The sequence below is a fragment of the Glycomyces arizonensis DSM 44726 genome (assembly GCF_000482705.1).
GTDB lineage: Bacteria > Actinomycetota > Actinomycetes > Mycobacteriales > Micromonosporaceae > Glycomyces > Glycomyces arizonensis.
Map to the genome: position 1 here is coordinate 273,923 of NZ_AXWO01000004.1, position 83,165 is coordinate 357,087.

Genomic DNA, 83,165 nt, shown 5'->3' on the forward strand with positions numbered 1-83,165 from the left:
GGCCACGCCCGCGGCCGTGGGGGCTCGCGGACTTCTCCGAGACGGCTAACTTCTTGTCCGGCGGGACCCAGTCGTCTTCACGGACTTCGTCGTCGTCCGGGTTGTACCGATCGGCATAAGCGTCGTATGGGTCCTCGTCGGGCTCTACGTCCTCGGCATCCTCACGACCGCCTGAGAGCTCGCGCTCGAGCGCGCGCAGGTCGGTGTTCGGAGCATGGTACTTGAGCTTACGGGCCACTTTGGTCTGCTTTGCCTTAGCTCGGCCGCGCCCCATATGGCTCGACCCCCTCGCACAGAAATCATCGGGGCGGCCAATACGGCGCCCCGGAATGCTTGCAATCTCTTCGTGGCTCCTACGGTACAACCTCGCGGCGCTCGGTTGCATCCCGGCCCATGAGTTGGATGCCACAGAATTCCGGCGATCGGGCCCGGACAGCACGGGTTTTCGGCCCTCGACGGGGCTTGCCTCGACATGAGCATCCGCTCACATCATGGGAGCGATGTCCACGATGTGAGCGGTCTGCGTCGGCGGAAGGCACCGCCGAAAGCCGCGTCAGCGGAAGACGCGCAGGCGCTGGAGGCGGCCGACCGCGGCCATCCGCTCCTCGGCGATCGCGTCGGCGGCGGCCACCGGCGTGACGCCCTCGCCCTTGGCGCGTTCGAGGATTCGCGCGGTCGTGCCGCCGATCTGCGCGGTGCGCCGCTCGGCGCGCTTGAAGTCGAACGGCCCCGCGTACTCCTCGGCGACCTGGATGACGCCGCCGGAGTTGACCACGTAGTCGGGGCAGTAGAGGATCCCCGCCCGGTCGAGCTCGTCGGCGACGGCCGCGTCGGCGAGCTGGTTGTTGGCCGCGCCGCAGACGATCTCGGCGTCGAGGGTCTTCAGCGAGTCCTCGTTGAGGACACCGCCGAGAGCGCAGGGGGCGTAGACGTGGACCCCGGAGGCGATGAGCTCGTCGGTGTCGGCGACGAGCCGCACCCGCGGGAAGTGCTCGGCGGCCCAGGCGCGGGCGGCATCGGACACGTCGGTGGCGACGACCTCGGCGCCCGCCTCGACCAGGTGCGGCAGCAGGTGCCGTCCGACCTTGCCGAGCCCGGCGACGCCGACGGTGCGGCCCGAGAGGTCCTCGGCGCCCCAGCGGTGGACGGCGGCGGCCTTCATCGCCTGGAACACGCCGAAGGCGGTGAGGATCGAGGAGTCGCCGGCGCCGCCGGCGTCGGGAGAGCGGCCGGTGACGTGGCGCGATTCGCGCGCCACCGTGTCCATGTCCTCCACATAGGTGCCGACGTCGCAGGCGGTCACGTAGCGCCCGCCGAGGGTCTCGACGAAGCGGCCGTAGGCGCGCAGCAGCGCCTCGCTCTTGTCGGTGGCGGGGTCGCCCCAGATGACGGCCTTGCCGCCGCCGTGGTCGAGTCCGGCGATCGCGTTCTTGTAGGCCATCCCCTCCGAGAGGTGGAGGACGTCGGTGAGGGCCTCCGCCTCGGTGGCGTAGGGGTAGAAGCGGGTGCCGCCGAGGGCGGGGCCGAGCGCGGTCGAGTAGATCGCGATGACGGCTCGCAGCCCGGAGTCGGGGTCGTGGCAGAACACGACTTGCTCATGGCCGCATGCGTCGAAGATGCTCATGGCTTGCTCCAGTTCTGTGGGCGGTGGTTCGCCGCCCTATGGTCGGCCGGATCGCGGCCGGGGCGTTTGTGGCGTAGCGCGGGTATGGCTACGCCTCCAGTCTAGGACTGTGGAAGTATCTGCCTCGTGTACGCACCGAACGCGTCGTATCTGCGCGTCTATGAGCCGGCCGGGGCCTTCGCCGACGCCGACTACTGGCGCGCCTACGCCGCTTCGGGGCGGGCGCCCGAACCCCACGAGGGCCCGAAGCAGCGCCGTGAAGCACTCTACGAGCGCATCGGATGGCCTTGGCGGGGTGTCCCCTCCTTCGGGCGCGAGGCCTACGTCATCGACCGCGGCGACGACGCCGAGCCGCTGGTGTGCCCCTGGAATCTGCGCTACCGCATCGCTCAGGCCGCGCTGGAGCTGCGGCGGCTGACTCCCGAGCCGGTCGCCGAGGCGCTCATCCCGCCCGACTTCCTGGCCTCGGCCGCCGAGATCGTGGCCCACGACGACCTCACCGACCGCCACGAGGCGCCCGCGGACGCCCACGAGCAGGTGGCGTCCTGGTCGGTGCCGCTGCGCTGGTTCACCTGCGTCCGGCCCGGGGACCGGCAGCTGGTCATCCACCCGCGGGCGACGTGGCTGCGCTACCGCACGCCGATGTCCAAGGCGCGGACGCAGCTGGTCGTGGCGCGCAACCTCATCCGCGCCGAGTTCGGCGAGGACGCCGAACTCGGCGTCGCGATCGGCGAGACCACGGAGTGGCTGGAGGGCTTCCATCACGAGTCGGTGGTGGAGCTGGACTACGGCGGTCTGGTCTCCCGCATGGACTATGAGGAGCTGCGCCGGGAGGACTCGGTGGACCTCACGTGGGAGGCCCTCGACCGGCTCGGTGCGAACGAGCCAGAGGCGGCGCAGGAATGCTATGCGCGCCTAGTGGAACGCTGGCGTGATCGTCGTCTCGGCGAGCGCCTCAACTGACGTCCACTCTCGAGAGCCGCACCCCTTCTCAGCTCGGTGTTCTCCAGTGGAGTGATCACTCGGATGAGTGAGCCGAGCGGAAAGTCCAGTCAAAATCGGCCGTTCGGACTATGTCGGACATCTACGACAGCACGGACGATTGGAGAAGGAACGAATCCAGGCTGCGGCAGCCGGTGATTCCCCAGCCCGTCTGTGGAGGAGATTGAATTATGACGACAGACTTGAACCTTCCGGTGGAAACAGAGGCCCTGCTCACGCCCTCTGAAGTCGCTGCGATGTTCCGCGTTGACCCGAAGACCGTCACCCGCTGGGCCAAGGCGGGGAAGATCTCGGCGATCCGCACCCTCGGAGGCCACCGCCGCTACCGCGAGTCGGAGATCCGTGCCCTGATCAACGGCGACATCCCCGGTCAGCGCGAAGCCTCCGAGTAGCAGGAGGGCCGGGCCACCCTGCCGGCCGCCTGCATCCCCCCGAAAATCTGGAAGCGCGGGCCCTCCCTCAGGGCCCGCCAAACCAAAGCAGCCGCCCGCCCAGGCGGCCTTTTTCGTGCCCAAGGACAGGTTATATCCTATAATCTTCAGGAAGATTATAGGATATAAGTCTAGTTCGGCTGTTTATGACTTCCGCTGCGCCCCGCGCGGCCGGGGGTGAGTACGGCACCAGCGCCGAGATCTACCGCGTCGCGCGCGGCGCGGCCCGCCGCTATTGCAGCGGAGAGCGAGTGGAGTTGCCGTGCGCTCTCCGCGTCCGGACCGGCCGCTCAAAGAGCGTCCGGCGCTGCGGTACGGAACCCGCGCCCGTCTCTGCGAGCCCCGCACGGCCCGGTGCGGCCGTCCTGAGCGGCGTTGGGCGCGGATCGCCCATCCGGGCTCGCTCGGCCGGGAGTGAAGGCGGCGGGCAGAGGAATCGAGAGCAGGCGTCCGTCCCTGGGCGCGGCGACGGCCATGCTGCGGCACGGGAGGTCACGAGGTATTGGAAAGCGCTGCCCTGGCGAAACGTGACGGTGCCGCCGGGGTCTGAGCGCGCGGTACCTCGGCGGCATCGTCGTTGCCCGGTCGCGGCGCCCTGTCCTGCGGCGCCGCAGCTGCCCCGACCGCTTTCATGCGACCGGTCCGCGGTCGACGCGACGTTGTGATGGCGCGAGCCGCGTCGTCGTGTTCCTGGCCGGCCGCGCGGGGGCGGCCTGAGCGGCAGGTGAACCGGCTCCGGCACCGGCGGTGAACACGGGTCTCGACGACCCGCCCGGCGCCCCGCCTGTGTGAGAAGCGGAGTTCGACCCAGAGCCGCCGGTCCTTGCGGATCGGCACCAACCGAGCATCGTGAAGTTCTCTCAAGTCCGAGGTTAGCAGGGGCGACGCCCGCTGTCACCAACTCGGCAATTCGAATCGCCCCGCCTCGTCGGTCCCCACCAGGCCGTCGGCGATCAGCTGGGCCACGGCCTCGTCGACCATGCGCGAATCTGGCCAGACCGCGTCGAGCCGGTCCTTGGCGACCGGCCCGTCGGCCTCCCGCAGCACCGCCATGATCTCGCCGCGCACGTGCCGGTTCGTGCCCTTGTAGCGCTGGCGCTTGCGGCTGGGACCGGCCGGGACCTCCTGCCCGGAGAACCCGCACGCGTCGGCCACCGGGCACTGGCCGCACTCCGGCTTGCGGGCCGTGCACACCAGCGCGCCCAGCTCCATCAGCGCCACCGACACGCGCGCGGCGACGGCGGTCTCGGCCGGAAGCAGGGCCTCGGCGGCGGCCAGATCGGCCTTGGTCGTGGCCGTCCCGGCGTCGCTCTCCCCGCCGAGGCGGGCGACGACCCGGCGGACGTTCGTGTCGACCACCGGGTGGCGCCGACCGTAGTGGAAGACGGCCACCGCCGCGGCGGTGTAGACGCCGATCCCCGGCAGCCGCTCGAGCTCGGCCGGGTCCGAGGGGACGATGCCGCCGTGCTCCTCGGCGAGGATGCGGGCGCACTCCTGGAGCCGCAGCGCCCGCCGCGGGTAGCCCATGCGGCCCCACTCGCGCAGCACCTCGGCAGTGGGGGCCGCGGCCAGGTCGGCGGGGGTCGGCCAGCGCTCCATCCACGCCTCCCACACGGGGGCGACGCGCGCGACCTGCGTCTGCTGGCTCATGACCTCGGAGACCAGGACGCCCCACGCGGTCGTTCCGGGACGGCGCCACGGCAGTTCGGCGCGGCCGCGGTCGTCGAACCAGGGCAGGAGTCGCTCGGCGAGGTGATCGGGTGCGAGCATGCCCCCATTGTCCGCGTGTAGTTCCGCCGATCCAACCCGAGGGTGGGTTAGCGTCCCGACGTGCAGCGTTTCCAGGGCAAGTTCGTGAAGGGATCGGAGCCGGCGTCGGTCTACTGGCAGCGCCGGGCGATCGTGGCGGGCGCGGCGGTCCTGCTGATCGCGGTCGTCGTGTTCGGGGTCAAGGCGCTCGGCTCGGACGGCGGCGACGCCGACGAGGGGCGGGCCGAACCGCAGGAGTGGGTCGCGCCGTCCTCGTCCAGCACGCTCAATCGCCCGCAGGTCTCGCCGACCCCCGCCGCCGAGCCGAACAGCGCTTCGACCTCGCCGACCACGGCGCCCGCGTGCGAGGAGGACGCGCTGATGCTCCAGGTGGTGGCCGCGTTCGACGAGGTCCGGTCAGGGGCGGAGGTGCCGGTGAGCGTCCTGGTCGCCAGCGCCGCCGCCGTGACGTGCACGGTCGACCTCGGCGCGGTCGCGGTCGAGCTCACCGCGGGCACGGACGTCGTCCACTCCACCGCGCACTGCGCCGACGCCGAGCCGAAGCCGGTGGAGCTGGCCGAGGGCGCGGGCCAGACCGTCGAGTTCACGCTCGACGGCCTCGCCTCCGAGCCCGGCTGCGAGGGCGACCGCAGGCGCCTGCCCGCCGGTGACTACCAACTGCGTGCGAAACTCGGCGAGGCCGTCTCGCAGCCCACCGAGCTGACGCTGACCTAGATGTAGCGGTCGAGGATCGACACCTCGGCCAGGCGCGTGAGGCTCTCGCGGATGTTCTGCGCTCGCCCCGGGCCGATCCCGTCGACGTCCTGCAGGTCCTCCACCGAGACGCCGAGCAGCTCCGGCAGGGACCCGAAGCGGGAGACCACGCGCTCGACGACGGCCTCGGGCAGGCGCGGCACCTTCGCGAGCATCCGGTACCCGCGCGGGCTCACCCGCCGGTCGAGCACGTCCGGCGAGGCCGGGTAGCCGACCGCGCGCGCCACGGCGGCGAGGTCGAGCAGCTCCGTCGAGCTCATCTCGTCGACGGTGCGCAGCGCCTTCGGGAAGTCCCCGCCCTCGGGCAGGTAGTCGCGCACGACCAGCTCCCGGTCGGCGTCGACGCCGGACATGAGCTCGTCCAGCTGGAGGGCGAGGAGGCGCCCGTCGGTGCCGAGCTCGATGACGTGCCCTTCGACCTCGTCGGCGATGTGCCGGGCCATCTCGAGGCGCTGGAGCACGGTGACGGCGTCGCGGACGGTGACGAGGTCCTCGATCTCCAGGCTCGAGAGGTTCCCGGCGACCTCGTCGAGGCGCTGCTTGTAGCGCTCCAGCGTGGCCAGGGCCTGGTTGGCGCGCGAGAGGATCTTCGTCGACGGCTCCAGGAGGTGGTGCACCGGTCCCATGTAGAGCCCGATGGTGTGCATCGACTGGCTCACGGAGATGACCGGCAGACCCGTCTGCTTCGCGACGCGCTCGGCGGTGCGGTGCCTGGTGCCCGATTCGGCCGAGAAGATCGACGGGTCGGGCATGAGGTGGACGCCGGCGCGCACGATGCGGGAGCCGTCGGTGGTCAGCACCACCGCTCCGTCCATTTTGCACAATTCGCGGAGGCGCGTCGCCGAGAACTCGATGTCGAGCTCGAAGCCGCCGGTGCACATCGCCTCGACCTCGTCGTCGCAGCCGACGATGATGAGCGCGCCGGTGCGGCCGCGCAGGATCCGCTCCAGACCGTCGCGCAGCGCCGTTCCGGGGGCCATGGTGGCCAGTGTCGCGCGTAGGCCTTCATCCGGGATCACCGGCACGAGAACCCCCATAGGTGAACTAGCTGTCCGGCGGGCGCCGGTTGGACGGTGTGCGCCGATGCCCCGAGCCGGTCGGCGCGGCTCGCGGGCCTCGCCGGGGCGGGTGGACGAAGCGGACACCGGGTTGCTCCCAGTGTACGGACGGACCGGGCGGGAGCGGGACCCGGATTTCCCGTGGCCGCCTGAAATGTCCGTCCTTTTGCGTTGGTTCACCCCAATTGAACTGCGCATTCGCAAGTGATTGCCGTCTCAGGAGCCGCGCCGGGGCCGGTCGTCCCACGGCCCCCCGGCCGCCGCGGCCGCCGCCGCTGGCTACAGTTGCCGTCGAGGAGGTGAGTCGGTGCGCAGAAGCTCGGAATGGACCGTCGTCGAGCGCAGCTCCCCGACCCGCCGGATCTCCTCGCTCGCCCTCTATGCCACCGTGTGCGCCGTCGTGATCGGCTCGCTCGCCTGGCTCGTGCACACCGAGCCGGCCACGCTCAACTCCGGCGAGGCGAACCCGGTGGTGGCGCTGCCGGGCTTCTTCGCCGTCATCGCCGCAGTGGGAGCGGTCTTCTTCCTGGTGCCGCTCAGCCGACCGCCGCAGCTGCACGTCAACCACTTCGGACTGCGCGTGCGCGCCGGTTTCGGGAAGGCCCTGCTCATTCCGTGGAGCAACGTCGAGGAGCTGGCCGCCATCACCGTCGGCTCCGGCAGGAAGGGGCACTCGTACCTGCTCCTGGCCGCCGACGTGTACCTCGGACGCGGCGGCTCGGACCGGCCCGGCTTCATCGACCGCTCGGTGCTGCGCGAGGCCACCCGCGCCACGGAGGGGCTCGTGGCGGGCTTCGACCTGGCGGTGCGCTGCGGCGACTTCAGGCCCGAACCGCAGCAGCTGCTCGCCCGCCTGGCCTCGTTCGCCCCCGGTCACGTCCAGGTCGTCGACCGCCTCTGAGCCTTCGAGCGGTGCCGAAGCGCCGCGACCGGCCCGGCCGAAGCCGGACCGGTCGCGAATACGGCCTTCAGACCTCGAAGAGCGCTTCGGTGCGCTCCACCGAGGCGGCGCGCACCGCCCAGTAGGCGAGCGTGGTGAGGTCGGTGCAGCTCATGATGCGTTCGCGCTCGGCATCGGTGAGTGCGATGCCCCGGACGTTGAGTATCGCGATCACCGTCTCGGCGCGGCCCTCGGCGCGGCCCTCTTCGCGACCTTCTTCGCGGCCCTCGGCCTTGAGGTCGTCGCGGAGCCTGGAGGCGTACGGGTAGGTCATGCTCATGATTATCCTCTTCCATGCGGTATAGGCGCAACCGTCGCCGAGACCCACGGAGGTGAACTCGGCGAAGAAGCGCGCAGTGGTCTCGTCCAGCCCGCCCAGAGCGACGGCGAGTGGTTGCAGGGCCTTCTCGATGTCGGGATCGAGCCGGTGGGTCAGGGCCGCGAACACGGTGAGCACGATGTCCTCGGCGGCGGTCTCGGGATCGGTGATGAACGGCGTGTTGTCCGGACCCAGCACGAACGGCAGCACCCTGAGCGAAGGCCTCCGCTTCGGCCCCAGGCTGATCGGCCGCCTCGCCCAGTCGGCGGTCGCCGCATTGGGTGTGACCACCAGCAGGCTGACCGGCAGCTCGTACTTGTTCTCCAGGTAGGCGATGTAGTACGCCCAGCTGCGGAGCTTCTTCTTCGAGATCCCGGTCTGCGGCTCGATGACGATGATCTCGGCGCCCTCGTCGGTCTCCACCTTGAGCACGGTGTCGGCGTACCGCGCCAGCGGCTTGATCTCGGTGAGGTCGCTGTTGAGCACGGCGACGGCGCGCACTTCGGGGAATTCCTCATTGAGGATGCGGCTCATGGCCGTGGAGAACAGGCCGGGCTCTTCGCGGAACAGGTGATGGAGTGCTTCATGGGGGACGTTCGCCATGCGGGGAAGGTATCGACGGGAGTGTGAGCACTCGTGTATTTCACCGGCGTGCCGTCGCGTGTCGCGCCCCATCGGTAACTGGCGTCACATTTCGGTGGGCGGTTGAGGCCCCGAAGACGTGCGAGGGGGCGCCGGCTTCTCGCCGGCGCCCCCTCGCACGTCCCGTCAGATCAGGGGATGGCGGATGACGTTCTCGTCCCTGCCCGGGCCGACGCCGATGACGCTGACCCTCGCGCCGCACAGCTCCTCGAGCCGGGCGATGTAGGCCTGCGCGTTGGCCGGGAGCTCCTCGAACTTGCGGCACTCGGAGACGTCCTCCCACCAGCCGTCGTGGTACTCGTACACCGGCTTGGCGTGGTGGACGTCCGTCTGCGTCATCGGCATGTCCTCGAAGACCTCGCCGTCGATCTCGTAGCCCACGCAGATCGGCACCCGCTTGAGCTCGGAGAGCACGTCGAGCTTGGTGACGAACAGGTCCGTGATCCCGTTGACGCGCACCGCGTAGCGGCCCAGGACCGCGTCGAACCAGCCGCAGCGCCGCCGCCTGCCGGTGGTGACGCCGTACTCGCCGCCCCGCTTGAGCAGGAACTCGCCGTACTCGTCGTGCAGCTCGGTGGGGAAGGGCCCCGAGCCGACGCGCGTGGTGTAGGCCTTGATGATGCCGATGGCCGTAGTGATCTTGCCCGGCGCGATGCCGGTGCCGACGCACGCGCCGCCGGTGGTGGGGTTCGAGGACGTCACGAATGGGTAAGTGCCGTGGTCGACGTCGAGCATGGTGGCCTGCGCGCCTTCGAGGAGCACGTTCTTGCCCGCTTCGAGGGCCTTGTTGAGCAGCAGCCGCGTGTCGGCGATGTAGGGCTTGAGGCGCTCGGCGTACCCCAGGTACTCCTCGGCGACGGCCGCCGGGTCGATCGCCTTGCGGTTGTAGACCTTCACCAGGATCTGGTTCTTCTCGCGCAGGATCGCCTCGAGCTTCGCGGTGAGGATGCCGGGGTCGAGCAGGTCCTGCACGCGGATGCCCATGCGCGCCACCTTGTCCGCGTAGGTGGGACCGATGCCGCGGCCGGTGGTGCCGATCCGCGAGGAGCCCAGGTAGCGCTCGACGACGCGGTCGAGGGCGCGGTGGTGGGGCATGATGAGGTGCGCGTCCGCCGAGAGCTTCAGGTTCGAGACGTCGACGCCGCCCGCGCTGAGCTCGTCCAGCTCGGCGATGAGGAATTTGGGGTCCACCACGACGCCGCCCGCGATCACGGGCACGACGCCGGGGGTGAGGATGCCGACCGGGACGAGGTGGATGGCGTACTTCGTGCCGTCGGGCGTCACCACGGTGTGCCCGGCGTTGTTGCCGCCCTGGTAGCGCACGACGTAGTCCATGTCCGCGCCGAGCAGGTCGGTGACCTTGCCCTTGCCTTCGTCGCCCCACTGCGTTCCGACGACCGCGATCGCTGGCATTTGCCCATCCTCCCGGGACCTTGACACCCGATTACCGTGTAAGCCTACTGGCACGGGCGCGCGCCGCGCCTCAACAGGGCTGAGTGCTATGAGTCGGGCCTCGGTCACACCGTACGGTTGGTACCCGTGAACGTAGTCGTGCTGACGCTCGTCGAGTCGGACTGCTCCAACAGCGGCCCGCGCACTCAGACGCTGCACCTGATCGACGAGCTGAAGCGGCTCGGCGCCGACGTGCGCACCGCCGAGGCGTCGAAGCCCCAGGAGATCGATCCGGTCGTGGAAGAGCCCGACACCCGCATCGTGCTCGCCGCCGACACCGATGAGCAGGTCAACGCGGTGGTCGCGCGCATGGTGCGCCGCCTCGCGCCCGCCCCCAGCGAACGCTCGGACCACCTGCCCGAGGGCCGCACCATCCCCGACCTGCCGCCGCTGGCGGTCCTCCCGCTGGGCACCGCGCCCGGACTGGTGGAGCGGTTCGGCCTGCCCACCGATCCGGCCGACGTCGCCCGCGCCGCGGTGAGCGGCACGGTCCTGCGCACCGACGTGCTGCGCCACGACGGCGGCGGCGTGTGCCTCGACGGAGTGCGCCTGGGCGGCGGCGACCGCCCCTGGCGCGGCGTGGTGAACCTGGACGACATCGTGCTGACCGACGGCACCGAGCAGATTCTGGCGTGCGTGGTGGCGAACGCCGACGGCTACGCCGAGGCCGACGGCATGGTGTTCGCCGAGCCGGACCCGGCCGACGGGCGCATCGACGTGGCCGTGGCGATTCCGGTGCTGGTCGGCCGCCTGCGCAGGCGGGTCCGCATCGAGGTCCGCCGGGCCCGCGGCCGGGCGGTGGCAGTGCACCCGAACGATGGCGTGACGTTCATCTCGGACGGCCTGGTCGACGAGCTGGGCCGCAAGCGCACCTGGTGGGTGGAGCCGGGCGCCGCCGGGTGGATGCGGTAGCGCTTCGCTTCGTGTAGGGGTTTGAAAAAGCGGTTCGAGAGGGTGGCTGGGGGCAATCGTTTGCCGTAGCCTTGGAGGCGCACCGACCCTCCACCAGCAAAGGAGCCCCGCCATGGCGATCGTCTACGGCGGCGATTACAACCCCGAACAGTGGGCCCGCGAGGTCTGGACCGAGGACATGCGCCTGATGCGCGAGGCCGGCGTCAACCGCGTCAGTGTCGGCATCTTCTCCTGGGCCAAGCTCGAACCCGAGGAGGGACGCTTCGACTTCGGCTGGTTCGACGAGGTCCTCGACCTCCTCGCCGAGAATGGCATCGAAGCCTGCCTGGCCACCCCCACCGCCTCGCCGCCGCCGTGGTTCGCCGCCGCCTACCCCGACGCGCTCCCCGTCGACGCCGAGGGCAGGCGCCTCACCCACGGCTCCCGCCAGGGCTTCGACCCCTCCTCCGACACCTACCTCGCCAAGGCCCTCGCGATCACCGAGCAGGTCGGCCGCCGCTACCACGACCACCCCGCCGTGAAGCTGTGGCACATCCACAACGAGTACGGCTGCCACAACGCCCGCTCCTATTCTCCGGCGGCCACCGCCAAGTTCCGCGTCTGGCTGCGCGAGCGCTACGGCGACCTCGACGGCCTCAACGAGGCCTGGGGCACCGCGTTCTGGTCGCAGGCCTACTCCTCGTGGGAACAGGTCTTCGCGCCGCTGCCCACTCCCACGATTGCGAATCCGGGTCACGTCCTGGACTTCAAGCGCTTCTCGTCCTGGCAGCTCCTCCAGCTCTACAAGGCCGAAGCCGAGCTGCTCCGCAGCATAGACGCGAGCAAGCCGATGACGACGAACTTCATGACCGGCTCGCACCCCGACATCGACCTGTGGGAGTTCGCCGAGGCCGTCGACGTCGTCGCCAACGACCACTACCTCGAAGGCCCCGCCGGGCACGTCAACCTCGGCTTCGCCGCCGACTTCACGCGCTCCCTCGGCGGCGGCGAGCCGTGGATCCTCATGGAGCACTCCACGTCCGCGGTCAACTGGCAGGGCCGCAACCGCGCCAAGGCCCCCCGCGAGCTGCTGCGCAACTCGCTCGCGCACCTCGCGCGCGGCGCCGACGCCGTCATGTTCTTCCAGTGGCGCGCCTCCCGCCAGGGCGCCGAGAAGTGGCACTCCGGCATGGTGCCGCACGTCGGCACCGACTCCAAGATCTGGCGCGAGGTCTGCGAGCTGGGCGCGCGCCTCGGCGAGCTCGCCGAGATCGAGGGCTCCAAGGTCAAGGCGGACACCGCGATCCTGTGGGACTACCAGAACCTGTGGGCCCAGGAGCACGAGGCGAGGCCGACCGCCGAACTCGACCCCATGCGGATCAGGGACGAGTACTACGCCGCGCTGTGGCGCGCGGGCATCACCGCCGACGTCGCCCACCCCGAGGGCGACCTGTCGGGGTACCGGCTCGTGGTCGTCCCGGCCGTCTACCTGATGTCCGAGGCCGCCGCGCGGAACCTCAAGCACTTCACCGCCTCCGGCGGCACGGTGCTCGTCACCCCGTACTCGGGGATCGCCGACGAGACCGACACGGTCTACCTGGGCGGCTACCCCGGAGCGATCAGCGACCTCGTCGGCGTGCGCACCGAGGAGTTCTACCCGCTCATCGATGAGACGGTCGCCCTCGCCTCCGGCGGCACCGGAAGCATCTGGAGCGAGTCAGCCGAGGCGAAAGGAGCCGAGGTCCGCGACACGTACGCCCACCCGTCGCCCACCACCCGAACCGGCGCGAACGCCGGGCCTGGTGCCGGCACCCCGGCCTGGACGGTCAACCGCTTCGGCGAGGGCACCGCGCACTACCTGACCACGTTCGTCGACGCCGACACGCTCGACCGCGTCGTCGCCGCGGCGGCCTCCGACGCGGGCGTCGAACCCGCCGCCGACGCGCCCGCGGGCGTCGAGGTCGTCCGCCGCTCCCACGACGACGGCCGCTCGTGGCTGTTCTGCATCAACCACACCGGCGACGACGCGCAGGTGAAGACCGGCACGGCCACCGTCGACGTGCCCGCGGGCGAGGTCGTCGTCCACGCCGAGCACGCCTAGCCGAAACGAGAAGCCAAGGGCCCGAAGGAAGCACGTTCCCTTCGGGCCCTTGGTGCGCGCTGCGCGAAGGCCGCTGTGCCCATGCTCGCCACCCGATCGCAATCGGATCGTTATCTACGTGAGGCATGCTGGTCTGCACCCGGACGTGAGCAGTCCAGAGGTTCGATGCGGTTTCCAGACGCGGATTGAAGGTGGGGAGTGGGAGTGCCCGCGGAGTTCTCGAGTTTCGTGGCGATCGGCGACAGTTTCACCGAAGGGGTCGGCGACCCGTATCCCGACGGCGCGGGCTTCCGCGGCTGGGCCGATCTGTTCGCCCACCGCGCCGCCGAGTTCTGGCCCGACTTCGCCTACGCGAACCTCGCCATCCGCGGCCGCCTGTTCGACCGCATCGTCGACGAGCAGGTCGTCCCCGCGATCCGGCAGAGCCCCGACCTCGTCTCCTTCGCCGCGGGCGGCAATGACGCCCTGCGCCCGGGCTTCAACCCCACGCAGCTGTCGACGCGCGCGCACGAGGTGGTCCGCCTGCTCAAGGCCTCCGGCGCCGAGGTCATGCTCTTCACCTGCGCCGACCTGACGCCGCACATCCCGGGCATCAAGGTCCTGCGCAAGCGCTTCATCGCCACCAACGACGCCTACAGGCGCGTGGCCAAGCGCCACGACGCGGTCCTGGTGGACCTGTGGGCGGACGAGGCGTTCGCCGACGCGCGGCTGTGGTCGGAGGACCGGCTGCACCTCAACGCCTACGGGCATCGGCGCGTCGCCGCCGACGTGTGCGTGGCGCTCGGCGTCGAGCCCGACGAGGAGTGGCTCAAGCCCCTGCCCGACCTCGCCAGGGTCCGCCGCGAGATGAACGGCGCGGCCTGGGCGGGCAGGCACCTCGCCCCGTGGGTCAAGCGCCGTCTCACCGGCAAGTCGAGCGGGGATACGGTGGAACCCAAACGGCCCACACTCACGCAGGTGAAATCATGATGCTCCTCTTCAAGCTCGTCGCAGTCCTGGTGATCATCCTGTTCTGCGCGTTCTGGTTCGGCATGCTCTTCAAGAAGGGCCGCAAGGGCTGAGCGGCCTTCATGCCGCCACGCGCGGCACGAAGTCGCTCACGGCTCAGCCCTCGCAGGTGCGTTGGCACTCGAACCAGACGCGGGCGGCGGCCCGCTTCAGGTTCGCGGTGTTGTCGCCTTCGAGCGTCCAGGCGCGGTGGGTGTCGTCGCAGAGCCACAGGTCCGGCTCACCGGTGACCAGACCGGTGAAGTAGCCGATCAGGGACGGTTCGGCCTCGGCACTGGATGTGGCACTGCCTTCGGTGCCGGTGAAGGCGACCCAGAGGCGGGGGGCCTCGGTGAGCGTGCCGAAGATGACGGGTCGACCGGAGATCCAGGCCCGACCGAGGACGGTGAGCCGACGCGGGTCGACCGGTTCGGGCAAGGGCGCCGGGATCGGCAGGGCCTTGAGCGCGCGGAGGTAGTGGGCGCGGATGCGGCGCGGTGCGTATCGGGCGAGGCTCACAGGGCACCACCGCTCATCGCGGGAGTGGTGATCCTGCGGGCACCGATTGCGGGGGCACGGCCGCCGAAGCGGTCGGCGATGTCCGCTGGCAGCGGCATGACGAGGTAGCGGGTGCCGTCGGGACGGTGTGCAGGCCGAGGGCGTCCGGGTGGCGTGCCGGTGGACGTGGCGGACGCGATGGAGGGAGTGTGCCTTCCGTGGGTTCTTCGGGGTCGTCTGGGCTGGGTGGGGTGACCGGATCGGCGGTGGTGGTGAAGTAGCCGGTGTAGGCGAGGCCGGAGGCCAGGGCGGCGAGGAAGAGGTAGGCGAGGCCGAGCAGCAGAAGGAGCCGCCGGGCGACGGTGGGAGGCTCGGGCGGTTCGAGGTCCGGTGGGTACTCGACGATGTCGGGATGTGCGAAGTCGATGCGCCAGGGTCGGAACGGTTCGCTGGTAGCGGCGGATTCGGCCGGGTGTGGGCTGGGTTTGCGAGTGTGGTTGAGGGCGGCGGGTTTGGGCGGGATGGTCCAGGTGTCCCAGGGCGAGGCCGGGCGCGGCGCGCCGGGTGCGTGGTCGTTGCGGGCCCAGACGGGCGTGCCCGAGACGGGCCGGGCGGCGGCGTGTCGGGTGACGGGACGATGGGAGATGTGAGCGTTTTGGTCTGTTGCGGACGCCGGTTTTTGGCGTAGGCTGACACCAACCATGGGAGGTCTCCTTCCAGGGTTTGGAGGTGGGCCGCCGACTTCTTTGCCGAGATAGTGGGGCGGCCCACCGGGTCCATATGTGGTTGAAACTTGGGGATCGCGCACTGCGCGTGTGAGCATCTTTGCACATCAGTTCCGGAAATTTAACCCCCAACCCGCGTGTTTCTCCGAAATGGCGGATGAGGTGGCCCACAACCGGAACCCACAGGTTTGTCGTAATGCGATAGCGTTCGATTCGTAACCCGCCCGGCACTGAACGCAGTAGAACAGATCACACTCCGTGGCCTCAACCGACGAACTTGCGACCGCCCTGGACGCGAACAGGCAAGCCGCCGAAGAACTCACCGCCCAGATCGGAGCGAGCGAGCAGCTTGCCGAAGAGCTCGTTTCCAGTGCGCAGTCGCTGGGCGCGGGTGGCGTGGTCGCCGCGCTTCAGTCCGTGGAGGACCGGATCGAGCAGGCCCGCAGTGCCGAGGCCGCCAAGCACGCCTGAGCATGAGCCGCATCGGGGAACTCGCCGCGAAAGCGTCGGCGGACAAGAGCCGACGACCTCGAGGCCGCGCTGGTGAGATCGCCGACCAGCTGCCTTCTCGATCCGCTCGACCTGCATCAGAACGACCGCCACGGGCTCCGGACCGTTGTAACATACGGTCCGCCAGCACGGCCCTGTCACAGGAAGAAAAACCGATGACGCGCATTACGCATGAGCAGCGCGAACAGCTCAAGGCATTCGCAACCGGCGACATCGACCGAGCCCAGCATCTCAGCACCGCAATGCCGGATGAGGACTGGAGCAGCTACCGCCTCCTCCACGCAGCCCTGTTCGCCGTCCTGCTGAACAACCACTTCCAAGGCGACCTCTCACCGCAGATCATCGCCGACTTCGTAGACGGAATCCGCCGCGACTACAAAGCGGCCAATATCCAGTTCAACTCCTGGACCGTCGAAGGCATCCTCCGCGCGACCGCCGGGGAGGAACACCTCTTCGAATACTTCTCAAGCGAAGACGTCATCTCCACCCAGACGATCGTGGTCGGAAGACTGACGAGCTACGACCAGAACGTCTCGGACAACATCGATGTGTTCCTCGACGACGCTGAGGCGCTCATAGCCAAGTGGGAGCAGGGAGACCAGTAGCCCCCGACTGGGAACCGTCCTTGTCGAGTCGGGACAGACCGGCCAAGGCCGAGCCAGGCTGATCCGGGCCGGGAGCGACCCGAACCATCGGACCCCGACGAGTGCCACGAGCGCTGCGCGACCAGGAACTGAGCGACAGTTGAGCGGGGGCGATCGGCGACGGCCGGGGGTTGCGGTGGTGTCCCGAACCAGGACAGGGCATCATGGATCGGGTGGGACTCCTCCAGCGTCTGTTGGGGCGCCGGGACACGCCTGATTCAGTGCCCGATCCCGCCGCCCAACAGGAACCGACAGCAGCCAAGCCCGAGCCCGAACCGACGCCGGAAGGACCTCCGGCCTCTTCGGGCGCCCTCGACGATGCCGCTCCGAGCAGTGCCGCGCCCGACAGCGACGCCCTTGACAGCACCGATCTTGACAGTGCCCCCGACAGTGCCGCCCCCGAGACCACCCGCACGGAATCTCAGGAGGAGGACGGCATCGCACCGACAACGTCAAGCGCGGGCGGGAGCAGGCCCTTTCTCGTAGCGGTGCCCGACTTGGAACCCGAGGCCGAACCGGAGGCCGCGACGCCCGAGCCCGAGCCGCAAGAGAAAGCCGACGACATCTTCGTGCCCGAGCGCCCCAAGCGCGAGCTGCTCACCTTGGACAAGCCCGAGCCGCCGCAGCGCCCGCCGGGGACCGGCCGCGACGAGATGATGCCGCGCGAGGAGGACACCGACGCGCTCGACATCGCCGGATCGCCTCGCGCCGCCCTGCGGGAGGCGGGACTCGCCGTCCCGAGGATGCACCAGCTCGTCCGTCGCGAGGGCACGACCATGTGGGCCTTCGCCGTCCGCGCCTCCGAAGCCCTGCCCTGGTGGCTGGAGATCCGCCAGGCGGCCGAGAAGACCGGCTGGATGCCCGTCCTGCTCGGCTCCCCTGAGGAATGGCGCGACTCCGGCGAGGCGATCATCCACGAAGGCGACGACGAGCTCGGCCGCGCCGCGGGCATCGACGCCGCCGAACTGCTGCACGACAAGGCCGCCGAGGCCGGGGAGCCCGCGCGCGGCGTCCCGATCCTGCCCCGGCGCGGTGACACCGACTTCGCGACGCCGCAGCATGACGGCCTGCTCGGCCTGGTCGAGACGGATGCGGGCTGGAAGATCCCGGCGATGTTCCCGTGGAAGGGCTCGACGAACTGGGAACTGTACGGCGCCGAGCACGCCGCGATCCTCAAGCGCTGGCACCACCGCTTCGAGGCCGAGCTGGTGGCGATGACGTACGACGTGATGGAGCTCTACGTCCCGCACCCGCCGAACGCCGAAGAGGCCCTCGGCGTGGCGAACGAGGTCTACGCCTACTGCCCGGATTTGCTCGACTCGGGAGTCCCGACGCTTGAGGACCTCGCCGAGCACATGATCCGTTCGAAGGCCTGGTATTTCAGGTGGACGTAGTCCCATCGGAGTGTGGGCATGGCCGATGGACGTAAGTCCCATCGGAATGTGGGTACAGCCAGTGGGCGTGAGGTCTATCGGGGCGTGAGCGCAGCCGATGGACGTAGTTCTGTCTGTGGGCACGACCGGTGGGTGTGGTTTCACCGGAATGCGGATGCAGTCGGTGCACTTGACCGCCTGGCCTTACGGCTGCGCGCCGCCTCCGCTCAAGCGCTCGACGAGCCGCCAGATTCCCGACGACGGATTCCGGTGCGGCTGCCCGTGCCGCTCTTCGAGCGCCTTGGCCCGTTCGAGTGCGGTGTCCTGGTGCGGGCCGAACTTCTCGCACCGCAAGGTGGTCTTGTCGTAATCGGGCAAGTGCTTGCGGAGGCGGCGAAGCGCCTCCTTCTGCGTGAGGTGCGAGCCGCACTGCTCGAAATGGAGCAGCAGCCACAGCTCGAAGCACGGGCACGAGACCGCGAGCCGTATACGTTTGCCCGCCTCGGCGACGGCTCGCTGGAAGGTGCCGCCGTCTCGGTAGTCGTCTTCGTCGAACACGCACCACGCCTCGTCGAAGTCGCCGCTCTTGAAGAGCCTGATCGCGTGCCGGACGACGGTCAGCGGGTCCTTGTCCTTCGTGACGATCTTGACGTAGGGAACGGTCGCCGAGTCCTTGCTCCTGAACTGCTCGAGGTACTGGCGTTCGGTCTCGGCGGCGTCGATGACCACCAGGACCTTGTCGCGGCGTCGGCGTTCCCGCCAGCGGTCGGGGCGGCTTCGCTTCGGCGGCAAGTGCCTACTCCGTCTCGGTCTCGGCTTCGTTCGCGGCCGCGACGATGTCGACGAGCGAGGCCGGATAGATGTCGGGGACCGCGCCGTAACTGCCGCCCAGGTAGTGGCGTTCCAAGTTGTGCTCCTTGCGGGGCTTGAAGGAGGTGAGGGGGTACAGCTCGCTGGCGCCGTCCTCGTTCTTCTCGACGAACCAGACCTCGTCGCGTTTGAGTATGGGCTCGCCGAAGCTGGTGCCGAGCAGGGAGGCGTCATGGGTCGAGAAGATCAGCTGGGCGTTGCGGGGGTTCGTGCGCGGGTCTTGAAAGAGCTCGATGATGCGCGCGATGAGGCGCGGGTGAAGGCTCGTATCGAACTCGTCAATGACGAGCGTCGCGCCGTCTTCGAGCGCGTCGAGGATGTCCGCCATGTACCCCAGAAATGCGATGGTGCCACGCGACTCGTTGGCTGCGGTGAATGGACGGCCATGCTGCCCCTTATGGAAGTACTGGACGCGTCGGCGCGTGATACCCGGTGGGTTCGGTCCTGGCTCGGCGACGAGGCGCATGTCGGCGAGGCCGAGATCTGCTACTTTCGCGAGTTCGAGGAGCACCGGGTGGCGATCCAGCGCTCTAGAGAGCTCAGCGTCGTAGTTCGAGGCGCTTCTCCTAAAGGTGCGGAGACCCCACTTCAACCATTGCCAGAACGGCTGCCACTCGGTGGCCTTGAAGAAGTAGGCCATGGTGATTGCCGGGGTGTCCAAAGCAGTCTCAGCCGAGAGGACCTGTAGTGCCGCGCGGTTCGTCATGCTCGTGCCGATGGTGATCTCATCTCTGGCCCGTTCGAGCAGCGTGCGCCTCCTGTGGTGCGGATATGAGGACAACCGCTCCCGTTCCACCCCCGCGGACGACATGGACAGGTGGTACTCGTATCGTGTTCCGTCGAGTTCGACCTCGATGTCGTATCCGGTCGACCGTTCTCCTGACACCTGGTCCAGCAGGAACGGGGCGAACAGGCTCCCGGAGAACCATTCGTCCAACATTCGGTCCTTGAATGACAGCGCCTCGATCAGGCTCGATTTCCCCGAGGCGTTGGCGCCGTAGATCGCGGCCACGGGAAGCGCGGCGAAGTCCCTGCCTCCCCTACTCGGCAGCATCGAGAGCTCCTGCTCATCGCGGAGCGATTTGAAATTGGAGACTTTAAAGCCGATCAGCATGTCCGCACCTCCCTCTCTGAGAGGCTAGCATGCAGAAAAACTGTAGGTCAGCGCTTGAAAGCGGCCTCACTCCTCGGTTTCGGCACTTTTGATGCGAGCTGCCTCCATGCGGGGGGCCAGGCCGTCGAGGAACAGGCCCAAGGCGAAGCGCATCGCGCCGTGGGCGCTGAGGTCCCAGGCGGTCTCGTCGGTGAACTGCGCGATCGCCGGGTAGCGTCCCGACTGGAGCGCCTTGATCAGGTACGGCTCCTGCTGCCGCCACCACTCCAGCTCGTCGGCGGCGGGGCGCTCGTCCTCGGAGTCGCGCATCAGGTACTGCCGCGCGGTGCCGACGACGAGGTTCATCACGGATGTGATGACGAGGTTGATCTCCTTGTCGGGCAGGTCGTGGCCTTCGAACGCGGCGACGGCGAAGTTGTACCCGTCCATCGAGTCCGGGCCCAAGACCGGCCTGCGCTGGTTGAGCTCCAGCAGCCACGCATGCGTCGAGTACACCTTCCACGTGCCCTCGGCGAGGAGTTCGAGCCGCTCGCGCCAGCCCATGCCGGACAGGTCGGGCGCATCCGGCCCCACGCGTGAGAGCCGGTCCACCATGAGGTCGATGAGCTCGGCCTTGCCCGGCACGTAGCGGTAGATCGTCATGGTGCCGACGCCGAGCTCGGCGGAGACGCCCCGCATGCTGAAGCAGCTGCCCTCGCGGTCGGCGACGCGGATCGCGGCGTCCACGATCTGCTCCACGCTCAGCTTCGGCTTCGGCCCCGGCTTGCTCGGCTGCGGCTCGAAGTCGCGCCAGAGGAGCTCCAGGCTGCGTTTGGGGTCGCCCGCCCCCGTCTGTGGTGTCGCCATAGGGGCCTCATGATATCCGCTTGCGAACCGGGTACAGTGTACGCTATGTTTGAGTACATCGTACCCGGTTAAGGGAGACCACTCAAGATGACCACCACGACAGTCGAGGTCGAGAACCTCGGCAAACGATTCAAAGACACCACCGCCCTCGAAGGATTCGGCATCAGCGCCGAATCCGGCACCGTCCTCGGCCTTCTCGGCCCCAACGGCGCGGGCAAGACCACTACCGTGCGCATCCTCACCACCCTGCTGCGCTTCGACACCGGCCGCGCCGCCGTCGCCGGATTCGACGTCGCCCGCGACGCCCGCCAGGTGCGGCGCCGCATCGGCCTGACCGGCCAGCAGACCGCCGTCGACGACCTCCTCACCGCCCGCCAGAACCTCGTCCTGTTCGGCAAGCTCTTCCGCCTGAACAAGGCCGAGGCCCGCGAGCGCGCCGCCGAACTGCTCGACCAGTTCAGGCTCGGCGAGGCCGCCGACCGATCGCCCAAGCAGTTCTCCGGCGGCATGAAGCGCCGCCTCGACCTCGCCGCCAGCATGATCCTGGCCCCGCAGGTCCTGTTCCTCGACGAGCCGACCACCGGCCTCGACCCGGCCGGGCGCCGCGAGGTCTGGGACACCGTCTCGCACCTCGCCGCCGACGGCACCACCGTCGTGCTCACCACCCACTACCTCGACGAGGCCGACCGGCTGTGCGACCGCATCGCCGTCATCGACCACGGCCGCAACATCGTCGAGGACACGCCCATGGGCCTCAAGCGCCGCATGGGCGCCGACCGCCTCGAGATCGTCGCCGCCGACCCGGACGACCTGCCGGTCCTCGTCGGCATCGTCGAGCCGCTCGCCGACGGCGGAGTCGCCACTGACGAGACCGCCGCCGCCGTCTCGGCGCCCGTCACCGAACCGGTCGCGGCCCTGACCGCCGCCGCCACGGCCGTGCGGGACAAGCACCTCACCGTCGCCGACATCGGTCTGCGGCGCCCCACCCTCGATGAGGCGTTCCTCGAACTCATCGGCACCACCGGCAAAGAGGAGGACCGGACATGACCGCCGCGACGCTTCCCGACGAGACCCTCGGCGCCCGCGTCAAGTGGACGCTCCACGACTACCGCGCCATCGTCGGCCAGGAGTTCACGCACATCGTCCGGGAGCCGGCCAACTTCGCCTGGCAACTGGGCTTCCCGATCGTCATGGTGCTGCTGTTCGTGTACGTCTTCGGCTCGGCCATGGACGTCACCGGGCAGGGCGCGGGCGTCGACTACGTCGCCTACGCCATGCCGGGCATGTTCGCCATGACCATGGCCTTCGGGTTCATGAACACCGCCATGGCCGTCGCCTACGCCAAGGAGAAGGGCTTCGTCGACCGGGTCCGCTCGATGCCGATGGCCTCCTCGGCCGTCGTCGTCGGCCGCAACATCGCCGACACCATCCACGCCGCGATCGACCTGACCGTCCTGGCCGTCATCGCCCTGGTCATCGGCTGGCGCTCCGAAGGGACGCTCCTGGAGACGATCGGCGCGTTCGCACTGCTGCTGTGGCTGCGCTTCGCGCTCATCTGGGTCGGCGTCTGGATCGGCCTGTCGGTGAAGAACGTCGAGCAGGCGAGCAACCTGTTCGCGCTCGCCTTCCCGTTCGGCATGGTCTCCTCGGTGTTCACCCCGCCCGAGCTCATGCCCGACTGGCTGGGCGCCATCGCCGCGTGGAACCCTGTCTCGGCCACCGCGACCGCGATCCGCGAGCTGTTCGGCAACCCCGCGGCCGTCGGCGGCTCCTGGCCCGAGACGCACGCCCTCGCCGCGGCGATCCTGTGGCCGGTGGCCATCACGCTGATCTTCATGCCGCTGGCCGTCCGCCGCTTCCAGAACCTCGGCCGCTGAGGACCTGAAGGAAACCAGGAAAGAGGCGGGGCCGCGCCGTCACCCGAAAGACGGCGCGGCCCCGCCCCTCTACCAGGCCACCCATTCGGTGGTCTCGTAGTCGCCGCCGATCTCGCTGGCCATGAGCCCGCTGTGGGACACGGTCCACAGGTGGTCGCCGATGACCAGGCTCCGCACGATCTCGTTGCCGTAGTAGGAGTCCTCGCTCCCGCCGCTCGGCGCCTCGTGCTCGATCCAGGCCGCCTCGGTCACCGTGCCCTCGCCGATCTCCAGGACGACCGCGCCCGCGCTCGACTCGTAGTCGTCCCAGTCCCACGCGGGCAGCACCACGATGCCCTCGGGCTCCCAGTACAGGAAGCCGTGCGGGTCCCACTCGGCCGTCGAGTTCGCGCCGGGCCGCTCGTACTGGTCGAGCACGGCCGCCTCCGCGCCGGAGACGTCGAACAGGCTCACCTGGAGCCCGGTCGTCACACCCTCGTCGGTGGCCTCCTGGCCGACGCCGAGCAGGCGCCCGTCGGCGACCGGGTGCAGGTACGCCGAGTAGCCGGTGATCTTCAGCTCTCCGGTGACCTTCGGGGCTGCCGGGTCGGACAAGTCCAGTGTGTACAAGGGATCGGTCTGGCGGAACGTCACCACATAGCCGGTGTCGCCGACGAACCGGACGGCGTAGATCTGCTCGTCCACGCCGAGATCGGTGACCGAGCCGACCTCGGTCAACGCGTCGTCGCCGACCTCGAGCACGGTCACCGTCGACTTCGCCGGCTCGCCCCCCTCGCCCGGAGCGATGTCGTCCGTCCAGCCCCACCACGACGCGGTGTCCTCGGTGGTCGCCACGCGCAGATGCCCGCCGTACTCGCTCATCGAATATTGATTGAGCAGCGTCCCGGGCACCGCCGACTCCCCGGCCAGGCGCGGCCGGTCCCCGTCGAACACGAACCGGTAGATCTCCGTCTCGGCCTTCGGGTCCTCGTCGTCCCAGTCGTGGTCGTCATGCGCCAGGTAGAGGCTCTCGGCGGTGCCGTGGACGGTGCCGCCGTCGGCCATCACCGTCACCGGCTCCACCTCGGACCACGCCCCGTCGGCGGCGAGCGCCAGCACCGACACGGTCGCGGTGCCCTCGAACCGCTCGGGGTGGGCGATGTCGCCGCACGGGATCTCGCCGTCCACGCCGTTGACGCTCCAGTCCGGCAGCCAGTCCTCCAACTCGGTGGAGCGCACCGCCCTGCGCACGTCGGCGATGTCGCTGCCCGAGTCGTAGAACTCCTCCCACATCGGCTCGACGTGCGGCGCCGACGAGACCGCCAAGCGGACCTGGCCGTCGACCATGCGGGCGTCCAGCATGGAGCCCTCCATCGCGAACGTGTCGAGCACGTCGAGCGTGCGCGGGTCGAGCCGGTCGACGGTGAGCGACGAGTAGTAGTACCCGCCCCGGTCGCGGTCCTGCCCGTACATGACCAGCAGCTCGTCGTCGCCGAGGAACATCCGGTGGTCCCACGTCTCCCAGCCGTACTCGCGCTCGGCGACGACCTCGGCGGTGCGCGCGTCCACCACGCGCAGGACGGTGTCGACGACGCTGTAGACGAACTCGCCGTCGGTCTTGACCATGTCGGGCTCGTCGACCCCGGCGACGGCCGTGTTCGTCTCCGAATGCGGCGCGGTCGAACTCGTGTCGCCCGCCCCCGCGTCGTCGCCCGGGGCGGCGGCCTCGGCCTCGGCCAGGGTGCCGTCCTCCTGGGCGAACTCGACGCCGCCGCGCTGGTCCCGGCTGCGGTAGCGCTCGGTGAGGGAGCCGAGGACGGACCTCTGGATGCCCTCCAGGGCGTCCTCGCAGGAGTTGTAGGACGCCAGCCTCGCGGAGGCCGGCACCCACGGCTCGGCCGGTTCGATGCGGGCCTCGGATTGGACGGTGCACGCGCCGACCGCCAGTACGGCAACGGCGGCGCCGAGAGGTATGAGTGGGTGTCGCATGACCTTCCGACGCCGCCGCGCCCGGTTCGGTTCCCTCCGGCGGCCTCACGAAGCCGGAAGGAACCGACGCCTCGTCATCCCTTGGTGCCGCCCGAGGTCAGTCCGCTGATCAGGTGCCGCTCGGCGAAGCCGTAGAAGATCAGCGCCGGGAGCATCGCGAGCATGACGAACGCGAGGATCCTCGCGGTGTCGGTGGAGTACTGGCCCGAGAACTGCGTGACGCCGATCGGCAGCGTCCACATGTTCGGGTCCTGCAGCACCACCAGCGGCAGCAGGAAGTTGTTCCAGCTGGCCACCAGCGCCAGCACCGAGACCGTCGCCAGCGCCGGGCGGGCCATCGGCAGCAGGATCGTCAGGAAGAACCGCCACGGGCCCGCCCCGTCGATGGTCGCCGCCTCCTCGATCTCGCCGGGGATGGCGCGGAAGAAGCTGCGCAGGATGATGATCGTCAGCGGCAGCCCGAACGCCGCCTGCGGCAGGATCACGCCCATCGGGTTCTCCAGCAGCCCGAGCGTGCGCAGGATGATGAACAGCGGCAGCACCGCCACCGTGAACGGGAACATCATCCCGGTGGCGAACAGCATGAACAGGAACTCCCGGCCGCGGAAGGCGTAGCGCGCGAACACGAACGCCACCATCGCCGCCGCCGCGACCACGATGAAGGTGCTCACCAGCGCGATGCCGATCGAGTTGAACACCTGCTGCCAGAACGAGTCGGACTCGAGCACGTCGGTGTAGTTCTGGGTGTTCCACGGGTTCGGCAGGCCCAGCGCGTTCTCGCGCAGCTGCTGGTTGTCCTTGAACCCGCCCAGCAGGGCGAACAGGATCGGTACGGCCACGAACAGCGTGGTGATGCCCGCGGCGATGTAGAAGCCGGTGTTGCGCAGGAACTTCCCGCGCGGCGTCATGACGCTCATGAGCGGCTCCCTTCACTGGCGGCACTGCCGGTCAAGCCCCCGGCCAGGTCCCGCTTGAGCACATAGCGCTGGTAGAACAGCGCGAACACGAAGCTGATCAGGAACATCGCGATCGACAGCGCCGAGGCGTAGCCGATCCGGTTCCGCTGGAAGCCCTGCTCGTACATGGTGATGGCCATGGTCTCCGAGGCGTGGAACGGGCCGCCGTCGGTCAACACGTACACCAGGTCGAACAGCTGGACCACCCCGATGATGGACAGGAAGACGGTGATGCGCACCGTCGGGCCCATCAGCGGCAGGGTGATGCGGCGGAACATCTGCCAACCGGTGGCGCCGTCGATGGCGGCGGCCTCGTAGAGCTCGTCGGGAATGTTCTGGCGCCCGGCCAGGTACAGGATCATGTGGAAGCCGAAGAACTTCCAGCTCAGGACCCCGAACACGACGAACAGGACGATCGAGCGGTCCGAGAGCCACCCGATCTGGGCGTCGACGCCGACGGCCCCGAGCAGGGCGTCGGCGAAGCCTCGCGAGGGCGAGAAGATCAGGCCGAACAGGACGGCCGTGACCGCCTCGGTGAGCACGTAGGGCATGAAGAACAGCAGCCGGAAGATCGTGCGGCCGGGGAAGCGCTGGTGCAGCAGCATCGCCAGGCCGAACGAGAGCGGCAGCTGGAGGACCAGCGACATCACGACGAACAGCAACGCGTGCCACAGGTCGCCGAGGAAGACGTCGTCATGGAGCAGCTCGGTGAAGTTGTCCAGCCCGATGAAGTCGGTCGGCGCTCCCCCGAGCCCGTTCCAGCGGAAGAAGCCCACATAGGCCGCGAAGATGACCGGTACGGTCACGAACAGCAGGAACAGGGCCAGGCCGGGGGTGATGAAGGTGGCTATGGTCCCCGCGCCGGGGCGCCCGGACGCCCGACGGCGGGATTTCCCGCCGCCGCGGCCGTCCGGGCGCCCCTCGGCCGGAGCCGATATGGGGGTCTTGGTGGCTGTCACGCCTCTTCCGCCCATGCCTCGTTGATCATCTGGACCATCTCCTCGGGACTGAGCTCACCCACGATCAGGCCCGAGGTGGCCTCGACGATGGCGCCGCCGACGGCCGGCGGGTACTCCTGGTCGAGGTAGAGCTGGACGCCGGTGGCGCTGCCCATCGCGTCGACGACCATCTGGACGCCCGGCGCCATCTCCACGCCCAGCGAGGCCGGGTCGGCCGCGACGGTGGTGAACGGGCCGTCCTCGACGCCGCGCGCCATCTGCTCGGGCTGGTTGATGTAGCACAGGAAATCGAAGATCTCCTCGGGCGCGTCGGCGCCGACCGCGAAGCCGTTGCCGCCGCCGAGGTACTCGGTGGTGGTGCCCGGGCCGCCCTCGACGGTCGGGAACGGGAAGAACCCGAGCGCGTCGCCGAGGCCGTCGTTGCCCGCCTCGGTGGCCATCGAGTTGGGCGCCCACTGGCCCATCAGCGACATGGCGGTGGTGCCGCTGCCCATGTGCGCGGACTGGCCGTCGGGGCCGCCGAAGGACGTCGCCTCGAAGCCCTCCTGGAACGGGTCCATGGCGACCAGCTCGGCGAACATCTCGCCGGCCTTGACGAAGCCCTCGCCGGAGAAGTCGCCGGCCTCGGCCCCGGCCTCAAGCCCGTCGAGGCCGGCCAGGCGCATGGCCAGGTAGGCCCAGTAGTAGTGGGCGGTCCACGGCTCGCCACCGGCGAGCGCGATCGGGGCGATGCCCGCGTCCTTGAGCGCCTGGACGTCGTCGAGGAACTCGGCCCACGTGGTGGGCGGCGCGTCGATGCCGGCCTGGGCGAACAGGTCCTTGTTGTACCAGAACCCGACCACGCCCGCGTCGAACGGGACGCCGTAGAGCTTGCCGTCGATGGTGTACGGCTCAAGGGCGATCGGGTTGATGTTGTCGATGCAGTCGTCGAGCTTGCCGGTCAGGTCCTGGACCAGCCCGGCCTCGACCTGCTGGGCGAGCACGCCGCCGCCCCAGGTCTGGAACAGGTCGGGGACCTCGCCGGACTGGGCGGCGGTGCCCATGCGGTCTTTGAACGCCTGGTTCTCGATCGGCTGGATGTCGAAGGAGAGGCCGGAGTCCTCGGACCACTCGTTCGCCATGTCCTCCCAGGTGGAGAGCATCGGGTCGTTGTTCTGGATGTGCCACCACGAGATGTCGGCGTCACTTTCGGAATCGTCACCGCAGGCGGCGGTGCCGACCACCAGTGCCGCGGCGGCACCGGCCGCTGCGAGCGCCCGGAGCCTGACAAGGGGTCTGCTCATTGGAGTTGTTCCTTTCGAGGGATTGAGGGTGACTCGGCCGATGCTTGTCCGGGGCAGAGCGAGGGTTGCGGGATCCGAAAGTTTCAGGACAAGTATCGGTAATTTTCGATGTGGTCATAGTACCGATGCGAGGAGCGGATGTGAAGAGGGTCTCCCTTTCCTAACCAACGGGAAAATTCCGCAGTCCGGTGGAAAGCGCGTGCTACATCATGAGGGCAAAGCGACATGGGGGATGCCCGAGGCGAAACGGGACTCGAGTGGGCCGTGCGGCTGAATGCATCGCTGCGGAAGGCGCCTGGAAAAGCGAAAACCTCCGGCGACGGGCCGGAGGCATTGCGGAGATGGTTCGCTATGTGGAGCGGGTGACGGGAATCGAACCCGCTTCTCAACCTTGGGAAGGTCGCATTCTACCAGTGAACTACACCCGCGTGCGCCGCTTCGAAACGCTGCCGAGCGGGCCGTGACGAGTATACAAGCCCGGCCCGCTCGCGCATGAGCGGCCTGTCGAGCGAGGATCCTATAACATATATCCTATATGACATAATATTCTTATAGGTTATAGCTATAAAATATAAGTTATAGGATATATAGCCTGTGTGGGCGGCCCACTCGCAGCCTCTCGCCCGGCTCACCCGGCCTGCGCCAGATCCTCCAGCCCTGCCACGATGTCGCCGTAGAGCTCGCCCACGTTCGTGTACACGCCGGGATGCCCCGGCTCGGCGCAGCCGTAGCCCCAGCTGACGATGCCGACCTGCACGGCCCGGCCGGATGCGACCGACATGAGCGGCCCGCCCGAGTCGCCCTGGCACGAGTCCACGCCGCCGTTCGCCAGATCGCCGGCGCAGAGCATCGACGCGGCGTCGAACTCGTCGCCGTACGCCTCGGCGCAGTCGGCGTCGGAGACGTGCGGGACGCGGGCGAACCTGAGCTCGTCCGGGGCCGTGCCGTCCTCGGTCACGCCCCAACCGGCGACCTCCAGCACGCCCCAGTCGGGACGGTCGGCGACGGCGAGCGGGATCGGCCGGGCGCCGACGACCGGCTCGGTGAGCTGGAGCAGCGACCAGTCGTCCGACATGGACTCCCCGTCGAAGCCGTCGGCGACGTGGATCTCGGCGACCTCGTACGCCTCGGTCGCGGTGATGTCGACCGAACCGTGCCGGACGACCACGTCACCGGGCGCGCTGTCGACCGTGCAGTGGGCGGCGGTGAGCACGACGTCGTCCTCGACCAGGGAGCCGCCGCAGTAGTTGTAGGACGGGTCCGCGGCGTCGGCCAGGGCCACCATCCACGGGTACTGGCCGTCGGCGGCCGGTGCGCCGCCGATGACCTCGGTGTTGATATCGCGGTTGATATCGCTCCGGTCGGGCGCCTCGGCGGCGAGGGCGCCGGTCGAGGTCATCGCCAGTGCGGCCGCGCCGAGGAGGGCGGCGAGGCCGACTCCGAGGCGAGCGAGAAGTCTGCTGCTGTGGTGCACGCGCGGTCCTTCCGAGACGGGTCGTCGAAGGCGGCGGTTTCACGCCGCGACCGCAGCCTACGGGAACTCGCCCCGGAGCAGTAGATTTCTCGCATAACAGATTTTTATGTGGATCAATCTGAATCAAGGATCTTTCCGATTAATACGGACGTCTCATCCTGAAGGGAAAGGCGCGATGATTGTCTGGACGCCGTCGCGAAGCCCACTCGAATACCGGCGCTCACCGCTTCTCGCTACGCAGTTCCTTGCCCAAGTGCAGCGATCCGTCAGTGCGGGCGTAGTAGCCGAACGGGGTCACGGGCCGGTAGCCGAGCGCCTCGTACATCGCGATGGCCTCGGGTTGGCGCGGGCCCGTCTCCAGGACGACGCGCTTGCGTCCGGCCTCGGCGGCGGAGGCCTCGACCGCGGCCACGAGCAGCCGCGCCAGTCCGCGGCGGCGGGAGGTCTCACGCACGTAGACGCGCTTCATCTCGGCGTCGTCGTCCTCGTGGGCGCGCCAGCCGCCGCACCCGGCGGGCTCGCCGTCGGCGTCGAAGGCGACGAAGAAGTCGCCGTTCGGGGGATCGAAGTCGTCGGTCTCGAGCGGCGTCTGGTCCCCGTCGCCGTAGCGGCGGACGTATTCGACCTGGATCTCGGCGCAGAGCTCCTGCGCCACAGCGCTTGCGAACGGGGTTCTCTCAAGGGTGAACTGCACGCACCAACATTGGCACGGCGGCCCTCTGCCCGCCAGCGGTTGTGACCGGCGCCAGGCGCCGCCCACGATTGCCCCGCGGCTTTCGGCACCGACCGAACAGTGGACTCCTCATCGTTCTTTTCGTCGTATACGACTGTCCGAACGCACAGAGATCGAGACGCGCGGCGCGGTGCCCTCCTCCAGGAAGGGAACCAACTCGGCGACCATTACGATCTTCACATCGGAGATTCTCGAAATCAAGTGCGAGAATCTCGACAGACCCGGGCGGCCGGGAGGCCGTTCCCGCGCTTTCCCATGGGCCCGAACCCATGGGCCCGGGTGAGGCCCACCGCGGCCCCGGACCGGTCAGGGAGGAAGGAGGCGTTCACCGAGATGCGCACCCCGCTGCAACGCGGCTTCCGCACTGTGCCCGCGGACCAGTCGACCGGCTGGATGTCGCCGTCCGTGCGCTCGGTGTTCACCGTCGCCTTCGTCACGGTCGTGGTCCTGGTGGCCCTCCAGCTGGCGGTGCGCGACCACCTGCACGCGGTGCCCTGGCTGGCGCTGCCGCCCCTGGTCTCCTCGGCGTTCCTGGCCTGGCGCTGGGTCGTGGCCGTCGGCGTGGCGAGCATCGTCGGCTTCTTCGCCTACCTGTGGATCCTCTACGACTTCAGCGTCCTGACCGCTCTGAACCACCCCGTCGACTTCCTCGTGGTGGGCGCGGCGGTCGCCATCGCGGTGGCGGTCTCGGTGGTCCGAGAGCGCGACGACGATCGGCTGCGGCGATTGACGCAGCTGGCCCTGGTGGTGCAGCAGGCGATCCTGCGGCCCATCGACAACCGCCTGGGGCCGTTCGACATCGCGGCCCGCTACGTCTCGGCGCGGTCGGGGGCCGAGATCGGCGGCGACCTGTACGAGGCGCTCGACACCGAGTACGGGGTGCGGATCGTCATCGGCGACGTGCGCGGCAAGGGCCTGGACGCGGTGCGGCTGTCCTCGACCGTGCTCGGCTCGTTCCGGCACGTCGCGTTCGAGCGGCCCGACCAGCGGCGCATGGTCGACGACCTCGACCACGCCGTGGCCCGCAACGCCGACGAGGAGGACTTCGTGACCGCGATCCTGCTCCAGGAGCGCGGCGGGACCCTCGAGATCGTCAACTGCGGGCACCCGGCGCCGATGCTGGTGCGCGACGGCGTCGCCTCCTACCTGGAGCCCGAGTCGATGGCGCCGCCGCTGGGACTGGGCCCCTCGGCGCGGGAGCTGACGGTGCGGCTCCAGCCGGGCGACCGGATCTTCCTCTACACCGACGGCCTCGCCGAGGCGCGGCAGGACGGGGAGTTCTTCCCGATCCGCGACCGCGCGTGGAGCCTCATCGGGCACGGCAACGTGGGCGACGGCCTGGCGTCGCTGGAGACGGCGCTGCGCCGCTGGGTCGGCGGCCCGCTGACCGACGACATCGCCCTGATGCTCCTCGACTACCGCCCGGAGCCCGACTAGCGCTCGTCGTTCAGGTGGGCGGCGCGACGGGGCCGCCGACGGGCACGGCCAGCGCCTCCTCGCCGCGTTCGGCGGCCACCTCGGCGGCGGGGAGCGTGCGGAACGCCGCGGTCGTCTTGCTCCGGGTGCGGCGGTGGCGGCCCCGGTAGGTCGGTCGGGTCTTCGAGGCGATGCGGTCGGCGACGGTTCGGATCATCGGGAGGCTCCTTGCGGTGGTGGGCACGCACCGGCTCGCGAAGGCTCGCGAGCGGGTCGTCGGTGCTGCCGGGCGGGACTGCGCCGGTGGGCTGCGGTGGTGTTTCTCGGCGATGGTGCGTGGTGTTACCGGGCTGGGTGCGGTGGTGTTCTCGGCGGGACTGTGTTGTTGGTGAGGCAGTGCTGTCGGTAGGACTGTGCTGCTCTGTCGTGCTGTTCGTCGTGTCGCTCGGCGGCTGGGGCCGCCCGGGCGACGGGCTGTTCGGCGGTCGTGCGGCGCCGTGCGGGCGGATGTCGCACAGGCGGTCTGTCGTTTAGTTCAACGAAGCACGTCTTTGCTGGTTACGGTGATACCCGGAAAATTACCCGCCACCTCCGACACACTGGATATGCGCTGGTCGCAGGCCGCTTCTCGCGGGATACTTGAGTTGATTACCGGCGAGTAATATGATGGTGGTTACCACCGAGTAATGGAGGACCCGCAATGACGCACTTCCGCCACAACCTTCGCGATCTCGAGTTCAACCTCTTCGAGGTCTTCGGGGCCGACAAGATCCTGGACCACGACGCCTTCGGCGACCTCGACGTCGCCACCGCCCGTGAGATCCTCTCCGAGCTCGCGCGGCTGTCGGAAGAGGAGTTCGCCGCCAGCTACGTCGAGGGCGACCGCAACCCGCCCGTCTACGACACCGCGAAGCAGGCGGTGGCCCTCCCCGAGTCCTTCAAGAAGTCCTTCCGCGCGTTCATGGAGTCCGACTACTGGCGCCTCGACCTGCCCGAGGAGCTCGGCGGGACCTCCTCGCCCCGCATGCTCTGGTGGGCCATGGCAGAGCTCGTCCTCGGCGCCAACCCGGCCCTGTGGATGTACGCCGCCGGGCCCTCCTTCGCGCACAGCCTGTTCATCGAGGGCACCGACGAGCAGAAGGAATGGGCCAAGCTCTTCGTCGAGCGGCAGTGGGGCGCCACCATGGTCCTCACCGAGCCCGACGCGGGCTCCGACGTCGGCGCCGGGCGCGCCAAGGCCTACAAGCAGCCCGACGGCTCCTGGCACATCGAGGGCGTCAAGCGGTTCATCACGTCGGGCGACCAGGACATGACCGACAACATCATCCACTACGTCCTCGCCCGCCCCGTCGGCGAAGAGGGCGCCGGCGGGCCCGGCACCAAGGGCCTGAGCCTGTTCATCGTGCCCAAGTACGAGTTCGATCCTCGGACCGGCGAGCTCGGCGAGCGCAACGGCGTCGTCGCCACCAACATCGAGCACAAGATGGGCCTGAAGGTCTCGGCCACCGCCGAGCTCACCTTCGGCGAGAAGACGCCCGCCAAGGGCTGGCTCCTCGGCGAGCGGCACGAGGGCATCCGGCAGATGTTCCTCATCATCGAGTACGCCCGGATGATGGTGGGCACCAAGGCCATCGCCGCGCTCTCGACCGGATACCTCAACGCCCTCGACTACGCCAAGAGCCGCATCCAGGGCGCCGACCTGCTCCAGTCGACCGATAAGACCGCGCCGCGCGTGCCGATCATCAAGCACCCGGACGTGCGCCGCTCGCTCATGCTCCAGAAGAGCTACGCCGAGGGCCTGCGCGCCCTGGTCGCCTACACCGGGTCCTGGCAGGACAAGGAGCGCCTGGCCATCGCCGACGGCGACGAGGAGGCCGCCGAGACCGCCAAGCGCGTCAACGACCTCCTGCTGCCACTGGTCAAGGGCTGCGGTTCGGAGCGGGCCTTCGAGCTGCTGGCCTCCGAGTCGCTCCAGACGTTCGGCGGCTCGGGCTACCTCCAGGACTACCCGCTCGAGCAGTACCTGCGCGACGCGAAGATCGACACGCTGTACGAGGGCACCACCGCCATCCAGAGCCTCGACTTCCTGTTCCGCAAGATCATCAAGGACAACGGCGAGTCGCTCATGGCCGTCGCCGCCGAGATCATGCAGTCCACCGAGGACGGACATGGGGAGCTGGCCGAGGTCCGCGCCAAGGTCCTGCGCGCGCTCGGCGACGTCCAGGGCATCATCGAGGCGCTCCAGCCGGCCCTCATGGGACCCATGGACGGCCGCCCGCGCGACCTGTACAAGGCGGGCCTGCACTCGCGGCGCCTGCTGCTGGCCGTCGGCGACCTGATGGTGTCCTGGCTGCTGCTGCGCCAGGCCGAGATCGCCCAGGCGAAGCTCGATGGCGGTTCCGACGAGGACTTCTACCGCGGCAAGGTGGCCGCGGCGAAGTTCTTCTCCCGAGAGGTGCTGCCGCGCCTGACCGCCGACCGCAAGATCGTCGAGGCCGCCGACCTCACCGCGATGGACCTCCCGGACGAGGCCTTCTAGCCTCCCGCGTGAGCGCCCGGGCCCCCCGTGGCCCGGGCGCTCACGCGTCCTCGCCGATGCCCATGAAATCCAGGTACGCGGAGAAGTCGCCTTCACCGGTGCCCGCGGCGGCGTCGGCGAGGGCCGCGGTCAGGCCGTGGAGGGTGCCGCGCAGGTACTGCAGGTTCCGCCACGTCGCGGCGTGGAACTCCAGGTACTCGGGGAGGGCGTTCTCGGCCGCCCCGGGCGCCGACCCGAACGCCGGGGCCCTGCTCAACGTGCCCTCGCGGAGCACCGGGATCACGTCGTTCTCCAACTCCTCCAGCAGCTCCAGCAGGAACTGCCGGTACTCCTCGAGTGCGGTCGCGTCGAATACGCGCTCGGTCGCCATCGTCTCCGGTCCTTCCTCTTCGAATCGTGCGGCTCAGTCGGATCGCGCGGCTCACTTGAACGGGTCGTCTTTGGCGGGGACGTAGCCCCAGACATTGCCGGTCTCCCGGTTCAGCAGGCGCCCGTCGTCGTCCTTCTCGGTCTCTTCCCCGTCCTTGTCCTTCGCGGCGCCCGAGCCCTTCGCCGGGGGCGACCCCGGGGCGGCGCCTACGGCCGCCGCCCGGGGGCCGCCCGTGCCGCCCGCGCCACCGGTGGTCAGCGGGGCGACGGTGGGGGAGGCCGTGAACGGGCTCGAAGTGGTCGACGCGGTCGAGACGACGGCAGCCGGGCCGCCGCCCCCGCCGGGGGCGACACCGCCGAATCCGCCCCCGGCCAGACCGCCCGACACCTCGCCGTCGTCGTCGTCTTCACTGGGGGACCAAGGCGTCTCGTCGGCCTCGTCAGGCTCCTCCCGCGCGGTGGAGCCGTCGCCGCTCGGCGGCACCGGGCTCGGGTCCTGCGTCGCCTGGGGCGCCGCGGGAGCGGCCGGGTGCTCGACCTCGGGCGACGCCAAGTCCATATAGTTCTGATCGGCCGACGACGGGAACGGCCGGTCGTCCCCGGTGGTCGCAAGCGCCGCGAACTCGGCGCTCTGGTCGGCCCGCTTCTGCGCGATGTCCTCGTCGATCGCCGCCTGCCGCCCCTGGTAGGCGGCCAGCTCGGCCTCGACGCGCGGCCCGTACTGCTCCTCGGCGTCCTCGGCGGCCAGCAGCCGCACCGGCGAGACGAGCGCGCCGAGGCCGCTCAGACGCTCGCCCACCTTCTCCTCGATGAACTCCCGCACCTCGGTGGCCAGGCCTGGGTCGGCCCCGGCCAGTTCGAGCGCCCGCTCGGCCTGCTCGCAGCTCATCGTGATGCAGTCGCCGTGCCACCACGCCGGCCGCACATGGATCGCCGTCAGATTGCTCCACTCGCCTTCGATGCCCACCATCGGCGCCGGATAGGGGATCTCGCCCGAATCGCCGCCCTGGAGCGTGTACACGGCCTCCTCGCGGTGCCGCAGCTCGGCCGCCGTGTCCTCGATGTCGTCCAGGACGCCCTCCATGAGCGAGCGCGCCTGGTCGACCTGGGCGGCGAACGCGTCGAAGTCGTCGCCCGCCCAGTTCTCGGCGAGCGCGGCCAGCTTCGACCTGACGCGCTCGGGCCACTCGCCGACGCGCGCGGCCACCTCGCCGGTCCAGCCCTCGCGCAGCCGCTGCAGCGAGAAGCCGTCGGGCGCTTCGGGACGCACCGCGCGCACCGCGGACCGGAAGTCCTCCTCGGTCGGATACGCCATGCCCTCGCAGCGCGGCTTGAACCGGTAGAGCTGCTCGGGGACCGGCACGGCCGACGCCAGCTGCTGCCAGTCGGCCTCCGCCGGATGCGCGGTCGGATGCGGGCACGCCCCCGCCGAGCACCCGGCGCGGCTCCCGCCCGCCTCCAGCGACGACGTGTCGCCGAACGCGATCGTCCACGACGTCGGCGACGGCACTGTCGGGAACTCCACGCCCTGCCACGCCTCGCCGCTGTACGTGCCGACCGTGAACTCGAACTCGAACTCGAACTGGCCGTCGCTCATGGGCAGCGCACCTCCATCCAGGTCGTTCGGCTGCGGACTCCAATGGAACGACGCGCTGTCACGGATCGGTCCCCGACTCGCGGAGCCGAGTCGGGGACCGACCCGTGACGGGACGGCGCACATTGCCACAGACGCCGTCGGGCGTCCGCCCGTCAAGGGCGCACCGACCTCAGGGAGGCAACCATGACCGTGCACATGGACGTGCCGGAAGTGCGAGCGGGCGGCGGCGCGCTGCGCACGCTCGCACCCCGCGTGCGGGGCGCGTCGAGCCGAGTGGAGCGCCCGGCGGCCGCCGCCGCGGAGCAGAACGCCGGCTTCGCCGCCGGCGGGGCGGGCGGCGACTGGCAGGCCGCCTTCGCGGCGGACGTCGCCAGCGTCGAGAGCCGCCAGATCTGGCAAGGCGAGCAGGTCGCAGGCTGCGCCGACGACATGGAGGCCAGCGACGCCGCGATCGGCGGCCGCTTCAACACCATCGCCGGCGAGATCCCCGCCGCCCGTCCGAAATAGGAGACCGCCATGCCCACGTATCGAGAAGCGCTCTCGGCCAACCCCACCGCGTTCGTCGACTACGCCGCGCAGATGACCGCCGCGGGCGCCGACCTGACCGAGCACCGCCTCGCCTACGGCGAACAGGTCGCCTCGCTCAACATGCACTGGCAGGACGAGGCCAACACCGCATTCAACACCGAAGTGGACACCGTCGGCGCCCACATCGACGGCCTCGCCTCGCAGACGGCGGCCACCGCCGGGCAGCTCAGCGCGGCGGGCGCCGCGATGGAAACCGCGGTCACGGTCCTGAAGGGAGCCGACGCCGCGATCCACGCCGCCGGCTTCGACGTCCAGCCCGCGCCGCAGGTGGTCCTCAGCGCCGCCCAGCGCGTGGCGATCGCCATGGCCGGACCGTTCGGGTTCCAGGTCCAGGCGGCGCTGGAGGCCACGGCGCTCGCGGCGACGACGGGCCTCCAGGCCGTCCTCGCCGGTCTCAACTCGACGGACGCCCAGGCGGCGGCCGCCTTGAGCGCCGCGGCGGGCGCGTTGCAGCCCTTGGGTTCCAAGACCTCATCGACCGGCGAGGACATGCGGCACCTGATGGCCGAGGACCATTCGGGCGCCCCCGCGGGCGAGGAAGCCGGAGAGGAAGAGGCCGCCGAGGAGGAACAGGAGCCGACCGAGGAGGAGGAAGCGCCCTCGGAGCAACCCGAAGACCGGCAACAGCCTCCCACGCAGCCGCAGACCCCGCAGCAGCCGACGATGCCCCAGACACCGATGCCCCAGACGCCCTCGGGCCTCGATGACCTCCAGCGGCCCGAACTGGACGACCCGTGGGCCGACACCGAGCTCCCCGACCCCGAGGACCTCTCCGGCGGCCTCGCCTCAGGCGCGGGCGGTCTCGGCGCCGGCAGCGGCTTCGGCGGCGGCTCCGGCCCCGCGGGCGGCCTCGCCTCGTCCGGCCCCGCCACTGCCCCGACTGCCACAGGTCTCGGCGCCATGTCGGGCGCCGCACCGGCCGCGACCGTCGGCGGCACCGGCAGGACCGGCGCCGGTTCGTCCATGATGGGTGGAGGAGGCGGCCGCGGCGCCGGGAAGGCCGACGACGAGACCACCAGGGAATCGAAGCTCACCGAGGACCCCGAAGACGACGTCTGGGGCATCGGCGGAGGCGACGACGACCCGTACGCCTGAGTGCGCGGCGAGCGCCGGGGAAGGGCGCAGGCGGCTCAGAGCGCCGCTTCGAGCTCGCCCCGGTGCTCCGCCACCCACTGGCGGCATTCCCCGATCCAGGCCGGGGTGCCCCTCTCGCGGAGGCGGACCATCGCCGCCTCGCCCGCCGCCGCTTTCGATTCGATGCCGCGACGGCAGCGGTCCTGCCATCCCAGAACGGCCTCGACCAGTCGGCCGCGCCGGTCCCGGTCGAGGCCGTAGGCGTCGCAGACCAGCCGCATCCGCCGCGCCGTCTCGGCCGGATCGGTGGCCAGAGGGCCGAGCCGGAGATGCTGCCAGCACAGGTGCGCGAGGTCGTCGATCCGCTCGCCCGGCGCGGCCGTGTCCCAGTCGATGAGCGCCACCGGCAGCGCGCCGGCGCCCTCGCCCGCGTAGACCGTGTTCTTCGGCGACAGGTCGTTGTGGCACACCGTCTCGGCCTCGCCCGAGAACGCCGCGTCGGCGGCGAGATCGTGAAACTCCCGCACCATCGCCGCCAACTGCTCCAGGCTCGCGTCCGACTCGGCGTAGGGGGATCGGTCCTGCTCGATCGCGGCATGTCCTTCGAAGAAGCTCAGCATCTCCCGGCCGTCCTCGTCGATCCCGAGGAAGCGGGGCGCGCCGCCCCAGCCCCGGTCCTCGAAGTGCCGCAGCAGGCGGTGGACGAACGCCGAATGCGCACCGAGCGGACGGCGGACGCTGCCGTCCTTCAGCACCACGTCGTTGACGAGACCGCCGGGCAGGGGATGTTCATCGGCCATCGGGCCAGTCTCTTCCCGGACCGCCCCGGCCACAAGGCCTTTTCGGGCGGCGCTCCCTCAGCGGAGCGGCCCCGGAGGGCGACCCTCACGCCTTCCCCTCCCCGAAGCACCTCGCGACGAGGTCGGCGATGACCGCCGCCGCCCGCTCCTGGACGGTCCTGATCACCGCCGCCGTCTCCGCGGCGAGCGTCTCGCAGTCGTAGTCCAACGTGGCGTTCGGCACCAGGAACTTGCACTCGGTCAGGCGGCCCTCCAGGTCCACCTCCGCCGAGCACAGCTCGTCGGCGTCGGTGTGCTCGACGCGTTCGCCCGCGCGGGCGTCCAACTGCGCGCGCAGCACCGCGAACCCGGGGTCGTCGGCGCCGCCCCGGTACAGGGCCGCGCCGACCCGCTCCAGACGGGCCGCCTCCCCGGCGCGCGCCGCCTCGGCCGCCGCCCACGCCTCCACCACCGCCCCGGCCACCACCGGGTTGCTGAGCCGGTCGATGGTGGGGCTGAACGCGAGCGACGTCAGGCGCCCGGTGTAGTCCAACCGCAGCCAGACCACCCGCTCGGGGTCGGTGCCGTCGAACGTCGACCGCGTCAGCTCGCCGAGCAGCGCCTCGGCGCGGTCGGCGCGCTGCCGCGCCGCCTCCACCGTCTCGCGCGCGGGCGCCAGCTCCACTGCGCGCCTCGCCGAGTCGCGGGCCGCGCCCGCCGGGAGCCGGTCGATCGCGCGCCGACCGGCGGCCAGTCGCTCCTCGTAGTCGTCGGGGACGTCGAGACGGTCCATCGGTCTTCCTCTCTGTGCCTGCTGCGCGGATGAGCGCGGACAGTGCGAATGCTCGCGCGCCGCTTCCCCGGTCCGTCCCCGATCGGTCACGGATCGGAGGACCCTGCCATCGAGCTCGCATGTGGGACACTGGAATACGGATGCCCCCAGCAGTAAGGCCGTTCCACATGCCAGTACTCGACGCCCGCCTGCTCGGCCCCTTCGAGGTCCGCGTCGACGGCGAACCGGTGACCGTCCCGGGGCGCAACGCCCGCAAAGTGCTCGTCATGCTGCTCGACGAGGCGAACCGGCCGGTGCAGATCACCGGTCTCGTCCGCGGCCTGTGGGAGGACGCCGAGCTCCCCGACGACCCGCGGAAGCGGGTCAGGAACCTCGTCGGCGAGATCCGCAAGACCCACCGACTGCTCAAGGACCGGCTGGAGACGGTCAACGAGGACGCCTACCGGTTCACCGTCGCCGAAACGGAGCTCGACGTCCTGCGCCGCGACGCCGCCGAACGCCGGGCCCGCAGTCTGCGCGATTCCGGCGACCTCCAAGAGGCCGCCGCGCAGCTGCGGAGCGCGCTCGCCGAATGGCGCGGCCCGGCCCTGGCCGGCATGTCCGGCCGGATGATCGAATCGATCGCCCGCACCCTGGACGACGACCGCCTCCCGCTGCTCGAGCAGCGGTTCGACGTCGAGTTGGAACTGGGCCGCCACGGCCAGCTCGTCGGCGAACTGCGCCAGATCGCCCGGGTCCACGCCGGCGACCAGCGCTTCGCCTTCCAGCTCATGCTCGCCCTCCACCGCACCGGGCAGCCGTCCGAGGCGGTCAAGCACTTCGCCGCGCTCAGGCGGCGCCTCGCCGACGAATTCGGCATCGACCCCGACCCGCGCCTGGTCGAACTCAACGCCGCCATCCTGAGGAACGACCCGGCGCTGGACCCGCCGCCCACCGGCACCGCCCCGGCCGCCCCGCAGCCGCGGCGGGCCCCGATCCCGTTCACGCTCCCGCCGGCCCCGGCACGCTTCACCGGCCGCGAATTGGAGCTCCGGGCACTCGACGCGGCCCTGGACGCCGCCGCGGGCCAGGCCGGGCTCGCCGTCGTCAGCGGCATGGGCGGCGTCGGCAAGACCTCCCTGGCGCTCCGGTGGTCCCACCGGGTCGCCGAGCGCTTCGGCGACGGCTGCTTCTACTTCGACCTGCGCGGCTTCGACCCGGTGGCGTCCGAGACCGGCCCGGGCCCGGCGCTCGGCAAGGCCCTGCGCCGCCTCGGCGTCGACCAGCACCACCTCCCCGGCGACATCGAGGAGCAGGCCGACCTCTACCGCACCATGCTGGCCGGGCGCCGCGTCCTGGTGGTGCTGGACAACGTGCGCGACGCCCAGCAGGTCCGCCCGCTCCTGCCCGGCTCGGCAGACAGCTTCACCGTCGTCACCAGCCGCAACCGGCTCATGGGCCTGATCGGCCTGGACGGCGCCCTTCCGGTGCCGCTCGGCGTGCTCACCCGCGAGGAGTCGACGGCGGTCCTGCGCCGCTTCGTCGCGGGCGACCTCGCCGAGTCCAGGGCCGCGCGGCGGATCGTCGCCGTCTGCGCCGGGCTGCCGCTCGCGCTGTGCCTGGTGGGGGCCTGGGCCGCGGCGAACCCCGGCCTCCCGCTCTCCTCGCTCGCCGATCGGCTCGAATCGACCGGCAACGTGCTCAGAGTGCTCTCCTCCGACGACCCCACGTTCGACCCCCGGACCGTCTTCTCATGCTCCTATCAAGAACTCGACGCGCGAGAGAGGAAGGCGTTCCGCCTGCTCGGCCTGCACCCCGGCCCCGACATCACCGCGGCGGCCATGGGCAGCCTCGCCGCGGTCGCGCCCAGGGAAGCCGAGGAGACCCTGCGGGCGCTCGCCACCGTGCAGCTCGTCCACGAGCACCAGCCGGGCCGGTTCACCATGCACGACCTGTTGCGGGCCTTCGCCGTCGAACGACTGGAGGCCGAGGTCGACGAGGCCGAGCGGTCGCAGGCCGTGCGGAGGATGCTGGAGCACTATGTCCACACCGCCGACCGCGCGGACCTCTTGCTGGCGTCCTACCGCGATCGGATCGACCTCGGCGAGGTCGCCGCGGGCGTCACGCCGGAGCCGATCGGCGACGCGGGCGCGGCCCGCCGCTGGTTCGAGGCCGAATACCAGGTGCTGCTGGCGCTCGTGCGGCTCAAGGTCGAGCCGGTTCACGACAGGCGCATCTGGCAGCTCGCGTGGTGCCTGGCCGAGTGCATCATGGCGCGGCACCGGGCGCAGGACTTGATCGACTGCCAGTCGGCGGGCCTGGCGGCCGCCCGCAGGAGCCGGGACGTGTTCGCCGAGATCATCTCACTCGGCTACCTCGCCGGAGGGCTGCTCTACCTCGCGGACCGCGACGCCGCGGTGGTCCGCCTCGACCGCGCGATGGCCCTGGCCGAGGAGCACGGCATGCCCTGGGCGAAGGGCTTCGTGCTCCACGCGATGTCCCTCTGCGAGGGCCGCGACGGACGCGACGAGGAGGCGATCGAGCAGGCGAGGCGCGCTCGCGAGCACTTCATGGAGGCCGGCGACGCGATCTGGACGATGCGGACGGAGCACGTGATCGGCTGGCACAGCGCCCGGATCGGCGATCTCGCCGAGGCGCGCACGTGCTTCGGACGGATGCTCTCCGCCGGGCGGGAGAGCGGCGTCGCGGTCGCCGAGGCGACCGCCCTGTTCGGCTTCGGCTACATCGCCCACCGCGAGCGCCGCTTCGACGAGGCGCTTCGGTGCTACAGCGAGGCCCGAGACCTGTACGACGCGCCCGGCATGGAGAGCAGCGTGGCCTACGTCGACGAGCACATCGGCGACACCCGGCACGCGATGGGCGACCGAGCGGCGGCTCGCGCCGAATGGGAACGGGCCCTGCACTCCTACCGGGCACTCGACCTCACCGTGGACACCGGCCGCGTCCAGCGCAAGCTCGACGGCGGCCTCGAAGTCGCTTAAGCCGTCTCGCCTTCGAAGGTCGTGGCGAGCAGCGCGTCGATGGCCGCCTGGCGGGAGTCGGTGCCGGACTCGGGCACGCTCGCCAGCCCGATGAAGCCGTTGACGCCGTCCACGTCCACCATCACGACCGCGACGTCCTCGTAGAGGTCCTCGCTGTTGGGGCTGGACGTCCACGACACGGTGGCCTCCGCCAGCACTGCCGGCCGGCCGTCCACCTCGGTGTCGGTGAACGTGGTCTCGGAGACCGCGAGGCCTTCGGTGCTGCCGAAGGCGAAGCCCGAGGTCCACGCGTCCATGGCGCCGCCCGCGCTGCCCTGCAGGTCGGCCGGGTCGTACGGCGTGTAGGCCGAGTTGACGACGCCGACCTCCATGTAGGAGATCCAGTTGTCGGTGTGGTAGATGCAGTAGGCGTGCGCGTCGTCGCTGATCTTGCCCGCGGTGCCGGGGCCGCTGTAGAACTCCCACGGATCACCGGGGTTCGGCGTCGTCGCCCCGAGGGAGTCCACGGTCAGGGCGTCGCCGCCCGGTGCGGGCGCCTCGGTCTCGCCGCTGTCGTCGTCGGGCGATTCGCCGTCCTCGCCGGTGCTCTCCTCGGTGGCCTCGCTGGTGGTCTCCTCGTCGGCGGTCGTGGTGCCCTTGTCATCGTCGCCGCCCAGCAGCAGGTATCCGGCGACGCCGCCGCCGATCATCAGGATGAGGACGACGACGATGAGCACGGCGGTGCCCGCACTGCCCTTGCTGGTGGACTGCACCGGCGGGGGGCCGTACTGGCCTCCGTACGGGTCGGGGAAGCCCTGCTGCGGCGCGTACCCGGGTTGGGGAGCGTACCCGTGCTGCTGCGGCGGATATCCGCCCTGGCCCATGTCGGGCTGCGTGTACTGGGGCGGCTGCGCGCCGTAGTCCGGGCCGACCTGCCCGGGAGCGTAGCCGTCGGCGGGCGGCTGACTGTACGGCTGGGGCTGGCCGTAAGGGTCACCCGGTTGGCCTTGCGGGGGGTATGTCATGTCTCGAATCGTAACCGGGTTTTCCCACAGGTGCAGCCGCCAGTGCCGCGCACCGCTATATCTTATAGAGTATATTCTATAAGATACTTATAGCTTATAAGCTGCCCTGGACTCTTATACTATATAGTCTATAAGGTGTCTTTCCTGGCGAAGCGACAGCCGCGAATCGGACAGGCCAAAGCGGTGGAACCGGGCATCCCGCGCCCCGATGGAGAACGATAAACCGGGACGGACGCTGACCGTCCGCCCCGGTTTCAGGGATCCAAAAGTACCCCTTAGTATTCCTGGCCTGTCAAGGCCCGAATCGTTAGCTACGGAACCGATCCGCTCCGCCACTTGGCGCTGCGGTCATGGCTCCGGCCTTCAGCTCACGAACACCGCCACCGTCCTGCCCGGCACCGCCGATGCCCCCGTCGAGCTTGTAGGCGAGGGCGTCGCCCCGCAGGTGCAGGCCCCCGTCCGTTCCATCGTTCGGCGACGCTTGCGAGCCGTCAGTTTGCCCAGCGCCGCCGGTGTTGTTGGACGGGGCGCCGTCGGCGAAGCGGTCGGTCATGACGAAGTAGAACTGCTCGGTCGCGTCCTCTGCGGCGGTGGCGTAGGAGGCGAGCTGGGCCTCGGTGGGTTCGTCCTCTCAGGACGCTTCGCCGCCGGGCGGGTCGTCGGGGGCGGTGCGGGCGGTGAGTGCCGGTGCCCAGACCAGCACTCCCGCCGCGTATCGGGTGGTACGCCGCATTGCGTTTCATCCTCCGGGGTTGGACGGGGGGCACGGAGCCGATCGCCGCCTCGCGGGCAGCGCCGAAGGCGCGCGAGACTCCGCGTGCGCAAGAACATACCATCTATGTAATTTTGTTACAAAACTCTAGTAATGCGTTGCAACAACGCGTTGTGTCAATGACGTGTTGCCGCAACGGCTCAGTGGCGCTCGTCCTCGAGGATGCGCGTCGGGACCGGCTCGGGGTGCTCGTAGTGGATGGCCTCGGTCGGCAGCGGGAAGTTCGACCGGCCGAACGGCGAGGCGGCGCCGATGGTGCCGGAGGTGAATTCGGCGACTTCCAGGTGGCCGGGCTTCACCGTGCGGTTGCGGGTCTTGACATCCTTGTTGGCCTGCTGGTCGGCCTTCTTCACATCGGTCATGCCCCGAATGCTATCGGGGGCCCTCGCGGCCGGGAACCGGATCATGCGTGCCCGGCGTCACTCCAGGTCTGCAGCGGAACACGCGTGCCGCCGCCAGGCGCCCGCCGACCCACAGCCCGTAGCGGCTGACGGCGCGGTAGCCGTACCCCGAGCAGGACGGGACGTACCGGCACTGCACCGAGACTCGCGGGGAGAGCCGGCGCCGGTAGGCGGCGATGGCGTGCAGCCCGATCAGGCGGGGGAGCCGACGGTGACTCATGCGGGCGCGTTCGAGGCGCTCGGGGGTGAGCCGGGCGAAGTCGAAGACGGCCGCAAGCGAGTACGGGCCCGCGTCGGACGTGCCGCCGCAGGCCCGCGAGCACGCGTTGCACGGCCCGCCGGGGTCGCAGGCGGCCTCCAGCGGGGTGCCGCAGCCGGTGGAGCATCCCGGCTCGTACACGCTCGAGCAGCCTGACAGATCCACAGGACCGTTCTACACGTCCGTGGTGATCCGGCTCCGCCGACACGGCCGCCCGCCGCCCTGCGGGAGTCCAGATCGGATCGAAGTCACTGTCGATTGGGGAGTATTCGTCCCGCAAAAGGCAAGGAAGTCGAGTACGAACCGTTATACACCAAATACACCTATGTCAGGGAATTGACAGGAATGCTTCAGGGCGCGCTCAGGCTCATGTTCCACGGTGAAAGCCTCGGGGAATGAGGGGTTCCCGAGGGGTTATGGACCCGGTGGGGCGGTTGCTCCGGACTCATCCTCCACTGACGATCACCGCTGCCCCGCCCCACCGGGACCTTTGCGCGCCAGCGTGTGCGAACGCCGACGGCCCGCCGATCCCGTGCCGCCTCCGCCCGCAGCGCCGGATTTCTCGGGCCTCAGTCCACGCGGTCGCAGTAGCCGTATCGCTTCCACCCGAACGCCATCTGATCCGCACCTGCCGCTCGGCCGCATCGATCTCCAACGCCCGCACCGAGAAGGCCAACGCCGAACGGCATCGCAGCGCCTCACGGCGTCCGGCTCACCGGTACCGCTCGGGGTTCGGCAGCAGCTCGTTCATCGCGCCTGAGCGGAAACCGCGCTCGTCGAGCCGCACTTCGGCGAAGCCCTCGACGGCGGCGAGCACGTCGCCGCGCGCGGCCACGGCCTCCACCAACTCCGCGTCGATCTCCACCTTCGCCGCGTCGCCGCCCAAGTCCCGCACCCGCAGATTCCGGACCGGGATGCCGGCCGCCCGCAACGCGTCCCGCAGCGCCGCCTCGGCGGCGGCCACGCGCTCCAGCCCGGCCGCGGTCACCTCCACGCCGTAGGCGATCCGGCTCGACAGGCACGCCGCGGCCGGCTTGTCCCACGTCGACAGGTCCCATTCCCGCGAGACCGCCCGAATCTCATTCTTGGTCAGCCCCGCGTCGGACAGCGGCGTGATCGCCCCGGCCGAGGCCGCGGCGCGGATGCCGGGCCGGAACCCGGCCACGGTGTCGTCGGCGTTGGTGCCGGTGGCGATCGCCGCGACGCCGCGGCGCTCCGCCAGCGGCGCGAGGACGCTCATGAGCTCGGTCTTGCAGAAGAAGCAGCGGTCGCCGGCGTTCCGCCGGTAGCCTTCGCGCGCGAGCTCGTCGGTGGTCGGCGCGTGATGGACGACCCCGAGTCCCGCGGCGAAGTCCCCGGCCCGATCGAGCTCGCTCTTCGGCAGCGACGGCGAGACCGCGGTGGCGGCCTCGACCCGCTCGGGGCCGAGCGCGCGGACGGCGGCGGCCAGCAGGAACGCCGAGTCGGCGCCGCCGGAGAAGGCGACCAGCAGCGAAGAGAGCGAGGAAAGCCGGTCGAGCAGCGCGTCGACCTTGTCAGCCTGGGAGGTCACTCCCCGAGCCTACTTCGCGCCGAGCGCCGCGTCGGGCGGTAAGGACCGCAGTGAGGCCCATTCGCTCCGCGCGGTGCCCTCAGCTTTCCACGAAGGCCTATCAGTCGCCCGGCACGCAGTCGGCGGGGAGCCGCGGCCTCGCGCCGCTCATCGAACCCCACGAAGACGAACGAACCGCGAGGACCGCGTCATCAGTTCGGAGCGCGAAACACCATCGCGAAACGCTCGATTACTGCCCTAGACGATCCCGTTCGCAAGAGGCGCCCGCTCGACGGGCTGTCAGCCCAGGTCGTCGGCGACGGCGCGGAGCATCTCGGCGATCTTCGCGCCGGTCTTGCGGTCGGGACGCCGCCCGCGCGACAGCGGCGGCATGATCTGCTGCTCGAGCACGCCGATCATGTCCTGCAGCAGGCTGTTGAGCTCCTCGGGCGAGCGCTTGGGCTTCTCGGCGGCCGGGGCCCCCGCGCCGGTCTGCGGCGCGGCGATCACGTGGACGCCCATCGCCTGCACACCCCGGCGGGTGTCGATGATGCTGTACTCGACCTTCTGGCCCTTGACGAGTTCCTCGACGCCCTCGGGCAGCGCATCACGGTGGACGAACACGTCCTTGCCGCCGTCGTCGCGGGAGACGAAGCCGAATCCCTTATCGGCGTCGAACCACTTCACTCGGCCACTAGGCACGGCGCAACCTCGAAATTCTCGTCTGGGTTGTACTGACAAGTCCGTCAACTCTAGCGTGGCCCCAGCGGAAGGAATCAACCATCCGGGCGACTGGCGCGCATGCGCCCACGGCTGGGAATCCCACTCTGCCTATAACCTTATAGGATATATCCTATAATAAAAAGGATGTTATAACCTATAAGATATTCCGATGTTATAGGCTATAGGTTCGTTATCCGTGTTTCGGGCACGAGCCCCAGTGCCGCCGCTCCTCCGAGAAGCCGTTCGACCGCCGCGCGGCCCTCGGTGCCGAGATCGCGCGAGAACTCGTTGACGTACAAGTCGATGTGCTGGCGGCACACCGCCTCGGACATCTCCTGCGCGTGCTCGGCGATGTAGTCGCGGCTCGCCTCCGGATGAGCCCAGGCGTAGTCGAGCGAGGCCCGGATGGTCTCGGCGATCGCCTCGCCCTCGAGATGCGCCTTGGCGACGATCGCGCCGAGCGGGATCGGCGCACCGGTCGAAGCCTCCCACCACTCGCCGAGGTCGACCAGGCTTTGGAGCCCGTACTCGCGGTAGGTGAACCGCGCCTCGTGGATCACCAGGCCCGCGTCGAACCGGCCCGACCGGACCGCCGGCATGATCTGGTCGAACGGCACGACCTCGATCGTGACGTCCTCCCCGCCCAACTCGTCCATCCACAGGTTGAACAGCAGGAACGCGGTGCTGCGATCCGACGGCACGGCGACCTTCGCGCCGTTGAGACCGGTTCGGCCGAGCCCCGACCGCCCGTTCGTGAGCACCAGCGGGCCGCACCCCCGCCCGAGCGCACCCCCGGCGGGCAGCAGCCGCCACTCCTCGCCCAAATACGGCAGTGCCGCATAGGAGACCTTGGCGACATCGAACTCGCCCCGCGCGCAAGCGGTGTTGGTGACGTCGATGTCGGCGAACGTCAGCCGCACCGGCGGCGCGCCGTCGAGGAGCCCGGCCGTCCAGGCATGGTAGATGAACGTGTCGTTGGGGCACGGCGAGTGCGCCAAGTGCATGTCGCTCACGGTGTCACAGCTCCCTGATCGCTTCGGTCAGCGCCTTGAGCGCCGCGCCCCAGTCCCAGTGCGTGACGTCGCGGTCCCCGATGTAGTTCGAGACGGTGCGGATCTCTGCGAACGGCAGCCCGGCCTGCTGGGCGGCGGTGGCGACGCCGAAACCCTCCATCGCCTCGCCGACCGCCTCGGGGTGCCGGTGGGCGAGGTTCGCGGCCAGGCCGTCCGAGCCGGTGATCGAGGCGAGGGTGAGGATCTCCCCGCGGACGCCCTCGACGGCCACCGTCAGGACCGTGTTGCAGCCGATCCGGTTGGTGCCGAACCCGATCTCGTCGATCGGCTGGAACCGCCACGGGAGCGCGACGCCGAGCTCGGCGGCGACCGAGTCGGTGGCGATGAGGACGTCGCCGATCTTCGCGCGGCCCTTGAACGCCCCGCAGATCCCGGCGTTGACCACCACGTCGTAGGCGCGGCCCATCTGCCCGTTCTCGGCGATGGTCCGCGCTGTGGACGCCGCCGCCGCGGCGGGGCCGACCCCGCACACGAGGACGTCCAGTTCATGGCGGACCGTGCGGCCGGCCTCAACGGCCTCGGCCTCCTCGCTGACCGCGCACACGACGAGCATTCGCATGGCATCAAACGTACCGGGTCCCCTCCGCGGCCCGGGCCGCCGAGACGCATGCGGCCGGACACTCCACAGGACCCGCAGCCCCGCACCGACGGAGGCCGCCCAGCGCCGGACGCCGCGACGGCGGGCGAAGAATCGCACCTCACCATTGCGAGCCCCGTCCGGCACGGCGGCCTCAGGCTTGACCTATCCTTGAAGGCGTGCCTGAGAGCTCAACCGCCACCGCCGCTGCGAAGACCCGAACCCGCAAGCCGCGCCTCGATCGCGTGTGCGCGGACGCCGTCGAGCTTGCCAGGGAAGCCGCCGAAGAGGCCGGCGACGGCGTCGGCGAGCACCTGAGCGTCGAAGCCGAGGCCGAGCGGGTCGTCACCCACTACTTCGACTGCACACTGTCGGGCTACCGCGGCTGGCGCTGGGCCGTCGTGATCACCAGAGCGCCCCGCGCCAGGGCCGCCACGGTCTCCGAGACCGCGCTGCTGCCCGGACCCGACGCGCTCCGCTCCCCCGAGTGGGTGCCGTGGGCCGACCGGCTGGAGGCCGGCGAGGTCGGCACCGGCGAGGTCCTGCCGACCCCCGAGGACGACGACCGCCTCATGCCCGCCTACGTCTACTCCGAGGACGACGGCGTCGAGGACATCGCCTTCGAGCTGGGCCTCGGACGCGAGCGCGTGATGAACCGCGAGGGCCGCGGCGAGGCCGCGCAGCGCTGGTACGACGGCGACCACGGCCCGAACGCCCCCATCAGCGAGGCCGCACCCGCGCCCGCCCGCTGCGGCACCTGCGGGTTCTACCTGCAGCTGGCCGGATCGATGCGGGCGGCCTTCGGTGCCTGCGCGAACCTGTACTCCTCGGAGGACGGCAAGGTCGTCGCCGCCGACCACGGCTGCGGCGCGCACTCAGAGATCAGCCGGTTCGTCGACACCACGCCCCAAGGCGTAGTGCAGTCCGAGACGATCTACGACGACGAGGGCTCCGAGGAGCTCTGATCCTCCCCGCGCCGCGATGAGAAATGGCGGCGGTCCATGACCACCATGACGCCCGTGCCGAGGATGCCGAGCACGACGCCGCACAGTGCGCACGACACCCACCATTCGCGCCCCGAATCGGCCAACTCGTCCCGGAACAATTGGGCGACGATCCACGCGATAGTCCACAATAGTGTCCCGGCGACGGCGATCGGCGTCATGCGCAGTTGCACTGCGTCGGGCGCGGGCAGCTCCGGCGAGCGCTTGACCCGCTTGAACGCGTCACGGGGTGTCGACGAGGGGACTGGCGAAGACTGGGAAGTTCCATCGGGCGACACGTCCGCCAATGTACTCTGCGACAGGCTCCGCGACAATCCGTAACGCCGACTCGAAAGTGCCGCGGGTGCGAATATCGTCCCCCGGTGGTTGTGGTTCGCCGGTAGGGTTGGGCGTACGCTCGGATGAGCTGGCAATGCGGCGCTGACGAAGAACACGAGGGGTGGAAGGCATGAGGCCGGTACGGTTCGTAGCCCTCTCTGAGGACGGTCATGCGCTGGTGCTCGCCGACGAGCTGGGGCGCCTGCTGGCGCTGCCGCTCGACGAGCGGGTCTCGGCGGCCGTCGACGTGCCCGACGGCGGGAAGTCGCTGAAGGCCAAGGGCGACGGTTCCTCGACGCCGGGCCAGCCGAGCACCCGTCCCGCGCCGCCGCGCGGCGCCACGCACGTCAACCTGTCGCCGCGCGACATCCAGACCCGCATCCGCGCCGGTGAGAGCGCCGAGGACATCGCCGCTTCCGCGCAGGTCGCCGTCGACCGGGTGCTGCGCTACGCCGGCCCGGTCCTCCAGGAGCGGGCGATGCTCGCGCAGGCGGCCCGCCGGGCGCGTCTGGCCACTTCGGAACGCGGCGAGCGCATGTCCAACGTGGTCGACGTGAAGCTCGGCGCGCACGGCGTCGATCCCGAGGCGGTCTCGTGGGACGCGTGGCGGACCGAGGACGGCTCGTGGATGGTCCAGGCCTCGTGGTCGTCTGGCAAGACGACGGCGCGGGCGCGCTGGAAGCTCGACCGGGCCCGCCAGACCGTGACGCCCGACGACGAGATGGCGCAGTTCCTCTCGACGCCGGCGCCCAAGCAGGTGTCGGACCCGTTGGACGCGCCCTCTGACCTGGGCATCAGGCCCGGTGAGCCGGCGCGGCCCTCGCGCGACCCGATGCACGGCCTGAGCGACGACGACGCGACGCGGCCCGATCCGCTGCGCCGCGATCGGCTCCGCGAGGTCCTTGAGCGCCCGCTCGATGAGCCGGCCGGGCGTGGCAAGCCGCACGCCGCGAACCTGGGCCTGCCGGGCACGACCGCGCCGGAGCAGCGCGAGACGCCGGAGGTGCCGTCGCTGGCGGTGCTGCGCCCGACCAAGCGCTCGGTGGCCGAGGACGACATGCAGTCGCCGCCGCTGGCCGCGGCCGGCTCGAAGCCGCGCAACCAGCTCCCGGGCTGGGACGATGTGCTCTTCGGCGGAGCCGGAAAAAAGTAGCTCGGCGGCGGAGCCGGAACAGTAACGCAAAATCCGGCTGAAAAAACGCCCAGTGGGTCATTTGGGACGATATCGCGGGATATTCCGGATATGTGGCCCTAGGAGGTCCCCCCTGTTCAAACCTATGTCGAGACTGTGACAGAGCGTGATGATTCGCCTCCGCGTCCGATGGCGTGCGGCGGCGAAGTCCGCGCACCGTGGACGGCCGGGCGCCTCCTTCGAGGTCCGGCCGTTCCTCGTGGCGAGGAGGGCTTCGTCATATTTACTGGCTAGCCGGCCGGTAAGTAGATAGAATCAGGGACTGTTATGTCCCCAGTAATCACTCGCCAGCTCCATGAGACGTTCCGCGCACTCGCCTTCCCCGCCTATCGCGTGTTCGCGACCGGCCAGCTGACGGGCACCCTGGGATTCTGGCTCCAGACCACCGCCATCAACTGGCTCGTCCTCCAGCTCACCGGCGACTCCGGCACCGCCCTCGGGCTCTCGCTCGCCCTCCAGTTCGGGCCCTACCTCCTCTTCAGCCTCCAGGGCGGCAAGATCGCCGACGCCTTCGACAAGCGCGTCACCCTCCTGCTGTGCTCGGTGGGCAACACGCTCGTGGCCACCGCGCTCGCCGCGGTCGTGCTCTCCGGCGCGGCCGAGATATGGATGGTCTACCTCGCCGTGTTCGCCTTCGGCTGCGTCTCCGTCGTCGAGGGCCCCGCCCGCCAGGCCTTCTACTCCGAGCTCGTCGAGGGCGACGCACTGCCCAACGCCATCGCCCTCGGCTCGGCCATCTTCAACACCAGCCGCATCGCCGGACCGGCGATCGCCGGGCTCCTCATCGCCGGCACCTCGACCGGCATCGTCCTCGCCGTCAACGCCGCCCTGTTCCTCGGCCCGGCCCTCGCCTGCGCCATCCTGCTGCGCCGCCGCCTGTCGAACCCGGTCGTCCGCGCGGCGGGCACGAGCGGCGGCATCCGCGAGGCCCTCCGCTTCGTCGCCGCCCGCCCCGACCTGCTCGGCGTCCTGGTCGTCGCCCTGTTCGTCTCGGGCTTCGCCTTCAACTTCCCGGTGACGCTGTCGATGCTCGCCAAGACCGAGTTCGACACCGGCGCCGACACCTTCGGTCTGCTGCTGACGTCCCTGGCCATCGGCGCCCTGGTCGGCGCGCTCGTCTCGGGACGCAGGCGCGGCCGCCCCGGCGTCTACACCGTCCTCGCCTCGGGCCTGGCCCTCGGCGTGTGCACCGCCGCGGTCGGCTTCGGCCCCAACCTCGCCTCGGCGATGGTCCTGCTCGTCCCGACCGGCTTCGCGATGGTCTACTTCGCACAGGCCGCCAACCAGCGCGTCCAGATGGGCGTGCGCGGCGACTTCCGCGGACGCGTGCTGAGCCTGTACCTGCTGGTGTTCCTCGGCTCGACGGCCGTGTTCGCGCCGGTGGTCGGCTGGGTGTGCGAGGTCGCCGGCGCCCAGGCGGGCCTGTGGCTCGGCGGCGGCGTGTCGGCCGTGGCCGTCGGCTTCGCCTACGCCGCCAAGCACCTGCGGCTGCGCCGCCAGCTGGCCGCCGTCCCGAACAAGGCGATGCCCTGACGCCGGGCCCCGCCCGCGCGATCCGCTCCTTCACCGGGCCGGTCCGCGCCCCCGCCACGGGGGCCGCGGACCGGCCCGCTCGCGTGTGCCGCGTGTGCCGAGGCGTTACTTCCCGGAAATTACCGTCCCGTCTGGTGGGATTTCACTGAATTAACAGTCGGCGTTGCTGCGAGGATTAGTCACATCGCGACAACCCCGCCGCGCCGCCTCGACACACCCATCGACCACGGCGCGCCTCAATACCCCTAGCGAGCCTCTGGAGGGAATCCAGTGAGTGCCACCGTCGCCGCCGCAGTCGCCGAGACCGAGACGCGGACGCAGCGCCTCTTCGCCGCGCTGCCGCTCCCGGACAACGCCGTGTCCGACCTCGCCGAAGTGGTGTCCGATCTCAACATCGCCCGTCGCCCGGGCGCCTCGGCCGGACGCGCCGGACGCCCCGGCCAGGGCGGCCGCCGCCCCGCCCAGGGCAACCGCCTCGTCCGCTCCGAGAACTGGCACCTGACCGTCGCCTACCTCGGCGACGTCGCCGAGGACCGGTTCGGCGAGGCCGCCGACGTCCTCGCCGCCGCCTGCGGCACCTTCGACCCGCTGCGGCTGTGCGTCTCGGGCGGCGGCCGGTTCGGCCGCGGCCGCTACTCGGTCGTCTACGCCGGGCTCGACGGCGACGTCGCCGCCCTCGTCCAGCTGGTCCACCGCATCAGGGCCGGCCTCACGGCCGCCGACCTCCCGGTCGACCAGAAGCAGTACCGCCCGCACGTCACCCTCGCCCGCCCCGGCGACCGCGTCACCAACCAGCAAGCGGCCCAAGACCTGCTGACGCTGCGCCGCTACTACGGGCCGAGCTGGACCGCCCGACAGGTCGTACTGTACAAATCGGACTACGGCACGAAGTCCGGTCACGAGCAGCCGAATTACACCGCTGTGGCGACGATGCCGCTCGGCGCGGCATAAAGGACCGAACCCGCGCGCGCGATCTGCGCGAAAACCGGTCGCCAGTGCCGTCCGACCGGTAAAAAGAGTGCATGTCCGCGAGCTCCTCTGCCCCTGGTCGGCACCGTTCTGACGAACCCCGAGCGCGCCGCCTCGGCCCCGGCATGGGGCGGCCGGTGGCCCGCATCTTCCTGCACACCGCCGGTCTGGCCGCGATCATCGCCTGGGCGCTGCTGCTCGTGTGGGCCGCCTTCGGCACCGGCGCCAGCACCGGCTCCTCCGGCATGTACATGATCCTGGGGACCGTCGTCTCGGTCCTGCTCGTGGCGTTCGTCGTCATCACCGCCCTCACCCGCACGGGGCTGCGCCTGATCATCACCGGCCTGGCCACGGCCGTGCTCGCCGCCGCCGCGGGATGGACGGTGTACTCCTCGATGCCCGAGGCCGGCCCCGACGCGTTCATCACCCAGCGCGCGGGCATCGCCGCCCTCGCCTACGGCTTCGGCGTCGTCGGCGGCGGCCTGCTCGCCCTCGCCGAGTTCGTCGTCGAGGGCTACGCCGGGGGGCGCGTCATCGTCCCCCGGGTCCTGCGCCGCAAGGTCGCGATCTTCGCCGTCGCCGTCGTCGCCCTGTCCGCCCTCGCGCTGGCCCCGGCGATGCAGCTGTGGACCGACCTGGCGAACCAGGACGCCCGCGTCGGGGACGCGAGCGAGGCCGGCGCCGAGCCCGCCTTCGACGCCCTGACCGAGCTGGCCGGCGTCGAGCGGTTCGTCGAGACCCCGTACGGGATGCTGCGCCTCGACCACCCGGGCGAGCCCGCGCCGCAGGCGGTCACGCTGCTCGACCCGGCCACCGGCGCCCCCGTGTGGTACCACCGCCGCTGGAACTGGCTCGCCGCCCAGGAACCGGTGCTCTCGCACGCCGAGGAGCTCGTGGCGCTGACCGGCCCGCGCGCGGACAACGACGACGACTACCAGACGCGCGTGCTGCGCACCAAGACCGGCGAAGAGGTCGACACGGTCGGCTTCGACGGCACGCCCGGCCTGCTCCTGGCCATCGCGGACGACCGGCTCGTCTACACCGGCGTGCACTCCTCCGCGTTCGCCGCCTACGACTTCTCGGGCGACCTGCGCTGGCGAAAGCAGCTGCCCGACGGCTGCGAGGGCACCGCCGCGCAGATCACCGCCGAGCGGCTGGTGATGCTCGCCGACTGCGTGCCCGCGCCGAACCGGATGGTCGCCCGCGACCACATGCTCGCGTTCGACATCGACAGCGGCGAATTGGCATGGGACCACCTCATCGACCGCGACGCCGAGGTCGTCCCCGACAGCTTCCTGGTCACCGAGGACGCGGTGGTCATCGACAGCCGCGTCGAGCTGAACGTCTCCGACGGGCCGTTCTCGGCCCGGAGCTTCGAGCACAAACTGCTCGCGTTCAGCGCCGACGACGGGTCGCCGCTGTGGCGCACCGAAGAACAGAAGTTCGGCCCCACGCACTCCTCGGCGTGCGGCGGGACGCTGCACCTGTCCTACCCGACCGCGCTGGCCGAGGCCACCGGCGAGAGCGGCGGCGCCGACTCCTCGTCGAAGGCCTCGCTCGCCCACGCCGACCGGCGCACCGTCCAGCTCGTCGAGTGCTACTCGGCGCCCGACCGGGAGGGCTCGTGGCTCGGTGTCATGGCCTACGACCTGGACAGCGGCGCGCTGCTCTACCGCCAGCAGGTGGAGCTCGGCTACACGCCGCTGGACCCGGAGGTGGCGCGCGGCTGGGCGACGGTGCTGCCGGACAACCGGACGCTGCTGGCCACCGACCTGTCGCTGGATCCGACGAAGCCGGACTGCCGGCTCTACCAGGTCGACCGCGGCGAGGTCACGCAGCTGAAGGCCGCCGACGAGGGGCTGCCCGAGGCGTGGTGCCACGACGCGCAGCTGACGACGGTGGCCGGCGGTGTGGCGATCAGCTACGTGAACGGCGAGGAGACCAGGGGCATCGCCCTGATCTCCTAGGGGGTGCCCGGAGCGCCGGGCGTGGCGCGAGCCACCGAAATGATCAACCGGTGTGATCAATGACTGCCCATCCGCGCATCAGTCGTGCGCGAAACTGTTGTAGGGTTCTTCGCATGTGTGGAATCGTGGGATACGTAGGCCAGCGGCAAGCCGTCGAGGTCGTGCTCGACGGGCTGCGCCGGCTCGAATACCGGGGCTACGACTCGGCGGGCGTCGCGCTCGTCGCAGGCGGGGCGCTCGGCCTGGCCAAGAAGGCCGGCAAGCTCGCCAACCTCGAATCGGCCCTCGGCGACGCCGTGCTGCCCGAGTCGACGTGCGGCATCGGGCACACCCGGTGGGCGACGCACGGCGTCCCCTCCGACCGCAACGCCCACCCGCACCCGTCCGCCGACGGGCGCATCGCGCTCATCCACAACGGCATCATCGAGAACTTCGGGCAGCTGCGGGGCGAACTCGAGGCCGACGGCGTCCAGTTCGCCTCCGAGACCGACACCGAGGTCGCCGCCCAGCTCCTGGGCCGCGAGTACGCGCTCGACGGCGACCTGACCGAGGCCATGACGCGCGCGTGCGCCCGCCTCGAAGGCGCCTTCACGCTCCTGGCCGTCGCCGCCGACGACCCCGACACCGTCGTGGGCGCCCGCCGCAACTCGCCGCTCGTCGTCGGCGTGGGCGAGGGCGAGTACTTCCTCGCCTCGGACGTGGCCGCGTTCATCGCCTACACCACCGACGCGATCGAGCTCGGCCAGGACCAGATCGTCACCATCGGCCGCGGCGGCATCGCCATCCGCGACTTCGGCGGCGACCCGTCGGAGGGCAGGCCCTACAAGGTCGACTGGGACATCACCGCCGCCGAGAAGGGCGGCTACGACACGTTCATGCGCAAGGAGATCAACGAGCAGCCCACCGCCGTCGCCGACACCCTGCGCGGGCGCATCGACGAGTCCGGGCAGATCGTCCTCGACGAGGTCCGCATGTCCGACCAGGACTTCCGCGACATCGACAAGGTCTTCATCATCGCCTGCGGCACCTCCTACCACGCCGGACTGGTCACCAAGTACGCCATCGAGCACTGGACCCGCATCCCCTGCGAGGTCGAGCTCTCTTCGGAGTTCCGCTACCGGGACCCCGTCCTGGACCGCTCCACGCTCGTCATCTCCATCTCCCAGTCCGGGGAGACCATGGACACGCTCATGGCCGTGCGCCACGCCAAGGACCAGAAGGCCCGCGTCCTGTCCATCTCCAACACCGTCGGCTCCACCATCCCGCGCGAGTCCGACGCGGTCCTGTACACCCGCGCGGGCATCGAGGTCGCCGTCGCCTCCACCAAGGCCTTCCTCACCCAGCTCGCCGCCTGCTACCTCGTCGGGCTCCACCTCGCCCAGACCAGGGGCATCATGTACGCCGACGAGGTGAAGGCCGTCCTCGACGAGCTCGTGGCCACCCCCGACAAGATCGCCACCCTCCTCAAGGACATGGAGCCGGTGCGCGAGCTCGCGCGCGAATCGGCCGCGTTCGGCCGCGTCCTGTTCATCGGCCGCCACGTCGGCTACCCCGTCGCGCTCGAAGGCGCCCTGAAGCTCAAGGAGCTCGCCTACATCCACGCCGAGGGCTTCGCCGCGGGCGAGCTCAAGCACGGCCCGATCTCCCTGATCGACGACGGCACGCCCGTCATCGCGATCGTGCCGAGCCCCCGGGGCCGGTCCCTGCTGCACGACAAGATCGTCTCCAACATCCAGGAGGTCAAGGCCCGCGGCGCGAAGGTCATCGCCGTGTGCGAGGACGGCGACGACATCACCGGCGTCCACGCCGACCACGTCATCGCCACGCCCGCCTCGCCGACGCTGCTGGCGCCGCTGCTGACCGCCGTCCCGCTCCAGGAGTTCGCCGCCGAACTGGCCACCGCGCTGGGTAAGGACATCGACCAGCCCCGGAACCTCGCCAAGTCGGTCACGGTCGAATAGCACGGCGGAATAGCACTTGTGAAATAGCACTGTGGAATAACCCGACGCCGTTCCCGCGCGCGGGCAACGAAGCGGGGTGCCGAGTCAGTACATGGGTCGGCACCCTCATCTCAGGGTGCCGTCCATCGCCTGACCGATTGGAGCACCCATGTCCACCCCGAGACCTCGGCAGCGCCCGAGACTCGCACCCCCACTGGCGGCGGCGTTCGCGCTGGCCGTCGGCGTCGCGATCCCCGGCCTCCCGGCCGCTCCCGCGGCGGCCGAACCGGCCGCCTTCCCCGAGACCGCCGCGGCCTCCGAGACCGAGACGATCACCCTCATCACCGGCGACCGCGTCCGGTTCGACCCGGCCGACCCGAGCCGGTCCCCGCAGGTCGAGCCCGCCGAGGGCCGCGAGGGCATCGTCTTCCGCCACTTCGCCTACGACGGGCACGTGTACGTCGTGCCCAGCGACGCCCAGCACCTGATCGACACCGGGAAGCTGGACCGCCGGCTGTTCGACGTCGCCGGCCTGGCCGAGGACGGCCACACCGACGAGGCGACCGGCACCGTGCCGCTGATCCTCACCGGGACCGGCACCGGCTTCACCGCCACCGAGGTGCCCAAACCCGAGATCGAGCAGACCTGGGAGGACCTCACCGACGGCGCCGAGGTCCGCACCCTCGACTCGGCGGTGACCGGCGTCTGGCTCGACGGCACGCGCGAACTCCAGCTCGACGAGAGCGTCCCGCAGATCGGCGCCCCCGCCGCCTGGGAGGCCGGATACACCGGCGAGGGCGTCACCGTCGCGGTCCTCGACTCGGGCGTCGACGCCGACCACCCCGCCCTGGCCGGCCACCTCGCCGGAACGCAGGACTTCAGCGGCACCGGCGACGTGGTCGACCGCGTCGGCCACGGCACGCACGTCGCCTCCATCATCGCCGGCACCGGCGACCACACCGGCGTCGCCCCGGACGCGGACCTGCTCATCGGCAAGGTCTGCGCCGACGACGAATGCAGCGAGTCGGCGATCCTGGCCGGGATGCAGTGGGCGGCCGAGAGCGGCGCCGCGGTCGTCAACTTGAGCGTCGGCGGCCCCGACATGCCCGGGACCGACCCGCTCGAGCAGGCCGTCGACGACCTCAGCGCCCAGTACGGCACCCTGTTCGTCACCTCGGCGGGCAACAGCGGCAACGGCACCCCGGTCTCCTCACCGGGCAGCGCCGATGCGGCCCTGAGCGTCGGCGCCGTCGACGGGCAGGACGCACTGGCCGACTTCTCCAACGCCGGATCGGTCGACTACTCGGCCGTCAAGCCGGACCTGACCGCGCCCGGCGTCGACATCACCGCCGCCCGCGCCACCGACACCTGGCTGGGCGAGCCGGTCGGCGAGGACTACACCACCGCCTCGGGCACGTCGATGGCCGCGCCGCACGTGGCCGGGGCGGCCGCGCTGCTGGCGCAGGCCCACCCCGACTGGACCGGAGCGCAGCTCAAGGCCGTCCTCCTGGGCTCGGCCGTACCGAACGAGGCACTCGGCGCGTTCGAGCAGGGCGCCGGTCGCGTGAGCGCCGACCGGGCCGTGGACCAGCAGGTCTACGCCACCCCGGCGAGCGTGTCGGGCGGCCTGGCCGAGTGGCCGCACGGCGACGACGCCCCGGTCACCGAGACGGTGACCTACCGCAACACCGGCGACGCCGAGGCCGTCCTCGACCTCGCCTTCACCGGCGACGCCCCCGAGGGCATGTTCACACTGGACCGGACGACGGTGACCGTGCCCGCCGGCGGCAGCAGCGACGTCCAGGTCACCATCGACACCACGGTGGCGTCCCCGGACGGCCGCTTCAGCGCCTACCTGACCGCCACCGGCGCCGCCGCGGCCGTCTCCACCCCCGTCGCGGTCGGCAAGGAGAGCGAGCACTACGACCTCACGCTCACCGCGCTCGACCGCTCCGGCGGCCCGGTCGACTCCGGCGTGGTCGCGCTGCTGTCGCTCGAGACCGGCGAGGTCCGGCACCTCCAGGTCGGCGGCGAGGGCACGACGGTCCGCGTCCCGCCGGGCACCTACCACGTCGACGCGGTCCTCGAATGCTCCGGCGGCACCGAATGGGCGCACCTGGTCCAGCCCGAGCTGACCGTCGAGGCGGACCGGACGCTCACCCTGGACGCGGGCGACGCCGAGCCGGTCGACATCCGCTTCGAGGACGAGGCGGTCGCCTCCTCCGCCGTGTACGAGGAGTACATCCGCCGATGGGACGGCGAGGAGATCCTCGGCGGCGTCCAGCTGACCGAGTTCGACGACTTCTACCTCGGCGCCCTGGGTGAACCCGTCGCCGACGAGGAACTGGAGAGCATGGTCTACGGGGCCTGGGGGATCCCCGACGAGTCCGGTGACTTCACCTCCAGCCCGGTGGCCTACCACCCGGTCCTCCTCGAATACGGGCAGGTGCCCGACGGCGTCGACCGCCTCATGAGCGACGAGGACTTCGCGAGCGTCGAGGCCGAGTACCGGCTCGCCAACGGGGGCACCGACGCCAGGAAGAGCTGGTGGCTGGTGCTGGCGAGCGGCTGGGGCATCGGATCCCAGCTGCCGCTGGTCGCGCCGTTCGAGCGCACCGAGTTCGTCAGTGAGGTCCCCGGCGGGCAGTGGGAGCCGTCCTACACGGAGTACACCATCGGAGACGAGGACGGCGAGTTCAACCTCTTCGAGCAGAAGGGCGTACTGCGCCGAGTGGAAGCCGGGGAGACCTACGAGGAGGTCTGGAACCAGGCCGTGTTCGGGCCCGGCCTGCCGGGCGACTACCGCACCGGCTTCGCCGAGCGCATGGGCGACCAGATCGGTGTGGGGGTGCCGATGTTCGGCGGCCCCGACCCCGACACGGTCGGGCGCTCCTCGGTCGAGTGGGCCCGGACCGCGCTGTACTCCGGCGACGATCTCGTCGGGGAGTACGACACGGCGGGCGAGGGGTACTTCGACGTGCCCGCCGAGAACGGCGAGTACCGGCTCGTGGCCGAGGCCGACCGCACCGGCCACGCCGAACTCGCCACCCGGGTCACGGCTACCTGGGAGTTCTCCTCGGCGCACACCGACGACTACACGGCGCTGCCGCTCATGGTCGTCGGGCTCGCGCCCTGCGGGCTCGACGCGGAGAACCGCGCCTTGTCGCGGTGGACGAGGGTCCCGATGGCGGTGCAGACCCAGGACGGCCCGCTCGACGACGCGGAGGTGACGCTCGAGTACTCCGTCGACGACGGGCAGACCTGGCACGAGGCGCCGGTCTGGGGCGGCACCGGCTGGATCGGCAATCCGTGGGGCTCGGGCTACGTCTCGCTGCGCGCCACCGCCGACGACGGCGAAGGCAACACCGTGACCCAGGAGGTCATCCGCGCCTACGGTTACCGGTAGGCGCAGCGCCGGGCGCGGCCGAGCGCCGCGCCCGGCGGCACGAACCGGTGCACCCGGCAGCGCATGCCGCGCAACGGCATGCGCGGTTCACGGCAAGCGGAATCCAAACCGGGCATATAGACTCCAACCCATGCGAAAGAGAACGCTCTTCACCAGCGTGGCCGCCGCCGGTGCCGCCCTCGCCCTCGGCATCGCCGGAACCGTTGCCGCGCAGGCAGAGGAAACCGGCGACGAGGCCCTGGCCGACGCCATCGACGCGATCCTCGCCGACCCCCGGCTCACCGACTCCCAGGCCGGCGTCGTCGTCGCCGACGCGAACACCGGCGAGGTCCTCTATGAACGCAACGGCGACCAGCGCGCCGTCCCCGCCTCCAACACCAAGCTCGCCACCTCCGCCGCGGCCCTGGAGGTCCTCGGCGAGGACTACACGTTCACCACCGAGGCCATCGGCACCACCCGGCCCGAGGACGGCGTCATCGACGGCGACCTCTACCTGCGCGGCACCGGCGACCCGACCATGCTCGAAGCGGACTACGACGCGCTCGCCGCCGAACTGGCCGACGCCGGAGTGTCCACCATCGACGGCGACCTCGTCGGCGACGACACCGCCTTCGACGACGTGCGCCTCGGCACCGAATGGGGTTGGAGCGACCTCCAGTACCTGTACGCCGCCGAAGTCTCGGCGCTGACCGTGGCCTCGGGAGACGACTACAACGCCGGCACCGTCCGCGTCTTCGTCGATCCCGGTGCGGGCGAAGGCGACGCGGCCGCGATCACGATGGTCCCCGGCAACGACTACGTCACGATCGTCAACGACACCACCACCACGGCGGCGGGCAGCGGCACGTCCGTCTCGATCGACAGGGACCTGCACGGCAACGAGATCGTCGTCTCCGGCACCATCGCCGCCGACAGCGGCGGCACCTACGGCACCCGCGCGGTGATCGACCCGGCCGGTCTGGCCGCCTCGGTGTTCGCCCGCGCGCTCGATGACCACGGCATCACCCTCGCCGGGGACGTCCGCACCGGCGAGACCACGCCGCAGGGCGGCGAGGTCCTCGCCGCGCACCACTCGATGCCGCTGTCCGAGCTCGTGGTCCACTTCCTCAAGCGCTCGAACAGCTCCCACGCCGAAGCCCTGTTCAAGGCGCTCGGCTACGAGACGACCGGCGAGGGCACCTTCGCGAGCGGCAAGGCCGCGGTGTACCAGGGCATCGAGAAGTACGGGGTCGACACCGGGCCGATCCGCCTGGTGGACGGCTCGGGGCTCTCGCGCCACAACCTCGTCACGCCGACGATGATCACCGACCTGCTCGTCGGCGCGAAGGACGCGCCGTGGTTCGACACGTGGTACGAGGCGCTGCCGATCGCCTGCGAGCCCGGGGCGCTGGTGGGCGGCACGCTGGAGAGCCGGATGTGCGACACGCCCGCCGAAGGCAACGTGCACGGCAAGACCGGTTCGATGACGAGCGTGTCGGCCCTGTCCGGCTACGTGACCGACGCCGACGGGCGCGAGCTCGTCTTCAGCGTCCTCATCAACGACTACCTGTACTCGACGGTGAAGGACGTCGAGGACGAGGTCGCGGCCACCGTCGCGGGCTACAGCGAGGCGGCCACCGAAGCCGAGATGACGACGTTCGCCGAAGTCGAGGAGCGCGCGCTTCCCGCTGAGGACGCGAACGCGGACCTCGAGTGCTCGTGGGTCGAACCGGCCGTCTGCTGACCGGGCGATGACGCGGCGGGGCCCCGGCCGGGCGAGGCCGGGGCCCCGCCGTCTCCGGGGCGCCCGAGGCGGCCCGAACCGCCACCTTCGGCGGTGAACCGCCCCGAAAGGGGGCGAGGCGGCGGAACCCGTGGCACTCTTGACTGGTGATCGTCGCGGTGGGCATAGACGTAGTGGCAGTGGAACGCTTCGAGCGCGTCCTCGAGCGGACGCCCACCGTGGTCGACAAGCTCTTCACCGCGGCCGAACGCTCCACCTACGACGGACAGCCCCGCCGCACCGAATCCCTCGCCGCCCGCTTCGCCGCCAAGGAGGCCGTCGCCAAGGCGCTCGGCGCCCCCGGCGGCATGCACTGGGCCGATTGCGAGATCCTCTCCGAAGCTGACGGGCGTCCCTCCCTGGCCATCACCGGATCGGTGGCCCAGGCCGCGGCGCAGCGTGGCGTCTCGCGCTGGCATGTGTCCCTGTCGCATGATGGCGGTATCGCGACAGCGGTGGTGATCGCCGAAACGGCGTGACGAGCAGCGGAAGGCAGTGAGCGCCATGGACGGTGCCTGGTCATCGGCGGCGGTCCGCCGCGCGGAAGCCGAACTCATGCCGAAGCTCCCGCCCGGCACGCTCATGCATCGCGCCGCCGCCGGACTCGCCGCCACCTGCGCCCGGCTCCTGCGGCACCACCCCGGGCACGTCTACGGCGCCACCGTCGTCGTCCTCGCCGGTCCCGGCGACAACGGCGGTGACGCCCTCTACGCCGCCGCCCGCCTCGCCGAGCGCGGCGCCGCCGTCCACGCCGTGCCCGTCATCGGCTCGCGCGTCCACCGCGCGGCCGCGGCCGCGCTCACCCGCGCGGGCGGGCGCCTCACCGCCACGCCGCCCGAGCGCTGCGACCTCCTCATCGACGGCATCCTCGGCATCGGCGGCCGCCCCGGGCTCCCCGACCGCGCCGCCGACCTCCTCGCATCGATCGGCGCCGAGCGCACCGTCGCCGTCGACGTCCCCTCCGGTGTCGAGGTCGACACCGGCGCCGTCCCGGCCGCGGCCGTGCGCGCCGACGTCACCGTCACCTTCGGCGCCCGCAAACCCTGCCATGTCCTCGGCGAGGCCGCCCTGCGCACCGGCCGCCTCGAATTCGTCGACATCGGACTCGCCCCCTACCTCGACCCGCAGCCGCTCGTCCAGGTCGCCCGGGAGGCCGACATCGCCGACTGGTGGCGCGAGCCGAGGGCCGACGACGACAAGTACACGAGGGGCGTCGTCGGCGTCGCCGCCGGATCCGACCGCTACCCCGGCGCCGCGGTGCTCGCCGTCTCCGGTGCTCTGGCGGGCCCGGCCGGGTACGTGCGCTACGCGGGCGCCGCGGCCGACTATGTGCGCATCAAGCGCGCCGAAGTCGTCTGCACCGACGCGGTCGAGGACGCCGGACGCACCCAGGCCTGGCTCGTCGGCCCCGGCATCGGCACCGACGAGCACGGGCTCGGCCGGCTGCGGGCCGTCTTGTCGCGGCCCATCCCCGCCGTCATCGACGCCGACGGGCTCTCCCTCATCGGCGAGCACCCGTCGGTCCTCACCGGGAGGACCGCGCCGGTGGTCCTGACGCCGCACGACCGCGAGTTCGAGCGCCTCTACGGCTCCCCACCGGGGAACGACCGGGCGGCGGCGGCCGCGGCGCTGGCGAAACGCCTGAACTGCACCGTGCTCCTCAAGGGACACCACACGGTGGTGGCCGCGAGCGACGGCGCGGTCTACGCGAACCCGACCGGGCACCCCGTGCTGGCCACGGCCGGATCGGGGGACGTCCTCGGCGGGTTCCTGGTCTCGCTGCTGGCCTCGGGGATGGACGGGACGCGCGCCGCGGTCGCCGCCGCGTTCCTCCACGGCCGGGCCGCACGCATCGCGTCGACCGGCCACCGCACCATCACCGCCTCCGACATCGCCGCGGCCCTGCCCGACGCGGTCGGCAGTGTCCTCTCAGGAGCCGAAGCCCATAGGGTATAGGTTATATCCTATAATATACTTATAGAATATAACCTATAGGACATAACGTCACAGCGTGCAGGTTATATGTTATAAGATATAAGGGTTACCAGTCTTCGCCCGCGCGCTTGATCTTCGACGGCGCCAGGCCCGTCTCGTCGAACAGGTAGGTGCGCATCGCGTCCAGGCCCGGCGAGTAGACGTGCAGGCTCACCGCCGCCTCGTCCGAGTCGTTGCGCATGGCGTGCACGGTGCGGTCGTCAACCGTCGCGACCCCGCCGGGCGCGAGCTCGGCTCGCGCCAGCGTCGGAAACGACCCCGGCCGCACCGTGTACTCGGTCAACCGGCCCGAGACGACCGCGACCGCCGCGGCGGCGGGGCGGCCCCGACCGCCGTGGTCGTGCAGCTCGGTGCCCTGCCCCGGCAGCCACCCCAGCAGCCAGGCCTCGTGGCCCGGCCCCGACAGGACCCGGCGGGCCCACCGGCTCCCCTTCGAAAAGCGCGGGCGCAGCGCCAGATGCCCCGCATAGAAGGCGGCCAGCGACTCGAGGCGGTCGGCGGCGAGGACGGCGAGCGTCAGATCAGACATGGAGCAGACTTTCGATGCGTCGGAACGGGTGCGCGGCAGGCGAGCCGAAGGCTCAACGGGTGCGACAACACCGCTGACAGCGACACATCGTGAGATCCATGCCGCACATCGTACCGGAACTCCCAGCCAATTCACAGCAAGGGCACACCTTGCGTGGAACCGGCGTCACCCTGCGAATTTGTCACTCCCGGCCCCTTCACGCGCTCTGGCGCACGCGCTAGGCTCAGTCTCGGTCCGTCCCCCCAGACTCAGACTCCGAAGGAGCATTCTCCTCGTGAAACAGCCGTCCCTCCGACGCAAGTGGACCTCCGCCGCCCTGATCGGCGGTCTCCTCGTATCGGGGGTCTCCGCGGCTCCCGCCTGGGCCGACCGCGACCGCGAAGAGGTCGAGGACGAGATCCAGAACGTCGACGATGATCTCAACACGAAGATCGAGGAGTACAACGCCCTCACCGAGGAGATCGACGACAACGAGGAGATGATCGCCGACGTCCAGGCCGATCTCACCGAGTCCGAGACCCAGCTGGAGGACCTGCGCGCCCGTCTCGCCGACTTCATCACCGAGACCTACGTGGACCAGGGCATCGGCGACGCCGCGCTCATCCTCGAATCCGGCTCCCCCCAGGCCTTCGTCGAACGGCTCGACCGCCTCAACTCGGCCAACATGTACGACTTCGACCTCATGGGCGAGCTCAACGAGGCCACCGAGGAGTACACCACCCAGCTCGACCTCCTCACCGACCTCCAGGAAGACCAGGAGGCCGACAAGGCCGACCTCCAGGGCATGATCGACGAGATCAACGAGCGCATGGACGCCCTCGAGATCGAGTGGCGGACCGTCTCGGGCGACGCCGTCGAGAACTACGAGCTGCCGTACATGGACGGCGACCGCGCCGACGTCGTCATGCGCGCCCTCGACCAACTCGGCAAGCCCTACGTGTGGGGAGAGGACGGCCCCAACAGCTTCGACTGCTCCGGTCTCGTCCTCGACGCCTACCGGCAGATCGGCATCTCCCTGCCGCACAACGCCGCCGCCCAGTACAACTCGACCATGCGGATCTCCCAAGAAGAGCTCGAACCGGGCGACCTGGTGTTCTACAACAGCCTCAGCCACGTCGGCATGTACATCGGCAACGGCTACATCGTCCACGCCCCGAACTCGAGCACCGTCGTCAAGGTCGTGCCCCTCAACCACGGCAACGTCTACTACGGCGCGGGCCGAGTCACCGACTTCGGCGAGGACTAGGCCGCCGCACCCTCCGACCATGCGGGCCGCTCCCTCGGGGCGGCCCGTTCTGCGTCGGCGCCCGCCGCGGCGGCCTGCGCTCAACGCCTGTCGCAGCGGCCCGCGCTCAACGCCCGTCGCAGCGGACGACGAGGATCGCGATGTCGTCGCGGGGCGCGTCCGAGGAGAACATCTGGACGGCCTCCAGCAGCGCCGTGGCGATCGTGCGGGCCGACTTCCCGGCCACGTCCCGCACCGCCCGGACGATCCGCTCGTGGCCGAACATGGCCGACATGTCCCGCCGCTCGGTCACCCCGTCGGTGAAGAACACCAGCGCGTCGCCCGTCTCGAGCCGCACCCGCTCGGGGTTGACCTTCACCTGCTCGAACAGGCCGACCGCGGTGCCCTCGCGCCCCACCCACTCGGCCTCCCCGTCGGATCGCAGCAGCAGCGGCCGGTCGTGCCCCGACAGGCACAGCGTCGCCCCGAGCGCGTCGCCGTCGCGGTCGAGCACCGCCGAGGCGATCGTCGCGTACCGGTAGTCCCCGGGCTGCTCCAGCAGCGTCGAGTTCAGCAGTTCCAGCGCCCTGGGCATGGGCCGCCCGTCGCGGGCCATGACCCGCAGGACGTCGCGCACGACGCCGGTGACGGCCGCGGCCTGCGCGCCCTTGCCGCACACGTCCCCGATCGCCACCCACAGCCGCTCGTCCGGCAGCGTCGTCGCATCGTAGAAGTCGCCGCCGACCTCGGTGCCGAACGCCTCGGCCGGCAGGTACTCGGCGGCGAAGCTGACCCCGGCCACCTCGGGCAGCGTCCCGGGCATGAGCGCCGACTGGAGCTCGTGGGCCACCGCGGCCCGCTCGGCGTGGATGCGGGCGTTGTCGAGCGCGAGCGCCGAGCGCTTCGCGAGGTCGGCGATGACGGCCCGCTCCTCGGTGGTGTGCTGGCGCTCGCTCGGGCGCCCCACCGACAAGACCCCGATGGTGGCCCCGCGCGCCGACAGCGGCACGGACAGGCCGTCGATGCCTCGCGGCGTCGGCAGCTCCATGCCGGTCCACCCGTCCGAGGCCAGTGACGACTCCAAAGCGGTGCCCGCGGCGCCCAGGCGCGCCCGCCACGGCTCCAGCTCGGCCTCCTCGGTGTGGCTGAGCGCGGCCAGTTCCAGGCTCCCGCCGTCCTTGCGCAGGTGCACGGCGGCCCAGCGGCCGAGCTGCGGGACGACGAGCTGGGGGATGAGCGCGACGGTGAGGTGCTCGTCGAGCGAGTGCGCCAGGAGCTCCCCGGCCTCGGCGAGGTAGGTGAGCCAGCCGGAGCGGCGCTGCTCGTCGGTGCGCATCCGGTCGATCTGGAGCGCCAGGGCGACGCGCTCGGCGGTGAGCTCGGCCAGGGGCCGCCACTCGGGCCCCGGCACCCCGGCCAGGACGAGGCGGCCCGTGGCGGGCGCGGTCAACGGCACCGGGACGGTGACGGACGCGTCGGCGACGTCGCCGAACTTGGCCAGGACGCCCGCCCCCGAGCCCCCGCCGGGGTCGAACTCGATGGCGCCGCCCGCGGCGGCCGTGGCGTCGTGGAGGCGCGCGAGGAGCTCGGACACCAGCTGCTCGACCGGCAGGCGCGACTGGAGCGCCGGGGCGATCGTGAGCAGCGCCGCGAGCTGGCCGAGATCGGTGACCGGGCCGACGGGGAGGTCGGCCTCGGGCGTGCGCCGCTCGGGCGGCGGCGCCTCGGGGTCGCGGTCGATGCGGAACCAGATGGACTTGCCGGTCGCGTCGTGGGTGGTGCCCCACGAGGACGCGAAGCGGTCGACCAGGAGCAGCCCGCGCCCGCCCTCGGCGGTGACCTCGGGCATGGCCGTGTCGGCCGGTTCGATCCCGCCGGAGCGGTAGTCGGTGACGGTGACGCGCACGCCGATCGAGTCGGCGGCGACGGTGAGGTTGATGTCGGTCCCGGCGTGGACGACGCCGTTGGTGGCGAGCTCGGTGGTGAGCAGCAGCGTCTCGTCGAGCAGCTCGGTGAGGCCCGCCTCGGTCAGGACCGTCCTGACGGCGGCGCGGGCGGTGGCGGGGGAGCGGTCGTCGGCCGGCAGCCGCAGCCGTCGGGTGGCCCTCTCGGGGTACGTCACGGGCTCCAGTCTATGACGGCCATGCACCGGCGTCGGGCACCGCACCGTCACCGCACCGCGCGCAGCAGAGGGACGCGAAACGGCGGCCGCCCCGGTGGTGGAAGTCCGGGGCGGCCGCCGCCTGCCTGGTTTTCTCCTGCTGTCGGTGGCCGTGGGCCCTCACGCGGCCGCGGGGGCCGCGCGAAGCGGGCCTACTCCCAGCTCGCGGCGGTCTTGCGGCGGCGCATCACGAAGAACACGACCGCGCCGGCCACGATGGCGGCCGCGGCGGCCGAGATCATGACGACCGAGCTGGAACCGGTGGTGGGCAGTTTGGGATCGGCCGACTCGCCGGCGGCGTTCTCGACGCTGCCCTCGAAGTAGATCCAGCCCTCGCCTTCGTAGAAGTACTCCTCGGAAGCGACCTCGCCCTCATCGACCGCACTCAGCGAGAACTTCGAGGCGCCGTCGAGGTCGAGACCGAACTCGGCCACGTAGTAGTCGAGAGCTTCCTGGTTGACGTCGAAAGCCGAGTAGACGCCGACGTGGTTCTCCTCAACCTTGTTGTCGATCGTGTACTGGATCGGCGAGGACTCGCTGGGCCGATAGGTCTTACCCACCTCGGGAGTCCAGTCGGTCACGAGGCAGATGAGCCAGACTTCGAATTTGGCGCAGTTGTCGTAGGCGTCGACGACCGAGGCGCTGTCGGCATCCATTTCATAGCCGTCGTAGACGACGTCCGGATCGGCCCACATGTCGATATCGACGGCGTCGGTGAACCAGACCACCGAGCCCACGCGGTCCTCGCCCGCGTTGCCGTCAACTTGGATCTGCGGTGCGGCGGTAACGGTCTTGCCGAGATCGGCGCCTTGCAGAACATGGTCGAGATAGGCGAACTCGTAGTGCTCTTCCTCTTCAACGGGAGGCTCTTCCCCGTCGCTGCCGAGGTCGGCCTGGTCCAGGAACCATCGGTCGAGCGTGAAGGTCTCGTCCTCCCACGCGGCGATGATCTCGCCATCGGAGATGTAGGAGGCGTACAGCGAATACTGTCCGGAGTCGCCGGGGATGGCGAGCTCGTGGGGAATCATCTTCATCCAGATCTTCACGACCCCGCCGTCGGGATTCACCTGGCAGTTGTAGATGCTGCCATCGTCGGTGCAGGCGTATCCGTCGCCCTCGAGCGAGAACTCGAAGTCGAGGAAGCCAAGGTCCGAGTAGTGGTAGGACACCTGTACGGCGTCCAGGCCCTGGAGGGTGTCGTCCACGTCGGCGATCTCGATGTATGCGCCGACACCGGCGTCCGAGAGGCCGTAGTCCGACCACGCTTCGCCTTCGGGGGCTGCTCCGCCGAAGACGCTGGTCGACACGTCGATCTCGTTCGGGGGGTGGGGGCCGCCTTCGCCGTCTTGGGCGAAGGCGGGGGATCCCGCCGCGAGCGCGAGGGTCGCCGCGGCGGCTCCGGCGGCGGCGAGGCGCGCGCCGGGCTTGTCGAGGGTGGGCATGAAACTCCTTGCAATTTTGTTCTGTTTTACGTCGATACCGAACGGGGGTTTCCTGTCTTGCGCTCGGTACGGCGGCACCGGCTGCGAGCCTCCACTGACTCGGCTTTCTTCGCATCAGTGCCGCCAGAGGTCACACGCCCCACAGTGTCCACCGGTTGCGAGTATCTGTCAGTTTTCTCACCCTTACTCGAGGTGACCGGGCGCATTGCCCTGCGTAACCTGCATTCGCGTTTGCCCCTTTCATGTGACAACCTGTTAGGCGAGCCTGTACCCGCAGCTGAGGAAGAGAGCCATGACGGACACCGCTTCCAGAACAGCCCCCGCGAACCACACCGACGAATCCGACCTGCTCCGCAGCCTCGCCGACGCGCTCGGCGCCGTCGAACGCGGCGACTTCTCAGTGCGGCTGCCCCGCGGCGAAGGCCTCGCCGGCGAGGTCGTCGACCGCTTCAACGCCGTCGTCGAGCGCGCCGACCGCCAGGGCCGCGACCTCGCGCTCATCGCCCGCGTCGTCGGCCAGGAGGGCTCCTGGAACCACCGACTCGACATCGAGCACCTCGACGGCGGCTGGCGGGAGGGCGCGGCCAGCGTCAACCGGCTCGTCGAAGAGCTCGTCCGCCCCACCACCGAGCTCGGCCGCGTCCTCGAAGCCGTCGCCGCCGGCGACCTCACCCAGGAGGCCTCGCTCGAATTCGAGGGCAAGGAGCTGCGCGGCGAGTTCCGCCGCCTCGGCGAGACCGTCAACCAGATGGTCGGCCTGCTGCGCCGCTTCGCCGCCGAGGTCACCCGCGTCTCCCAGGAGGTCGGCACCGACGGCAAGCTCGGCGGCCAGGCCGACGTCAAGGGCGTCTCGGGCACCTGGCGCTCCCTGACCGACGCGGTCAACACGATGGCGTCGAACCTGACCGACCAGGTCCGCTCCATCTCCTCGGTCGCCACCGCGGTCTCCCGCGGCGACCTGAAGCAGAAGATCACCGTCAACGCCTCCGGCGAGGTCGCCGAACTGGCCGACACCATCAATTCCCTCACCGAGACCCTCCAGGTCTTCGCCGGGGAGGTCACGCGCGTGGCCCGCGAGGTCGGCACCGACGGCCGCCTCGGCGGCCAGGCCGAGGTCCCCGGCGTCTCCGGCATCTGGAAGGACCTCACCGAGAACGTCAACTCGATGGCCTCCAGCCTCACCGACCAGGTCCGCAACATCGCCGAGGTCACCACCGCCGTCGCCCGCGGCGACCTGACCAAGAAGATCTCCGTGTCCGCCCAAGGCGAGATCCTCGAACTGAAGAACACCGTCAACACCATGGTCGACCAGCTGTCGAACTTCGCCGACGAGGTCACGCGCGTGGCCCGCGAGGTCGGCACCGACGGCCGCCTCGGCGGCCAGGCCCAGGTCTTCGGCGTCTCGGGCACCTGGCGGGACCTCACCGAGAACGTCAACCAGCTCGCGACGAACCTCACCGACCAGGTCCGCAACATCGCGAAGGTCACCAGCGCCGTCGCCGCCGGCGACCTGAACCAGAAGATCACCGTCCGCGCCTCCGGCGAGGTCGCCGACGTCAAGAACACCGTCAACACCATGGTCGACCAGCTCTCCGACTTCGCCGAGGAGGTCACGCGCGTGGCGCGCGAGGTCGGCAGCGAGGGCAAGCTCGGCGGCCAGGCCGACGTCAAGGGCGTCTCGGGCACCTGGAAGGACCTCACCGACAACGTCAACCTCATGGCCTCGAACCTGACCGCGCAGGTCCGCAACATCTCCTCGGTGGCCACCGCCGTCGCCGACGGCGACCTGTCGCGGCAGATCACCGTCGACGCCCGCGGCGAGATGCTCGAACTCAAATCGACGATGAACTCGATGGTCGCGCAGCTCTCGCAGTTCGCCGACGAGGTCACGCGCGTGGCCCGCGAGGTCGGCACCGACGGCAAGCTCGGCGGCCAGGCCAACGTCCAGGGCGTCTCCGGCATCTGGGAAGCGCTTACCAACAATGTGAACTCGATGGCCTCGAACCTGACCGCCCAGGTCCGCAACATCTCCTCCGTCGCCACCGCGGTCGCCCGCGGCGACCTCACCAGGCAGATCACCGTCGACGCCCAAGGCGAGATGCTCGAACTGAAGACCACGCTCAACTCGATGGTCGCCCAGCTCTCCCAGTTCGCCGACGAGGCCACCCGCGTCGCCCGCGAAGTCGGCACCGAAGGCCGCCTCGGCGGCCAGGCCAGCGTCCCCGGCGTCTCGGGCACCTGGAAGGACCTCACCGACAACGTCAACTCGATGGCCTCGAACCTGACCGCCCAGGTCCGCAACATCGCCGAGGTCACCACCGCCGTCGCCCGCGGCGACCTCACCCGCCAGATCACCGTCGACGCCCAAGGCGAGATCCTCGAACTCAAGACCACGCTCAACTCGATGGTCGACCAGCTCTCCAGCTTCGCCGGGGAGGTCACGCGCGTGGCCCGCGAGGTCGGCGTGGAGGGGAACCTCGGCGGCCAAGCCGAGGTCGCCGGCGTCGCCGGCACCTGGCTCGCCCTCACCCGCAACGTCAACTCCCTGGCCGCGACCCTCACCCTCCAGCTGCGGGCCATCGCCAACGTCGCCCACGCCGTCGCCCGCGGCGACCTCACCCAGTCGGTCGACTTCGAGGCCGCCGGCGAGATCGCCGACCTCACCGAGTCGATCAACCAGATGATCACCGCCCTGCGCGACAAGACCCGCCAGAACACCGACGCCGACTGGCTCAACTCCAACCTCGCCCGCGTCTCCTCCCTCCTCCAGGGCCGGCGCAACATCGAAGAGGTCACCCGCATGATCCTCGACGAGGTCACCAGCCTCATCGACGCCCAGACCTCCACGTTCTACGTCCGCCACGAGGACGTCTCCGGGCACGTCACCTACCGGCTCAACGCCGTCTACGGCCACCCCAGCCCCGGCGAGAAGATCGTCATCGAGGAGAACGAGGGCATGGTCGGCCAGGCCGCGGCCTCCAAGCGCACCATCCACCTCCACGACATCCCCGAGGGCTACCTCGAGATCTCCTCCGGGCTCGGCCAGGCCACCCCCACCGACCTGATCATCCTGCCCGTCCAGTTCGGCGACAAGGTCCGCGGCGTCATCGAGTTCGCCTCGTTCAACACCTACTCCGGGCTCCACAAGAAGTTCCTCGACTCCCTCGCGCCCAACGTCGGCGTCACCCTCGCCACCATCGAGGGCAACGCCCGCACCGAGGTCCTCCTGCGCGAGTCCCAGCGCATGGCCCAGGAGCTGCGCGCCCAGTCCGACCGGCTCAAGGAGACCAACGTCGAACTCGAGGAGAAGGCGACCCTCCTGTCCGCGCAGAACAAGGCCATCGAGGTCAAGAACCTCGAAGTCGAATCCGCCCGCCAGGACATCGAGGAGAAGGCCGAACAGCTCGCCCAGGTCTCCAAGTACAAGTCCGAGTTCCTCGCCAACGTCTCGCACGAGCTGCGCACGCCGCTGAACTCGCTGCTGCTGCTCGCCCGGCTCCTGTCCGAGAACGCCGACGCGAACCTCTCGGACCGGCAGATCGAGTTCGCCCGCACCATCCACAACGCCGGCACCGACCTGCTCACCCTCATCGACGACATCCTCGACCTGTCCAAGATCGAGGCCGGGCGCATGGACGTCTCCGTCCACCCCGTCGACCTCGTCGAGGCCCTCGGCGACATCGAGGCCACCTTCCGGCCCCAGGCCGAGGACAAGCAGCTCCGCTTCAGCGTCGACGTCGGCCCCGGCGTCCCGCACACCCTCCAGACCGACGGCCAGAAGTTCCAGCAGGTCCTGAGAAACCTCCTGTCCAACGCCGTCAAGTTCACCCGCACCGGCTCGGTCACCCTCGCCGTCAAGCGCGTCCCCTCCGACCTCGGATTCGAGGCCCCCCGCCTCAACTCCGCGGGCGAGCGCGTCTCCTTCTCCGTCATCGACACCGGCATCGGCGTCGCCGAGAACAAGAAGAACATCATCTTCGAGCCGTTCCAGCAGGCCGACGGCACCACCCGCCGCAACTTCGGCGGCACCGGACTCGGCCTGTCGATCTCCAAGAACCTGTCGCAGATGCTCGGCGGCGACGTCTTCATCGAACGCACCGGCTCCGAGGGCTCCGTGTTCACCTTCGTCATCCCCGCCGAGATCGACCACGACGAGGAGTTCCCCGTCCACACCTCCGAGCTGCCGCCCGTCGAGGAGACCCGCGGCCCCTCGATCCTCACCGGCGCCCCCGAGACGCCCTCCTCCTCGGCGGCCGCCCAGCGCCTCGACGGCGCCACCGTCCTCATCGTCGACGACGACATCCGCAACGTCTTCGCGCTGACCGCCGCGCTCGAACTCCACGGCATCGACGTCCACTACGCCGAGAACGGCGCCGACGGCATCGACGCCCTCCAGCACCACCCCGACATCGACGTCGTCCTCATGGACTCGATGATGCCCGGCATGGACGGCAACGAGACCACCCGCGTCATCCGCCGCATGCCCCAGTTCGCCGACCTGCCCATCATCTTCCTCACCGCCCAAGCCCTCGCCGAGCAGCGCGAGAAGTCCGTCTCCGCCGGCGCCAGCGCCTACCTCACCAAACCGGTCGACCTGGACCTCCTCCTCGACACCATGTCGCAGTGGATCGGGACGACCCCCGACGGCGGCGGCGAAGGCGAGCGGGGAGAGAATGGCGCCCCGACCGATGGAGAGACCGCATGAGCACCGCGCGCGTACTGCTCGTAGACGACCGATCCGAGAACCTCCTCGCCCTCGAGGCGATCCTCCAGGGCCTGCCCGTCGCCACCATCGCCGTCACCTCCGGCGAGGAAGCCCTCAAACGGCTCCTGACCGGCGACTTCGCCGCGATCCTCCTCGACGCCCAGATGCCCGGCATGGACGGCTTCGAGACCGCCCGCCACATCAAGCAGCGCGAGAAGACCCGCCACACCCCCATCATCTTCCTCACCGCCGCCGACCGCGACGCCCACCTGGCCATGCGCGGCTACTCCGTGGGCGCCGTCGACTACATCACCAAGCCCTTCGACCCCTGGATGCTCCGCACCAAGGTCAAGGTCTTCATCGACCTGTGGTCCCAGGGCCAGGCCCTCCGCCACACCTCCGAACGCACCCGCGACCTGCGCGAACGCGAGGACGGCCTCATCCGGCGCCTCCGCAGGGCCTACGGCGACCTCGCCGAATGGCAGAAGAAACACGGCCCCGACGACGAGATCGCCGAGATCCTCGGGCTCCTCGAACCCGGAACCGACTAGTTTTCGGTTAGGGTTGACGGCGTGGTGCACCAAAAGCTCGACATTTCGGTTTACCGCGAATCGAACGAGACGATCGTGGCACTGACCGGCGAGATCGACCTGCAGACCGCTCCGCGGCTGTCGGGCGCCGTCAACGAGGCGCTCGCCGAGGACCCGGTCCGCGTCGTCCTCGACATGGACGGGGTCACCTTCTGCGACTCGCGCGGCCTGGGCACCCTCGTCGTCCTCAGCCGCGCCGCGGCCCGCTCCCGGTCCGTCCTCGTCCTCGCCAACCTCGGCGACTTCCTCAAACGGCTCCTCGCCGTCTCCGGCATCGGCGAGCACTTCGTCATCCGCGAGAACGGCGGTCCCGGCGCCGACCCGGACACCGGCCCAGACACCCGGCCCGGCCCGGAGGACCCCGCGTGAGCGACCCGACCCGCGAACTCCTCATCGTCCTCACCGTCGCCGCCGTCCTCGCCCTGGCCGGCGCCGTCCTCGCCCTGGCCGGCGCCGTCCTCGCCATCGCCGGGCACCGGACGCGCCGGAGCCCCCTCACCGCCACCGGCTGCGCCCTCCTCTTCGCCGGCGGCGCCACCGTCCTGGGCTGGGCCATCGTCGACGGCGCCGGAGCCGAAGCCGCCGGCGTCGGCCTCGTCGCCGCCCTCGTGCCCGCCCCGTTCCTCGTCGCCACCTTCCTGTGGCTCGGACGCCACCGCCGCCGCCCTTGGCTGGTCCTGGCGTTCTGCTTCGGCTGGGGCGCCTGCGTCGCCACCGCCGTCGCCCTCGGCGTCAACACCGGCGTCGCCTACCTCCTCCGCGAGAACGGCCTCAACGAGAACCTCGCCGCCGTCGTCTCCGCCCCCGTCATCGAGGAGATCGCCAAGCTCGCCGGGCCCCTGCTCATCCTCTGGCTCGCCCGCGGCCACTTCACCGGCATGCTCGACGCCATCGTCTACTGCGGCCTGGCCGGCGCCGGGTTCGCCGTCGCCGAGAACGTCCTCTACGCCTCCGGCGCCTACGTCTCCGGCACCCAGATCCTCGACGAGTCCGCCGGCATCGCCCTGGTCACCCAGCTCGTCCTCCTCCGCGGCCTCGCCACCATGTTCGCCCACCCCCTCATGACCGGCCTGTCCGCCGTCGGCCTCGGCAAGGCCGTGCGGCGCCCCGGACGCAAGGGTGCTCAGACCGCCTGGATAGTCGGCATGCTCCTGTGCGGCATGGGGCTCCACGCCCTGTGGAACGGCTCCTCCCTCCTCGGCACCGCCATCGACCTGCCCGGCCTGTGGTTCGCCCTCTACCCCGCGTTCCTCATGCCGCTGTTCTTCACCATGGTCGGCCTCGCCCTGTGGCTGCGGGCCGCCGACGCCCGCCGCACCCAGACCGCCCTGGCCCCCTACGTCGCCTCAGGGCTGCTCTCGCCGCCCGAGCTCGCCTCCCTCGCGAGCTTCTCCCGCCGCTCCTCAGCGCGCGCCTGGGCCCGCCGCATCGCCGGCCCCGGCGGCGAGCGGGCCATGAAGGACTTCCAGCGGGCCGCCGCCGACGTCACCGAGCAGATCGACCTCGCCTCCATCGGCGGCCGCTACGACGAGCACCGCATCGGCACCGGCCTCTACCGCATGGGCGAGGCCCGCGCCGCCTACACCGGCCGCGACCCGCGCATGCCCGCCGCCACCTGGGACGGCAGCCGCTACCACGTCACCTTCCCCGACGGGAAGGTCCGCACTGTCGAGCCGCCCGCCCCGCCGGTCATGCCGCTGCCGCTTCCTTCCTTCCAGCCCCCGCCGCCGCCCGGCCCGCCCACGTACCCTGTCTCTTATGCATGACGGACCCATCCGCGCCACCTCCTGGCCCGGCCCCGGCGCGCCCACCGCGCGCTCGGGACGGCCGCACTGGAGAGAGCCCCACCCCGTCAGGGTCGGGGCGGTCGCGGCCGGTTCGGCGCTCACAGCGCTGTGGGTGATGCTGTGGCTCCTCTCCTTCGCCAGCGCTGCCTCCGGTGATTCCATCACGGGGACGGGGTTCGCCTGGGTGACATTGGCCGCGAGTACGATCGCAACTGTCGTGGCAGCAGCGCTGGCACGCTACGGTGACCGCGGTGCAGCGGTCGGCGTAGCCGCCGTCGCAGGGACCGCCGCTGGAGTCACCGGACTCGCAGTCGAGCTGTACCTTTTGCTGACCGGCAATTGGATCCTGTGGTAATGCCAACCCAGGCCGCCACATCCTTCAGTTGATCGTCCGAACAGCTGAATTCTTTGAGAAGCTGGTCCATTTAACAGAAAACGGGGACGGATCGTGTCGTATTTCGCTGTGGCTGTGGGCCGCGAGGGCGACCAATGGGACGCCACGGAAGTCGATCTCGACGACGTGGCCGACATCGAGGACGCCGCCGAGGTCATGCGTGAGGCCTACCCTGACGCCGACCTCACGCTGCTCTTCGTCGACGCCGACGATGAATACCTGACCGTGATGCGTCTCGACAACGGCGACGACCTGCGCACGTTCGGCTCCGACGCCGAATACGCGTCGCAGTCGCGCCTGGGCGAGGCGCTGCTGGGAGACCTGGAGCCCGAGAACACCGACGAGATCGACACCGAAGACGAGGAGTCGATCAGCGCGCGCCCCACCGAGCTCGACGCCGAGCCGGTGGGCGAGGCCGACCTCATGGGCGACCTCGGCGTCGGCGGGGCCACCCTCCTCGCGCTGTGCGCCAAGGAAGGCATGATGCCCTCCGACGTCGTCTCCGAGGTCGCCGAGGTGATCGGCTTCGCCGACACCCTCGAATCGGCCTCCGGAGCCTGATCCCGCCCCGAGCCTCCCGCCACCCATGGATGAGACCCGCCGCGAGGTCCACGAACGCTGGATGCGCAGGGCCCTTGAGGCCGCGACCGCATCCGGCGGCGACCTCCCGGTGGGCGCCGTGGTCTTCGACCCCGAGGGCCGCGAGCTGGCCGCGGCCGCCAACCGGCGCGAAGCCCTCGCCGATCCCACCGCCCACGCCGAGATCCTGGCGCTCCGCGAGGCCGCGGGCCGCCACGGCGACGGCTGGCGGCTCGAAGGCTGCACCCTGGTGGTCACGCTGGAGCCGTGCACGATGTGCGCGGGAGCGGCGGTGCTCGCCCGCGTCGGCGCCGTCGTCTTCGGCGCGTGGGAGCCCAAGACCGGCGCGGTGGGCTCGCTGTGGGACGTGGTCCGCGACCCGCGCCTGAACCACAACCCCGACGTCTACGGCGGCGTCCTCGCCGACGAATCGGCGGGGCTCCTCAAGGGGTACTTCGGACGGAGTCCGACCGGGAGGCACAGCGGACGGAGTCCGAACGGGAAGCGCAGCGGACGGAGCCCGAGCGGGAGGCACAGCGGACGGAGCCCGAACTAGCGGCACCGTGTGGGCGGAGCCCGACCCGGAAGCCCCGCGGGCGCGGCCCGAGCTGACCGAGGCCCCCAGACCCCACACCGAGCCCCATCCCGCTCACCGCGCCGCTTGCTACTACTCCGTCGACCGCTCCGCGGCGGCGGCCTTCTTCGCCCGCGAGCGCTCCAGCAGTTGCGCGATGTCGATGACCTCCACGTCATCCTCGCGGCCCGCGTCGGCCACGCCGTCGCGCAGCATCGTCGAGCAGAACGGGCAGCCCACGGCGACGGTGTTCGCGCCGGTCGCCACCGCCTCGTCGGCCCGCTCGCGGTTGACGCGCTTGCCCAGCGGCTCCTCCAGCCACATCCTGGACCCGCCCGCGCCGCAGCAGAACGACCGCTCGGCGTTGCGCGGCATCTCCGTCACCTCGGCGAACGAGCCGAGCAGCTCCCGCGGCGGCGTGAAGATCCGGTTGTGGCGGCCCAGGTAGCACGGGTCGTGGTAGGTGAGCGTGCCGTCGTGCTGCTCGACCGGTTCGATCCTGCCCGAGGCCACCAGGTCGGCCAGGAGCTGCGTGTGGTGCACGACCTCGTAGTTCCCGCCCAGCTCGCCGTACTCGTTGCCGATGGTGTTCAGGCAGTGCGGGCAGGTGGCGATGATCTTGACCGCGCCGGCCTCGTTGAACGCCTCCACGTTCTGCTCGGCGAGCATCTGGAACATGAACTCGTGCCCGATGCGCCGGGCCGGGTCGCCGGTGCAGGTCTCGGCCTCGCCGAGCACCGCGAACTTCACGCCCGCCTCGTGCAGCAGTGTGGCCACGGCCCGGGACGTCTTCTGCGCCTTCGGGTCGTAGGCGCCCGCGCAGCCCACCCAGTACAGGTACTCCCAGTCCCCGCCGGGCTCGGCGACCGGCACCTCGAAGTCGAGCGGCTCGGCCCACTTCAGGCGGTTCGCCGGGTTCTCGCCCCACGGGTTGCCCTTGTTCTCCAGGTTGCGCAGCATGGTCTGCGCCTCGGTGGGGAACGCCGACTCGATCATCGTCTGGTGGCGGCGCAGGTCCATGATCGTGTCGACGTGCTCGATGTCGACCGGGCACTGCTCGACGCACGCCCCGCACGTCGTGCACGACCACAGCACGTCAGGGTCGATGACCGAGCCGATGATCGAGATCGGCTCGATCGAGGCCCCGTCGCCGCCGCGCTCGGCCGCCGCCGCGGCGGCCTTGAGGTACGGCGCCTGCTCGTACAGGTGGTCCCGCAGGTCGGTCACCAGCTTCTTGGGCGACAGGGGCTTCCCGGTGTTCCAGGCCGGGCACTGCGACTGGCAGCGCCCGCACTCGGTGCAGGTGGTGAAGTCCAGCAGGCCCTTCCAGCTGACGTCGGTGATGGTGTCGACGCCGAACGGCTGCGTCTCGGGGTCGGCGGTCTCGAAGTCGGCCGGTTCCCCGTCGATGAGCATCGGCTTGACCGCGCCGAGGCTGACCGCGCCGCTTGCGTGGCGCTTGAAGTAGATGTTGAAGAACGCGGTGAGGCGGTGCCAGCCGATGCCCATGCTCGGCACCAGCGCCAGCACCAGGAAGAACGTCCAGGACACGAGGATCTTCACCCCGGCCGCGACCGTGATCGTGGTGTGCAGCGCCGACTCGGAGGCGCCCTCGAAGAGGTTCGCCAGGCCCGCCGAGATCGGCGAGGCCCACGTCGCGTCGATGCTGCCGAGGGCGAACTCGCTGGAGCGGATGGTGAAGAAGCAGACGACGATCGCGAAGATCGTGGCCTCGATGTAGAACGCCTGCCACTGGCGGGAGTTCTCGAACCGCGATGAGGAGGAGCGCTGCCCGTCGGCCGACGCCAGCCCCTCGGGCGGCACCTGGTGGACCTTCGGCTGGCTGGCCAGGCGCACGGTGAAGAGGAACAGGATGCCCAGGCCGGTGACGGTGGCGATGATCTCGGACAGCAGCAGCCAGGGCTCCCAGTGGCCCACCCACGGCAGCGTCCACTCGGGGTTGAGGACCTCGAGGTAGGCGGTGGCCAGGATCGGGACGAGCGAGAAGAAGCCGACGAACACGAGCCAGTGCGCCGCTCCGATCCACGTCCACTGGAGCATCCTGGTGTGCCCGATGGTCTCCCGCAGCATGGTGGCGACGCGCTGGCCGCGCTCGCCGCCGCGGGTCCGGTCGGGCGAGCCGAGCCGGACGGTGGCGAGCAGCCGCATCACGGCTCGGGCGAACAGCGCGATCGCGAACGCCGTGAAAGCGAAGGCGATCGTGGCCGTGACGATTTGGACGACTCCCATGGCGACCTCTCGACGGTGTCCGAACGGTGCGGTGCTCCCGATCACGATACATGTTACTGATCGGTAGCCACCATGTCGAGCCGGGCATGGACACAGACTTGCCACAAGGAGCCGATATAAGCGGCGTCCGCCGCCGAGGTCAGTCGCCCCCGCCTCCGCCATCGCCGCCGCCGGAGTCGCCGGAGCCGCCTGAATCCCCACTGGGATCGTCACCGGCATCAGCATCCCTATGCGGGTGCGGGTGCGGGTGCGGCGCCTGAAATGAGGGATCGTAATACGGCTGGCCCATGTAGGGCGGGCCCTGGTACGGCTGACCGGGATAGGGCGGGTATGGCGGCCTGGCGGATCGCCTGCTGAGGAAGACGACGAGCACGACGAGCCCCGTGATGACCGCCGCCATGACGAAGAGGATGAACAGCAGCACGATGATGTGCCAAGGCTTCAGCGCGCCCACAGGGAGCCTCCAGGGGATCGAGGGGAAGATCCATCATGTCACGAGGGGCCTCATGGTGGGGGCCTCTGCCAGGACTTCACGGGGTTGGCGAAGAGGAGGCGGTCCTCTTGGGCGGGCTTTCGGCTGTATGGCTGCTTGAGTGCGGTCTCCGAAGGAATCAGCGACCACGAGGTGATCGGAAGCCGGGGTCGGCTCTGGTTCCTCGAGTCGTTTCCGTTTGGGCTTCAGGCGAGTCAGCGATGGAAGGTAGGGAAGGGCTCGGGGTGTCCGGTCGGCGTGGAGTCTCGTTCGGGTAGAGCTTCAGTCGATCGGCGACCGTGAGGTGGGCGGGTGCCGGGGTTGGTGGTGTCTTGGGGGTGGTCGTCGCTGGCGCTTCGAGCGGTCGGTGACCGCGAGGCAGGAAGGGGCTGGGGCTGTCGCTGTGACTTCGGGGTCGTTGCTGGTTGTGTTTCGAGCGGGCGGCGACAAAGACGGGCGTGGAGAGGTGGGTCGTCGAAGACGGCACGCTGCTGCCGAAGCATCCGGAAGCGCACCGCCTCGCTCTGGGAAGTTGTCCGCAGGTGGACCGCACCGTTCCGGGGAGTTGTCCGCAGGTGGACCGCACCGTTCCGGGGAGTTGTCCACAGGCTCCGCATGCTGCCGCCGGGAGTTGTCCACAGGCCCTGCACACTCCCCGCCAGAAGTTATCCACAGGCCCAGCGCACTCCCTGCTGGGGGTTATCCACAGGCCCGAAACTTTTCCTTGACCGGTTTTGGGGCGTCTGTCAGGCTGGCGAGGACTTTCGTGGTGTGCAGGACGGCGGCGGGTGGGTACAGAGGGGCGGAGTAGCGCCCCCGGGCGCCGGCTGGGCGCTCTGCGGCGCCCCTGCGTCGGAGTCGGTCAGTGGTCCTTAGGGGTTACCTCTTCGGCCCGGCTTCAGGCGAGCAGTGAGCGCGAGGTGCGTGGGGGGCGGGGCTGGCTTGGTGTCTTCGGGGTTGTGCTCCGGTCCAGCCTCAGGCATTGCAGCGATGCAGCGGTGAGCGAGTGCCAGGGGTGGCCTGTCGGCGCGGAGGCGCGGTCGGGTAGGGCTTCAAGCGGTCGGCGACCGCGAGGTAGGTAGGTGCTGAGGTCGATTGGTGTCCTCGGGGCGTGTCTGGTTGGGCTTCAGGCGAGTCAACGATGGAGGGTAGGGAAGGGTTTGGGGTGGTCGGTCGGTGCGGAGGTGCGCTCGGGTAGGGCTTCAACCGGTCGGCGACCGCGAGGTGCGTGGGGGGCTGGGGCTGTCGCTGTGTCCTCGGGGTTGTGCTCCGGTCCAGCTTCAGGCATTGCAGCGATGCAGAGGTGAGCGGGTGTCGGGGGTGGCCTGTCGGGGCGGAGGTTGGTGGTGGGCTTCCGTCTGGTTCTCTTCCCTCTTGGGGTGTGGTGGCGGCTGGGGGGGTGGCGTGTGGGGTCGGTTCGGTGTCCGGGCACGGGGAAGGGCTCGAACCCGCTGGGGATTCGAGCTGAGCAGCATATGTGCTCTGTCCCCGCCGCAGTTGCCTGCGGCGGGCAGGGTAAGAAGGGGATGTGATCATCCGGCCCGGTGGTGCCGGTCACCCCTGCTGGTGTCAGGGTCTGCCGGTCGGCTGGCGGTGAGGCTTGCTCGCCTTCAGCTGTCGTGGCCGGCTCAGGTTCGTCTACTGTGTCTGGTTCGGTGGCTGGTGCTGCGAAGCGGGCGCGCACCCTGGCCTTGGCCTGCTTGATCTGGCCTTCGAGGTGTGCTTGTTCGATCTGTTCGGCGGTCTCGTTCAGGTCGGCTTTGATGCCTGGTTGAGGTGCCCCGCATTTTTCGGACAGTTGGTTGCTGACAACTTCCTGGGGTGATGTCTTCCTATCAGGTCAGCTCGTAGGCTTCCCGGACTTCGACTGGTGGTCGATAGTCGACAGCGGAGTGAAGCCGCCGAGTGTTGTACCACAATTCAATATATCGCATGATGTCACGCTTGGCTTCGCGACGGGTCGTGTATGTGACTCGGGATACGAGTTCGTTCTTCAGCGCCGCGAAAAAGCTTTCTGCCATCGCGTTATCGAAGCAGATACCAGTCCGCCCCACCGACCGCAGCAGCCCATGCGAGGCGCAATACTCGCTGAACC

71 protein-coding genes, 1 tRNA gene and 1 pseudogene are annotated in these 83,165 nt (G+C 70.3%); 35 read left to right on the top strand and 38 right to left on the bottom strand.

What is annotated here, in order from left to right; genetic code table 11:
• Positions 1-52 precede the first annotated feature (52 nt).
• Together H613_RS32005 and H613_RS0107650 are read right to left on the bottom strand one after the other, a co-directional pair.
• A pseudogene (locus H613_RS32005) lies at positions 53-274 on the bottom strand (DUF3073 domain-containing protein); the annotation flags it as partial.
• Positions 275-553: 279 nt separating this feature from the next.
• Entirely contained in the window at positions 554-1,624 is a 1,071-nt protein-coding gene (locus tag H613_RS0107650) for a Glu/Leu/Phe/Val dehydrogenase dimerization domain-containing protein (protein ID WP_026923342.1), read from the bottom strand.
• Positions 1,625-1,750: 126 nt separating this feature from the next.
• On the opposite strand from H613_RS0107650, the gene H613_RS0107655 reads away from it, so the two are divergent.
• Together H613_RS0107655 and H613_RS0107660 are read left to right on the top strand one after the other, a co-directional pair.
• Positions 1,751-2,587: a DUF8083 family protein gene (locus H613_RS0107655; RefSeq protein WP_035736738.1), complete on the top strand. Its 837-nt coding sequence runs from the start codon at positions 1,751-1,753 to the stop codon at positions 2,585-2,587.
• A 209-nt stretch (positions 2,588-2,796) separates the two neighbouring features.
• Positions 2,797-3,018, top strand: a complete 222-nt coding sequence (locus H613_RS0107660) for a BldC family transcriptional regulator (RefSeq protein WP_026923344.1) — start codon at positions 2,797-2,799, stop codon at positions 3,016-3,018.
• Between the two features lie 933 nt (positions 3,019-3,951).
• Here H613_RS0107660 and H613_RS25130 read toward each other — a convergent pair.
• Positions 3,952-4,827 (bottom strand): iron-sulfur binding domain-containing protein, encoded by an 876-nt coding sequence (locus H613_RS25130; RefSeq protein WP_035736741.1) that lies wholly within the window; start codon positions 4,825-4,827, stop codon positions 3,952-3,954.
• A gap of 60 nt (positions 4,828-4,887) precedes the next feature.
• Here H613_RS25130 and H613_RS0107670 point away from each other — a divergent pair, with 60 nt between their 5' ends.
• The gene (locus H613_RS0107670; RefSeq protein WP_026923345.1) at positions 4,888-5,541 is read left to right on the top strand and encodes a hypothetical protein; all 654 of its coding nucleotides are present in this window, start codon (positions 4,888-4,890) and stop codon (positions 5,539-5,541) included.
• On the opposite strand, the gene disA is transcribed toward H613_RS0107670, so the two are convergent.
• The gene (gene disA / locus H613_RS0107675) at positions 5,538-6,617 is read right to left on the bottom strand and encodes a DNA integrity scanning diadenylate cyclase DisA (protein WP_051393073.1); all 1,080 of its coding nucleotides are present in this window, start codon (positions 6,615-6,617) and stop codon (positions 5,538-5,540) included. The two genes, H613_RS0107670 and disA, sit on opposite strands and share 4 nt — an antisense overlap.
• A gap of 328 nt (positions 6,618-6,945) precedes the next feature.
• Between disA and H613_RS0107680 the strand changes: the two genes are divergently transcribed.
• Positions 6,946-7,539, top strand: coding sequence for a hypothetical protein (locus H613_RS0107680; RefSeq protein ID WP_026923347.1), 594 nt, complete (start codon positions 6,946-6,948; stop codon positions 7,537-7,539).
• A 67-nt stretch (positions 7,540-7,606) separates the two neighbouring features.
• On the opposite strand, the gene H613_RS0107685 is transcribed toward H613_RS0107680, so the two are convergent.
• Together H613_RS0107685 and H613_RS0107690 are read right to left on the bottom strand one after the other, a co-directional pair.
• Entirely contained in the window at positions 7,607-8,500 is an 894-nt protein-coding gene (locus tag H613_RS0107685) for a hypothetical protein (protein ID WP_026923348.1), read from the bottom strand.
• A 165-nt stretch (positions 8,501-8,665) separates the two neighbouring features.
• A complete protein-coding gene (locus H613_RS0107690; RefSeq protein WP_026923349.1) occupies positions 8,666-9,952 on the bottom strand; it encodes an adenylosuccinate synthase in 1,287 nt (428 codons plus the stop codon).
• A 126-nt stretch (positions 9,953-10,078) separates the two neighbouring features.
• On the opposite strand from H613_RS0107690, the gene H613_RS0107695 reads away from it, so the two are divergent.
• From H613_RS0107695 to H613_RS0107705, 3 genes are all read left to right on the top strand, one after another.
• The gene (locus tag H613_RS0107695) at positions 10,079-10,903 is read left to right on the top strand and encodes a diacylglycerol kinase family protein (RefSeq protein WP_026923350.1); all 825 of its coding nucleotides are present in this window, start codon (positions 10,079-10,081) and stop codon (positions 10,901-10,903) included.
• Positions 10,904-11,015: 112 nt separating this feature from the next.
• Complete coding sequence (locus tag H613_RS0107700; RefSeq protein WP_026923351.1) at positions 11,016-12,983, top strand: beta-galactosidase; 1,968 nt, start codon at positions 11,016-11,018, stop codon at positions 12,981-12,983.
• Positions 12,984-13,187: 204 nt separating this feature from the next.
• Positions 13,188-13,952 carry an SGNH/GDSL hydrolase family protein gene (locus H613_RS0107705; RefSeq protein WP_035736744.1) on the top strand — a complete coding sequence of 255 codons (765 nt, stop codon included), beginning with the start codon at positions 13,188-13,190 and terminating at the stop codon, positions 13,950-13,952.
• 135 nt (positions 13,953-14,087) lie between these two features.
• Here the strand turns inward: H613_RS0107705 and H613_RS0107715 are convergent, their stop codons facing one another.
• Positions 14,088-14,489: a hypothetical protein gene (locus H613_RS0107715; RefSeq protein ID WP_026923353.1), complete on the bottom strand. Its 402-nt coding sequence runs from the start codon at positions 14,487-14,489 to the stop codon at positions 14,088-14,090.
• A 13-nt stretch (positions 14,490-14,502) separates the two neighbouring features.
• The gene (locus H613_RS30730; protein ID WP_156925889.1) at positions 14,503-15,171 is read right to left on the bottom strand and encodes a hypothetical protein; all 669 of its coding nucleotides are present in this window, start codon (positions 15,169-15,171) and stop codon (positions 14,503-14,505) included.
• Between the two features lie 280 nt (positions 15,172-15,451).
• Here H613_RS30730 and H613_RS0107725 point away from each other — a divergent pair, with 280 nt between their 5' ends.
• The 3 genes from H613_RS0107725 (at position 15,452) to H613_RS29055 (ending at position 17,741) form a co-directional block, all read left to right on the top strand.
• Entirely contained in the window at positions 15,452-15,664 is a 213-nt protein-coding gene (locus H613_RS0107725; RefSeq protein ID WP_026923354.1) for a hypothetical protein, read from the top strand.
• A gap of 194 nt (positions 15,665-15,858) precedes the next feature.
• The gene (locus tag H613_RS0107730) at positions 15,859-16,308 is read left to right on the top strand and encodes a hypothetical protein (protein ID WP_026923355.1); all 450 of its coding nucleotides are present in this window, start codon (positions 15,859-15,861) and stop codon (positions 16,306-16,308) included.
• Between the two features lie 527 nt (positions 16,309-16,835).
• Positions 16,836-17,741, top strand: coding sequence for a DUF4253 domain-containing protein (locus H613_RS29055; protein WP_156925890.1), 906 nt, complete (start codon positions 16,836-16,838; stop codon positions 17,739-17,741).
• Between the two features lie 183 nt (positions 17,742-17,924).
• On the opposite strand, the gene H613_RS25140 is transcribed toward H613_RS29055, so the two are convergent.
• From H613_RS25140 to H613_RS25145, 3 genes are all read right to left on the bottom strand, one after another.
• The gene (locus tag H613_RS25140) at positions 17,925-18,512 is read right to left on the bottom strand and encodes an RloB family protein (RefSeq protein ID WP_051393074.1); all 588 of its coding nucleotides are present in this window, start codon (positions 18,510-18,512) and stop codon (positions 17,925-17,927) included.
• A gap of 4 nt (positions 18,513-18,516) precedes the next feature.
• Positions 18,517-19,704: an AAA family ATPase gene (locus tag H613_RS0107745; protein ID WP_026923357.1), complete on the bottom strand. Its 1,188-nt coding sequence runs from the start codon at positions 19,702-19,704 to the stop codon at positions 18,517-18,519.
• Positions 19,705-19,770: 66 nt separating this feature from the next.
• Positions 19,771-20,550 carry a TetR/AcrR family transcriptional regulator C-terminal domain-containing protein gene (locus H613_RS25145; RefSeq protein ID WP_051393075.1) on the bottom strand — a complete coding sequence of 260 codons (780 nt, stop codon included), beginning with the start codon at positions 20,548-20,550 and terminating at the stop codon, positions 19,771-19,773.
• 87 nt (positions 20,551-20,637) lie between these two features.
• Between H613_RS25145 and H613_RS0107755 the strand changes: the two genes are divergently transcribed.
• Together H613_RS0107755 and H613_RS0107760 are read left to right on the top strand one after the other, a co-directional pair.
• Positions 20,638-21,597: a daunorubicin resistance protein DrrA family ABC transporter ATP-binding protein gene (locus H613_RS0107755; RefSeq protein ID WP_026923358.1), complete on the top strand. Its 960-nt coding sequence runs from the start codon at positions 20,638-20,640 to the stop codon at positions 21,595-21,597.
• Positions 21,594-22,427 carry an ABC transporter permease gene (locus H613_RS0107760; RefSeq protein ID WP_026923359.1) on the top strand — a complete coding sequence of 278 codons (834 nt, stop codon included), beginning with the start codon at positions 21,594-21,596 and terminating at the stop codon, positions 22,425-22,427. Before H613_RS0107755 ends, H613_RS0107760 begins: the two co-directional genes overlap by 4 nt.
• Before the next feature lie 69 nt (positions 22,428-22,496).
• On the opposite strand, the gene H613_RS25150 is transcribed toward H613_RS0107760, so the two are convergent.
• From H613_RS25150 to H613_RS0107795, 7 genes are all read right to left on the bottom strand, one after another.
• Positions 22,497-24,395: a beta-propeller domain-containing protein gene (locus tag H613_RS25150; protein WP_051393076.1), complete on the bottom strand. Its 1,899-nt coding sequence runs from the start codon at positions 24,393-24,395 to the stop codon at positions 22,497-22,499.
• A 74-nt stretch (positions 24,396-24,469) separates the two neighbouring features.
• On the bottom strand, positions 24,470-25,303 hold the full coding sequence (locus tag H613_RS0107770) for an ABC transporter permease subunit (protein ID WP_026923360.1): 834 nt from the start codon (positions 25,301-25,303) through the stop codon (positions 24,470-24,472).
• Positions 25,304-25,308: 5 nt separating this feature from the next.
• Positions 25,309-26,325, bottom strand: coding sequence for a carbohydrate ABC transporter permease (locus H613_RS25155; RefSeq protein ID WP_084546439.1), 1,017 nt, complete (start codon positions 26,323-26,325; stop codon positions 25,309-25,311).
• A complete protein-coding gene (locus tag H613_RS0107780) occupies positions 26,307-27,593 on the bottom strand; it encodes an extracellular solute-binding protein (protein WP_026923361.1) in 1,287 nt (428 codons plus the stop codon). Before H613_RS0107780 ends, H613_RS25155 begins: the two co-directional genes overlap by 19 nt.
• Before the next feature lie 354 nt (positions 27,594-27,947).
• Positions 27,948-28,021, bottom strand: a tRNA-Gly gene (locus H613_RS0107785).
• Positions 28,022-28,221: 200 nt separating this feature from the next.
• Complete coding sequence (locus tag H613_RS25160; RefSeq protein WP_035736746.1) at positions 28,222-29,067, bottom strand: serine protease; 846 nt, start codon at positions 29,065-29,067, stop codon at positions 28,222-28,224.
• A 220-nt stretch (positions 29,068-29,287) separates the two neighbouring features.
• Complete coding sequence (locus H613_RS0107795; protein ID WP_026923362.1) at positions 29,288-29,722, bottom strand: GNAT family N-acetyltransferase; 435 nt, start codon at positions 29,720-29,722, stop codon at positions 29,288-29,290.
• A gap of 411 nt (positions 29,723-30,133) precedes the next feature.
• Between H613_RS0107795 and H613_RS25165 the strand changes: the two genes are divergently transcribed.
• Positions 30,134-31,237: a PP2C family protein-serine/threonine phosphatase gene (locus tag H613_RS25165; RefSeq protein ID WP_156925891.1), complete on the top strand. Its 1,104-nt coding sequence runs from the start codon at positions 30,134-30,136 to the stop codon at positions 31,235-31,237.
• A gap of 10 nt (positions 31,238-31,247) precedes the next feature.
• Here H613_RS25165 and H613_RS0107805 read toward each other — a convergent pair whose 3' ends face one another.
• Complete coding sequence (locus H613_RS0107805; protein ID WP_026923363.1) at positions 31,248-31,433, bottom strand: hypothetical protein; 186 nt, start codon at positions 31,431-31,433, stop codon at positions 31,248-31,250.
• A gap of 483 nt (positions 31,434-31,916) precedes the next feature.
• Between H613_RS0107805 and H613_RS0107810 the strand changes: the two genes are divergently transcribed.
• Positions 31,917-33,755 (top strand): acyl-CoA dehydrogenase, encoded by a 1,839-nt coding sequence (locus tag H613_RS0107810; protein WP_026923364.1) that lies wholly within the window; start codon positions 31,917-31,919, stop codon positions 33,753-33,755.
• Between the two features lie 40 nt (positions 33,756-33,795).
• On the opposite strand, the gene H613_RS0107815 is transcribed toward H613_RS0107810, so the two are convergent.
• Positions 33,796-34,125 carry a hypothetical protein gene (locus H613_RS0107815; protein ID WP_026923365.1) on the bottom strand — a complete coding sequence of 110 codons (330 nt, stop codon included), beginning with the start codon at positions 34,123-34,125 and terminating at the stop codon, positions 33,796-33,798.
• A gap of 51 nt (positions 34,126-34,176) precedes the next feature.
• Positions 34,177-35,721 (bottom strand): WXG100 family type VII secretion target, encoded by a 1,545-nt coding sequence (locus tag H613_RS0107820; protein ID WP_026923366.1) that lies wholly within the window; start codon positions 35,719-35,721, stop codon positions 34,177-34,179.
• A gap of 183 nt (positions 35,722-35,904) precedes the next feature.
• On the opposite strand from H613_RS0107820, the gene H613_RS0107825 reads away from it, so the two are divergent.
• Positions 35,905-36,228 carry a hypothetical protein gene (locus H613_RS0107825; protein ID WP_026923367.1) on the top strand — a complete coding sequence of 108 codons (324 nt, stop codon included), beginning with the start codon at positions 35,905-35,907 and terminating at the stop codon, positions 36,226-36,228.
• A 9-nt stretch (positions 36,229-36,237) separates the two neighbouring features.
• The gene (locus tag H613_RS0107830) at positions 36,238-37,404 is read left to right on the top strand and encodes a hypothetical protein (protein ID WP_026923368.1); all 1,167 of its coding nucleotides are present in this window, start codon (positions 36,238-36,240) and stop codon (positions 37,402-37,404) included.
• A gap of 35 nt (positions 37,405-37,439) precedes the next feature.
• On the opposite strand, the gene H613_RS0107835 is transcribed toward H613_RS0107830, so the two are convergent.
• Both H613_RS0107835 and H613_RS0107840 read right to left on the bottom strand, forming a co-directional pair.
• The gene (locus tag H613_RS0107835; RefSeq protein WP_026923369.1) at positions 37,440-38,183 is read right to left on the bottom strand and encodes a phosphotransferase; all 744 of its coding nucleotides are present in this window, start codon (positions 38,181-38,183) and stop codon (positions 37,440-37,442) included.
• Between the two features lie 85 nt (positions 38,184-38,268).
• Entirely contained in the window at positions 38,269-38,955 is a 687-nt protein-coding gene (locus tag H613_RS0107840) for a hypothetical protein (protein WP_026923370.1), read from the bottom strand.
• Between the two features lie 167 nt (positions 38,956-39,122).
• Here H613_RS0107840 and H613_RS0107845 point away from each other — a divergent pair, with 167 nt between their 5' ends.
• Positions 39,123-41,936: an AfsR/SARP family transcriptional regulator gene (locus tag H613_RS0107845; RefSeq protein ID WP_026923371.1), complete on the top strand. Its 2,814-nt coding sequence runs from the start codon at positions 39,123-39,125 to the stop codon at positions 41,934-41,936.
• On the opposite strand, the gene H613_RS29060 is transcribed toward H613_RS0107845, so the two are convergent.
• From H613_RS29060 to mqnB, 8 genes are all read right to left on the bottom strand, one after another.
• Positions 41,933-42,940, bottom strand: coding sequence for a hypothetical protein (locus H613_RS29060; RefSeq protein ID WP_026923372.1), 1,008 nt, complete (start codon positions 42,938-42,940; stop codon positions 41,933-41,935). The genes H613_RS0107845 and H613_RS29060 overlap by 4 nt on opposite strands.
• Positions 42,941-43,247: 307 nt before the next feature.
• On the bottom strand, positions 43,248-43,493 hold the full coding sequence (locus H613_RS30735; RefSeq protein WP_156925892.1) for a hypothetical protein: 246 nt from the start codon (positions 43,491-43,493) through the stop codon (positions 43,248-43,250).
• Between the two features lie 359 nt (positions 43,494-43,852).
• On the bottom strand, positions 43,853-44,074 hold the full coding sequence (locus H613_RS25175) for a hypothetical protein (protein ID WP_035736749.1): 222 nt from the start codon (positions 44,072-44,074) through the stop codon (positions 43,853-43,855).
• 10 nt (positions 44,075-44,084) lie between these two features.
• Complete coding sequence (yidD, locus tag H613_RS31665) at positions 44,085-44,537, bottom strand: membrane protein insertion efficiency factor YidD (RefSeq protein WP_211234744.1); 453 nt, start codon at positions 44,535-44,537, stop codon at positions 44,085-44,087.
• Positions 44,538-45,084: 547 nt separating this feature from the next.
• Entirely contained in the window at positions 45,085-45,924 is an 840-nt protein-coding gene (gene larE / locus H613_RS0107865; protein ID WP_026923373.1) for an ATP-dependent sacrificial sulfur transferase LarE, read from the bottom strand.
• A 279-nt stretch (positions 45,925-46,203) separates the two neighbouring features.
• Complete coding sequence (locus H613_RS32560) at positions 46,204-46,605, bottom strand: cold shock domain-containing protein (protein WP_026923374.1); 402 nt, start codon at positions 46,603-46,605, stop codon at positions 46,204-46,206.
• 200 nt (positions 46,606-46,805) lie between these two features.
• A complete protein-coding gene (locus H613_RS0107875; RefSeq protein ID WP_026923375.1) occupies positions 46,806-47,630 on the bottom strand; it encodes a 1,4-dihydroxy-6-naphtoate synthase in 825 nt (274 codons plus the stop codon).
• Between the two features lie 13 nt (positions 47,631-47,643).
• Entirely contained in the window at positions 47,644-48,258 is a 615-nt protein-coding gene (mqnB, locus tag H613_RS0107880; protein WP_026923376.1) for a futalosine hydrolase, read from the bottom strand.
• Positions 48,259-48,455: 197 nt separating this feature from the next.
• Here mqnB and H613_RS25185 point away from each other — a divergent pair, with 197 nt between their 5' ends.
• On the top strand, positions 48,456-49,241 hold the full coding sequence (locus H613_RS25185; RefSeq protein ID WP_084546442.1) for a DUF3027 domain-containing protein: 786 nt from the start codon (positions 48,456-48,458) through the stop codon (positions 49,239-49,241).
• On the opposite strand, the gene H613_RS25190 is transcribed toward H613_RS25185, so the two are convergent.
• Positions 49,211-49,558 carry a DUF2530 domain-containing protein gene (locus H613_RS25190; RefSeq protein WP_156925893.1) on the bottom strand — a complete coding sequence of 116 codons (348 nt, stop codon included), beginning with the start codon at positions 49,556-49,558 and terminating at the stop codon, positions 49,211-49,213. The genes H613_RS25185 and H613_RS25190 overlap by 31 nt on opposite strands.
• Before the next feature lie 170 nt (positions 49,559-49,728).
• Here H613_RS25190 and sepH point away from each other — a divergent pair, with 170 nt between their 5' ends.
• The 9 genes from sepH (at position 49,729) to H613_RS25210 (ending at position 64,323) form a co-directional block, all read left to right on the top strand.
• Positions 49,729-50,751, top strand: coding sequence for a septation protein SepH (sepH, locus tag H613_RS0107895; protein ID WP_026923377.1), 1,023 nt, complete (start codon positions 49,729-49,731; stop codon positions 50,749-50,751).
• Between the two features lie 306 nt (positions 50,752-51,057).
• Positions 51,058-52,323 carry an MFS transporter gene (locus tag H613_RS25195; RefSeq protein ID WP_035736751.1) on the top strand — a complete coding sequence of 422 codons (1,266 nt, stop codon included), beginning with the start codon at positions 51,058-51,060 and terminating at the stop codon, positions 52,321-52,323.
• Between the two features lie 270 nt (positions 52,324-52,593).
• Positions 52,594-53,274, top strand: a complete 681-nt coding sequence (gene thpR, locus H613_RS25200) for an RNA 2',3'-cyclic phosphodiesterase (RefSeq protein ID WP_051393082.1) — start codon at positions 52,594-52,596, stop codon at positions 53,272-53,274.
• A 155-nt stretch (positions 53,275-53,429) separates the two neighbouring features.
• Positions 53,430-55,259: an outer membrane protein assembly factor BamB family protein gene (locus H613_RS25205; protein ID WP_156925894.1), complete on the top strand. Its 1,830-nt coding sequence runs from the start codon at positions 53,430-53,432 to the stop codon at positions 55,257-55,259.
• Positions 55,260-55,372: 113 nt separating this feature from the next.
• Positions 55,373-57,220, top strand: coding sequence for a glutamine--fructose-6-phosphate transaminase (isomerizing) (glmS, locus tag H613_RS0107915; protein ID WP_026923378.1), 1,848 nt, complete (start codon positions 55,373-55,375; stop codon positions 57,218-57,220).
• A 148-nt stretch (positions 57,221-57,368) separates the two neighbouring features.
• On the top strand, positions 57,369-60,605 hold the full coding sequence (locus tag H613_RS0107920) for a S8 family serine peptidase (RefSeq protein WP_051393083.1): 3,237 nt from the start codon (positions 57,369-57,371) through the stop codon (positions 60,603-60,605).
• Positions 60,606-60,735: 130 nt separating this feature from the next.
• Positions 60,736-62,328, top strand: coding sequence for a D-alanyl-D-alanine carboxypeptidase/D-alanyl-D-alanine endopeptidase (gene dacB, locus H613_RS0107925; protein ID WP_026923380.1), 1,593 nt, complete (start codon positions 60,736-60,738; stop codon positions 62,326-62,328).
• 146 nt (positions 62,329-62,474) lie between these two features.
• Positions 62,475-62,846 carry a holo-ACP synthase gene (locus tag H613_RS0107930; protein WP_026923381.1) on the top strand — a complete coding sequence of 124 codons (372 nt, stop codon included), beginning with the start codon at positions 62,475-62,477 and terminating at the stop codon, positions 62,844-62,846.
• Positions 62,847-62,871: 25 nt separating this feature from the next.
• Positions 62,872-64,323 carry a bifunctional ADP-dependent NAD(P)H-hydrate dehydratase/NAD(P)H-hydrate epimerase gene (locus tag H613_RS25210; protein WP_051393084.1) on the top strand — a complete coding sequence of 484 codons (1,452 nt, stop codon included), beginning with the start codon at positions 62,872-62,874 and terminating at the stop codon, positions 64,321-64,323.
• An 85-nt stretch (positions 64,324-64,408) separates the two neighbouring features.
• Here the strand turns inward: H613_RS25210 and H613_RS25215 are convergent, their stop codons facing one another.
• Positions 64,409-64,891, bottom strand: a complete 483-nt coding sequence (locus H613_RS25215) for a cysteine dioxygenase (RefSeq protein WP_051393085.1) — start codon at positions 64,889-64,891, stop codon at positions 64,409-64,411.
• 274 nt (positions 64,892-65,165) lie between these two features.
• On the opposite strand from H613_RS25215, the gene H613_RS29065 reads away from it, so the two are divergent.
• Positions 65,166-66,137, top strand: a complete 972-nt coding sequence (locus tag H613_RS29065) for a C40 family peptidase (protein WP_051393086.1) — start codon at positions 65,166-65,168, stop codon at positions 66,135-66,137.
• Positions 66,138-66,243: 106 nt separating this feature from the next.
• Here H613_RS29065 and H613_RS0107950 read toward each other — a convergent pair whose 3' ends face one another.
• Entirely contained in the window at positions 66,244-68,238 is a 1,995-nt protein-coding gene (locus H613_RS0107950) for a SpoIIE family protein phosphatase (protein WP_051393087.1), read from the bottom strand.
• 191 nt (positions 68,239-68,429) lie between these two features.
• Entirely contained in the window at positions 68,430-69,719 is a 1,290-nt protein-coding gene (locus H613_RS0107955) for an LPXTG cell wall anchor domain-containing protein (RefSeq protein ID WP_026923383.1), read from the bottom strand.
• A 292-nt stretch (positions 69,720-70,011) separates the two neighbouring features.
• Between H613_RS0107955 and H613_RS25225 the strand changes: the two genes are divergently transcribed.
• The 7 genes from H613_RS25225 to H613_RS25245 all read left to right on the top strand — a co-directional run bounded on the left by H613_RS25225 (position 70,012) and on the right by H613_RS25245 (position 78,330).
• The gene (locus H613_RS25225) at positions 70,012-74,424 is read left to right on the top strand and encodes a HAMP domain-containing hybrid sensor histidine kinase/response regulator (RefSeq protein ID WP_051393088.1); all 4,413 of its coding nucleotides are present in this window, start codon (positions 70,012-70,014) and stop codon (positions 74,422-74,424) included.
• The gene (locus tag H613_RS25230; RefSeq protein ID WP_035736758.1) at positions 74,421-74,975 is read left to right on the top strand and encodes a response regulator; all 555 of its coding nucleotides are present in this window, start codon (positions 74,421-74,423) and stop codon (positions 74,973-74,975) included. Before H613_RS25225 ends, H613_RS25230 begins: the two co-directional genes overlap by 4 nt.
• A 21-nt stretch (positions 74,976-74,996) precedes the next feature.
• Positions 74,997-75,383: an STAS domain-containing protein gene (locus H613_RS25235; protein ID WP_051393089.1), complete on the top strand. Its 387-nt coding sequence runs from the start codon at positions 74,997-74,999 to the stop codon at positions 75,381-75,383.
• On the top strand, positions 75,380-76,780 hold the full coding sequence (locus tag H613_RS25240) for a PrsW family intramembrane metalloprotease (protein ID WP_051393090.1): 1,401 nt from the start codon (positions 75,380-75,382) through the stop codon (positions 76,778-76,780). The genes H613_RS25235 and H613_RS25240 overlap by 4 nt, the downstream gene beginning before the upstream one ends.
• Positions 76,773-77,156, top strand: a complete 384-nt coding sequence (locus tag H613_RS30740; protein WP_156925896.1) for a hypothetical protein — start codon at positions 76,773-76,775, stop codon at positions 77,154-77,156. The genes H613_RS25240 and H613_RS30740 overlap by 8 nt, the downstream gene beginning before the upstream one ends.
• A gap of 93 nt (positions 77,157-77,249) precedes the next feature.
• A complete protein-coding gene (locus H613_RS0107980) occupies positions 77,250-77,756 on the top strand; it encodes a tRNA adenosine deaminase-associated protein (protein WP_026923384.1) in 507 nt (168 codons plus the stop codon).
• A 61-nt stretch (positions 77,757-77,817) separates the two neighbouring features.
• Positions 77,818-78,330, top strand: coding sequence for a nucleoside deaminase (locus H613_RS25245; protein ID WP_439330242.1), 513 nt, complete (start codon positions 77,818-77,820; stop codon positions 78,328-78,330).
• A gap of 111 nt (positions 78,331-78,441) precedes the next feature.
• Here the strand turns inward: H613_RS25245 and H613_RS0107990 are convergent, their stop codons facing one another.
• The 3 genes from H613_RS0107990 to H613_RS29930 all read right to left on the bottom strand — a co-directional run.
• On the bottom strand, positions 78,442-80,598 hold the full coding sequence (locus tag H613_RS0107990; protein ID WP_026923385.1) for a (Fe-S)-binding protein: 2,157 nt from the start codon (positions 80,596-80,598) through the stop codon (positions 78,442-78,444).
• A 139-nt stretch (positions 80,599-80,737) separates the two neighbouring features.
• On the bottom strand, positions 80,738-81,052 hold the full coding sequence (locus H613_RS25250) for a hypothetical protein (RefSeq protein WP_051393091.1): 315 nt from the start codon (positions 81,050-81,052) through the stop codon (positions 80,738-80,740).
• Positions 81,053-82,905: 1,853 nt separating this feature from the next.
• A partial coding sequence (locus tag H613_RS29930) for an integrase core domain-containing protein (RefSeq protein WP_156925897.1) occupies positions 82,906-83,165 on the bottom strand: 260 nt, incomplete at its 5' end.

Excerpts from the sequence above, each read along its gene's own strand:
- H613_RS0107650 (WP_026923342.1), bottom strand. The coding sequence starts at position 1,624 with ATGAGCATCTTCGACGCATGCGGCCATGAGCAAGTCGTGTTCTGCCAC.
- H613_RS0107660 (WP_026923344.1), top strand. The coding sequence starts at position 2,797 with ATGACGACAGACTTGAACCTTCCGGTGGAAACAGAGGCCCTGCTCACG.
- H613_RS25130 (WP_035736741.1), bottom strand. The coding sequence starts at position 4,827 with ATGCTCGCACCCGATCACCTCGCCGAGCGACTCCTGCCCTGGTTCGAC.
- disA (WP_051393073.1), bottom strand. The coding sequence starts at position 6,617 with ATGGGGGTTCTCGTGCCGGTGATCCCGGATGAAGGCCTACGCGCGACA.
- H613_RS0107685 (WP_026923348.1), bottom strand. The coding sequence starts at position 8,500 with ATGGCGAACGTCCCCCATGAAGCACTCCATCACCTGTTCCGCGAAGAG.
- H613_RS0107690 (WP_026923349.1), bottom strand. The coding sequence starts at position 9,952 with ATGCCAGCGATCGCGGTCGTCGGAACGCAGTGGGGCGACGAAGGCAAG.
- H613_RS0107700 (WP_026923351.1), top strand. The coding sequence starts at position 11,016 with ATGGCGATCGTCTACGGCGGCGATTACAACCCCGAACAGTGGGCCCGC.
- H613_RS30730 (WP_156925889.1), bottom strand. The coding sequence starts at position 15,171 with ATGGTTGGTGTCAGCCTACGCCAAAAACCGGCGTCCGCAACAGACCAA.
- H613_RS0107730 (WP_026923355.1), top strand. The coding sequence starts at position 15,859 with ATGACGCGCATTACGCATGAGCAGCGCGAACAGCTCAAGGCATTCGCA.
- H613_RS0107745 (WP_026923357.1), bottom strand. The coding sequence starts at position 19,704 with ATGCTGATCGGCTTTAAAGTCTCCAATTTCAAATCGCTCCGCGATGAG.
- H613_RS25145 (WP_051393075.1), bottom strand. The coding sequence starts at position 20,550 with ATGGCGACACCACAGACGGGGGCGGGCGACCCCAAACGCAGCCTGGAG.
- H613_RS0107755 (WP_026923358.1), top strand. The coding sequence starts at position 20,638 with ATGACCACCACGACAGTCGAGGTCGAGAACCTCGGCAAACGATTCAAA.
- H613_RS0107760 (WP_026923359.1), top strand. The coding sequence starts at position 21,594 with ATGACCGCCGCGACGCTTCCCGACGAGACCCTCGGCGCCCGCGTCAAG.
- H613_RS25150 (WP_051393076.1), bottom strand. The coding sequence starts at position 24,395 with ATGCGACACCCACTCATACCTCTCGGCGCCGCCGTTGCCGTACTGGCG.
- H613_RS0107770 (WP_026923360.1), bottom strand. The coding sequence starts at position 25,303 with ATGACGCCGCGCGGGAAGTTCCTGCGCAACACCGGCTTCTACATCGCC.
- H613_RS25155 (WP_084546439.1), bottom strand. The coding sequence starts at position 26,325 with ATGGGCGGAAGAGGCGTGACAGCCACCAAGACCCCCATATCGGCTCCG.
- H613_RS0107780 (WP_026923361.1), bottom strand. The coding sequence starts at position 27,593 with ATGAGCAGACCCCTTGTCAGGCTCCGGGCGCTCGCAGCGGCCGGTGCC.
- H613_RS25165 (WP_156925891.1), top strand. The coding sequence starts at position 30,134 with ATGCGCACCCCGCTGCAACGCGGCTTCCGCACTGTGCCCGCGGACCAG.
- H613_RS0107805 (WP_026923363.1), bottom strand. The coding sequence starts at position 31,433 with ATGATCCGAACCGTCGCCGACCGCATCGCCTCGAAGACCCGACCGACC.
- H613_RS0107810 (WP_026923364.1), top strand. The coding sequence starts at position 31,917 with ATGACGCACTTCCGCCACAACCTTCGCGATCTCGAGTTCAACCTCTTC.
- H613_RS0107815 (WP_026923365.1), bottom strand. The coding sequence starts at position 34,125 with ATGGCGACCGAGCGCGTATTCGACGCGACCGCACTCGAGGAGTACCGG.
- H613_RS0107820 (WP_026923366.1), bottom strand. The coding sequence starts at position 35,721 with ATGAGCGACGGCCAGTTCGAGTTCGAGTTCGAGTTCACGGTCGGCACG.
- H613_RS0107825 (WP_026923367.1), top strand. The coding sequence starts at position 35,905 with ATGACCGTGCACATGGACGTGCCGGAAGTGCGAGCGGGCGGCGGCGCG.
- H613_RS0107830 (WP_026923368.1), top strand. The coding sequence starts at position 36,238 with ATGCCCACGTATCGAGAAGCGCTCTCGGCCAACCCCACCGCGTTCGTC.
- H613_RS0107835 (WP_026923369.1), bottom strand. The coding sequence starts at position 38,183 with ATGGCCGATGAACATCCCCTGCCCGGCGGTCTCGTCAACGACGTGGTG.
- H613_RS0107840 (WP_026923370.1), bottom strand. The coding sequence starts at position 38,955 with ATGGACCGTCTCGACGTCCCCGACGACTACGAGGAGCGACTGGCCGCC.
- H613_RS0107845 (WP_026923371.1), top strand. The coding sequence starts at position 39,123 with ATGCCAGTACTCGACGCCCGCCTGCTCGGCCCCTTCGAGGTCCGCGTC.
- H613_RS29060 (WP_026923372.1), bottom strand. The coding sequence starts at position 42,940 with ATGACATACCCCCCGCAAGGCCAACCGGGTGACCCTTACGGCCAGCCC.
- H613_RS30735 (WP_156925892.1), bottom strand. The coding sequence starts at position 43,493 with ATGACCGACCGCTTCGCCGACGGCGCCCCGTCCAACAACACCGGCGGC.
- H613_RS25175 (WP_035736749.1), bottom strand. The coding sequence starts at position 44,074 with ATGACCGATGTGAAGAAGGCCGACCAGCAGGCCAACAAGGATGTCAAG.
- H613_RS0107875 (WP_026923375.1), bottom strand. The coding sequence starts at position 47,630 with ATGCACTTGGCGCACTCGCCGTGCCCCAACGACACGTTCATCTACCAT.
- mqnB (WP_026923376.1), bottom strand. The coding sequence starts at position 48,258 with ATGCGAATGCTCGTCGTGTGCGCGGTCAGCGAGGAGGCCGAGGCCGTT.
- sepH (WP_026923377.1), top strand. The coding sequence starts at position 49,729 with ATGAGGCCGGTACGGTTCGTAGCCCTCTCTGAGGACGGTCATGCGCTG.
- H613_RS25195 (WP_035736751.1), top strand. The coding sequence starts at position 51,058 with ATGTCCCCAGTAATCACTCGCCAGCTCCATGAGACGTTCCGCGCACTC.
- glmS (WP_026923378.1), top strand. The coding sequence starts at position 55,373 with ATGTGTGGAATCGTGGGATACGTAGGCCAGCGGCAAGCCGTCGAGGTC.
- H613_RS0107920 (WP_051393083.1), top strand. The coding sequence starts at position 57,369 with ATGTCCACCCCGAGACCTCGGCAGCGCCCGAGACTCGCACCCCCACTG.
- dacB (WP_026923380.1), top strand. The coding sequence starts at position 60,736 with ATGCGAAAGAGAACGCTCTTCACCAGCGTGGCCGCCGCCGGTGCCGCC.
- H613_RS25210 (WP_051393084.1), top strand. The coding sequence starts at position 62,872 with ATGGACGGTGCCTGGTCATCGGCGGCGGTCCGCCGCGCGGAAGCCGAA.
- H613_RS25215 (WP_051393085.1), bottom strand. The coding sequence starts at position 64,891 with ATGTCTGATCTGACGCTCGCCGTCCTCGCCGCCGACCGCCTCGAGTCG.
- H613_RS0107955 (WP_026923383.1), bottom strand. The coding sequence starts at position 69,719 with ATGCCCACCCTCGACAAGCCCGGCGCGCGCCTCGCCGCCGCCGGAGCC.
- H613_RS25225 (WP_051393088.1), top strand. The coding sequence starts at position 70,012 with ATGACGGACACCGCTTCCAGAACAGCCCCCGCGAACCACACCGACGAA.
- H613_RS25230 (WP_035736758.1), top strand. The coding sequence starts at position 74,421 with ATGAGCACCGCGCGCGTACTGCTCGTAGACGACCGATCCGAGAACCTC.
- H613_RS30740 (WP_156925896.1), top strand. The coding sequence starts at position 76,773 with ATGCATGACGGACCCATCCGCGCCACCTCCTGGCCCGGCCCCGGCGCG.
- H613_RS25245 (WP_439330242.1), top strand. The coding sequence starts at position 77,818 with ATGCGCAGGGCCCTTGAGGCCGCGACCGCATCCGGCGGCGACCTCCCG.
- H613_RS0107990 (WP_026923385.1), bottom strand. The coding sequence starts at position 80,598 with ATGGGAGTCGTCCAAATCGTCACGGCCACGATCGCCTTCGCTTTCACG.